The following is a 115,343-nucleotide window of genomic DNA, read 5'->3' as shown; positions in this document are numbered from 1 at the left end:
TTTCGCCCGGCGATCTTCAAGCACCGCCTGACGCTGCACCAAACCCTGGCTTTCCAGGCTGTCGAGCAGCCGTGCCAGCGTCGGACCTTCGACACCGACACTTTGCGCCAGCTCACGCTGGGTGGGCGCGTCCGCAAAACGCGCCAGGTGCAACAGCACCAGCCAGCGCGCCTGGGACAGGCCCAGCCCGGCGAGACGGCGGTCCAGTTCGGCGCGCCAGCCGCGAGACATTTGCGCCAACTGCATGCCAAAACGGTGTTGATCGGTTAACGGCATAAAGAACTCATGGATTAGACTGAAATAGAGTGAAACTAATTATTAGTCAGCTAAGCATGACACTTGGTATCAAGCAAGTTTTGACCTGTACTGAATCGTTACATCGGCCAAACTCTTGATCTACATCTCGAATTCCGACTGCAACGCTGCGCGCACGCAGTAAAGAACGCCCTCCGGCACACGACCGGCAAACAGCGCGGCGATTTCGGCAACCGCCGGCAACTCGCCTTCCCCGTCGAGGAACGCATCCTGAACTTCGCCCATCAGGTCTTCAGGCAAGTCCAGTGCCTGCTCCAGCGACAACTGCTGTTTGCCAATGGCTTCGGCCAGCAGCGTGTACACGTTCTTTTCCGAACATTGCAGCTGACCGGCGATCTGCATCGGCGTCATCCCGGCGCGGGCCAGGGTGATCAGTTCGTGGCGCAGGTCGGCCACCACTTTTGGCGCCTCGGCCTGGCCGCCGAGTACTTCGAGGAACGCCTCGCCGTAGCGCTCCAGCTTGCGTGCGCCAACGCCGCTGACCGTGGCCATTTGCGACAGCGAGGTCGGCTGGCTGCGGAGCATTTCGAGCAACGTCGAGTCGGGAAAGATGACGTACGGCGGCACGCCATGTTCTTCGGCAAGTTTGCGACGCAGGGCGCGCAAGGCCTCCCACTGCTCTCGTTCTTCGCCACGCACCAGTTGGCTTGCCTGGCTCTTGCTGCTTTTGGCAGTGGTTTGCGGCTTGAGGTCGCGACGCAGCTCCAGGGTCACTTCGCCCTTGAGCAACGGCCGGCATGTGTCACTCAAGCGCAAGCCGCCGTAGCCTTCCAGATCGATGTCTGCCAGACCGCGGGCAACCAGTTGTCGGAACAAGGAGCGCCATTCGCCCTCCGCCATCGCCTTGCCGACACCGAATACCGACAGATGCTGATGACCGAAGCTGCGGACCTTTTCGTTGTCCTTGCCCAGCAGCACGTCCACCAGATGGCCGACGCCGTAGCGCTGGCCGGTGCGGTAGATCGCCGAGAGCGCCTGGCGGGCCGGCTCGGTGGCGTCCCAGGTCTGCACGCCGTCGACGCAGTTGTCGCAGTGGCCGCACGGCTCGGGCATGTCTTCATCGAAGTAGGCCAGCAGGGTTTGGCGGCGGCAGCGGGTTTCTTCGCACAGCGAGAGCATGGCGTCGAGCTTGTGCTGCTCCAGACGCTTGTGCCGCTCGTCGCCTTCGGAGTTTTGCAGCATCTGCTTGAGCATCACCACGTCTTGCAGGCCGTAAGCCATCCAGGCATCGGCGGGCAGGCCGTCACGGCCGCCGCGACCGGTTTCCTGGTAGTAGGCCTCAAGGGATTTCGGCAAATCGAGGTGCGCGACGAAGCGCACGTTGGGTTTGTCGATGCCCATGCCAAACGCCACGGTGGCAACCATGATCAAGCCCTCCTCGTTGAGGAAGCGCTTCTGGTTATGGGCTCGTGTTTCGTTGGGCAGCCCGGCGTGGTACGGCAGCGCCGGGAAACCTTGCTCGCTGAGGAACACCGCCACTTCGTCGACTTTCTTGCGCGACAGGCAGTAGACAATGCCGGCATCGCTGCGCCGCTCCGCGAGGAACGCCAGCAACTGCTTGCGCGGCTGCTCCTTGGGCACGATGCGGTAGAAAATGTTCGGCCGGTCGAAACTCGACAGGAAACGCTCGGCGTCCTGCAAATGCAGGCGCGTGACGATTTCTTCGCGGGTACGCTTGTCGGCCGTGGCGGTCAGGGCGATGCGCGGCACGTGGGGGAACATTTCCGCCAGTTGCCCCAGTTGCAGGTACTCCGGCCGGAAATCGTGACCCCATTGCGAAACACAGTGGGCTTCGTCGATGGCGAACAGCGCGATGTCGAGGCTTTGCAGGAAGGCCAGCATGCGCGGCTGAACCAGGCGTTCAGGCGCCAGGTAGAGCATTTTTACTTCGCCACGCTTGATCCGTGCCGCCAGGTCGCGCTGTTGTTCGGGGCTCAGTGTCGAGTTGAGCGCGGCCGCCGCCACGCCAAGTTCTTCGAGGGTCGCGACCTGGTCGTCCATCAAGGCGATCAACGGTGATACCACCACCGCCAGGCCTTCGCGTAGCAGCGCCGGCACCTGGAAGCACAACGATTTGCCACCACCGGTCGGCATCAGCACCAGGGCATCGCCGCCACTGGCCACGCGCTCAATGATGGCACCCTGACGGCCACGGAAACTGTCGTAGCCGAAGATGTCCTTGAGGACGCGCTGAGCCTGTTCGAGCATGAAAAACTCCAAATGGTGCTGAATATCCCTGTGTGCAGGCTGGATCAAAAAACCGCGTTGTTCACGAACAGATCCGTAAGCGGATTTGTCCCGAGCGCTCGCGGCACCTGCAGGGCTTTGCAAAACGCGCGAGTATACCCGAGCCGTCCCGGGGTCTGTTGAGGTTTGCCCGTGGCGCGACGAATGCCCATCCGATGCTGGCAAATCTGCCACGCGGCTGGCCTGGGCGCTCAAGAACGCCTAGAATTGGGCATCGTTTATTCCCAAGGTAGCCCTTAATGTCCTTCGCTGAGCAACTAACCCGCCTGCAAGCCTTCCTCGACGCCGACGAGCTGCATGACGAGGCGCTGGACTACGTGGCCGCCCACGGTTACCTGACCGCGCTGTCGATCTGTTCCGAGAGCGTTCCCGACCGTGAGTGGATCGATGCCCTTTTCGCCGAGGAGCCGCACTACCGCGACGCCGCCGAGCGTGAAGAAATCGAATCGACCCTGCTGGCCCTCAAGGCTCACATCGCTCGCCAACTGGCGTCCGATGAAGAGTTCGAGCTGCCATGCGACCTGGACCTGGGCGAAGAGCCGGATGACTCCGACCTGCGCGGCTGGTGCATCGGCTTCATGGAAGGCGTGTTCCTGCGCGAAGAAGCCTGGTTCGAAACCGCCGAAGACGAAGTCAGCGAAATGCTGCTGCCAATCATGGTCGGTTCCGGCCTGTTCGATGAACAGCCAGAGTTCTCCGACATCGCAGCCGACGCCAACCTGATGGACGACATGATCGTCCAGATCCCGGAAGCCCTGACTGCGCTGTACCTGCTGTGCAACGCACCTGACGAAAAACCGGCGATCCTCAAGCCTCGTCACCACTGAGTCCTTGCCTGTGGCTGATCCCATAGGCAATCGCTCCCTGATGCTGCGTTACGTTCTGCTGGCCATCGGCTGGCTGAGCGTGGCGCTGGGGGTGATCGGTATCTTCCTGCCGGTGTTACCCACCACTCCCTTCCTGCTGTTGGCGGCGGCCTGTTTCGCCCGAAGCTCCCCGCGCTTCTATCAATGGCTGGTCGATCACCCCCGACTCGGCCCGTGGATTCGCGACTACCTGGACGGCCATGGCATCCCGCTCAAGGGCAAGGTCTACGCCATTGGCCTGATGTGGCTGAGTATCGGTTTTTCCTGCTACCTGGTGCCCCTGCCCTGGGCTCGCGGATTCATGCTGACCAGCGCGGTGCTGGTGACGGTGTACATCCTGCGGCAGAAAACCCTGCAAAAAACCTGAATCACAGGCACCCAAAAACCCGCCATCCTCTGGCAAGGATGGCGGGTTTTGTCGTTTCAGGTCAGACGGTGTCTACCTTCAACGAGTGGTCGTTGAGCATGCCGTTGATGATGGTCGCCGTGTCGGCACCTCCAGCGATAACGCCGCCCGCACCCGGTGTCACACCGTAGTGGGTGGCGAGGTTAACGCCTGCGAGGTCGATGGTCTGGGTCGGTGTGGCACCGGCCGAGGCACTGACGTCGATGCTGGTGACCAGTGACGCACCGCTGCCGGTGACCTTGAAGTGCAGGTAGTCATCCAGCGAGGCAGAAGTCGCGTTTTCGCCTTGCAACAATTGCGAGAGGTCGAGTTTGTCGGTGCCCGGTGTGAAGTCCGTGACCACGTCGTGCCCACTGTTGCCCGCCAGCCACTGGAAGGTATCGGCCCCCGGCCCACCGGTCAGGGTGTTGTTGCCCAACCCGCCGATCAGGAAGTCGTCACCACCACCGCCGTTGAGCACGTCGTTCCCGAGCCCGCCGTTGATGACGTTGGCGTTGTTGTCACCCGTGAGTATGTCGTTGAAGTTGGAGCCGGCCAGGTTCTCGATGCCCATCAGGGTGTCAGTCCCGGCACCGACGGTGTTTTGCGCAGCGAGCAGGCTCAGGTCGACCGTCACCCCTGCCGTCGCATGGGCATAGCTGGCGGTGTCGTTGCCTGGCCCGCCGTCGAGCAGGTCATTGCCCGGCCCGCTGAACAGCAGGTCGTTGCCACTGCCACCATGCAGCGTGTTGTTGCCACTGCCGGCAGCCAGCACATCGTTGCCGTCGCCGCCATTGAGGATGTTGTCGCCAGAACCTGCCACCAACACATCGTCGCCGGAGGTACCGGTGAGGGTGTGACCGTCCTGATAGCTGATGGTCACGGCTGCGGTGGCGCTGCCGCCATGGGTGTCGTTGGCGGTGTAAGTGCCGTGGTAGTCCGGGGTGATATTGCTGGCCCCGGCGTAGTTGACCGTCATGGTCAATTGGTAGTTTTCCGCCGCCGTGCTGCCTCCGGGGGTGTCGGCCACATTGGTCAGGTGGATCTGGTAGTTGCCATCGGCTGCGGCCGTGAACGTCCCGCCATCGACAATCGGCGTGAAGGCACCACCGTTGAACGAGTACTCCATGGTGATGTGACCCGCCGCCAGGTTGTGGTCCAGGTTGAGGGTTTCCCCCTGCTTGAGGTTGACGGTGATGCGGTCCTCATCGTTGGCATTGGCATTCGTGACGGCCCCCAGATACCCGGCGACCACCACCACGGCGGTCATCGCCGCAGCGTTGGCGGTAAACGAAGCACGGCCCACGGTGATGGCCTGGTTGGCGGCCGTATTGCCGGTGCCCGCAAAGCTGATCGTCTGTTGGCTGGCAGCCGTGAACTCCGCGCCCCTGGCCGCCCACCCGGTGTTGAAGGTGGTGGGCGAGGCCGTGAGCGGATCGCCGTTGGCGTCGGTGTCGTTGGCCAGCAGCAGTTCGCCCGGCACCACGACCGTGCTCGACAGCACGTTAGTGATGATGTGGTCGTCGAGCGCGACCGGTGGCGCGTTCGGCACGACTTTGACCACCAGCGTGGAGCTGGCGAGGTCGCCGTCATTGTCGCTGACGGTGTAGCCGAAGTTTTCGGTGATGAGCACCGCCGTGGCTTTCTGCGAGGTGTAGGTGAAGTCGCCGGTGTCGAGGTTCACCACCAGGGTGCCGCCATTGCTGGTGGCAATGCTGATGCTGTTATCGACTGTGTTGAACGTGCCGTGGTTGACGCCGCCACTGAAGGTCAGCGCCCCTGCGTTGGCATTGCCTTTAGGGTCGTAGGTGTACGTGGTGCCGTCGACCACGATGGATTTGATGAAACCGCCATCGGCGCCAAATGTACCGCCATCCCCCAGCAGCGTGCCGGTGACCGGTGCGCCTTGCACGGTGCCGGACAGCACCAGGTTGAGCTGGTTGAGGTCGGTCACCACCACGGCGTTGGTGTCGGTGTGGGTGCTGCCGTTGTAGGCCACCGGGTTGAGGTTGGCATTGCTCACGCCGGAGCCTAGGCCGATGGCGTAGTTGTTGATGCCATTGGCATCGAGGAATGCCTTGAGGGCCACTTCATCTGCCGGGCCGATCTCCTGTCCGGCAGTTGGCGCACCGTCGGAGAAGAAGTAGCCGACGTTCTGCGCCCCCGTCAGCTTGCCGCTGGTATTGAAGGCAGCCTGCATGGTCGCCACTGCCGCATCGTAGTTGGTGCCGCCCCCCGCCGTCAGCCCGGCCACGATGGTCTTGGCAGTGGCGACGTCGACCCAGATCGGCGTTCTGTCGGTGGCGGTGCTGCTGAAAGAGACGATCTGGACCTTCACGTCCCCGAGGTCATCGTATTTGTCGAGCAAGCTGTTGATAGCCTGCTTGGCCAGTTGCAGCCGCGACAGGCCGGGGACACCGGAGGCGTCATTCATGCTGCCGGACACGTCAATCACCAACAGCAGGTTGGAGTCGATCTCCACTGCGGTTACCGAGCGCTCGGCCGCGACCGCTTTGGGTACGTCATCGATGATGTTGACCTGGATAGTGCTGGTGGTGGTGTTGCCCAGGGCGTCGGTGGCTTTGTAGGTGAAACTTTCGCTCAGGGTGTTAGGCCCATCGTTGGCATTCGGCGAAGTTTTCGGTGCCGAGGTCAGGGTGTAGGTGTACGTGCCGTCGGGGTTGAGCAGGATTTGCCCGTACGTGCCGGTGGCGCTGCCGACAAGGGTGTAGGTGATCGCGCCGCTGCCACCGGTGACCGAACCGACCAGGGTGCCGGTGGCGGTTTCGCCGGTAGACGTCGGGTCGCTGCCGATGACCGTACCGGCGGCCAGGTCCTGGCCATCCTTGGTCAGGTCGAGGGCTTTTTCGTAGACCGTCACATCCTGATCGACCACGGCTTTGAGGCCGCTGTCGGTGACATTGATGGTGATGGTCGTGGTGCTTTCATCGCCATCGCCGTCACGGATGGTGTAGGTGAACACGTCCGAGGCCCCCGGTGGGCTCACCGAGTTCGGGTTGCTGTGGTACACGGCGTTGCCCGCCGCATCCAGGGTCAGGGTGCCGTAAGTGCCGGCGATGTTGGAGCCCAGGCCGCCAATTGCCGAGGTCGCGGTGTTGCTGCCGGCGCGCACGCCAACCACCGCCCCGCCTGCAGCTGCACCATCGGCACCGATGACGTCATTGCCCAGCACGCTGATGTTGATCGTCGCACCTTCAATGGCGGTCGCCACATCTGCAGTGGCGGTCGGGACATCATCGACGATGTTCACGTCGATCACGCCTGATGCGGTGCTGCCATCGGTGTCGGTGGCAACCACGTTGAAGTGCTCGGCGATGCTGTTGGCGCCCAACCCGGTGGGGTGGGTTTCGTTATCGACCAGGGTGTAGCTGTAGCTGACGACCCCCGTGCTGGCGTTGTAACTGGTGATTGTCAGCGTACTGCCCAATGCGGTGGTGACCGATTGCGGGAAGCCTGCGGCCACCCCGCCAGTGACCACGTTGATGCCGCCCACGGTCAGGGTTTGCAGACCGTCGAGGGCGGTCACGGTAAAGGTGCCGCTCTGGGTCAGGGCCGATGCATTCGGGCTACTGCCATCGCTGAGGTTTTTCTCGAAGACGGTGAGTTCGCCGCCGTTGACGTCCAGCCCATTGAGGATGACCGGGTCGTCGTTGTTGTGAACGTTCAGCACCAAATTTGCGGTGCTGGTATCACCGTCCGAGTCAGTGATGGTGTAGGCAAAAGTTTCCGTGCCGTTGCCCCCGCCCTTGAGCGCCAGGAACGCCGGATCAGTCGGATGAACCGTGTAGGTGTAGGTGCCATCGGCCGCCAGCACCAACGTGCCGTAAGTCCCGGTAAAGGTTCCGGCAGTGATCGGTCCGGTCGGTACGCGGTCAGCGCCTTGCACATCGTTGGTCAACACGTTACCGACCAGGGTCAGTTGGCTTTCCGAGGCGGTACTCGCGTTGGTGTCGTTGACCGCTGTCGGCAGGTCATCGACGACGTTCACGTCCAGCGAACCGCTGGCGGTGCTGCCATCGACGTCGGTGGCCGTGACAGTGAAATGTTCACTCAGGCTGTTGGCGCCGTTGGCGGTTGGGTGCGCGTCGTTGCCGTTCAACGTGTAGCTGTAACTGACCACCCCGGTGCTGGCGTTGTAACCGGTAATCGTCAGGGTGTTGCCCAGACCGGAGGTCACCGATTGTGGAAATCCTGCGGCGGTGCCAGCGGTTACTACGTTGATGCCGCCCACGGTCAGGGTTTGCAGACCGTCGAGGGCGGTCACGGTAAAGGTGCCGCTCTGGGTCAGGGCCGATGCATTCGGGCTACTGCCATCGCTGAGGTTTTTCTCGAAGACGGTGAGTTCTCCGCCGTTGACGTCGAGCCCGTTGAGGGTCACCGGGTCGTTATTGTTATGGACGTTCAGCACCAGGTTCGCGGTGCTGGTATCACCGTCCGAATCGGTAATGGTGTAGGCGAAGGTTTCCGTGCCGTTACCGCCGCCCTTGAGCGCCAGAAACGCCGGATCGGTCGGATGAACCGTGTAGGTGTAGGTGCCATCGGCCGCCAGCACCAACGTGCCGTAAGTGCCGGTAAAGGTTCCGGCAGTGATCGGTCCGGTCGGTACGCGATCGGCACCTTGCACGTCGTTGGTCAACACATTACCGCTGAGGGTCAGTTGGCTTTCGGACGCGGTGCTCGCGTTGGTGTCGTTGACCGCTGTCGGCAGGTCATCGACGACGTTCACGTCCAACGAGCCGCTGGCGGTGCTGCCGTCGACGTCGGTTGCCGTGACGGTGAAATGCTCGCTCAGGGCATTGGCGCCATTAGCGGTCGGGTGCGCGTCGTTGCCATTGAGTGTGTAGCTGTAACTGACCACGCCGGTTGTTGCGTTGTAACCGGTAATCGTCAGGGTGTTGCCCAGACCGGTGGTCACCGATTGTGGAAATCCTGCGGCGGTGCCGGCAGTCACTACGTTGATGCCGCCCACGCTCAGGGTTTGCAGACCATCGAGGGCGGTCACGGTAAAGGTGCCGCTTTGGGTCAATGCGGTGGCGTCCGGCGTGCTGCCGGTGCCAAGGTTTTTCTCGAAAACGGTGAGTTCGCCGCCGTTGACGTTCAAGCCGTTAAGGGTCACCGGGTCGTTATTGTTATGGATGTTCAGCACCAGGTTCGCCGTGCTGGTATCACCGTCCGAGTCAGTGATGGTGTAGGCGAAGGTTTCCGTGCCGTTACCACCGCCGTGCAACGCGAGGAACGCCGGATCGGTCGGATGAACCGTGTAGGTGTAGGTGCCATCGGCCGCCAGCACCAACGTGCCGTAAGTCCCGGTAAAGGTCCCGGCAGTGACTGGGCCGGTCGGTACGCGGTCGGCGCCCTGTGTGTCGTTGGTCAACACGTTGCCGACCAGGGTCAGTTGGCTTTCGGAGGCGGTGCCGGCGATGCTGTCGTTGACGGCCGCGGGCAGGTCATCAACCACATTCACGTCCAGCGAACCGCTGGCGGTGCTGCCATCGACGTCGGTGGCCGTGACAGTGAAATGTTCACTCAGGCTGTTGGCGCCGTTGGCGGTTGGGTGCGCGTCGTTGCCGTTCAACGTGTAGCTGTAACTGACCACCCCGGTGCTGGCGTTGTAACCGGTAATCGTCAGGGTGTTGCCCAGACCGGAGGTCACCGATTGTGGAAATCCTGCGGCGGTGCCAGCGGTTACTACGTTGATGCCGCCCACACTCAGGGTTTGCAGACCGTCGAGCGCGGTTACGGTGAACGTGCCGCTTTGGGTCAGCGCCGTGGCGTCCGGTGTGCTGCCATCGCCGAGGTTTTTCTCGAAAACGGTGAGCTCGCCGCCGTTGACGTCCAGCCCATTGAGGATGACCGGGTCGTTATTGTTATGGACGTTCAGCACCAGATTCGCGGTGCTGGTATCACCGTCCGAATCGGTAATGGTGTAGGCGAAGGTTTCCGTGCCGTTGCCCCCGCCCTTGAGCGCCAGGAACGCCGGATCGGTCGGATGAACCGTGTAGGTGTAAGTGCCGTCAGCCGCCAGCACCAGCGTGCCGTAAGTCCCGGTAAAGGTCCCGGCAGTGACTGGGCCGGTCGGTACGCGGTCAGCGCCCTGAACGTCGTTGGTCAACACATTACCGCTGAGGGTCAGTTGGCTTTCGGACGCGGTCCCGGCATTGCTGTCGTTGACCGCTGCCGGCAGGTCATCGACCACATTCACGTCCAGCGAGCCGCTGGCGGTGCTGCCATCAACATCCGTGGCGGTCACGGTGAAGTGTTCGCTGAGGGTGTTGGCGCCGTTAGCCGTTGGGTGCGCGTCATTGCCATTGAGTGTGTAGCTGTAGCTAACGACGCCAGTCGTTGCGTTGTAACCGGTAATTGTCAGGGTGTTGCCCAAACCGGTGGTCACCGATTGCGGAAATCCTGCGGCGGTGCCAGCGGTTACTACGTTGATGCCACCCACGCTCAGGGTTTGCAGACCATCGAGGGCGGTCACGGTAAAGGTGCCGCTCTGGGTCAGGGCCGATGCATTCGGGCTACTGCCATCGCTGAGGTTTTTCTCGAAGACGGTGAGTTCTCCGCCGTTGACGTCGAGCCCGTTGAGGATGACCGGATCGTCGTTGTTGTGAACGTTCAGCACCAGGTTCGCGGTGCTGGTATCACCGTCCGAATCGGTAATGGTGTAGGCGAAGGTTTCCGTGCCGTTGCCCCCGCCCTTGAGCGCCAGGAACGCCGGATCGGTCGGATGAACCGTGTAGGTGTAAGTGCCGTCGGCCGCCAGCACCAACGTGCCATAAGTGCCGGTAAAGGTTCCCGCCGTTACAGGGCCAGCCGGCACACGGTCAGCACCTTGCACATCGTTGGTCAACACATTACCGCTGAGGGTCAGTTGGCTTTCGGACGCGGTGCTCGCGTTGCTGTCGTTGACCGCTGTCGGCAGGTCATCGACCACGTTAACGTCCAGCGAGCCGCTGGCGGTGCTGCCGTCGACGTCGGTGGCCGTGACGGTGAAATGCTCGCTCAGGGCATTGGCGCCATTGGCGGTCGGGTGCGCGTCGTTGCCGTTCAACGTGTAGCTGTAACTGACCACGCCGGTTGTTGCGTTGTAACCGGTAATCGTCAGGGTGTTGCCCAGCGCCGTGGTGGCGGTTTGCGGGAAGCCTGCGGCGGTGCCAGCGGTTACTACGTTGATGCCTCCCACGCTCAGGGTTTGCAGACCATCGAGCGCGGTCACGGTGAAGGTGCCGCTCTGGGTCAGCGCCGTGGCGTCCGGCGTGCTGCCATCGCCGAGGTTTTTCTCGAAGACGGTGAGTTCGCCGCCTTCGACGTTCAAGCCGTTAAGGGTCACCGGGTCGTTATTGTTATGGACGTTCAGCACCAGGTTCGCCGTGCTGGTATCACCGTCCGAGTCAGTGATGGTGTAGGCGAAGGTTTCCGTGCCGTTACCCCCGCCCTTGAGCGCCAGGAACGCCGGATCGGTCGGATGAACCGTGTAGGTGTAAGTGCCGTCGGCCGCCAGCACCAACGTGCCGTAAGTCCCGGTAAAGGTCCCGGCAGTGACTGGGCCGGTCGGTACGCGGTCGGCGCCCTGGGTGTCATTGGTCAGCACGTTGCCGACCAGGGTCAGTTGGCTTTCGGACGCGGTCCCGGCATTGCTGTCGTTGACCGCTGTCGACAGGTCATCGACCACGTTCACGTCCAGCGAACCGCTGGCGGTACTGCCATCCACGTCGGTTGCCGTGACGGTGAAGTGTTCGCTCAGGCTGTTGGCGCCGTTGGCGGTTGGGTGCGCGTCGTTGCCGTTCAACGTGTAGCTGTAACTGACCACGCCAGTTGTTGCGTTGTAACCGGTAATCGTCAGGGTATTGCCCAGACCGGTGGTCACCGATTGTGGAAATCCTGCGGCGGTGCCAGCGGTTACTACGTTGATGCCGCCCACGCTCAGGGTTTGCAGACCATCGAGGGCGGTCACGGTAAAGGTGCCGTTTTGGGTCAATGCGGTGGAGTCCGGTGTGCTGCCGGTGCCGAGGTTTTTCTCGAAAACGGTGAGTTCGCCGCCTTCGACGTTCAAGCCGTTAAGGGTCACCGGGTCGTTATTGTTATGGACGTTCAGCACCAGGTTCGCCGTGCTGGTATCACCGTCCGAGTCAGTGATGGTGTAGGCGAAGGTTTCCGTGCCGTTACCCCCGCCCTTGAGCGCCAGGAACGCCGGATCGGTCGGATGAACCGTGTAGGTGTAAGTGCCGTCGGCCGCCAGCACCAACGTGCCATAAGTGCCGGTAAAGGTTCCCGCCGTTACAGGGCCAGCCGGCACACGGTCAGCACCTTGCACATCGTTGGTCAGCACGTTGCCGACCAGGGTCAGTTGGCTTTCCGAGGCGGTACTCGCGTTGGTGTCGTTGACCGCTGTCGGCAGGTCATCGACCACGTTCACGTCCAGCGAACCGCTGGCGGTGCTGCCATCGACGTCGGTGGCCGTGACGGTGAAGTGTTCGCTCAAGCTGTTGGCGCCGTTGGCGGTTGGGTGCGCGTCGTTGCCGTTCAACGTGTAGCTGTAACTGACCACGCCAGTCGTTGCGTTGTAACCGGTAATCGTCAGGGTATTGCCCAGACCGGTGGTCACCGATTGCGGGAAACCAGCGGCGGTGCCAGCGGTTACTACGTTGATGCCGCCCACGCTCAGGGTTTGCAGACCATCGAGGGCGGTCACGGTGAACGTGCCGCTTTGGGTCAATGCGGTGGCGTCCGGCGTGCTGCCAGTGCCGAGGCTTTTCTCGAAAACGGTGAGTTCACCGCCTTCGACGCTCAAGCCGTTAAGGGTCTCCGGGTCGTCGTTGTTGTGAACGTTCAGCACCAGGTTCGCGGTGCTGGTGTCGCCGTCCGAATCGGTAATGGTGTAGGCAAAGGTTTCCGTGCCGTTACCGCCGCCGTGCAACGCGAGGAACGCCGGATCGGTCGGATGAACCGTGTAGGTGTAAGTACCGTTGGCGGCCAGCACCAACGTGCCGTAAGTCCCGGTAAAGGTCCCGGCAGTGACTGGGCCGGTCGGTACGCGGTCGGCACCCTGTGTGTCGTTGGTCAACACGTTACCGGTCAGGGTCAGTTGGCTTTCGGATGCGGTGCCGGTGTTGCTGTCATCAAGGGCTTTGGGCACATCGTCGGTGATGTTGATGTCCAGCGAGTTAGTCGCCGAATCACCGTTCACGTCGTTGGCCACGACGGTGAAGTGTTCACTCAGGTTATTGGTGCCATCGCCTGCGGAATGGGTTTCGTTACTCACCAGGGTGTAGCTGTAGCTGACCACGCCCGTGGCCGGGTTGAACCCGGTGATGGTCAGGGTGTTGCCGAGGGCAGAGGTAATGGACTGCGGGAAACCTGCGGCTACACCGCCGCTGACCACGTTGATGCCGCCGACGCTCAGGCTCAGCAAGCCATCGGGTGCTGAAACACTGAAGGTGCCGCTTTGGGTCTGGGCGCCCGGGTTGCTGGCCGAGCCCTGGGCCAGGTTGGCCTCGTTGACGGTCAGCTCACCGCCCTCCACCGACAGCCCGGTCAGAGTCACGACATTGTTGATCGGTGGCGGCGCGGGAGTGTTGTTACCGTTGTCATCCGGAACGGCCGCAATGCGCTCCGGGACAAACTCGGGGATGCCGTTGAAACCGGCCGTGGGGAACCCGATGATCGGGTCGACACGCCCCGCCACTTCCTCAAGCAACACAAACGAATGCCCGCCCCCTTCGGCGCCAGGCGCACCGGTGCCGGTGGGGCCGGCGGCGGTAGCCTCACCGGTCTGGGTCGGGTCGGCGCCCGCGGCAATCGCTTTTTGCAGTTGCTCGACATCGCTCAGTTGGGCTTCGCTAGGCGTCACCGCGTCTTGGGTATCGGCATGCGGTGCCTGGTGCGCCAGCAGTTGCTGGGTCATTTGCAGGCTGCTGTCACGCCCGAGGGTCAGTTCCTGGCCGTTTTGCAGGTGAACCGCCACCGCGCCTTCGGTCCCGGTGACCAGTTGATCGCCGGCAAACAACCGGTCCCCCTCGACCAGGACGCGTCGGGTGCCGTCACCCGCCACCGCGAAAACCTGACCCACGACCTTACTGACGATACCGATGAGCGTAGCCATGTGCATTCCTCCGCCGCCGACAACTGTCGGCATGTGGTTATGCGAAAGAAGTGCTTCTGGCGTGACCGGGTTGCAGGGCTGACCCTGTGCCTGACAGCTCGTTTACTCAAGATAAACAGCTCCCTGACAAGTTTCCCACCTTGCCTGTTCCTCCCAGGCTGACTGTGTATGCCGTGGCAAACCGAATGAAATCAATTCATTCGGGCCCGGACAGCCCGCCTGCGAAAGCAGCGTCACGGTGTTGACTTCAGGCCAAGTGACAAAAAAATGTCGCACTGAAAACCGTGTCGCCTCCATCCCCACCAGCACTTCAACGCCCCGAGTTGCAAAATTGATGGACTGTGCCCAAGCCCCTGAAAAGCGCCCTAGTGCTTATAAAATCGAGACTTGCGGTTTGAACAATGTGCTGGTTTTTTCAGGGCGCATAAGTTTTTTTCGGCATAAGCCTTATGAGAAATCCTTCTTAGCTTCTCCCTAGGATGTTCTTAGCTCTAGTTGTTACAAACCTGAAACGGTTTGACCTATAAATAGCGTCAATTTATTGGCGACACTGAAGCACCATTATGGAATCAGGGAGATGCACCCATGCGCGTTTTTACCCCTCTTTGCAGCGCGATTTTGCTCGCCATGGCCTGCACTCAACAGGCCCAAGCCATGTCGCTGACGGAGGCGATCCAAAGCACCCTGGATAACCACCCGGAGTTGCGCGCAAGCCAGAACAATCGCCTGTCCGCCGATGAGGACGTGAAAGTGGCCAAGGGTGGTTTCTATCCGACCCTTGATTTGAATGCTGGCTACGGCCGTGGCTACAGCGACAACACCACCACCCGCGCGCGGGGCAATCACCACACGGAAACCCAGTGGTACACCCAGTCGGAGCTGCGCTTGCGGCAAATGCTCTTCGATGGTTTCAACACGGCCAACGAGGTCGGGCGTACCAAATCGGTTTCCAACTCGCGGGCCTATTACACCCGCGGTACCGCTGAAAGCCTGGCCCTGCGCACCATCGAGGTCTACCTTGAAGTGCTCAAGCGCCGTGAACTGGTGACCCTGGCCACCAACAACCTGCAAGCGCACTTGCGGGTCAACGATCAGATCGGCCTGCGCACCCAGCGTGGCGTGGGCAGCAATGCCGATCTCGATCAATCCAAGGCTCGCCGGGCACTGGCCGAAAACAACCTCGACACCGCTCAGGTCGATCTGGCCGATGCCGAGGCGAATTTCTTCAGCGCCGTAGGCCGCATGCCCGACGAACTGGAAACCCTGCCGTCGATCAAGGGTGAAGTGCCGCCCAGCCTGCCAGACGCCCGCCAGAGCATGCTGGAAAACAACCCGTATCTGAAATCCGCCCAGGCGGACGTGAACGCGGCCGAGAGCCAGTACGAAGTCGCCAAGTCGCCGTTCTACCCACGCTTCGACGCCGAAGCCGCGGTGGGCGCCAACGACAACGTGCAGGGCGACCTGGGCCACGACAACGAATGGCGCGTGGGCGTGATCATGAACTACAACCTGTTCAAGGGCGGCAGCGACAAGGCGCGCCTGCAATCGGACGCGCACAAAATCAACCAGGCGATGGACATCCGCAACAACGCCCTGCGCATGCTCAACGAGAACATCACCCTGGCCTGGAACGCGATGGTCAACGCCAAGAAACAAACCCCGACCGCCCGCGAGTACGCCGAAACCACCACCCGGGTACGCGCCGCTTACCAGGACCAGTTCGGCCTGGGCCAACGGACCCTGCTCGACCTGCTGGACAGCGAAAACGAGCTGTACAACGCCAACCGCCGCTACACCGAAGTGCGCTATACCGAAGAATTTTCCATGTACCGCGTACTGGCCAACATGGGTGAATTGCTGAACAAGGAAAAAGTCGTCGTGCCGGCCGAAGCCATCGCCCAGACCGAGGTGAAAAGCGAAGCCCGCTTGCCAGATATGAGATAGGCCACTGGAGCGATCAATTTGACCAGCATGGAACCCGGCAATACAGGCGCCGACCCGCGCCTGAGCTTCGATGATCCGCTGTTGGATGGTTTGTTGATCCTCTGCAAGCTACACGGCTGTACCGTCAGCCGCGCCAGCCTGAGCGCCGGGTTACCGCTGGCACAACAACGCCTGAGCCTGGACCTGCTGCCTCGTGCAGCAGCCCGGGCCAGCCTGCAGGCGCGCGTGCTGCGCCGGGAGCTGACGTCGATCTCGGCGCTCAACCTGCCCGTGATGCTGATCCTCAAGCATGGCCGCTGCGCGGTCTTGCGCCGTTGGGGCGACGACGGCAAGGCGCTGATCCTGCCGAGCGAAGCCGAGGGCGGCGAGCAATGGGTGAGTCGCGAAGAACTGGCCGAGGAATACAGCGGCCAGGCCTTGTTCGCCCGGCCACGGCATGAACTTGAAGACTTGCGTTCACCGCTGGTGCCGCGTGTCGAGGCGTGGTTTCGCGACACCCTGAAACTCTCGCGCTGGCTCTACAGCGACGCGATCCTGGCGAGTTTCCTGATCAACCTGCTGGGGCTGATGGTCCCGCTGTTCGTGATGCAGACCTACGACCGGGTGGTGCCGAACCAGGCCACTTCGACCTTGTGGGTGCTGTCCATCGGGCTGCTGATCGGCACCGGTTTCGAGCTGGTGCTGCGGGTGGTCCGCGCACACTTGCTGGACACTGCCGGGAAGAAAACCGATGTGATCCTCTCTGCCACACTGTTCGAGCGCATCACCGGCATGGCAATGAAAGCCCGCCCCACCACCATCGGTGGTTTCGCCCAGAGCATTCACGACTTCCAGGGGCTGCGCGAGTTTCTCACCGCCGTGACCCTGACCAGCCTGATCGACCTGCCGTTCGCCGCGCTGATGCTGGTGGTGATCGGTTTGCTGGGGGGCTGGCTGGTGGTGATCCCGCTGCTGGCGTTCCCGATCACCATTGTCTTCGCGATGATGATCCAGATCCGCCTGCGCGACACCGTGCAAAAAAGCCTGAGCCTGGGCGCCGAACGCCAGGCCCTGCTGATCGAAACCCTCGGCGGCCTGGAAACCCTCAAGGCCTGTAGCGCCGAAAGCGAGCGCCAGCACAAATGGGAAAGCACCCACGGCGCCCTCACCCGCCTCGACAGCCATGCGCGTAACCTCTCGGCGCTGGCCACCAACGGCACCTTGTTCATCCAGCAGCTCTGCGGCATGGCGACCATCGTCGCCGGGGTCTACAGCATCATCGCCGGTAACCTCAGCGTCGGCGCGCTGGTGGCAACCTACATGCTCGGCAGCCGTGTGCTCGCACCCTTGGGGCAAATCGCCGGGCTGATCACGCGCTACCAGCAAGCCCAACTGACCATGCGCAGCACCGATGCCCTGATGTCCCTGCCGCAGGAGCGCGATGCCAGGCAGCGACCGCTGGAGCACACCCAATTGCAGGGCGCACTGGACGTCAGCGGCGTGACCTTCCACTACGCCGGGCAAAACGCCCCGGCCCTGGCCAACGTCAGTTTCAGCATGAAACCCGGCGAGCGGGTCGGCATCATCGGTCGCAGCGGTTCGGGCAAAAGCACCCTGGCCCGGCTGCTCATGGGGTTTTATGCTCCAGAAGAAGGCCAGTTGCTGCTCGATGGCCTGGACCTGCGGCAACTGGACGTCGCCGACCTGCGCCAACAGATCGGCTACGTGGCCCATGACCTGCCGCTGCTGGCCGGCAGCCTGCGCGACAACCTGACCCTCGGTGCCCGCTACATCAGCGACTCGCGCATGCTTGAAGTCGCCGAACTGACGGGCGTTACTGAACTGGCCCGCCAGCACCCCCACGGCTTCGACCGGCCAGTGGGCGAACGCGGTCAGTTACTGTCCGGCGGCCAGCGTCAGGCGGTGCTGCTGGCCCGCGCCCTGTTGCTCGACCCGCCGATCATGCTGCTGGACGAACCCACCAGTGCCATGGACAACAGCAGCGAAGACGTCCTGCGCCAGAAACTGCACGACTGGGTTCAGGGCAAGACCTTGCTGCTGGTGACCCATCGCACCTCGATGCTCAGCCTGGTGGACCGGTTGGTGGTGCTGGACAACGGGCGGATCGTCGCCGACGGGCCGAAAGAAGCGGTCATCGATGCACTGCGCAAGGGCCGTGTCGGCTCTGCGGCCGTTTAGATGCATACACATACCCTGTGGCGAGGGAGCTTGCTCCCGCTTGGGGCGTAGCGCCCACAAAATCTTTGGGACTGCTTCGCAGTCCAGCGGGAGCAAGCTCCCTCGCCACAAGGTTGTGTTGGCTTGGTTTCTCTTGATTGAGAGGTATCGCCGCATGTCAGCTTCATCCACGAAAGAGCGCGGCTACTTCGGCAGTTTTCGCAAAAGTGCCGAAAGCGAATTCATGCCCGAAACGGCCGGCGCGTCCTTGCAGGATTCGCCGCGCGGGTCGCGGATCACCGTGTGGCTCGCGGCCGGGCTGATTATCAGCGCCCTGCTCTGGGCCAGGTTCGCGGTGTTGCAGGAAGTCACCATGGGCGAAGGCAAGGCCATTCCGTCCAGCAAGGTACAGGTGATCCAGAACCTTGAGGGCGGGATCGTCACCGAGATTTTCGTGCGTGAAGGGCAAATGGTGAACAAGGGCGACACCCTGCTGCGCCTGGATGACACGCGTTTTCTGTCGAACAAGGGGGAAAGCGAGGCGGACCGATACGCCTTGACCGCCCAGGTCGAACGCCTGTCCGCCGAGGCGGAAGGGCGACCGTTCAAGCTCTCCGACGAAGTGATCGCCAAAGCACCGCAAGTGGCCGAAGACGAGCGCTCACTGTACGAACAACGCCAGCGTCGACTGGCCAGCGAGCAACGCACGCTCACCGAGCAACTTCGGCAGAAAACCCAGGAACTGGCGGAGTTTCGCTCCAAACAGGGCCAATACAGTTCAAGCCTGGCGTTGCTGAATCAGGAAATGAACATGTCGGCGCCGCTGGTGGGCACCGGGGCCGTGTCGCCGGTGGAAATCCTGCGACTCAAACGCAGCGCGGTGGAAATTCGCGGCTCGCTGGACGCCACCACCCTGGCCATTCCACGGGCGGAATCGGCGATCAACGAGATCAAAAGCAAGATTGATGAATCGGTGCAAGGCTTTCGCTCGGACGCCGCCAAGGAGCTCAACGAGAAGCGCACCGACCTGTCGAAGATCACCGCGTCCAGCATTGCCATCGACGATCGGGTCACCCGCACCACGGTGGTGTCGCCGGTACACGGCATTATCAAAGTGCTGAAGGTCAACACCATCGGCGGCGTGGTCCAGCCGGGCAGCGACATGGTGGAAATCGTACCGCTGGAAGACAACCTGCTGATCGAAGCCAAGGTTCGACCGCAAGACGTGGCGTTCCTGCATCCGGGCCAGAAAGCCATGGTCAAGTTCAGCGCCTACGACTACACGATCTACGGCGGCCTGAGCGCCAAACTTGAGCTGATCGGCGCCGACACCATCACTGATGACAAGGGCAACAGCTTCTACCTGATCCAGGTGCGTACCGACAAAAACCATTTGGGCGGCGACGTGAAACCGCTGCTGATCATCCCGGGAATGGTCGCCACGGTGGACATCATCACCGGCGAGAAAAGCGTGCTGGATTACCTGCTAAAACCCGTGCTCAAGGCCCGGACCGAGGCGATGCGCGAGCGGTAGTCTCTGTTTGAGGTTCTCAGTGAATGGTCTACCGCTTTCGCGAGCAAGCCCGCTCCCACACTGGACTTTCCGTGAACATAAAATTTGTGAACATCGCCGATCACATGTGGGAGCAGGCTTGCTCGCGAAGGCAGCGACCCGATTCCCCTGCAAAGTTACGCACCGTGATTCTTCTGGTACGTCTCCTCCCCCATCGCCGCAATCTGCCCCTCGATCAGCGCCTCGAACGGCCGCAATAACGGCTCGAACGAGGTCGGCGCTTCAAGGGTTTGCAACGCCTGCACAATCGCCTCCACCGTCGACAACGCTCCTGGCCCCGGCGCCTTGCGCAAGCGATAACGCGACACCGCGCCTTCGGCCAGCGTCACGCGGGGCAACGCCGCCAGCAACGGGTTGAGGTGCAGCATTTTTTTCGCCTTGCGCCAGGTACCGTCCGGCACCACCAGCAACAGCGGCTCGTCCGACGCGGTGTACGCTTGCAACAGCTGCGCATCGTCCGCCGGGAATAACAGGCGCGCCTGATACCCCGGCGAGTTCAGCAACGTCGGCAAATCCTCGAACACTTCCCCCACGATCAACCGGGCATTGTTCAACCCCAGCGCCGCCAGCCGCGCGGTGTTCAGCGCATGGTTCACTTCGCTCGGGTGCTGCAACAGCAACACGCGGGTGCGGCTGTCGAGGCTCGGGATCAGCGCACACAGGCAATGGGTTTGTGGGCGCAGGCAGCGCGGGCATTGGATTCTGGACATGGTCTTAAGCCTGATTGAGCTGTGCTTTGAGCAAATCACGGAAGGTCTGGATCAGCGGTTCACGGCTGCGGCCACGGCGCACGATCATCGAGAACGGCGCCTGATAGCCGAACGTCGCCGGCAGCAATACGCGCAGATCGCCCTTGTCGGCCCAGGCCTGGGCGTAATGCTCGGGCAGGTAACCGATGTAAGCACCGGACAGCACCAGAATCAGCTGGGCCTCCATACTCTCCGCCGTCGCCGCGCTGTGCTTGAAACCATGGCGGGCGAGTTCGGCCTGGCTCCAGTAACCGCGACCGACCATGCGCTGCTGGGTGATGACTTGCTCGGGGATCCGCCGCTCACTGAACAACGGATGACGGTTGCTGCAATACAACCAGTGCTGCTCGCGGTACAGCGGCATGTACACCAGGCCGCTCATGCGCGTGGAAAACGCCCCGATGGCCAGGTCGAGGCGGTTGTCCTGCACGCCCAGTTGCAGCTCGTACGGGCTCATGTAGGTGCTGATGGCCGACGTCGAAAGTTGAGTTCGTGCTGCGCGTTGGCGCCCCCCCGATGGCGCACCACGCTGACGAAGATGCGCAACAGTTTCAGGTCAGGTAAAGCGTTGGCCATGGGGCCCCTCCGTGTGTAGCTTTTGTGGCGAGGGAGCTTGCTCCCGCTGGGCTGCAAAGCGGCCCAAAAACCATTTACCTTGCTGTATCAGACAGACCGCATCAGCAGGTTTTACGACTGCTGCGCAGCCGAGCGGGAGCAAGCTCCATCGCCACAGGGGGTCTGTGCATGCCGGCAAGTCTATCCTCGCCAAATCCATTAGTTCAGAAAAATCTGAACTAATGGATTTGGCCATAGCGATTCTTCCCGCCGACGACATTTCGCAGAATCGGCCCCAACGGTGCCCGTGCATTCCCGATGCCTGCGCAACCGACATAACTAAAACAATGATGAGGCCTTACCCGTGGACAAGATTCTGCACCAACCACTGGGCGGCATCGCCACCATGTTACACGGCGGAAGACTTCAACTGGAGCCGCAAACAGGGGTTCCGTGTGGCTCAGGCAGAAGAGTGCTGGCACAAATCGCAGGCGTCGCTGATGGCGCAAGTGCGCGAGAAAGTCGGCGGCGGCCCGGTGTACCTGAGCTTTGACATCGACGGCATTGACCCTGTACATGGCCGCCACCGTGCTGGGCGGTGCCTCCACTGTCGGTACCGTACGCTTGGGTTACGTCCACGGGATTTCCGGGTTCTGGCTCTGCGCGGCGCTGGGGTTTGGCATCATTGCGCTGAACCTGTTCCTCGCCAAACCGCTGCTGAAACTGAAAATCTTCACCGTCACCCAGGTTCTGGAAAAGCGCTACAACCCCATGGCCCGCCAGGCCAGCGCAGTGATCATGCTGGCCTATGCGCTGATGATCGGCGTGACTTCGACCCTGGCCATCGGCACCGTGCTGCAAGTGCTGTTCGGCCTGCCATTCTGGATCTCGGTGCTGCTGGGGGGGGTGGCGTGGCAGTGGTCAACGACGTGATCAGCGCCCTGACGCTGGCCTACAACCTGTTGGTAGGCGGCATGCTGATTCCGTTGATTGGCGCGATTTACTGGAAGCGGGCGACCACCTCCGGGGCGATCATCAGCATGGCGCTGGGCTTTATCACGGCGCTGGTGTTCATGTTCAAGGACGGCCTGGACGCCAACACGCCGATCTACTACAGCCTCGGTGTCGGCCTGGTGAGCTTTGTGCTGGTCAGCCTGCTGTCACGTCGCCCGGCAACGGTGGCGAGCGCGATCTAAGCTCAACGCAACGGCTTGATTTTTTCTTCGACGGGTACGGCGTCGGTTGCCGTACCCGTTTTTTTTCGTCTGGAGAAAACCTGCATGAAGATCGTCAGCCGCGATCAGTGGTTCGAGGTCAAACAGCTGAGTGACGGCATCCGATTGATTCATGAGCCGTACATCCGCCCCTTCTACCGCTGCAACCTGTGGCACATTCAGGGCCGCGACAAGGATTTGCTGCTGGACAGCGGTTCCGGGCTGGTCAGCCTGCGCGAGCAGTTGCCGTGGCTCACCGAACGCCCGTTGCTGGCGGTGGCCAGTCATTGCCATTTTGATCACATTGCCGGGCATCACGAGTTCCCCGAGCGGCTGGTGCATCCGGCCGAAGCGCAGATCCTCGCCGAACCTGATGGCGACAACACCTTGTCCGCAGCCTTTGTCGGCGACGAGATGTTCGAGGCCCACCCGGACTGCCTGCTGTGCTACGCCGAATATCGGGTCAGGGCCGCACCGGCCACCGGCCTGATCGAGGACGGCGACGTGCTGGACCTCGGTAACCGCGTCTTGCAGGTGCTGCACACTCCCGGCCATTCACCGGGCGGCATCAGTCTGTTTGAAGCAGCCACCGGGACATTGTTCAGCGGCGACATCATCTACGACGGGCCGTTGGTCGAAGACGCCTACCACTCCAACCTCGAGGATTACGCCAGCAGCCTGCAACGCTTGCGCACGCTACCGATCCGCACGGTGCATGGCGGGCATTTCGGAAGTTTTTCGGGGGTGTACCTGAGGACGATGATTGAGGCGTGGATGGCTCGGCATCCATGACGCACGCGCTGGCGGAGCGAATACGTCGGCAAAAGACAGGTTCACAGCAGGGCTGCGGGAATGGACCAGCGGCGTTGTACCTGGCCGTACATGTGAACGGCCAGGGTCATCGCTTAGCGGCGGCGTTGCTGCCGGCGGCGCTGCTCGTCGTCAGTGCGAATCGGCACAGGTTGCAGAGGCGGTTCGATCAAACCAAGCGCGACACCGAGGTCATGAAGCCAGTTTTGGAGTTTCTCTTTCATGGTGCCCCCTTCAGGGTAATGCTGAGCGACCGGGTTCTGTAGACGCTTCATACAGATAGTAGTCCGAAGTCCTACTCAATGCTCGCTTGAGTTAGCAATGATCTGTTACCGAATCAAACCAAATCCACCCGGCCATTCACATCGACTCCTGGCTCTGCCGCGCCACCACCGGGTGCACCGCCTGTTGCAGCTCGATCAACGCTCCAGGATGTTACGCAGACGACGGCGCAGCCACTGCTGCGCGCTGACAAACGTGATCCCCAGCAACACCAGCACTGCGCCGACGATGAAGTTGATCGTCAGCGTTTCATTGAGCAGCAACACCCCAAACGTGACGCCGAACAGCGGCGTCATGAAGGAAAATACGGCCAGGTTTGCCGCCAGGTAACGACGCAACAGCCAGAACCAGATCAGGTAACTGCAGAACGACACCACCAGGCCCTGAAACAGCACGCTGGCCACCGCGACCGGCGTCAGGCTGACATGGGTGACTTGCCCACTCAGCGCGGCGATCAGTAGCAGCCCGACGAAGCCGACGATCAGTTGGTAAAATAGAGTCAGGGTCACCGGCGCTTCAGACAGGCGCGAGGCACGCACCACCACCGTGGTCGCCCCCCACGCCGCGCCGGCCAGCACCCCGAAAGCATCGCCCAGCAACATGCGGCGGTCCAGGTTGTCCCACGACACGCCTCCGGCGAATGCCGTCGCGATCCCGATAAACGCCAGGACAATCCCCAACCATTGCAGCGGTCGCAAACGCTCGCTCGGCAACAGCCAGTGCACCCCCAGCGCGGTGAAGATCGGCGCGGTGTAGAGAAACACCGACATATGCGCCGCCGTGGTCAGTTGCAGCCCCTCGGCGATAAACAGGAACTCGATGGCGAACAGGCCGCCGGCCAGCAAACCGCCACGCCACGTGTGGCCGACCTGGCTCCAGCCGCCCTTCCAGCAGATCAGCAAGCCAACCAACAACGCCGAAATACCCGAGCGCCCCGCCGCTTGCATGACCGGCGCGATGTCCGCCGCCGCCCACTTGATCATCACCTGCTGCACGCCCCAGACCAGACACAGGCCGAGCATCACCTGCAGGGCAAAACCATCGGCACTGCGCCGCGTGGCACTCACGGCGACACCTCATTTATCGGTAAACACATGGCAGTTTCTCGACAACCTGAAAAAGCCCCGGACGAGGCGCAAAAGTGTTGGCGATTATTCATCAAACGGCCGACTGCGTCAGCGCCAGCCAAAGACCGTCTGGCAGTAAAGCGCGAGCCATGTCAGGCAGCACGCGTTTTTTCATGCCGGCCGGTCCTTGGGGGAAGTGAAGTCAGCTCAGTTCAATGCGGTCGGCGTGAATGACGATCTGACCGTTCTTGTAGAGCGCCCCGATGGCCTTCTTGAAGTTGCCCTTGCTGACGCCGAACATACTGCTGATCAGCGCCGGATCGCTCTTGTCGCTGATCGGCAGGGTGCCGTTGTTATCGCGCAACTTGGCGAGGATCTTCGAGTTCAGGCTGGAGGACGCCTCTTCACCCACGGGTTGCAGGCTCAGGCTGATCTTGCCATCGGCACGCACTTCCTTGATGAAGCCTTTCTCTTCCTTGCCGGCGCGCATGAACTTGAAGATTTCGTTCTTGTGGATCAGGCCCCAGTGCTTGTTGTTGATGATCGCCTTGAAGCCCATGTCGGTCGCTTCGGCCACCAGCAAATCCACTTCCTGGCCAGGCTTGTAGTTGGCCGGGGTCTTGTCCAGGTAGCGGTCCAGACGTGCGGTCGCGGTAATACGGCGGGTGTGCTTGTCGAGGTAGACGTGCACCACGCAATATTCACCGGCGGTCATCTGGCGTTTTTCTTCGGAATACGGCAACAACAGGTCCTTTGGCAGACCCCAATCGAGGAACACACCGATGCTGTTGACTTCAACCACTTTAAGGCTGGCGAATTCACCGACCTGAACTTTTGGTTTTTCGGTAGTTGCGATGAGTTTGTCATCGCTGTCCAAATAAACAAAAACGTTCAGCCAGTCTTCATCTTCACTGGGAATATCTTTTGGAATATATCGGTTAGGCAGCAGAATTTCGCCGTCTGCGCCTCCGTCCAGATACAAACCAAAGTTAGTGTGTTTAACCACTTGCAAACTGTTGTAACGCCCGACTAAAGCCATTTCCAATACCCTCATTGCGTGGGCGGCATTCTACCCGTTTTTGCTGACGCCGTTGGCTCGCCAGCCAGGTGGTGCGGGAAAATCCGCTGCGAAGCACATTTTTCGTGGATTTTGACCCCGCAGCGCCCCGCTCGTCAGACCAATCCGGGCATTTGCCCTGAGATCATTCGCCCATCCGGGAAACTATTGATGCTCAGGTTCTTATTTAAAACAGCGGGTTACACGGTTATTTCAAACAATAATCCAGAATTAACCAGCCCCCGCACCGATAATTTCAGGGGGATATTTACCAAGCAATTGTCAAGTATTTCCTGTACGATGCCTGGCCAAGTTAATTTTCTACAGGTTAATGGCCGCCATGCGTGTAAAAGCATCCAACAGCAAAGCAAAGCCAGCTCCAGCCGTTGAAACCAGCGAATCGATCAACGACCAGATTGCTGCTTTCCTCAAGTCCGGCGGCGAGATCCAGCAAATTGCCAAAGGCGTCAGCGGCCAGACATTCGGCCCGTCCAAGCAAATCACGCTGGGCAAAAAGTAACACCCTCTCGCGTCACCCTGGTCCCTAAGCGTTTCGTGCCTCGAAACGCTAGGACTGGAACCCTCCCGCAACACCCTCGCTACACACTGCCGTCACGTTCGACAAAAGCCCCCTATCCTTTAAGACCGAGATCGACTGAACCGTCAGGATCTTCCTGCGTTCAGATTCAGGACCTACGCCTTCGAAAGGACTTTGTCCATGTCGCGCCGGTTGAAACGCCTCGTTTTCCTCGCCACGCTCAGCCTCACGCTGTGCGCGTGTAACCGCGTCGGCCTGGCCTACCGCAACCTCGACGTCATCATTCCATGGTCGCTCAGTGACTACCTGGACATGACCCGCGAGCAAAAAGGCTGGTTCAACGACCGCCTCAAGGAACACCTCCGTTGGCACTGCACCACTCAACTTCCCGGTTACCTCGCCTGGCTGGACCGCTTGCAGCACATGGTCGAAACCAACCAGATCAACGACGATGCCCTGCAATTGCGCACCCAGGAAGCCAAACAGGCAATTGCCCAGACCGCCCGGCAGATCACGCCGTCCACCGTCGAGTTGCTGCAAGGGCTCAACGATCAGCAAGTCGACGAGATGAACCGGGCGTTTGCCAAAGACCTGCAAGAACGCCAGGACCAGTACGTCAAACCGCCACTCGCGCAGCAAATCGCGCAACGGGGTGAACGCATGGAAAAACGCCTGAGCGACTGGCTGGGTCCATTGTCTGCCTCCCAACGAGAACGCGTGGTGACATGGTCCAATGCCCTCGGCGGCCAGAATCAGCAATGGATCGCCAACCGCGCCCACTGGCAGGCGCAATTCAGCGCAGCCGTGGCGCAACGCCAGGCCAGCGACTTCCCGCAGCGCATCGAAACCCTGCTGGTAAACCGCGAAACCCTGTGGACACCAGCCTATCGCCAGGCTTATGCCAACACCGAAACCCAGGCCCGCAGCCTGATAGTGGACGTGATGGCCGACAGCACGCCGTCGCAGCGCCAACGGTTGCTGAAGAAAATCGACAAGGTGCGCAGTGATTTCAGCGCCTTGAAGTGCCTCAAGACGGCCCAACCCACCTGATCAATCAACCCACTCAAGCAATCTGCACAGTCGACGCCACTTCATCAAACGTCGCTTCATCCAGCGCATCCGCCTGCTCGTCCAGCACTTGCCGCGGGTGATCGTGGCCCGGAATGCTGCTGTCCAGCAGGCTCAGCAAACTGGCCCCACGAGGGGTCAGGACAAAGTTCTCGCCATTCCCGCCCTCATCCTCGGGGCGCGTGACGATGAACCCACGGTCCAGCAGGAGCTTTTCGTACTCGGTGGCCGTGACTTTCAAGTCATCGAGGTTGCCGATCGGTTCACCCTTCGCCGCCATCGCCGCCGCGTGCTGCTCGGCATAAGGGCGCGGGGTAAAGCTGTGACCGGCGCCGTTCTGCACTTCGTGCAGCAGTCGCTCAATCAAATCCCAGTTGTAAGTAGCCATCCTGATTCAACCTCCACACAGAGTGAGATGCCTTCATAGGGTGTGACAGGGGCTGTGGGCAGGCGTTCAGCAAAGTTCGCGGGAGGCGCCATGACCGACCAGCGGCGTGTAGATTCAGCGCCCGGCCAAACGACTAGGCTGTGTAGACATTCATGGCAACCATCGCAGGAGGGAACATCATGAACAGCGTCGAACAGCACCCGGTCGTGTCCCGAGAAGAATGGCTCGCGGCCCGCCAGCAGCATTTGCTCCACGAAAAAGCCTTCACCCGGGAACGGGACACACTCAGCGCCGAACGCCGTGCATTGCCCTGGGTAAAAGTCGACAAGCCCTACCGCTTCCAGGGTCAGAATGGCGGGTTGTCGCTGGCCGACCTGTTTGGCGGCAACAGCCAACTGATCGTCTATCACTTCATGTTTGGGGAAGGCTGGGACGAAGGCTGCCCTGGCTGCTCATTCCTGTCCGACCACATCGACGGTGCCAACCAGCATCTGGCCCATCACGACATCGCGCTGGTGGCGGTTTCCCACGCACCTTTCGAACAATTCCAGGCCTTCAAGCGGCGCATGGGCTGGCAGTTTGAATGGGTGTCATCGGCCGGGGGTGACTTCAACCACGACTTCGGCGTGCTGGCCACAGCGGCTGAAGTCGCCGCCGGCACCGCCACCTACAACTACGAAAAAACCGACGGTGCTGAAGAAGAACTCCCCGGCCTCAGCGTGTTTTATCGCAACCCCGCCGGCGAAATATTCCACACCTACTCCACGTACGCCCGAGGCCTGGACCTGCTGGTCGGCGCCTATAACTACCTGGACCTGACGCCCAAGGGCCGCAACGAAGAACAGATCATGGAATGGGTGCGGCACCACGACCGCTACGACGCCCAACCGACCGAAAAACACTGCGGCTGTGAATGATCGAAAGCCCTTTAACGCAAAAGGCCAGCCCTCGATAAATCATCGAGGGCTGGCCTTTTTTTGTTCGCAACCTGGCTAGATCAGCAGATCCAGACGGAAGTAGATAGGTGTTTCGCGCTCGGGCAGCGCATCCGGGCGCTCCAGAGAATGGGCAAACGTCACACTGGCGGTCACGTGTTCGCCACGGGCAAACAGTTCCAGCGAGTTGCTGGAGACGCGCCCATGCTGATCATCGTTGTAGCGGTTGTTGCGAATCACACCCTGGTCATACCCCAGGCTGGTGCCATATTCAGCGAATACCGGCCGCAACCATTCCAGGGTCACCGGACGGCTCCAGCGCAGGTCGTTGCGCCAATAACCACCGCTGTCACCCGACAGCGATTGATCCTTGTAACCTCGAATCGACGACTGCCCGCCAAGGCTCATGCGCTGCGGGCTGAACAACACGTCCTCGCTGCGCTGGCCGGTCATAAGGCTGCTGAAACTCAAGGACTCACCCCACAGCTTGAACGGCTGCAAGTAGCTCAGGGTGGCCGTGTATTTGCGGTAACGCGCGTCGGATTGGCCCGGTTTTGGATGACCGTTGCCCTGAGCATCGAACGCGCCGATGCCGTTCTGCGTGCCAAGGTCAATGTTGACGAACGCCCCGCCGATGCGCCGCCCGTGGTTAAAGCCGAACTGCGATTCGCTCAACCGGTTGCTGCTCAGGTCGAGCTTGCTGTCTTCGACAAAGTTGTTGGTGCGCAGGTACGTCAGGCCGGTGCTCAACGACGTCTTGCTGACGGCGTCGCGGTGGATAACCCGCTCGGCGCGCAGCGAATGGATTTCGCTGTCGCCGGTCAGCTTGAAGTTATAGCCGTTGGACGGCGTCTGGGAGCGGTATTCACTCTGGTTGTAGCTGTAACTGAAGTTCCACCAGCCCCACGGCACGTTGTAGGCGAGCATCGCGTTGTTGGAAGTGTGCTGGTGATCGGTCATCGCATCGTGACCGCCGCGCAACGACAACTGATCCGCCAGCCCCAACGGGCTGTCCCAGTCCAGCGTGGTGCCCCACTGCTGCTCGCCGGTGCTGCGCTGGCCATCGTTGTTGCGCGACAGGCTGGCGCGCCAAGGCTTTTTCGGAGTGTTCTTGACCAACACTTCGCTGCCGCCCACGTTCTTGCCCGGCGACAACTCCATCTGCGCCTGATTGGACGGCAAGCGGTTCAACTGGTCCACAAGCTGCTCGATTTCCCGCAGGTTGACCAACTCACCGGTCTTGCCGGGAAACGCCATGGACAACTCCCGGTCAGAGAGCTTGCTGCCCTCGACGCCCTTGAGGCCTTCAAGCTTGCCCTCGACCACCATTACACTCAAATGCCCCGAGGACAGGTCCTGCTGTGGCAAGTACGCACGGCTGGTGACCAGGCCTTTTTCGAGGTAGTAATCGGTGATGACCTTGAGCAAATCATTGAGCTGGGTCACGCCCAGGCACTGGCCGATGTAAGGCTTGATCAGCCGCTCGCGCTCACCGACCGACAAGCTGTCGGCGCCCTTGAGTTCGATGTCCGTGATTGGAAAACAACGCGTGTCGGCAGGCCCTGCGGGCGCCGTGGGCACCGTTTGCTTGCCGGGCAATTCCTTGAGTTCTTCGAGCCGTCGACGCTGCTCTTCGAGCAAGCGATCCTGACGGTCACGAATCAGATCCTGCTCGCCGGGCGTCGGTGCGGCGTAGGCCTGCAAGGCAAGCAACAGACAGGGTAAAGCGACACACAGCCTCTTCCCGAGGGTGAGTAAATACATGTTCGATCCCTCGAGACGACAAGTGATATCAATATAGTGGCGCGATGGTATGTTGCCGTCATATTGGCGTCAATAAGCTGTTTGGACGCCGGGGAATGGAAGGCTCTGGGGCGGGGTTTACGGCGAGTTGCCCCTGACGTCTATAAGGCAAAAACAACCGTATGAAACGATGCACAGGCCTCAATCGTCCTCCATCAGGCCTGTTGCCTTAAGCACCCGGGCTCTTAGAATGAGGGATGAACGAGATTGCACGCATCCAGGCCCTTCTCTTGAATGACCCGGTGAGGTGGCCACTTCTGGGAGTGGTCCGCTCCTTGAACCTACCCGATTGCTGGGTCGGTGCCGGGTTTGTCAGGAACGCCGTGTGGGACCACCTGCATGGCCGCGCGGCGTCGCCACTGACGGGCGACGTCGATGTCCTGTGGTTTGACCCCGCCCGAGCCACCCCCGACGAAGACCACCGACTCGAAGCCATCCTGCACACCTTGCACCCAACCGTTGAATGGTCGGTAAAAAACCAGGCCAGGATGCACACCCGCAACGGCAACGCCCCCTACCGCTCGGCCACCGACGCCATGCGCCACTGGCCCGAAACCGCCACCGCCGTGGCGGTCAGGCGCACCGCCCAAGACACCTGTGAAGTCAGCGCACCGCTAGGCCTTGAAGACCTGTTCGGCCTGACCCTCAGACCAACCCCACGCTTCGAAGTGGAAAAGCGCGATATCTATGAGTCTCGCATCGCCTCCAAACACTGGCTCACCACCTGGCCGTTGTTGAGGTACGAGAAGGGAAGTGGCTGTACTTGATACAAAAAGCGGTAAAGCGAAATCTGCCCAATTCATTGAGCGCTACTGACTGGAGATCCTGTAATTACCCACCCTCACCCGTTGTGCCCTGGACCATGTAAAACACCGGCACCTGGGCTTTTTCACCGCTGACCACGGCGTCTTTGAGCCAGACGATGTCATGGGTCAGGGCCGCTACCTGCTGGGAGGTGAGGGGTCACGCCGACCGAGAGGTTGCATGCACTACCTGCCCCCTTCACTAGCCTGCAAACAGATAGATCCGCCCTCATCACAATCAAATAAATAGATTTTCGTACAGCAGCGGAAACTGTCATTTAATAACGCACTACCAAAAAACCGAACACACCTCCACCATTCAATAATATTCGGCCAACTGGACACTAATGAGCGCCTACGAATGGATACCCCCTCTTCCCAAACAAATCGCCACATACACACTCAAATATCCGAAAGTAAAGATTTTTTTATATATTCCTCCAGCCCACCAAAATCCTCATAGGCAGCCCTACTAAATTCCGGGTCATACTCAGCCAAATACTGAGACACTGACATATCAACCTTACATGCCTTATAACAAATTTCGAACATTCGAGCAGGACCAATAGTCCAATTAATACCTGGAAGACCATCACGCTTACGTCCGACCAGCACCCATTCGACCTTTCCTTTATATTCCGATACAACCTTGGCCAATGCACACATTGACACCTCTCCCTCAGAGACGAATCTGAATGAGACAAATGGTGGATAAGATGTTCTATTTTCACGAGAATATGACATCCCATCCCATACTTTAGGATAACGCTGCTGATACTTCCTCCATTCAATGACTCCTAACTTGCCCAGTACATTTAAGAGCCCACCCTCTGTATCAGTTATTTTTGCAGCACTCATCGCAAACCTCCTGTCTTATCAGAAATACTAACCCCTTCAGGATTGATCCCCTTAATATGCTGCTCCCAATCACCCTTGGGTATTGGGCTCGATGACAGCCGTGGGTCGTACACATATCTCCCGTCAGTATAAACCTGATGATAATACTGTCCCGACTCTTCAGCTCCATTTTCGAACACCGTCAACGCTCCAGGGCGTGACGGTTTAACCTCAATGATTTTTCCTTTCCCACCCGCAGCATCAAGCAATTTATCGGCGATTTCCGAGCAGTCGGTGCTATTACACCGCATCATATTTTTTATTCTCTCGCTCCCCATGGCATCAACAACACTTTTACTCGGTGGAAACTCTGGATTTATCAACCTAAATGGACGACTCATCCCTGGCGCAACAAAGTCTCTACCTGACTTTGCCAACTCAGAAATCAGTGCATCTGCTTCCTTAAGCTTACCTTCCTTCAGTAGCCCTTTAACGGCTAAAAATACATCAGGAACAGCTTTACCGAACGGTAGCACTCCAATTGAGGCAACGATATAGTCTAAGTTTGACTTGGCTTCAACATAACCTTTGCCCGCTCCGACAAAGGGCAGGTAGTCCGCAATCGTAGATAACAGCTCTCCCCCAAGACTCGAAGATAACTCACTGTTCACATAATCATTGAGGATTCGTATGCTGCGCAGCTCAGACTCGATGGTGTACCTAGCCAAATCAGGATCTTTCATCACCTGAAGGGAAAGCTCTCTCACGTCTGAAGTACTTTGGTGACGAAGAAGATCAAACTCTGCCGTTCTCGCTGCAATACGAGCGGCAATACAGTTGTCGCTAGTAGAGGCTCCCTTACACGCAGTCCATAGCGCCTTATCTCGACTCAAATCCAACTGATTAAGCTGATCTCGACGTCCACAGGCTTGCTGATCACCTTCATTACAGCTTTTTTCCGCCTCAATACGCTCTTTGTTTTCAGTGTGATTTAGGTAATTGTACTTAGTCGCGTTCTGTGCAACCTGAGCCCCCTGCTCCAAATCCCCACCAACCGCAGCGGCAGCCGCCACCCCGGTTAACTGCGAAAGCATCAGGTGAAGGTCACGGTTGCCATCAGCAAAATCAGCCAGCTTCGTAACAAGTGCCTCATTCAAGCCAGCCGCTGCCGCGCCGGTCTTGAAGTCGCCGCCCGTTGCCTTGGCAAGCAAGCCTCCCATCAGGGCATGCGCCAGAATCTTCTGCATGCTGCCGTCTGGGAACTTGATCGTATCGCCAACCCAGTTAAACCCGGTGGCCATGGCCATATTGCCAGCCTCACCGAGTAAGGCCGAACCGAAATTGCTGCTGAAGCTGCCGCCACGGATAGCCGTGGATACACCACTGGTGATCAGTGCACGTCCACTGACTCGAAGCGCCGCATCACCCGCCGTGCTCCACTTGAAAATCTCTTTTGAGGCACTGGTATTCGCCAGCGTTGGTCCGGTTACGGGCTGGGCGGCATTGGTGGCCGCACCTGCCTTCTCGGCACCACCAAACCAGTTGGTATCAGCGTATTCCAGAGCACCCGCAGTGACACCCGCGATGGCGGCGCTTTTGAGGCTGTCGGTGCTGACTGTTTCTTTGAATGCGGCGCCCAGATTTCCTTTGTTGCTAATCGTGCTGGTGACCGCCGTAGTCGCCAGGCTGATCGCAATTGCACCGGGTGCCGTGGCTCCAACCAAAGCCAAACCAGCCGGCCCCATGATGAAAGCCATCAGGATCGCGATGATAATTTTGGCCCCCGCCCCGAGTCCCGAGCTCTCGTACTTGAAGCTCTCGTGGATCTCCTTGACCTGCCGCCAATCCACATCCCCGCGTTTCTCGGCTTCTTTTAGCCAAGCCAGTTGTGGGTCGGCCTGGACCATGGCGTCGATGGTCTCGCTGACGGTTTTCTTGTCGATGTGTTTGATGTCGATGTTCAAGCCTTCGACGGCTTTGATCGTCAGTTTGCCTTTTGCAATCAGGCTGCTCTGACGCAGTGTTTCGTCAGTACGACCGCGCCCTTCAGCGGTGTACCAACCGAGATCGCCGTCACTCTTGATATGGCTCTCATCATGCAGATCCTTCACCCCTTCAAAGGTGATCGCGCCACCGCTGTCCAGCGTCAGGTCCTTGCCGCTTTCCAGTTTCGCCACCTGGTACTTCTGGTTTCCACCGCTGGCCAGCAGCAGGTCGCCGCCGGTTTTGATTTCGGTGCCGACGTTGGTGACTTGGGTGACTTCGTCGCGTTGGGTTTTCTTGGCGCCCCAGCTGCCTTTTTTCTTCATGTCGTACAACGAATAGTCGTTGTCTTGCGCGGCGAGCAGTTCCAGTTGTTCGCCCGCGACCAGGTAGGCGTCCTGGCCGGCGTCCAGTTTGCTGGCGACCAGCGTGAGGTTTTCGCCCGCCGCGATGTTCAGGCCGTTGCCGGCGCGCAGCACGGAGGCCTGTTGTTCGACATGGTCGGTCTGGCGTTTGGCGACGTGGCCTTTTTCGTAGAAGTGGTTTTCGTTGGCTGCCGCCGTGATGAGCACGTTGGCGCCTGCGGACAGGTCCATGCCCAGGCCCGCGCTCAGGTCGCTGGCGGCCACCAGCAGGTTGCGGGCCGTGTCGATGCGCAGGTCGCGGCCGGCCGTGAGTTGCGAGCTGAGCTGTTCGATGGACGAGCTGCGGTGGTCGCGGCCGTCGGTCATGCTGTTCAGGGATTCAACTGCGCCGATGTTCACGTCACGACCGGCGTTGATGGTCAGGTCCGCACGGCTGCTCATCACGCCGCCCAGGCTGTTGAAGTCGCGCCCAGCCTGAATGTTCAGGTTGTTCGCGGACTCGATGCGCGCGGCGTTGTCGACAAAGCTGTCGGTCCAGGTCCACTTGCCGTTCTTACCGTCGACATGGGTGACATTGCGCTGGTTGACGACGTCGCCCATCACGGCCGACAGGTTCACGTCGGCGGCGTTGATGATCCCGCCATTGCGGTTGACGATGTCGTTGCCGGCCAGCACGTCGAGGCGGTTACCGGCTTCCATCAGCCCGGTGTTGACCACGTCGTTCACCGCGTTGACGGTGAGGTTTCGGGTGGCGCGCAGGGTGCCCGAGTTGTTCAGGTCCTTGCCGGCAATGATCGAGACGTCCTGCCCCAGGATCAGTGCCCCGGTCGGGCCCAAGCGGTTGTTGGCCTGGGCCATGTAGAACACCGGCACCAGGACTTTTTCGCCGCTGACCACGGCTTCTTCGAGCCAGACGATGTCATGGGTCAGGGCCGCGACCTGCTGGGAGGTGAGGTTTACGCCGACCGAGAGGTTGAGTTCTTTTTTGCTGGCGATGGCGTTGTCCATCAGGTGCCGCAGCATGTCCTCGTTGTTGGTCATGCCGTCGAGGAACCGCTGGCCCGTGCGGGCGACCACCGCTTGTTGCACCAAGCGCTGTTCGAAGAAACCGTCGCCCAGGCGTTTGACGGCTTTGTCCGGGTCGTAACCGAGGTTGGACAGCAGGTAGTCCGAGCCCATGAATTGCTTGAGGTCGGTGATGACCGGGTTGGTTTCGATCAGGTAGTTATGGGATTTGACCGGCACGTGGGTGTCGGGCAAACCGGTGACGCGGGCGATGCTCTGATCGTGCGGCGGGTCAATCGAAACCAGCGGGGTCACGCCCACGGCGGGCTGGCCGGAGGTGTCGGCAGCGCGAGTGTGGGTGGGCAACACCGGGCCGGTCGAGGGCAGATCGGCCGGCGCGATCGGGGTGAGCACCGACGGGGCGGCGTCGATGCCGGCAGCCGTACGCGTGGTCGGGGTCAATTGCCGATCACTGGCCGCTACGGTTGCGGCCTTATCGATCTCGATAGGCCGCGTCAGCGTAGCGGGCAGGTCCTGCTGGCGCTGGATCGGGCCCAGCGTCGCGCCGCCGAGGGTCCAGTTTTGCGGGGCCGTGGTGGTCGCCGTTGCGGTGCCTGTGTTGGCGGTTTTTTCACTGAGACGGAACAGGCCGTTCTGGCCTTGCGGGATGACGAAGCCTGGCAGTGTCAGGGGGTCGACGCGCTGGTGGGCCAGGTCGGGGGGAAGCTGGCTGTTGAGCACAAAAATAAACGGTGTGGTTGCGCGTTTGACGCCTGTTGCATCAACTTTGCTATCGCTGGTAACGATAGGTGCATTGATTTTTTTGACGTTATTATTCAACTGGGTCCTTGCAGTAATTTTAATACTGCCGCCGGACTGTATTACAGCATTATTGGATACCGTATCAGAACTATCCTGTTTCGATTCAAACACACCATACCCGGTCACAGCAGTGGGCACTGGTAGATTTTTGGCAGGGTCATAGTAGGGGTTCAGCGCTGAACTCCTGCCACTTAACACTTGATAGAAATAACTACCATCAGACTGACGATACTGCGAGACATACTTCGAGTTGTATTTATTGTATTCATTAACCGCCCCCCCTGGAGCGATCAAACCAAGATAGATATGACCTGGTTCTACATCGTCAGGGTTCTTGTAGCGGCTAAAATAGTGGACTGTACCGAGATTAACACCCTCATTCTTGACCGTATCAGCCTTAATGCTGATATTTTTAGCTGCTGACACAGCACTGTATTCATTCAGGAAGTTCACACCCTGGGCATCGAAATTACCTCCGGACGTAAGGTACGCAGCGGCAGAGTCATCAACTACTTTTCGCTCATATATTTCATCAACGTGATACCAAACATTCCACGCCCCATCACAATGCGAACAGCTATGAGTGATATAACTTTCAATGTGTTCCTGCTTGAACGTCAGCACATCCTTGCGATTGGTAATCGAAGTCGCCAACAAGCGCATATCCCCAGCACTCTCAATCGTGCCAGAGATATTCTCGACTACATCCGCCCTCGCACCTGCCGCATTTTTCGCAACGGTAAAACCACCCGAACTGTAAATATCGCCAAAGCGGTTAGTCAGTCGGTTGGCGCGTACCTGCATATCGGCGCCGCTGAAGATCAGGCCATTCTGATTGAGCAGTTCAGGGGTGTTGAGCGTGAGTTTTTGGCTGCTGCCAAGGGTACCGAAGTTGCTCAGCGAGGCACTGTCGATCTGTAGATCGTTATCTGAAGTGATGCGGCCGTAGTTGATGATCGGGCCGCTGATGTTGAGGCTGCTCGGGCCACCGCCCGCAATAGCAGCGTCTTTGGTGAGGTTCAGGCTCGCGGCGCTGAAGGTCAGCTTGTCGACGCTGTTGACCCGACCGTTGCCACTGTAGGCACCGCTGAGGGTGAGGTGCAGGTCACCGTCGCTGGCGAGTAAACCGTCGTTGGTCCAGTTCACGCCACGGCCTTCGAACAAGGTCGAGCCCAGCAGTTGCCCGGTGGCGGTTTGAACAAAGTTGTCGACGTTGACGTACAGTCGACCGGCCTGGATGACGCTGGTGTTGGTCCAACTGTCGGCGTTCAGGGTCAGGCCGCCACGGGTGACGATGCGGCCACCGGCACCGGTGACGTTGGCCATCGACACCCCGAAGTTGCCGTCACCCAAATGCAGCAGTTGCCCCTCGTTGTTTTCGAAACTGCCAGCCGCCAGGACCAGGTCGCTGTTGGTGGTTTCCAACACCCCATTGCGGTTATCAAACACCCCACCAATCTCAAACTCGGTTTTGCCGGTCTTGCCCAGTGCACGCAGTTTGCCGTCCTGGTTATCGACGCTCGCCGCGTTGACCGCCAAGGTGCCGTCGCTTTCGATCAGGCCATTGCGGTTGATGAGGGCGCCGCTCAGGCCCAGTTCGATGCGGTTGCCGCCGACCTGGCCGTTGCTGTTGTCGAACGTGCCCGCGGTAACCTTGGTCAGGTCCGTGGCGTAGAGGCTGCCGTTGCGGTTGTCGACGTCAGCGCTGTTGATGACGCTGTCGCCGGCCTGCGCCGAGAGTCGCCCGCCTGCGTTGTCCAGACGGGTCAGGGCTTGCAGGTTCAGGCGCTGGGCTTGAATGAGGCCGCCCTGGCGGGTGTTGGTTTCATAGCCGTTGCGCAACACGCCGACGGTGCGCGCCTCAAGGGCACCCTTGAGGCTGGTGAGCACCCCGCCGCGGTTGTCGATGTTGGCGGCTTTGACGCTGACGTCGCCGGCTTGAGCGATCACCTTGCCGAGCTGGTTGTTGAAGTCGCCGCTGATGTCGAGGGTCAGGCCACTTTGGCTCTGGATCGCGCCGCCGTTGTTGAGCAGGCTGGCCGCTTCGATGCTGACGTCTGCGTTTTGGCTGTGGATCAGGCCTTTGGCGCTGTTCTGCACGGTGCCCGACGCCTTGAGAATCAGGGCATCGTTTGCCGCGAGGGTGCCGCCGCTGTTGTCCAGGCTGAGGGTGCGCAGGGTCAGTGCTTTTTTACTGCCCAGTTCGCCAATGCGGTTTTTGACCTCGGTTGCGCCGCTGATCAGCAGCGGACCTTCGCTGGCAACTTTGCCTTCGCTGTTGTCGAGCGCGCCGTGCAGCGCCAGGGTCATGGCGCCATTGCCGAGCAGTTTGCCGAGGCTGTTGTCCAGGTCGCCGGCATTGAGGGTGATCGCCTGCTGGGCGTTGATCGTGGCGTTGGCGTTGGTCAGGGTGTGGGTGTTGATGACCAGCCCCGCGCCACTGCTGATCAGGCCTTCCTGGCTGTTGTTGATGCCTGTGCTCAGGTCGAGCGTTTGCCCGCCGCCGCTACTCAAGACACCTTTGTTGCTGTTGTCCAAAAACGTACCCGAGACGCTGAGGTTGCCCTGAGCGGCCAAGCCGCCGCCGAAGGTGTTGAGCAGGTTGCCGCTCAGGTCCACGCCCAGGTTGCCGTTGCGGCTGGAGAGCGAACCGCTGTAGCTGTTGTCGAGGCTGGCGCCGGTTACCGTCAGCCCTTTCAAGCCGGACATCAGCCCGCCCCGGTTGATCAACTGCGTACCGTTGAGGGTCAGTTGCTCGTTGCTGATGAGCGAGCCGCCCGTGTTGTCCAGCGCCTGGCCGGCCACGGTGAAACTTTGGGTGCTGGAGATTTCGCCGCCCTGGTTACGCAGGTCATGCAGGCGTTTGAGGGTCAGCGGACCTTTGGCGTTGAGCAGGCCGTTGCGGTTGTCGAAATCGTTGCCGGCGAGGTCCAGGGTGACGGCTTTTTCACCGAGCACGCGGCCACCGTTTTGCACCAACGACTTGAGGTCCAGATGGATGTCGCCCTTGGCCGACACTTCGCCGCGGTCGCTGGAATCCAGCCCACTGGCGGTGATGTTCAACGTGCCCAGGCTGTTGATCAGGCCTTGGGTGCTGTTGTCGACGTGAGACGCGTTCAGGGTCAGGCCGTTGCCCGCCAGCACGCGGCTGTTGTGGTTGTTCAGCAGCAACGTGTTGAGGGTGAGGTCTTGTGCAGCGCTGATCTGGCCCTGATTGAGGTTGTTCAGTTCCTGGACGACGCCCACGTCCAGGTCGCTGCGGCTGGTCAGGGTGCCGCCATCGTTGTTCAGGTTGGCGGCGTGAATGTCCAGTTTGGCGGCGCCGATCAGGCCTTTGGTGTTGGTCAGCAGCTCAGCAATGCGCAGGGTCAGGCCCTGATTGTTCAGCAGTTTACCGTTACTGTTGTCGAGGCTTTTGGCGGCCAGGGTGAAGGCCTCGGCGCTGGAGATTTCACCGCCGTCGTTGTTCACACCGTTGAGACGGGTCAGCAGCAGGCTGCCGGGTGCGTTGATCAAGCCGTTCTGGTTGTTCAACTGGCCGTGATTCAAATCCAGGCTCAGGGTGCTCAGGCTGAACAGCTTGCCGCCCTGTTGATCGAGGCCGGAAACCTTGGCGGTCAACGCGCCATCGCTGCCGATCCGTCCGCCGTCCTGATTGGTTACTTGAGCGGCGTTGAGGTCCAGGGTGTTGCTGCTAGTTGGCCCTTCTGGCTGTTGTCGAAAGCGCCGGTGGTGACGATGACCGGGCCTTTGCCGCTGATGCTGCCCTGCTGGCGGTTGTCGAGGCTGGCGCTGTCGAGTTTCAACATGCCATTGGTGACCAGTTCGCCACCCTGGTTATCGACACGCCCCACGCTGTTGAGCGTCAGGTCACCGGCGCTGGAGAGGCTGCCCTTGGTGTTGATCAGTTGACCGGCGTCGACGTTCAGTGTGCCTTCGCTGCTGAGTCGTCCTTCGCTGTTGTCCAGCTCACCGCTGAGTTCAACGCGCGTGTTCTTCAAGCTGGAGACGTGACCTGCACGGTTGTCGAAGGTCTTGCCGATGACGTTCAGGTCGGCATGGCTGGAGAGCTCACCGCCACGGTTGTCGAGTGCGTCAACATTGAGGGTCAGCGCCTGGGTTGCCCCCAACAGACCGCCCTGACGGTTGTCCACAGAAGCCGCGCCAAGGTTAAGCGCACGCGTGCTGATGAGTTTGCCGTGCTGGTTGTCCAGGTGTTTCAGGGTCGCCGTGATGTCGCCTTTGCCGGAAATAACGCCATCGCGGTTATCCAGAGTGCCTGCGGTTAACAGCAAGGCACCGTCGCCGATGAGGCTACCGCGCTGGTTGGTGAGGGTGCTGTCAGTCAGCAGTTCGAGGCGGCCGTGGCTGCTGATCAGACCGTCCGTGTTGTCCAGCGTCTGGCTGCGACTGTCCAGTGCGGCCGCGCTGATCACACCCTTGAGGTTGTCCAGTTTCTGGTTGATGCGCAGGGTCAGGGCGTGATCGCTGAGCAGTGTGCCACCGCTGTTATCCAACTGTTGCGCGGCCAGGGTAAAGGCCTGCTGGCTGGAGATTTCACCCTTCTGGTTGTTCACACCGTTAAGGTTTTTCAGCAACAGGTTGCCCGAGGCGTTGATCAAACCACCCTGGGTGTTCAACTGGCCGTGGTTCAAATCCAGGCTCAACCCGGATTTGCTGAACAACTCCCCACCCTGCTGATCCAGCCCCGTCACCGAGGCCGTCAACGCCAGATCGCTGGCGATGCGGCCGGTGGCGTTATCGACCTGGCCTGCGGTGAGGTTGAGGGTCCCGGTACTGGTGAGACGCCCGCCCTGGCGGTTGTCGAAATGCCCGGTCGTGACCTGATTGGCGGTTTTGCCCGAGATCACGCCCTTTTGGCGGTTGTCGAGGCTGGCGCTGTTGAGCGTCAATGCACCATTGGTGCTGATCGAGCCACCCTGATTGAGCACCACACCACGGCTGGTGAGCGACAGCGCGCCCGCACTGCTCAGACGGCCGGTGTTGTTGTCCAGGCGGCCGGTGGTGACGGTCAATTGGCCTTCGCTGCTGATCAGGCCTTGGCCGTTGTCCAGCGCATCGTCGAGGGTGATGTCCAGCGCGCTCAGGCTGTCGAACTTGCCGCCGAGGTTGTCCAGCCGGTTGCCCTTGAGGCTGGCAATGCCGTTGGCGTGGATCAGGCCTTTGCTCTGGTTGATCACCTGCGCGACCTTCAGTTCCAGGTCGGTGGTGCCGAGCACTTTGCCGCCGTCGCTGTTGTCCAGGCGCTGGCCTTTCACGTTAAGGCCACGGCTGGAGGAGATCTCGCCACCCCGGTTGTCGATGTCGCCGACGGTAAGTTTCAGCGCTTTTGTGGTGCCTACCAAACCGCCCTTGCCGTTATCCAGGCTGGCGCCGGTCAGCGTCAGGTTGCCGCTGGCAAACAGGGAGCCGCCCTGCTGTTTCAGGGCGGTGATTTCAGCGTTCAAGTCGCTCAGGCTGGAGATGCGGCCCTGGCCGTTGTTGACTTCGGCTGCGTTGAGGGTCACCAGGCCGGTGCCGGTGAACTGCCCCTGCTGGTTATCCAGACGCTTGCCGGTGAAGTCGACGCCCGCCTTGCCGCTGACCAGACCTTTGTCAGCGTTATTCAGGTGCCCGACCGACAGGTGCAGGTCCTTGTCGGCGCGGATCTCGCCGCCACGGTTGTCCACCGAGTCGCTGGTGAGGGTCAGCAGGTCCTTGCCGGTCAATTGACCGCCACGGTTGTCGACACTGCCGGCGTGCAGGTCGACGACTCCCTTGGCGATGATGTCGCCCTTGTTGCGGTTATCCAGCAGGCCGCTGATGTGGGTGGTCAGGCGGTTATCGCTGACCAGGCTGCCGCCGTCGCGGTTGTCGAGGCTGGCGGCGGTGATGTCCACCTGTTTGCCGGAGCCGAGCAGCGCGTTGCGGTTGTCCAGTGCGCCGCTGAGGTTGATGTTCAGCGCGTTATCGCCGCTCACCTGGCCCTCGCGGTTGTTCAGCGTACCGCCAGTGAGCCGGGTGGTGCCGGCGCTGGAAATGTTGCCGTCGACGTTGGTCAGAGTACCCGCGACCTTCAACGTCAGGTCGGTGTCGCTGCCCAGCGTGGCGTCGCTGTTGTCGAGGCTGCCAGCGGTGATCTGCGACGCGCCTTTGGCTTCCAGGCGGCCCTTTTGTTGGTTGTTCAGGTGACCGCTGACGGTGACGTCCAGCACGCCCTGGCTCTTGATCGAACCACGCTGGCGGTTGTCCAGGTCTGCGGCATTGAGCCGGATGCGCGGGGCGCTCAGTTGTCCGCTCTGGTTGTTCAGCAGGCCGCTGGCGGTGATGTCCAGCAACTCGCCAGCATTGATAAGGCCCGCGATGTTATCCAGCGAGGCCACGCGCAACGTGGCGGTGGTCAGGCCGTTGAGCTCGCCGCTGTTGTTGTTCACGTGGCCGAGGGTTGCATCGAGTGCGCCGTTGCTGGTGATCTGGCCCTGGTTGTTGAGCAGTTTCCGAGCGTTGAGGTCCAGGCGTTCGGCACTGAGCACCCGGCCTTTGTTCTGGTTGTTGAGGGTTTCGGCCGTGAGGTTGAGGCGCTGTTGCGCGCTCAGCGTACCGCCCTGGTTGTCCAGGGTTTGCGTGGTGTTGACGGTCAGGTTGCGGCTGGCGAGCACGCTGTTGCGGTTGCTCAGGTTTTGCGTGTCGAGGCTGACATCGCCGCTGGCATTGCGGCTGGTATCGGCGTTAACCCCCGCCTCGATGACGCCGTTGTTGGTCAGTTGCCCACCGCTGCTCAGCGTGATGCTGTCACGGGCCGCGAGGGTGTTGTGGTTGGTCACATCGCCTTGGGCCGTGACGTCCAGTGCAGTGCCGTAGACCCGTCCCTTAACCTCAAGGCTGGCGGCGTTCACCTTGACCGCCGCGCTGGCCGAGGTGTCGGCCATGCGCAGGTGACCGTTAGCATCGAGCTGAATATCGCCGCCACTGGCGATCAGTTTGCCGTCGAGCTTTACGCCCACGCCGGCCTCGGTGCCGACCAGTTTGATCGCCCCCGCGTACATACCCCCCAGCGCCGAGGAGTCGATGGCCAGTTGTGGTTTCGCGCTGCCGTCATTGGCCCGTGCCGTAGCCTTGAGGGTTTGGTCATCGACGTCGTTGCGACCGGCAATGATGCTCAGGTCTTTGGCCTGGATCTCGGCGTTGATTTTGGCGCTGCGGGTGATGATTTCAAAACGGTCGACGTTGGTCGCGTTCAGCATCGGGCCGTCAACGGTGACGCTGCCCTGATCGACCTGGAAATGATCGAGGCGACCGCCGTCCAGCACCGGTTTGCCGGTGGTCAGCGTGACGCGTGGGGTGTTGATGAAACCGCAACCGTTGCAACTGATGCCGTAGGGGTTGGCGACAATGACGCGGGCCGATTGCCCGGCCACTTCGGTGTAGCCGCGTAACTGGCTGGGGCTGCCACCGTTGACTTCGTTGAGGATGATTTGCGCTGCGCCGCTGTGCTTGAGGTTCGGGTTGCCAACGATGATTCCGCCCAACTGGGTTGACTGGGTCTGGGTCGAGGCGTTGTTGAGGATGAGCCCGTTGGCGCCGACGTTGTAGTCATGGAATTTGTTGTGCGAAAGACCACTGGCGTTGGGCGTCGCGATGTTGACGATCGGCACGCCATTGCCCGCCTGCCCCAGGCTGGTCCCCGGCGCGCTGACCACGATCCCACCCGCCTGGGCCCACGTCGGCTGCCAGAACATGACGTTGGCCAGCAAGAATGCCAGCCCCCGCTTGGGCATGCCCAAAAAGCGTTCACGGCTTTTCACAGCCGCAGCAGGTTGACTGGCCAGAAAGGTCAGGTGGCGCACATCCATGTTCAAGGTCTCGAAATCGCGGAAATCAGAAGAAAAAATCCGCGCACGAGCAAAGGGCTGCTAAGCCTGCGCGGTCAGCACGTCCGGTCTTTCAGGTAATGGCATAGGTCACGCTGGCGGCCAGGGAAGGGCCAGAGTCGTACGACAGCACGAGAGGCAGGAGGTGATATCAAAATAGTGGCGCGATATTAAGTTGCCACTATTCTGACGTCAATCTTTGAGTGCGATTTTGTTCGAGAGCGAACAGGGTTTTCCCGCAGGTTACGAACCTGCCGAGGCGACAATCCCACGCTCCCGCTCAAGGGGTCTTGAGCGGGAGCGTGAGGGGGCGTCAGTTTTTCGCTTCGCGCTTGGTCTGCTCGATCAATGGCCGGTACTTGTCATACAGCGCACCGTAGTTGACCACCAGCGCCGGTGGCATGGTGCCGAGGTTTTCGAAGAGGGTCATGCCAGCCTTGGGATTAAGAATCCCCGCAGCCCTCAAGTCCATCAGCTTGCTGAGAATGACCTTGTTCATCCAGGTATCGTGCAGCGTGGCGAAGGCGTTCATGCCAGGCACCTGGTTTGCGATATTGCTGATCAGCGTTCCGTGACACACCGCCAGCATCGAACTGCACTCTGTGTTCAGGCCAATGTTCTTGCCCTCGCGCAACACACCGTCAATCCACTCCCTGGGGACCAACCCGTCAAGAAGTTCGACAAACGCAGGACCGCCCGCACGGTCCACACCCGGCCGAATGTCTGGACCGCGCCCCGTCGAGTACTCATAGAATTCCCCCAGCGCACCGGTGCCGGCGATGGTCAGCCACGACTTGGCATTATCATCACCGGTGAGCAAGCCCTTCAGGGCGGTATTGACGGCATAAGCCTTGAGCCGCTCATTGACGTTTTTGGTGATCAAATTACCTTCAGGCCCCAGCTCCTTCCCCCAGCCGCTGGTGTAGGAACCGGCGCCAGCGATAATCGCCGAAGTGATGTAGCCCTTGAGATTTTCCGGGGAGAGCACCTCCTTGAGCACATCGGCCAGGTTGCCTTTGTTGTTGATCGCACTGACCGCTGCGGTACTGGCCATGGACGTGATCGCTGCGGTGACGGCCAGGTTCGCGAAGCCGGCGCTCACCCCTGCCGTCGCCGTGCCTGCGACCCCGGCGGCGGCCATCGCCGAACCCGAGCCCGCCGTCGCACTCGCCATGCCGCCCACCCACGCGCTCGCAGCCCCTGCGGTCAACACGGTGACGACCACCGCCACCACAATCGCCGCGCCCATGCCCATGCCAGAGCTTTCATAGTTGAACTGGTCATGCACCTCCTTGACCATGCGCCAGTCGATATCGCCCCTGGCCTGCATGTCCTTGAGCCACGCCAGTTGCGGGTCGGCCTGGACCATGGCGTCGATGCTCTGGGCGACCGTTTGCTGGTTGACCTCCTTGACGTCGATCTGAATCTTGCCGGCGGCCTTGATGACCATGTCGCCCGCTGCCACCAGATGACTCTGGCGCACCGTCTCATCGGTCGTACCAGCGCCCTTGGCCTCGTTCCAGGCCAGGCTGCTTTTGCTCTTCTCGTGACTTTCCTGACGCAGGTCAGTAGCGCTTTCAAACGTCAGGTCGCCACCACTGCTGATGGTCAGGTCCTTGCCGGCGTTGAGGTTGGCAACCTGATAACGCTGATCCCCCCCGCTGACCAGCGTCAAGTCACCGCCACTGCTGATGCTGCTGCCGATGTGGGTGATTTTGGTGACCTCGTCGCGACGGGTTTCCTTGCGCCCCAGGCTGCCCTTTTTCTTCTTGTCGTAGAGTGAGTAGTCATAGTCTTCGGCCGCCAGTACGTTCAGGTCGTCACCCGCCACCAGATAGGCCTCATCGCCCGCGCTGATACGGCTCGACACCACCGTCAGATCGTTGCCCGAGGTGAACCCGGCCTTGCCGCCTGCGGTGATCGAACTGCCGACCTGCTTGATGTGATCTTCCTGGGCCGTGACCTTCTTCGACTTGTAGTAGGAGTGGCTTTCATCGGCGCCGGAGGAAATGAGCAGATCCTGTGTCGCGCTCATTTCCACGTTGCGACGGGCGTCGATCTGGCTGGCCACGACGGTCACGTCACGCCCGGCATTGACCACGAAGTCGCGCCCCGCCGTCACGATTGATCCGCCCTGGACCACGCTGTTGCTGCGGGTGCCGGTGAAGTCGGCGTTGTGTTGCTCCACCGCCACGATGCTCGCGTCGCGTCCGGCTTCGATGCGCATATCGGCGCCACTGGTCAGCACGCTGCCAATGTTTTTGAAGTCGCGTCCGGCATCGAAGCCCAACTCATTTTTGGCCTCGATGCGGGACTCGCTGTCCAGATACTCGCGGCTCTGGGTATAGCCACGGTTGGAGAAACCGCCCTCGGTCACCGTGCGTTCATTACGAATGTCACCGTTGACCGACACCAGGTACACATCACGCCCGCTGATGATCCCCCCCGACTTGTTGACGATGTCATTGCCGGCCAGCAAGTCGAGGCGGTTGCCCGCTTCGATCAGGCCGCTGTTGACCAGGTTGTTGCCCGCGGCGGCCGTCAGGTTGTTGCTGGCACGCAGGGTGCCGGCGTTTTGCAGGTCTTCACCGGCGATCAGTTTGACGTCGGTGCCCTCGATCAATGCACCGTTGGGGGCCAGGCGATTGTTGGTCTGGGCCAGGTACAACACCGGTACCAGCACCTTCTCTCCGTTCACTTCGTGTTCTTCAAGCCAGACGATGTCGTGCGTCAACGCCGCGACTTGCTGCGCACTCAAGGTCACACCAACGGATAAATTGAGCTGGTCCTTGCTGGTGATGGCGTTGTTCATCAGGTGCTTGAACAGGTCTTCATTGGAGGTCTGGCCGTCAATGAAGCGCTTGCCGGTGCGTTCCACCACCGCTTGCTGAATCAGCCGTTGCTCATAGAAGCCATCGCCCAGGCGTTTGGTGGCTTTGTCCGGGTCGTAACCGAGTTTGCCCAGCAGGTAATCCGAACTCATGAACTGCTTGAGGTCGGTCAGCACCGGGTTGGTTTCGATCAGGTACTTGTGCGGATTGGAGCGCACGCTGCTGTCGGGCAGGCCTTGCACGCGAGTCAGGGTTTGCACGGGCGGCACACTGCCCGGCACCGACGTCGACGGCGCAACGCTAACCGCAGGCTTGGCGGCGATAGAACCGGGCGTACTGTTATGGCCGGGCAATTGAACGCCTGACCCAACGTCTGCCGGCGCACCGACATCGATAGCCGAGGCGCTGGCGTCGACACCGCTGCCCTGACGCGCTTGCTGCGTCAGTTGGCGGTCCGTGCCGACAACCAAATCGACTGGCGCCACTTCTATCGTCCGACCGCCAATGCCCGGCACGTCCACCTGACGCTGCAACGGGATGACCGTCGCACCGCCCAGTGTCCAGCTTTGCGGGCCACTGGTAGCCGGTGTCATGCCACCCGAACTGGCGCCCTGACCGCTAAGGCGGAACAGGCCATTCTGCCCGCTCGGCAGGCTGAAGCCTGGCAAGGCCAACGGGTTGACCTGCTGCTGCGCCAGGTCTGGCGGCAACTGGCGGTTGAGGTTGATGATGGTCGGCTTGGCCGACGCCGTGGCGCGGGTGTCAGCCCCACGCGGCGCTCCGGTGGCGGCAGGGCTGAAGGAACGCTCGACGCCGTTGGTGATTTTGCTGGTCGCGGTGATCGTGACGTTACCGCCCGCCTGAACGATGGCCGGCACAAAACGGCTGGCCGCCGCGCCAACGATTTTCTCGTCGAACGGTGTCGCGTTCAGGACGACGGCCGGCGCCTGGGTGCGAATCCCCGTCGCGTATTGGGATTCACCAAATGTCATATACCCGCCCTGCCCCGCACCCACGATGTAGGTGCCCATCATCTGTTCCCAGATTTCACCGACGTGAGGGTTGGACTTGGTCCAGGGCGTTTCCATCGACTCCTGCCCGCCCGCGTTCCAGAAGTGCAGGTTTTTGTTGTACGCCGCGTCGTTGTAGCGGTTGTACTCCATGATCTGCGCCCAGACCTCCAGCGATGGCGTGGCGTCGATGTATTTAAGGCTGGAGTAACCGCCCAGCGCGGTCCCGGTGTTATTGAACGAGTCCACGTTGATGGTGATATTGCCCGCCGCCGACACGGTGGAGTTGGAGTTGGCGAACTCCGAACCGGCCACGGTCAGGTTTTTGCCGGCGATGATATTGGAGGCATCGGCATCACCGTCGACAGCCACATCGAAGGTCTGCTGCCACACCAGGTGTGAATTGACTCTGTCCAGACGCTTGGGCCTGGCCGTGTCGCAGTTGTAGCAGCGCACGCCAATGGCCGCCGAGCTCACGGCGGTGGTCTTGACCTTGAAGTTCTCCATTTTGTTGCTGACCACCGCCGATTTCAGCGACATGTCCCCGGTGGACTCGATAGTGCCCGAGAGGTTATCCACGCGACTGGCCCGATCGGCGCCGTTGTAGCCCAGGACGCTGATGCCGCCCAGGCTGTAGATGTCGCTGTAGGTGTTGTTCAGCGTGCCGACCTGGAATTTCATGTCGCCGCCACTGAACAGCAACGCGCCCTGATTCAGGCGAATCCGGTTGTTGGTCATTGCCTGCGCATTGATCAGCAGGTTCTGGGCGCTGGCCAGGGTGCCGAAGTTGTTCAGCACGCCGGCATTGACCTCAAGACCGCTGTTGGAGGTCAGGCGCCCGAGGTTGGTCAACTGCCCACCGACATTGACCTTGGTCAGACCACCGCCCGCGACGCTACCGGCCTCGTTGATGGTCATCTGCGAGGCGCCGAACGTGAGGTCGCCGACGCTGCTGACCCGGCCATTGCCGCTGTAACCGCCCCACAGCTGCACGTCCATGCTGCCGTCACTGGCGATCAGGCCTTCGTTGGCCCAATGGCCGCCGCGCCCTTCCAGGCGTGTCGACGCCAGGAGTTGGCCACCCGCGGCCTGACTGAAGTTGTTGACGTTGACGTACAGGCGCCCGGCCTGAATCACGCTGGTGTTGGTCCAACTGTCGGCGTTGAGGGTCAGGCCGCCACGGGTGACGATGCTGCCGCCCGCGCCGGTGACGTTGGCGGTGGCAATGTCGAAGGTGCCGTCGCCCAGGTGCAGCAGTTGCCCGCCAGCATTGAGGAAGCCGCCAACCGCCAGGGTCAGGTCGCTGTTGCCGGTTTCCAGAATGCCGTTGCGGTTATCGAGCAGGCCGCCGATCTGGAAGTCGGTTTTGCCACTGCCGCCCAGTGCGCGAAGTTTGCCGCCCTGGTTGTCGAGGCTCGCCGCCCTGACCGCCAACGTGCTGTCGCTTTCAAGGATGCCGCTGCGATTATTGAGCGCGCCGCCGAGGCTGAAGTCGATGCGATGGGCGGCGACCTGGCCGGTGCTGTTGTCGAACGCATTACCGCTGACGCTGACCAGGCCTTTGGCGTAGAGGCCGCCATTGCGGTTGTCCAGGTCGGTGGTGCGGATGATCGCGTCGCCGCTTTGCGCCGAGACCCGCCCGCCGTTGTTGCCGAAACCGCCCATGGCTTGCAGGTTCAGGCGCTGACCTTGAAGGATGCCGCCCTTGTTGTTCAGGTCATAGCCATTACGCAGAACGCCCACGGCACGCGCTTCAAGGGCGCCCTTGAGGCTGGCGAGCACCCCGCCACGGTTGTCGATGTTCGCGGCAGAGGCGCTGACGTCGCCGGTCTGCGCAATGATCTTGCCGTTCTGGTTATCGAGCTCACCGGCAATGGCCAGCAGCATCGCGTTCTGAGCCTGGATCGCACCGTTGCGGTTGGCGAGGTTGGCGGCGCGCAGTTGCACGTCACCGTTCTGGCTATGAATCAGCCCGGTACCAGCGTTGTTCAGGGTGCCCGTGGCGTTGACCCGCAGTGTCTCTTTAGCGGCGATAGTGCCGCCATTGCTGTTGTCCAGCTCACCGGTCAGCAGCGTCAACTGGTCCTGGCTGACGATCTGCCCGCGCTGGTTCTGAATCTCGCTCGCGTCCTTGACCAACAACGGTCCGGCGCTGGCCAGTTTGCCGTCGCTGTTCTCAAGCACCCCTTTGAGGTTAACGGTCAGCGCGCCATTGCTCGCCAGCTTGCCGAGGCTGTTGTACAGGTCGCCGGCATTGAGGGTGATCGCCTGTTGGGCGTTGATCGTGGCGTTGGAGTTGGCCAGGGTGTTGGTGTTGATCACCAGCCCCGCGCCGCTGTCGATCAGGCCTTCCTGGCTGTTGTTGATGCTCGTACTCAGGTTGAGCGTCTGCCCGCCGCCGCTGCTGATGATGCCTTTGTTGCCGTTGTCGAGGAACTGGCCGGTGACGCTGAGGTTGCCCTGGCTGACCAATGCGCCGTTGTCGTTGTTGAGCAGGTTGCCGCTCAGGCTCACACCGAGGTTGCCGTTACGGCTGGACAGCGTGCCGTTGAAGCGGTTGTCGAGGCTGGCTCCGGTCACGTTCAACCCTTCCCAACCGGACATCAGCCCGCCGAGGTTGGTCAACTCTGCACCGTTGAGGCTCAGTTGCTGCTTGCTGATGAGGTTACCGCCGTTGTTGTCCAGGGTTCGACCGTTGAGGGTGAAACCCTGGTCGCTGGAAATCTCGCCGCCACGGTTGTTCAGGTCACGCAGGTTATTGAAGGTCAACGGGCCTTTGGTATTGAGCACCCCTTTACGGTTGTCAAAGTCGCCATCGGCCAGGTTCAGCGTGACGGCTTTGTCACCGAGCAGGCGCCCGCCTTCTTGCAGCAACGCCTTGAGGTTGAGGCTGATGTCGCCCTTGGCCGAGACTTCGCCGCCGTCGTTGGAGTTCAGCCGGTCGGAGGTAATGCTCAAGTCGCCCTGACTGTTGATCAGGCCCTTGGCGTTGTTGCCGATGGCCATGGCGTTCAGGGTCATGGCGTTGCCTGCCAGCAGGCTGCTGTTCTGGTTGTTGAGCAAAACGGTGTTGAGCGTGAGGTTGTGCGTCGCTCGAATCAGGCCCTGATCCTGGTTGTTCAACTGGCGGTCAACCAGCAGCTCAAGGTCACCGCTGCTGGTCAGCGTGCCGTTGTTGTTGTTCAGGTTATCGGCGCGAACATCGAGGCGCGTCGCGCCAATCATGCCTTTTGTGTTGTCCAGCAGCTCGGCGACGCGCAGGGTCAGGCCCTGATTGCTCAACAGTTTGCCGCGGGTGTTATTGAGGTGTTGCGCCAGCAGCGTGAACGCCTGGGCGCTGGAAATTTCACCGCCCTGGTTGTCCACGCCCTTGAGGTTGCTCAACAGCAGGCTGCCGGGAGCGTTGATCAAACCGTTCTGGTTGTTCAGTTGGCCGTGATTCAAATCCAGGCTCAGGGTGCTGTTGCTGAACAGCTTGCCGCCCTGCTGATCGAGACCAGTGAGCGACGCGGTCAACGTGCCCACGCTGCCGATCCGCCCGCCCTCCTGGTTGGTCACCTGACCGGCGTTGAGGTTCAGGGTGCTGCCACTGTTGAGGCGACCGTTCTGGCTGTTGTCGAACGCACCGGTACTGACAGTCACCGGACCTTTGCCACTGATGCTGCCTTGCTCGCGGTTATCGAGGCTGGCGCTGTCGAGTTTCAAGGCGCCATCGGTGAGCAGTTCACCGCCCTGGTTGTCGAGGCGACCATCGCTGGCAAGCGTCAGGTTGCCGGCACTGGAGAGGCTGCCTTTGGTGTTGTTCAGTTCAGTGGTTTTAACACTCAGAGTGCCTTCACTGCTGACCTTGCCGACGCGGTTGTCGAACGCGCCGGTCAGGTCGAGCCGCGTGCCCTGCAGGCTGACGAGGTTGCCGCCACTGTTGTCGAGCCGTCGTGCATCGACACCCAGTGTGGTGCGGGCATCGATCTGGCCTTTGTTGCGGTTGAGCAACTGGTCCAGCGTCAGGCTTAACGCCTTGCCGGCAAACACCTGGCCACCGTCACTGTTGTCGAGCGAGTGGCCAACCAGCGTCAGGTCGGTGTTGGTGGTCAATTCCCCGCCCCGGTTGTCGAGCGCGGCGACGTTCAGATTCAGGGCTTTGCTCGAACCCAGCAAACCGCTCTGGCGGTTGTCCACGCTGTCCGCGCCCAGGCTGAGGGTCTCGGTGCTGATGAGTTTGCCTTGCTGGTTATTCAGCTGTTTGAGCGTCGCGGTGACGTCAGCCTTGCCGGCAATTTCACCGCTACGGTTGTCGAGGGTGTCGGCGGTCAGCAGCAACGCGCCGTCGGCGATCACGCTGCCACGCTGGTTGGTAGCCGTGTTGTCGACCAGCAGATCGAGGCCACCTCGACTGCTGAGCAGGCCGTCGCTGTTGTCCAGCGACTGGCTGTGACTATCGACCGAAGCGGCGGAAACCAGGCCCTTGATGTTGTTCAATGCCTGCGCGATACGCAGGGTCAGGGCCTGATTGCTCAGCAGTTTGCCGCCGCTGTTGTCGAGTTCGCGCGCGTCCACGGTGAAGGCTTGCTGACTGGAAATCTCCCCCTTCTGGTTGTTCACGCCGTTGAGGTTTTTCAGCAGCAAGGTGCCGGGGGCGTTGATCAAACCGCCCTGGTTGTTCAACTGGCCGTGATTGAAGTCCAGGCTCAGGCTGGTTTTGCTAAACAGCTCACCGCCCTGCTGGTCGAGGCCGGTGACAGACGCGGTCAACGCTTGATCACTGGCGATGCGGCCCTTGGCGTTGTTGACCTGGGTCGCGGTGAGTTCAAGGGTGCTGCCACTGATCAAGTGCCCGCCCTGGCTGTTATCGACCTGAGCGGTCGTAACCTGCGTCGCGCCTTTGCCGGACACCAGGCCTTTCTGGCTGTTGTCCAGACTGGCACTGTTGAGGGTCAGCGTGCCGTCGGTGCTGATCGAGCCGCCCTGATTGAGCACTGTGCCACGGCTGGTCAGCGCCAGGTTATCGGCGCTGCCCAGGTTGCCAGCATTGTTGTCGAGGCTGCCGACGTTGACGTTCAAGCGGCCTTCGCTGCTGATCAAGCCTTTGCCGTTGTCCAGCGCGCCGTCGAGGGTAATGTCCAGCCCTTTCAGGCTGTCGAGGGTGCCTTGGGCGTTGTCCAGACGACTGCCGGTCAGCGTGGTGCTGCCCTTGGCCTGGATCAGGCCCTTGTTCTGATTGATCAGGCGCGCTACCTGCAAGGTCAAATCCGCACCGGCCAGCAACTTGCCGCCCTCGCTGTTATCCAGTCGCTGGCCAGTGGCACTCACGCTTTGGCTGGCGGACAGCTCGCCCGAACGGTTATCGATCTCGCCGACGTTCAGCGTCAGCGCTTTGGTCGTACCCACCAAACCGCCATCGCGGTTGTCGAGGTGGCTGCCGGTCAGGCTCAGGTTGCCCTGGGCAACCAGCGCGCCGCCCTGTTGCCGCAAGGTGTCGATACTGGCCGTGAGGTCACTCTGGCTGGCGATCCGGCCCATGGCGTTCTGCACCTCTTTGGCCTGCAACGTCAGCGGGCCGACGCCCGTGAGCAAGCCACCGCGGTTGTCGAAACCGGTGCCTTTGAGGTCAATGGCAGCCTTGCCGTTGATCACGCCTTTGTCGCGGTTATACAGTTGCCCGATGGCCAGTTTCAGGTCCTTGTCGGCACGAATCAGGCCGCCACGGTTGTCTGCCGAATCGCTGCGCAGGGTCAGCAGGTCCTTGCCGGTCACCCGACCGCCACGGTTATCCAGGCTGCCGGTGCTCAGGTCGATGAGGCCTTTGGCGAGCAGTTCACCCTCATGCTGGTTGTCCAACAAACCGGTAATGCGGGCCGTCAGGCTGCCGTCACTGACCAGGCTGCCGCCGTCGCGGTTGTCGAGGCTGGCGGCGTTAATCTCCACCTGTTTGCCCGAACCGAGCACGCCGTTGCGGTTATCCAGTGCACCCATGAGGTCAATGTTCAACGCCTTGTCGCCCAACACCTCGGCGTTGCCATTGACCAGGCTGGCGGCAGTCAGGCGGGTGTTGGCGGCACTGGAGATTTCGCCGTCGGTGTTGGTCACCACGCCGTCGGCGCGCAGCGTCAGGTCGGCGTCACTGCTCAACGTGCCGCCGGTGTTGTTGAGGCTGCCGAGCTGCGCATCCACGCCGAGCGCGGAAATCCGGCCATTGTGGTTGTTCAGGTCCTGCGTGATACGCAGGGTCAGCGCTTGCTGGCTCAGGACCTTGCCAGCGCTGTTATCCAGGCTGATAGCCGCCAGCGTGAAGGCGTGCAGGCTGGAAATCTCGCCACCCTGGTTGGCGACGCCGTTGAGGTTTTTCAGCAGTAACTGGCCGGGAGCATTGATCAAGGCGTTCTGGTTATTCAGTTGACCCTGATTGAGGTCCAGGCTCAGGTCGGTGTTGCTGTAGAGCTGGCCTTTGTCATGTTGATCGAGGCCAGTGACGCTGGCGGTCAGCGTCTGGGCGCTGGCAATTTTGCCGCCCTCGCTGTTGTTCACCTGGCCCGCTGTAAGGTTCAGGGTATTGCTGCTGGTGAGGCTCGCCCCTTGCTGATTGTCGAGGCTACCGACGCTCAGGCGCGCCGCGCCATTGGCTTCGATCTTGCCCTGCTGCTGGTTGGCCAGTTTGCCGCTGACGGTCATGTCCAGCGTGCCCTGACTGACGATCGAACCTTGCTGGCTGTTGTCCAGGCTGGCGGCGCCGAGGGTGATTTGCCGCGCGGCGGCCAGACGGCCGTTCTGGTTGTTCAGTGCACCGCTGGCGTTGATGTCCAACTGTTCACCGGCGCCGATCAAACCGGCGACGTTATCCAGCGAGGCCACACGCAACGTGGTCGTGGTCAGGCTGTTGAGTTCACCACGGTTGTTGTTCAAATGGCCGAGGGTCGCATTGAGTGCGCCGTTGCTGGTGATCTGGCCCTGGCTGTTGAGCAACTGGTTGGCGTTGACCGCCAGGCTGCCAGCGCTGAGTACCCGCCCCTTGTTCTGGTTGTCGAGGGTTGCGGCCGTCAGGTTGAGGCTCTGCTGCGCGTTGAGGGTGCCGCCCTGGTTGTCCAGGGTTTGCGCGGTGTTGACCGACAGAGTGCGGCTGGCAATCACGCTGTTGCGGTTGCTCAGGTTTTGCGCGCTGAGGCTGACATCGCCGTTGGCGTTGCGGCTGGTGTCGGCGTTAACACCTGCCTCGATCACACCATTGTTGGTCAGTTGTCCGCCGCTGATCAGCGTGATGCTGTCACGGGCCGCGAGGGTCTTCTGATTGGTCAACGCGCCTTGGGTGTTGACGTTCAGCGCCGTGCCGTAGACCGGTCCCTGTGCCTCCAGGCTGTTGGCGGCGATGTTCACGGCCCCGCTGGCCGAGGTATCGGCCATGCGCAGATGACCGTTGGCATCAAGCTGGATATCGCCGCCGCTGGCGATCAGTTTGCCGTCGAGTTTCACGCCCACGCCGGCCTCGGTGCCGACCAATCGGATCGCACCGGCGTACATGCCGCCCAGCACCGAAGAGTCGATGGCCAGTTCCGGTTTCGCGCTGCCGTCATTGGCCCGAGCGGTGGCGTTGAGTGTGTGTGCATCGACGTCGTTGCGACCGGCAACGAGGGTCAGGTTCTTCGCCTGGATCTCGGCGTTGATTTTCGCGCTGCGGGTGATGATTTCGAAACGCTCGACGTTGGTCGCATTCAACCCTGCGCCGTCGATGGACACGCTGCCCTGGTCAACCTGAAAACGTTCGAGCCGACCGCCATCCACAATTGGTTTGCCGGTGGTCAGGGTGACGCGTGGAGTGTTGATGAAGCCGCAGCCGTTGCAACTGATACCGTACGGGTTGGCGACGATGACGCGGGCCGATTGCCCCGCCACTTCGGTGTAGCCGCGCAACTGGCTGGGGCTGGCGCCGTTGACCTCGTTAAGGATGGTTTGCGCCGAACCGCTGGCCTTCAGGTGCGGGTTACCGACGATGTTCGCGCCCAACTGGGTGGCGACGGTCTGGGTCGCGGCGTTGTTGAGGATGATCCCGTTGGTGCCCACGTTGTAGTCATGAAACTTGTTGTGGGACAGGCCGCTGGCGTTAGGCGTGGCGATGTTGACGATTGGCACGCCGTTGCCCGCGTGATCCAGCGTGGTCCCCGGTGCACTCACCACGATCCCGTCCGCCTGGGCCCACATTGGCTGCCAGAACATGACGTTGGCCAGCAAGAATGCCACCCCCCGTTTCGGCAAGCCCAGGAAGTGTTCCCGGGAAATCAAGGCAATAGAAGGCTGGCGAGCCAGTAAGGCAAGTTGGCGGACATCCATGTCGGGGGATCTCGTTGGCAAGAGTGCGAATTAGTTAAATAGAAAAATCCAAGGCAAAAACGGTCGGGCTACTGGAAGCACACAGGGCATCAGCAGGGCGTAATACTTCAAAGGAGTGGGGGGCGAAACGGCGCAAGAGCGAGGCCAGGAAGCGGCCCAAATACGCGGCCCATCAGTGACAAACACCCCGGCGCACGGTGGCCATGGGGGTGAGTTCGATCCTTCGAAACGACAACTGATATCAATATGATGGCTTGATGCTAAGGCGCCATCATTCTGGCGTCAACAAGCTGTTTTTGACTTTTTCTGCGATGGCTCTAGACCGCACGTTTGCGGCCACAGGCTGAACTTTTCCAGACGTTCGCCCCTCAACCCAAAGACATCACCGCCATGAAAATCAGGCTTTTTGTAGGTCTATCCGGTTGAAATCATCGCGCACTTGCACAAATGCATTTATTTATTTGCGCTAACGCATATCAAGTCCTAAGGTTACATCGAGACCCGATCGGAGCCCGCCCTCTAACAGGGCAAACCGCATAAGCCGATGTCTCGGACGCTGTAAACAGCGCGATGGCAACAGGATGCAAGTATTCAAACGGAATACTTACTTTCATTCATGGAGGATCAACATGTTGAACACAGAAGAAACACAATTTGGCAGTACGGCCACTGGCGAAGCACTCCCGCATTGCTTGTCCCGTGATCTTGTACCCCTTGAACTTGATGACGTTGACAGCTCGGTAGAACAGGCAAGTTTTGCCTCTGCCAACCTCAACTTCACCATGCAAAAGCAAACGCAAACCAACTGGTGTTGGGCGGCTGTTTCGGCCTCTGTCGGCAACTATTACGGCACCGGGTCCTGGACCCAGTGCGGTGTTGCCAACGCTGAACTCGGTAGAAACTCGTGCTGCAATCAGCCAGGTCCCTGCAACAATTATGGCTATCTGGATTCGTCCCTCAGGACCACCCGCAGCTTTGCCAGCATGAGCGAGGGGAGGATTCAACTGCAGGCTATCGAGAACCAGGTCAATCAGGGCAAGCCCATTGGTGTGCGCGTGGCCTGGTATGGCGGCGGTGCTCACTTCCTGACGTTTTATGGCACTAATGGCAACTATGTTTCCGTGGCAGATTCCATCTATGGCTACTCCACACGGGCACTTAACTCCTTCCCCGGTTCTTATAACGGCGGCGGCAACTGGACAACCACTTACTTCACCCGGAAAAACTAGGAGGGCACCATGCAACTTACCTACCCTACGGCGCCTTCCAATGGCGTCCACACCCTGCGACCTGCACTTCAAGCGGCCTTGCAAACCCAAGGCTTCGGGATCAACAGCCAGTTCGCCAAGGCGACTGCCAGCAACGTCAGTCTCTCCAGACCTTATCGGGGGTATTCACTGAACCTGGAAGACCTGACCCAAGGTAAAGGCCTGCACCATGCAGCCCTGGGTAACTGGCATTACCTGGTCGTTTCAAACGGCAAGACGATTGCCGATGCGGAGCTGGCTGAAGTGCCCGGCAACGTGGAGTTCTCGGCGCTGAACCATGGCGTGATGGCCGCCGCCACGGCCAGCGCGCTGAACCTGGCGGAAAACGCAGCGAGCCTGAAGGGCAAAACCTATGAGCTGCGCGTGCTGTTTGTGTCGGCGCTGCATTTTGTAGGGATCTGGCTGCATGCCGTCGATGCCGCCGATGAGGACGTCATTATCCCGATCGAACCGACGCCCAAGAGCCTGGCAAGCACGCAGTTGTACAGTGTGGCAAAGATCTTCGCCTTGCTGACCCCTGCCGCCCAACAGGCTAAAACGCTGTTTGATGCGGACACCCGCGGCCTGTCGGGGAATTGACACCGCTGAAATAAAAAAACCCGGACACTGTCCGGGTTTTTTCATGGGATCGCTACGGCGCGTTATTCAGCAGCCGGGGCTTCTGGCTTGCGGCGCTTGAGCGGGGCCATGCCGTCCTTGCTGACCAGCGACAGGGCGTCAGTCTTCGGCCGGTTGGCGATCTTGCGCTTGGTCGGTGCCTTGGCGCCGGTTTTTTTCTTGTCGCCCTTGGCGTCGGTCTTTTTCTTCTTCACGCCAACGGCTTTACCTGAAGCCTTGACCTTTTTCGGTCCGCCGTAGGTACCTTTGACTTCCTTGATGGTGCGGCGCTCGAAGCTCTGCTTGAGGTAGCGCTCGATGCTCGACATCAGGTTCCAGTCACCGTGGCAGATCAGCGAGATCGCCAGGCCATCGTTGCCGGCACGGCCGGTGCGACCGATGCGGTGAACGTATTCGTCGCCGCTGCGCGGCATGTCGAAGTTGATCACCAGGTCCAGGCCTTCCACGTCCAGGCCGCGAGCGGCGACGTCGGTGGCGACCAGGATCTTCACGCCGCCCTGCTTCAGACGGTCGATGGCCAGTTTGCGGTCCTTCTGGTCTTTCTCACCGTGCAAGACAAACGCCTTGTACTCCTGCGCCACCAAGCGGCCGTAGATACGGTCGGCCATGGCACGGGTGTTGGTGAAGACGATGGCCTTCTGGTAAGTCTCGTTGGCCAGCAGCCAGTTAACGATCTGCTCTTTATGCTGGTTGTGGTCAGCGGTGATGATTTGCTGACGGGTAGTGGCGTTCAGGTCGCTGACGTTGTTGAGCTGCAAGTGCTCAGGGTTGTTCAAAACCTTGGCGACCATCTCGCGCAGGCCCGAACCGCCGGTGGTGGCAGAGAACAGCATGGTCTGCTGACGGTTGGTGCACTCGTCGACCAGACGCTGGACGTCTTCGGCAAAGCCCATGTCGAGCATGCGGTCGGCTTCGTCGAGCACCAGCACTTCAACTTCTTTCAAGTCGAGGTTGCCGGCGTTCAGTTGCTCGATCATCCGGCCCGGCGTACCGATCAGGATGTCCGGCACCTTGCGCAGCATGGCGGCCTGGACCTTGAAGTCTTCGCCGCCGGTGATCAGGCCGGACTTGATGAAGGTGAACTGCGAAAAGCGTTCAACTTCCTTGAGGGTCTGTTGGGCCAGTTCGCGGGTCGGCAGCAGGATCAGGGTCTTGATGCTGACACGGACTTTGGCCGGGCCGATCAGACGGTGGAGAATCGGCAAAACGAAGGCCGCGGTTTTGCCGCTACCGGTTTGCGCAGTCACCCGCAGGTCACGCCCTTGGAGCGCGAGCGGGATAGCCGCTGCTTGCACAGGCGTTGGCTCGACAAATTTAAGCTCGGCCACGGCTTTGAGCAGGCGTTCGTGCAGGGCGAATTGGGAAAACACGGGTGCTACCTCGAAGAAATACAAAAAATCAGCTGCATAGGGTAACGGTTTCGAGCGCCGAGGCCGAGTTTCTTTATGCAAACGAGTGCAATCAGTGGCTTTTTTGTTAGCTGATTTGTCTTCAAGACTGACCTAAGGTGTCTTGAATGCTCTAATCCCCCCATTCGTCCTACAGAAGAATCGTTTTAGCCCATGGATCTCAAACAGCTCTGGCTCAACCTCCAAGACCTCTGGGGTGCGCTCGATCAGCATCCGCTGTTGCATTCAAGCCTGGCGCTGTTGTTGCTGCTGGGCGTCGCGCTGGTCCTCGGACGAGTGGCACGCTACCTGGTGCTGCACACCGCCAAGTTGCTCGGCCGACAACCGGCGCTGCACTGGGTCAAGGATTTGCGGCACAACAAAGTGTTTCATCGCCTGGCGCAGATGACGCCGTCGCTGGTGATTCAGTTCGGGCTGAACCTGGTGCCGGACCTGAGCAAAACCAGCCTGGTATTCCTGGGCAATGTCGCGCTGGCCTTCAGCATTCTGTTCCTGGTGCTGGCCCTGAGCGCCCTGCTCAATGCCTTGCTGGACATCTACGCGCGCACCGAACACGCGCGCACCCGCTCGATCAAAGGCTATGTGCAACTGGCCAAGATGGTGTTGTTCGTGTTTGGGGCGATCATCATTGTCGCGACCCTGATCGACCGTTCGCCGCTGTTGCTGCTCTCGGGTCTGGGCGCCATGTCGGCGGTGATTCTGTTGGTCTACAAGGACACCCTGCTGTCGTTCGTCGCCAGCGTGCAACTGACCAGCAACGACATGCTGCGGGTCGGTGACTGGATCGAAATGCCGCAAGTGGGCGCCGACGGTGACGTGGTGGACATCACCCTGCACACGGTCAAGGTGCAGAACTTTGACAAGACCATCGTCTCGATCCCGACCTGGCGGCTGATGTCCGAGTCGTTCAAGAACTGGCGCGGCATGCAGCAATCGGGCGGGCGACGGATCAAGCGCAGCCTGTTCATCGACGCCAGCGGCGTGCGGTTCATCCGCGATGACGAAGAGCTGAGGCTGTCCCAGGTGCACCTGTTGACCGATTACATCAACCGCAAGCAAGCCGAACTCAAGGCCTGGAACGAGGCTCAGGGCAACGTCGCGGCGATGTCGGCCAACCGTCGCCGGATGACCAACATCGGGACCTTTCGCGCTTATGCCCTGGCGTATCTGAAGAGCCACGCAGAGATCCAGCCGAACATGACCTGCATGGTCCGCCAGATGCAGACCACCGCCCAGGGCGTGCCGCTGGAAATCTACTGCTTCACCCGCACCACCGCGTGGGCCGATTACGAGCGGATCCAGGGCGATATCTTCGATTACCTGCTGGCGGTGTTGCCGGAGTTCGGCCTGAGCCTGTATCAGCAACCCAGCGGCAACGATTTGCGGGCGGGGATGTTGCCCGCGCTATTGGGTGCCAGCCATCTTCCCGAACAGGAAAAACGCTCGATGTAGCCGCATATATCCCCTGTGGGAGCGGGCTTGCTCGCGAAAGCGGTATGACAGCCAATATTTATGTCGACTGACACTCCCTCTTCGCGAGCAAGCCCGCTCCCACAGGATTAGTGAGCAGCCACCTGCTTCTGTACACCCAACCGGCTGATCCACACCGCCGCCAGAATCACCATCGCGCCAAACATCAGTCGCCCCAGCGCTTCATGTTGATTCCAGATCAGCAGGTTCAGCAACAACCCCACCGGCACATGCAGGTTGTTCATCACCGCCAGCGTCCCACCATTCACCAGGCACGCGCCCTTGTTCCACCAGTACAGACCCAACGCGGTCGACACCAGCCCGAGGAATACCAGCACGCCCCACTGCAACGGTGCTTCAGGCAGGAAGTTCTGTTTGCCGAACAGCACGAACGCCGGCAACGCCACCGCCAACGCCCCCAGATAGAAATAGCCGAAACGCCGGTAATGCGGCAGGTCGCTCGGATGCTTCGCCACCAGGTGTTTGTACAACACTTGCCCGGCGGCATAGGTGAAGTTGGCCAGTTGCAGCAGCATAAAACCCATGAAGAAATCCGGGCTGATGCGGTCATAACGAATCACCGCAGCGCCCAGCACGGCGACCAGTGCCGCCACCAGCGCCCAGGGGTTGAAGCGACGGTTCAGAGCGTCCTCGATCAACGTCACGTGCAGCGGCGTAAGGATGGTGAACAGCAAGACCTCCGGCACCGTCAGCACCCGGAAACTCAGGTACAGGCAGACGTAGGTCACGCCAAACTGCAACGCGCCGATCAGCAACATGCCACGCATGAACGCCGGCTCCACCTGACGCCAGCGGGTCAGTGGAATGAATACCAGCCCCGCCAGCAGCACCCGCACCAGCACCGCGAAATAGCTGTCGACATGCCCGGCCAGGTACTCGCCGATCAAACTGAAGGAAAACGCCTGGATCAGCGTGACAAAAAGTAGATAGCCCATGCTCGCCTCGTCTTGAATGGCGGCGACGATAGCGGGTTTTGCCGGCGATCGCGAACAGTCAGCCAACACACCAACAACAGTGGGAGCGGGCTTGCTCGCGAAGAGGCCGTGTCAGTCGACATCAATGTCGAATAGAAAACCGCTTTCACGAGCAAGCCCGCTCCCACAGGGTTTTCTGTCAACTCACCCAGTCCCAGGCAAAAAAAAGCCCGATCTCGCTAAAGCGTTCAATCGGGCTACAGCACTCAGGAGCAACAAGTGCAAAGGGAGGTTCGATACGCGTAGAGCCTTGAAGGGGTTGCGCCAGGTCACTTGAACATCAAGGGATTATCTGGCGATTAACGGCTCAGGCCACTTGCGCCAGCTTGGCGTTGGCCTGGTTCAGGCCCTTCTCGTGGAAATCCCCGCCCAGGTTCATGCCTTCGGCGTGAATGAACGTGACGTCGTGAATGCCAATGAACGCCATGACCTGGCGCAGGTACGGTTCCTGGTGATCGGCGCTGCTGCCGGCGTAAATGCCACCGCGAGCGGTCAGCACATAGGCACGCTTGCCACTGAGCAACCCCTGCGGGCCGGTGTCGGTGTACTTGAAGGTCACACCGGCACGCAGTACGTGGTCGAGCCAGGCCTTGAGGGTGCTCGGGATCGCGAAGTTATACATCGGCGCGGCCATGACCAGCACATCGGCGACCAGCAACTCATCGGTCAACTGGTTGGAACGTGCCAGCGAGGCCTGTTCGGTTTCGCTGCGTTGCTCGGCGGGTTTCATCCAGCCGCCCAGCAGGTTGGCATCCAGGTGTGGAACCGGATGGGTGGCCAGGTCACGGACGGTGATCTGGTCGGCCGGGTGAGCGGCTTTCCACTGGCTGATGAAGGTTTGGGTCAGTTGACGCGATACCGAGTCTTGCTGGCGGGCGCTGCTTTCGATGATCAGAACGCGGGACATGGGATGTAGCCTCCATCGGTAAATGCTGTAAGTCGATGGAGTGGAGGTTAAACAGAGTCATATCGATGAAAAAGCGCAAATAACTGCTATAAACCATCAATAAATTCGTTTATAAGCAGAGCATTCCCTATGGGATCGCCGCCCGGAGCAGGCTCGCTCCCACTGGAGCTTGATGCTATTTAGGGCTGCAGGTCAGGTCAATGCGCAGCTTGATGATAGTGCGGGTGAACTTGGCGGTGGCACTTTTGTGCGTGCCGGCGGGTATGTCGAGCTTGCGGGTACGCGGCGCTTCCGGGCCGTTATTGAACACGACCTTGCACGCCACATCGACGGTACCGTAGTTGTTCACCCGAAGGGAGCCGATGTCGTTATCGGTGTCATACGCGTTGTAGTCGACCTTCAGCCCGTTGAGCGCCTTGTGAACCTCGATCGGATAAGCAAACGCCGTCAACGGCAACATCGCCAGCACCACAACACAGAACTTTTTCATTCGGCAGCCTCCAGTAAGAGCTGCCAGCTTAGGACAAGAGGAGCTCATCATGAAAGCGCCCCGCGTGACCCTGGATCAATGGCGAACGCTGCAAGCGGTGGTCGACCACGGCGGTTTTGCCCAGGCGGCCGAAGCGCTGCACCGCTCCCAGTCTTCCGTGAGCTACACCGTGGCCCGCATGCAGGACCAGCTCGGCGTGCCGTTGCTGCGCATCGACGGGCGCAAGGCCGTGCTCACCGAGGCGGGCGGCGTGCTACTGCGCCGCTCCCGGCAACTGGTGAAACAGGCCAGCCAGCTCGAAGACCTGGCGCACCACATGGAACAAGGCTGGGAAGCTGAAGTGCGGCTGGTGGTCGATGCCGCGTACCCCAACGCCCGGCTGGTGCGCGCGCTGACTGCGTTCATGCCGCAGAGCCGTGGCTGCCGCGTGCGCCTGCGTGAAGAAGTGCTGTCCGGGGTCGAGGAAGTGCTGCTTGAAGGCGTGGCCGATCTGGCCATCAGCGGCTTCAGCATTGCGGGTTACCTGGGTGCCGAGTTGAGCAATGTCGAGTTCGTCGCAGTCGCCCATCCCGAACATGCCTTGCACCGGCTCAACCGGGAGTTGAACTTCCAGGACCTCGAAAGCCAACTGCAAGTGGTGATCCGCGACTCCGGCCGCCAGCAGCCACGGGATGTCGGCTGGCTCGGCGCGGAACAACGCTGGACCGTCGGCAGCCTGGCCACCGCCGCCACCTTCGTCGGCAGCGGCCTGGGGTTTGCCTGGCTGCCCCGGCACATGATTGAACGCGAACTAAAGGAAGGCGTGCTCAAGCTGCTACCGTTGGATCAGGGCGGGAGCCGGCACCCGACGTTTTATCTGTATTCGAACAAGGACAAGCCGCTCGGCCCGGCCACGCAGATTCTCGTCGAGCTGCTGCGTACCTTTGACACCGCACCGCTGGATGCGCCCTTCGCCGCGCCCCGGCAAGCCTGACACCACCGGCCTGAAAGGAGTTCAGCCATGGCCTATTTCGAACATGAAGGTTGCACCCTGCACTACGAAGAATATGGCCACGGCACCCCGTTGATTTTGGTGCACGGCCTGGGCTCCAGCACGCTGGATTGGGAAATGCAGATTGCCGAACTGTCGGCGCGCTATCGGTTGATCATTCCCGATGTGCGCGGCCATGGCCGCTCCGACAAACCCCGGGAACGCTACAGCATCGCCAGCTTCAGCGCCGACCTGATCGCGTTGATCGAGCATTTGCAACTGGGCCCGGCACACGTGGTCGGGCTGTCGATGGGTGGCATGATCGGCTTTCAACTGGCGGTCGATCAGCCGGCGTTGCTCAAGAGCCTGTGCATCGTCAACAGCGCCCCTGAAGTCAAAATCCGCACGGCCAGTGATGCCTGGCAATGGTTCAAGCGCTGGAGCCTGATGCGCCTGCTCAGCCTCGCCACCATTGGCAAGGCACTGGGCGCCAGGCTGTTCCCCAAGCCTGAACAGGCTGATTTGCGGCAAAAAATTGCCGAGCGCTGGGCAAGAAACGACAAACGTGCTTATCTCGCCAGCTTCGATGCCATCGTTGGCTGGGGGGTTCAGGAACGACTTTCACGGGTTACCTGTCCAACCCTGATCGTCAGCGCCGACCGCGATTACACGCCCGTGGCGCTGAAAGAAACCTATGTAAAACTGCTGCCCGATGCCCGGCTGGTGGTGATCGACGATTCGCGTCACGCCACCCCGCTGGATCAGCCGCACTGCTTCAACCAAACCCTGCTGCACTTTCTAACCACAGTCGACACCACTACCCAGGATCACTGAACCATGCTGAAAAAAATCGCCCTCTTCACAGGCGTAGTTCTGTTCACCACCAACCTGATGGCCGCCACGCCCGCCAAGGCACCACACGTGTTGCTGGACACCACCAATGGCCAGATCGAAATCGAACTGGACCCGGTCAAGGCGCCGATCAGTACCAAAAACTTCCTTGAGTACGTCGACAAGGGCTTTTATACCAACACCATTTTCCACCGTGTGATCCCGGGCTTCATGGTTCAGGGCGGCGGTTTCACCCAGCAAATGCAGCAAAAAGACACCAACGCGCCGATCAAGAACGAAGCCAGCAACGGCCTGCATAACGTACGTGGCACCCTGTCGATGGCCCGTACCTCGAACCCGGATTCGGCCACCAGCCAGTTCTTCATCAACGTGGCGGACAACGCGTTCCTCGACCCGGGCCGTGATGCCGGTTACGCAGTATTCGCCAAAGTGGTCAAAGGCATGGACGTGGTGGACATCATCGTCAACTCCCGGACCACCACCAAACAAGGCATGCAGAATGTGCCTGTCGACCCGGTGCTGATAAAGTCGGCCAAGCGCATCGACTAATGCGTGGGTAGTTTTGAGCGACGCCGATATCGAGCGTCGCTCACATCCATAAGGAGAGCCCGTACACGGGCGTTTATCTGATGCTCTATCGTCGTTTCGAAAAACTGATCGACATTTTCCGTGACGCCCCGAGCGCCGCTCCACCGGACCGTGTTCTCCCTTTCTATACCTACTACCTGCGCCAAGTCTGGCCGAGCTTTGCCGCCCTGCTGGTGGTCGGGCTGTTTGCTGCCTTGATTGAAGTGGCGCTGTTCAGCTACCTGAGCCGCATCATCGACCTCGCACAGGGCACACCCAATCCCGATTTCTTCAAGGACCATGGCGTCGAACTGGCGTGGATGACGGTGGTGGCGCTGATACTGCGGCCGGTATTTTTTGGCCTGCATGACCTGCTGGTGCATCAAACATTGAGCCCCGGCATGACCAGCATGATTCGCTGGCAAAACCACAGTTACGTGCTCAAACAGAGCCTCAATTTCTTTCAGAATGATTTCGCCGGGCGCATCGCCCAGCGCATCATGCAAACCGGCAACTCCCTGCGCGACTCCGCGGTGCAAGCGGTCGACGCGCTGTGGCACGTGGTGATCTACGCCATCAGCTCACTGGTGCTGTTCGCCGAAGCCGACTGGCGCCTGATGATCCCGCTGCTGATCTGGATCGTCTGCTACATCGGTGCCTTGAGCTACTTCGTGCCCAGGGTCAAGGAGCGCTCGGTGGTGTCTTCCGATGCACGCTCGAAATTGATGGGGCGCATCGTCGACGGCTACACCAACATCACCACGCTGAAGCTGTTCGCCCACACCCATTACGAGCAGCAGTACGCCCGCGAAGCCATCGAAGAACAGACTGAGAAGACCCAACTGGCTGGCCGCGTGGTCACCAGCATGGACGTGGTCATCACCAGCATGAACGGCTTGCTGATCGTCACCACCACGGCCCTCGCCCTATGGCTGTGGACCCAGTCACTGATCTCGGTGGGCGCGATTGCGCTGGCGACAGGCCTGGTGATCCGCATCGTCAACATGTCAGGCTGGATCATGTGGGTGGTCAACGGCATCTTCGAAAACATCGGCATGGTCCAGGACGGCCTGAAAACCATCGCCCAACCGGTCAGCGTCACCGACCGCGAGCAGGCGCCACGCCTGCAAGTGCCCCGTGGCGAAGTGCGCTTCGAGCATGTGGCGTTCCACTACGGCAAAAAGAGCGGAATCATCAGCGACCTCAACCTGACCATCAAACCCGGTGAAAAAATCGGTTTGATCGGCCCGTCGGGGGCAGGCAAATCGACCCTGGTCAACCTGCTGTTGCGCCTCTATGACGTGCAGGAAGGGCAGATCCTGATCGATGGCCAGAACATCTGCGAGGTGGCCCAGGAAAGCCTGCGCGAGCGCATCGGCATGATCACCCAGGACACCTCGCTGCTGCACCGTTCGATCCGCGACAACCTGCTTTACGGCAAACCCGACGCCACCGACGAAGAACTCTGGGAAGCCGTGCGCAAGGCCCGCGCCGACGAGTTCATCCCGCAGTTGTCGGACGCCCAGGGCCGCAGCGGTTTCGACGCCCATGTCGGTGAACGTGGCGTGAAACTCTCCGGTGGCCAACGCCAGCGGATCGCTATCGCCCGGGTGCTGCTCAAGGATGCGCCGATTCTGATCATGGACGAAGCCACCTCGGCGCTGGACTCTGAAGTCGAAGCGGCGATCCAGGAAAGCCTGGAAACCCTGATGCAGGGCAAGACCGTGATCGCCATCGCACACCGGCTCTCGACCATCGCACGCATGGATCGCCTGGTGGTGCTGGAAAAAGGCCGGATTGCCGAAAGCGGCAGCCACGCCGAACTGCTGGCCCATGGCGGTTTGTACGCGCGATTGTGGCAACACCAGACCGGGGGGTTTGTCGGGATCGATTGAGACCTGTGATCGACACCGCTCCCACATTAGTTCAGCGATAACCGCCAGAGCCCCTGATCAGGGCCTCTGGCGTTTTTTTGCCTGACTGGAATTCCAGAAAATCCCTGCTGTACTCAGGCTAGGTTCTGGAGATGGTTCTGTAGTCCATCTGCTGGATGCACAACGGCAGCGTTAACTTGACAGGACACATTCATGTCTTTACTCAAACGTTCGGCTACAGAATTGTTGGGCACGTTTTGGCTGGTGTTGGGCGGTTGCGGCAGTGCGGTGCTGGCGGCAGCGTTCCCCAATGTGGGGATCGGCCTGCTCGGTGTGGCCCTGGCCTTCGGCCTGACGGTACTGACCATGGCCTTCGCCATTGGCCACATCTCGGGTTGCCATCTCAACCCGGCGGTGTCGGTCGGGCTGGTGGTCGGCGGGCGGTTCCCGGCCAAGGAACTGCCGGCCTACATCGTCGCCCAAGTGCTGGGCGGGGTGATCGCTGCCGCGCTGCTGTACTTCATCGCCAGTGGAAAACCCGGCTTCGAACTGGCCGGTGGGCTGGCATCCAACGGTTACGGCGAACACTCGCCCGGCGGCTACTCGATGGCGGCGGGGTTCGTCACTGAGCTGGTGATGACCGCGATGTTCATCCTGATCATCCTCGGCGCCACCGACAAACGTGCGCCGGCCGGCCTGGCGCCGATTGCCATTGGCCTGGCGCTGACGCTGATCCACCTGATCTCGATTCCGGTCACCAACACCTCGGTCAACCCGGCCCGCAGCACTGGCCCGGCGCTGATCGTCGGCGGTTGGGCGATCCAGCAACTGTGGCTGTTCTGGCTGGCGCCGATTCTCGGTGCGGTCATCGGCGCGATCACCTACCGCTGGCTGGGCAAGGAAGACAGCTAAAACCTGAGGGCGGCGAGGATCAGTCCTGCCGATACGGCAAGGCGGTCCTCGCTTCCTCAGCGTAAGCCAGCACCCCGGCACGCTCCCGGGTGAGAAAATCATTCACCGCCGCCTTCAACCCGGCATGCCGCAAGTAATGCCAGGAATGGGTGATCACCGGCTCAAAACCACGGATCAACTTGTGTTCGCCCTGGGCACCGGCGTCAAACCGCTGGAAACCGTGAGCGATGGCGTAGTCCATGCCCTGATAAAAACAGGTTTCGAAATGCAGGCGATCAAACTCCGCCACACACCCCCAATAGCGCCCGTAAAAACTCTCGCCCCCCACCAGGCTGAAGGCCATGGCCACCGGGCGTGAGCCTTGCTTGGCCAGGACCACGCGAATCGCTTCCGGCATGCGCTCGGCCAACAGGCTGAAAAACGCCCGCGTCAGGTACGGCGTTTGCCTGCGCACCGCGTAGGTATTGGCGTAGCAGGCGTAGACAAAATCCCACTGCGCCTGATCGAGTTGATGCCCCTCCAGCCATTCGAAATCGATGCCCTGCCCCGCCACTTGCTCACGCTCCTTGCGCATCTGTTTGCGCTTGCGCGAACTCAAGGCGTCGAGGAAGTCCTGAAAGTCCCGGTAACCGCGATTCTGCCAGTGATACTGACAACCGACACGTTGCAGCCACCCCGGCTGCCCGCTCAGCACGGCATCGGTGAACGGGTCGGTGAAGTTGATGTGGGCGCTGGACAGCCCTTCGATCTCCAGATACCCCGGCACGCTCTTGAGCAGTTCAACGCCGTCCTGCCCCGCTGCCACCAACAAGCGCGGCCCGCTGACGGGGCTGAACGGCACGGCGCTCAGCAGCTTGGGGTAATAGTCGATCCCGGCACGCTCACAGGCATCGGCCCAGGCATGGTCAAAGACGTATTCACCGTAGGAGTGCCATTTGCGGTAACCGGGCAATGCTGCCAGCACCCGACCGTCTTCGATGTGCAGCAGGTGCTCGGGCCGCCAACCGGAATGCTCCCCCAGGCTGCCGCTGTCTTCCAGCGCACTCAGGAATGCATGGCACAGAAACGGCTGAGCCTGGGGCACCAATGCGTCCCACTCATGAGGTGCGATGGCGGACAGACTGTCCAGAACGTGTAGCGGCATCGTGATCCTCGACGGTTGTTGCCCACAGACCCGCCGAGTATCGCCGATCCTCAGGCCTTGCCGAAATAAAAAAACCCCGCCGGAGCGGGGTCAAAAACGAGGGAGCTTTAACGGATGAAGAAAGAGCTCTGGGTGCTGTAATGCGGTACTTAGAACACGTACTGAGCGCGGACGACGAAGCCGTCACCGTTGTCATCGCCCGTGCGGCGCGCCGGGGTGGTGCCGCTGGCTGCCGTGGCGTTGGTCACGTTGTCAGTCTTGGCCTTGAGGTACGCCGCGGAGATTTTCACGGCTTCGTTGGCATACCAGTTGACGCCCAGCGTGTGGACCTTGGCTTCGGCATCGCCGACATCACGGGTCAGGCTGGCGGTGGTGATGTTGTCGTCTTCGACCGTCAGGCTGTCGTAACGGTAAAACAGCTCCCAGGCACCAAGGGCTTTGTTGGCCGGCTTGATGGCGTCGAACTTGCCGACTTTGTAGCCGCGCGATTCACCGGTCAGGGTGTAAGCGCCCTGTACGTAGAAACCATGGCCTTTGATATCGTCCAGGTTCTTGGCGTCTGCCTTGGTGGTGCGGGTGATGTATTCACCCTGGATCGAAGCCGGGCCCATGGCGAATGCCGCCTCAAGGCCCAATGCCGTGTCACGGTCATAGGAACCTGCCGGCGAGGCCGAGCTGCCGCCCAGCACCGGACGGTTGCCGTTGGTGCCGGCATCGTTGCCGCCCAGGGTGTCAACGCCACGCATGCCCATCCGGGTGCGGTAACGCGAGTCGAACGCCGTGTCGGACACATCGCGCGAGGCGACGTTCACACCAAAGTGCAGGACGTTGCCGGCATCGTGCATCGGGGCGAAGACGAAGCGGCCGTTGACCTGCTTGATGCTGTTGCCATCGGTGTCGTCAGTGTCTTTGCTGAACACGCCTGCGGAGGCATAGAACGAGTCCGCGAACGTGCCGGAAGCCTGCAGGCCCAGACCGTTCTGGTGACTGTTGGCCCAGTCGACCATGTCGTAAGCCATGTTACGTTCCGGCGCGGTGACCCACTTGGAACTGGTGGCTTTTTCCAGGCCGAAGTCCGGGTCGAAACGACCGACCTTGATCGACACCGGTTTGAAACCGTTGTAGGCCAGCGACGCTTCGTCGAAGTAGCCGTTGTCGGAGTCGCCGGTGTTGTGGGAGAAATCGTAGTTGATGGTGTAGGCCCAATCCGTGTACAGCACGCCGGACAGTTCCAGGAACGCACGACGGAAGTAAGCGGCGTCAGCGGTATCGCCGTTCTTGGTGTAAATCCCATCGAACTGGCTGTAGTCCGCCTGCAAGCGACCACCCAGTTTGAAGCTGAATTCTTTGTCGGTGGTTGCGACTTCGAGGCCGCCCTTGGTTTTGACTACGATATCGGCGCCATCAGTGGTGACGGTGCCAGCGAAAGCCTGGGCGGTCACTGCCATTGCCAGTGCGCTGGCAACAAAACCGGCGAAGTGCTTACGGATCATCGAAGAGTTCCCCTAATTGGTGGTCTGTAGCGTTCAAAACACGCGGGGCTGACCCGCTTGTGTTGGGAGGGAATCTTGGCGACGGGTTATTTCAGAGGGGTTGCTGTCAGATAAAGATTTTATGACAGCGGAACTTTTTACTTCGAATAGGAATAAAACAACGGCAACCTCAAGCTTCAAGCGAAAAGCCTCAAGCTAGAGCGATTGCGTTATTTCTGGCGATGGGTCGCTTGAGGTTAATCGCGGGTCTTCTGACGTTCGGCGGCCAAACGTTCAGCAAGTTCGTCGACACCGGGAACCGGTTCTTCGGGCAGGACGCGCAAGGTCGCCTGCATCAGGCGCATTTGCCGGATGAAGCGCCGGCAATTGGGGCAAAACATCAAATGGTGACGCACCATCAGCCGCTCCCGAAAGCTCAACTGGCCATCGAGGTAATCACTGGAGCGCGCCACCTGTTCCTTACACGTCAGCATTGACCAGACTCCTCAAAGTGCTCGACGGTCGCGAAGACCTTCAACCGTGCCCTGTGCAGCAGCACCCGGACATTGGAGAGCGAGATCTCCAGAAGATTACAGATCTCTTCCAGTTCAAGTCCCTGACGGTCACGTAACAGCAACACGCTGCTTTGCAACTCGGGCAGGCTGAGCAGGGTTTTTTCCAGGCATTCGCGCAGTTCGTCCTCGGTCAGCAAGGCGTCCGGGGTGTCCTGGTGCCAGGCAAACGGCGCCACCAGCCAGTGACCATCGCCGGCCGAGAAACGATCGTCATCGATGGTCCCGTGGGGCGACGGCAAGTCGTCCATCAGCACTTCCCGACGGTTTTGCTTGTAGCGGTTTTTTGCCGCGTTGGCAGTAATGGTCAACAGCCAGGTCTTGAGGCTCGAACGCCCCTGAAAGCCCGCCAGATTGCGCACCACGGAGAGCCAGGCATCCTGCACCACCTCGTCGGCGTTACGGCTACCGACAATGGCATAGGCCACCGCCCGCATCGCGCTCTGGTAAGTACCGACCAATTCCTTATAGGCCCGTTGCTCACCCGCCAACAGGCGCTCAAGCAATTGCGTGTCGTCAGTCATCAACGCTGATTTCCTGTGGCGAGCGAGCTTGCTCGCGCTGGAGCGCGAAGCGGTCCCAAAATCGGCAACCGCGGTTTAGCAGGTAGAACACTGCGACCCTTTTACGACTGCTGTGCAGCCGAGCGGGAGCAAGCTCCCTCGCCACAAGGGATTCACACTGCGATCAGCGTTTACGCAGGATCACGCTGCCAATCGAATACCCGGCCCCGAAGGAGCTGAGCACTGCCAGCGCGCCAGAGGGCAAGTCGTCCTGGTTTTTATGAAACGCGATCACCGAACCCGCCGAACTGGTGTTGGCATAGGTGTCGAGAATCACCGGGGCTTCTTCTTCGGTGGCTTCGCGGCCCAGCAGTTTCTTGACGATCAGGTGGTTCATGCTGAGGTTGGCCTGGTGCAGCCAGAAACGCTTCACGTCGCTGACGTTGAGCGCGTTCTCTTCCAGGTGCGTGCCGATCAGTTCCGCAACCATCGGGCAAACGTCGCGGAACACCTTGCGGCCTTCCTGGACGAACAGCTTGTCACGCGCACCGATGCCCTCTTCCGCAGCGCGGTTGAGGAAGCCGAAGTTGTTGCGAATGTTGTTGGAGAACTTGGTCAGCAGTTTGGTGCTGACGATGTCGAACTGGTGTTCGGACGTTGCCAGGTCAGCACGTTCGATGATCACCGCAGTCGCGGCGTCGCCGAAGATGAAGTGGCTGTCGCGGTCACGGAAGTTCAGGTGCCCGGTGCAGACTTCCGGGTTGACCATCAGGATCGCCCGGGCCTGACCCAGTTGCACGCTGTTGGAAGCGGCCTGGATACCGAAGGTCGCCGAGGAGCAGGCAACGTTCATGTCAAAACCGAAACCTTCGATGCCCAGCGCTTCCTGAACTTCGATGGCGATGGCCGGATAGGCGCGTTGCAGGTTGGAGCAGGCGACAATCACCCCGTCGATGTCTGCCGCGGTCTTGCCGGCGCGTTGCAGGGCTTGTTCAGCGGCGCCGATGGCCATCTGGCACAGCACCGACCATTCGTCGTTGGAACGCTCCGGCAGGCGTGGCGCCATGCGTTGCGGGTCGAGGATGCCCTCCTTGTCCATGACAAAGCGGCTTTTGATCCCGGACGCCTTTTCGATGAAGGCTGCGCTGGACTCGGTCAGCGCCTGCACGTCGCCGCGCTCGATGGCGTCGGCGTTGTCGGCATTGAACTGCGCGACGTAAGCATTGAAAGACTGCACCAGCTCTTCGTTGGAGATGCTGTTGGCCGGGGTGTACAGGCCGGTGCCGCTGATGACGACGTTATGCATGGTCGTTTCTCTAATCTGTTCAGGCAGAAAGCGCTGGCACCGTCGTACCAACACATAAAGGGTCTTATTCCGTCAGGGAAACCGACCAGGCGTCGCTTTGTTCCGATCCGCCCAGGCCGCTAAGGCTCTAACCTGCGGGGCCGATGTTTATAACCGCGAAGTTTGCCATAAACATTGGCGTTTGGCCCCTGTCGCAAGAACAATGGCAGACCCGTGGGAGCGAGCCTGCTCGCGAAAGCGGTGTGTCAGTCAACATTGATGTTGAATTTTCTGGCCCCTTCGCAAGCAGGTTTGCTCCCATAGGGTTTAGGGTTCGACTTGGGCCCATTGTTTGCTCAAGCGCTTGTCAGAGATCGGCACTTTGGTCCCCAGTTGCTGGGCAAACAGCGACACCCGGTACTCTTCCAGCCACCAGCGATAGAGCTCCAGCTGCGGATCGCGCTTGCCTTCCTGGGCGTGTTTGTTGGCGCGGGTCTGGTATTGCGTCCAGAGGCCGGACAATTCGCCGCTCCAGACCCGATCCCGCTGCACCTGAGCGCCGATTTTCTCGAAGCGTTGCTCGACCGCTTTCAGATAACGTGGCAACTCCTTGAGCCACTGCATCGGGGTTTCGCGAACAAAGCCCGGATACACCAAGTGACTGAGCTGCTGCTTGATGTCATTCAGGGCCACGGCTTGCGCCAGGTCGATCTTGCCTTTGAAGCGCTTCTGCAAACCGTGCCACAGCTTGAGAATCTCCAGCGTCAGTTTCGCCAGACGCTCGGCATGTTCGGTCCACGCACCGCGCTTGCGCTCGGCCAGCGAGGCCAAACCAGCGCCGTCACGCGGCAAACTGGCTTCGCCATCGAGGATGCAATTGTCGAGGCTGGCCAGCAGAATGTCTTCCACCAGGCTCTCGATGCGCCCCAGTTCGCGGTACATCAGGCCCAGCTCGGTGAGCCCCGGCAACTTGCCGCGCAGGAACTTCGCCGGCTCCGCCAGTTGTTGCATGAGCAAGCGCTGCAAGGCCCGACGGTGCTGGAACTCGGCCTCGGCAAGGGTCGAAAAACGCCCTTCCTTGACCGTACCGGCCTCTTCCACCAATGCCGGGTAGACCGTCATCGACAGCCCGGCAATCTTCTGTTGGGTTTTCTCGGCCACAGCGGCGAAGACTTTGGCCTCCACCGGCTGTTGGCTTTTCGCCGTCTGCGGCACCGCCAATGCAGCCTGGCTGGCCTCGGCGAAACGTGCAGTCAGCTCAGCCAGGTCACGGCCTTCGCCGAGGAACTTGCCCTGGCCGTCGACGATTTCCAGGTTCATGCGCAGATGGCTTTCGACCTGCTGCGCCGCTTCCGTCCAGGCCTCGTCGCTGACCCGTGCACCGGTCATGCGCAACAGCTCGCGACCCAGCGCCTGCGGCAGTGAACCGTCGGCGAAGGTGATGCGCTGCAACGCGGCTTTGACGAAGTCCGGCACCGGCACAAAATTCTTGCGCAAGGCCTTGGGCAGGTTGCGCACCAGCGCGATGCACTTGGCTTCGATCACCCCTGGCACCAGCCATTCCAATCGTTCCTGCGGTAGCGCCGGCAACAGCGGTGCCGGTACGCGCAAGGTCACGCCATCGCGGGGATGGTTGGGCTCGAAGTGGTAACTCAACGGCAGGGTCAGATCGCCCAGGCGCAGAGTGTCCGGGTAATGCGCGGCGGTGACTTCGCTGGCTTCGCGGGCCAGCACGTCTTCTTCGCGCATGATCAGCAACTGCGGGTCTTTCTGACTGTTGACCCGATACCAGCTGTCGAAGGTCGCGGTCTGGTGGATCTCGGCCGGCAGTCGCGCATCGTAGAAGGCGAACAGGGTTTCTTCGTCCGCCAGAATGTCCCGACGGCGGGCCTTGGCCTCCAGTTCGTCGAGTTGTTCCAGCAACTGCGTATTGGCCGTCAGGCATTTGGCTTTGGATTGAATCTCGCCGCGCACCAGCGCTTCGCGGATAAACAGTTCACGCGAGGTGGCGGGGTCGATCGGCCCGTAATGCACCGGCCGGCGACCGACCACGATCAACCCGAACAAGGTGATCTGCTCGTAGGCCACCACCTGCCCGCGTTTTTTCTCCCAATGCGGTTCGAAGTGGTTTTTCTTGATCAGGTGCCCGGCCAGCGGTTCGATCCAGTCCGGCTCGATCTTGGCCACCATGCGCGCATAGAGCTTGGTGGTTTCCACCAGTTCGGCGGTCATCAGCCATTGCGGGCGCTTCTTGCCCAGGCCCGATGACGGGTGAATCCAGAAGCGTCGCTGACGGGCGCCCAGGTAATCGCCGTCTTCGGTTTTCTGGCCGATCTGGCTGAGCAAACCGGACAGCACCGCTTTGTGCAGTTTCGGGTAATCCGCAGGCTCTTTGTTCAGGCTCAACTGCATGTCGCGGCAGATCAGGCTCAACTGACGATGGGAGTCGCGCCACTCGCGCAGGCGCAAGTAATTCAGGAAATTCTTGCGGCACCAGTTGCGCAGCGGGCTGGCGGTCAGGGCCTGGCGCTGTTCTTCAAAACCGCGCCACAGATTGACCAGCCCGGCGAAGTCCGAGTCCACGTCTTTCCATTGGGCGTGGGCCTGATCGGCTGCTTGCTGGCGCTCCGGCGGACGCTCGCGCGGGTCCTGGATCGACATGGCACTGGCGACGATCAGTACTTCCTGCAAGCTGCCGAGCTTCGCCGCTTCCAGCAACATCCGGCCCATGCGCGGGTCCACCGGCAACCGCGCCAGATTTCGACCCAGTGGGGTCAACTGGCTGTTGCGGTCCACCGCCGAGAGTTCTTGCAGCAGGTTGAAACCGTCGCTGATGGCTTTGCCATCCGGCGGCTCGATAAAAGGGAAATCGGTGATTTCGCCGAGGCGCAGATGGAGCATCTGCAAAATCACCGCCGCGAGGTTGGTGCGCAGAATCTCCGGGTCGGTAAATTCCGGGCGGCCGATAAAGTCTTCTTCGCTGTACAGGCGGATGCAAATCCCCGGCTCGACCCGCCCGCAACGACCTTTACGCTGGTTGGCGCTGGCCTGGGAGATGGCCTCGATCGGCAAACGCTGAACCTTGGCGCGGTAGCTGTAGCGGCTGATGCGTGCGGTGCCGCTGTCGATCACGTAGCGAATGCCCGGCACAGTCAGCGAGGTTTCCGCAACGTTGGTCGCCAGGACGACGCGCCGGCCTGGGTGCGACTGGAAAATCCGCTGCTGCTCGGCCGGTGAAAGGCGTGCGTACAGCGGCAGGATTTCGGTGTGCTTGAGTTGGGCCTTGCGCAACATGTCCGCCGCGTCGCGAATCTCGCGCTCGCCCGGCAAGAACACCAGCACATCACCTGGACTGCGGCGCTCGCTGCGTTCAAACGCGGCGATTTCATCGAGGGTCGCGATGATCGCCTGATCCACGGTCAGGTCGTCCTCGACGCGGTTGCCCTCTTCGTCCTGCTCCAGGGTCAGCGGGCGATACCAGGTGTCCACCGGGAAGGTCCGGCCGGAGACCTCGACAATCGGCGCATCATCGAAGTGCTTCGAAAAGCGCTCCAGATCGATGGTCGCCGAAGTGATGATGACTTTCAGGTCCGGGCGGCGCGGCAGCAGGGTTTTCAGGTAACCGAGCAGGAAGTCGATGTTCAGGCTGCGTTCGTGGGCTTCGTCGACGATGATCGTGTCGTAGCGTTCGAGGTAGCGGTCGTTCTGGGTTTCCGCCAGCAGGATGCCGTCGGTCATCAGCTTGATCAGGGTGTTGGAATCGCTCTGGTCCTCGAACCGCACCTGATAGCCGACCAGTGCACCCAGCGGTGTGGCCAGTTCTTCGGCTACCCGGCTGGCGACACTGCGTGCGGCGATCCGGCGTGGCTGGGTGTGACCGATCAGGCCGTGCTGGCCGCGACCGATTTCCAGGCAGATCTTCGGCAACTGGGTGGTTTTACCCGAGCCGGTTTCGCCCGCGATGATCAGCACCTGATGCTTGAGCAGCGCGTCCTTGATTTCGTCACGCTTGGCGGCGATAGGCAGGCTGTCGTCGTAACGAATCACCGGCAGGCTGGCGCGCCGCGCCAACACCTGATCGCAGGACGCCTGCATGCGCGCCACCCACAAGGCCAGCTTGGCCTCGTCAGGCTTCTTGCGCAGCTCGAGCAACTGGCGCCGTAGCCGGTGGCGGTCGGCGAGCATGGCGTGATCAAGGTTTTTCAGCAGTTTGTCGATGGAAGGCGATTCGTCAGTCATCAGGTACGCAAAGGTCGTCTAGTGGCGCAGGGGGGCGATTGTCGCAGATTTAGGGGATGTTTGGAGTGTCAGGGAGATTGCTGCCCTCACCCTAACCCTCTCACAGGGGGAGAGGGGACTGACCGAGTTGCTTTTTCGAACTACGCCAACCTGAAATATCGAGCCGAACTCAAGAGTTGAATAGCACACAAATTGGCTCCCTCTCCCTCCGGGAGAGGGCTGGGGTGAGGGGCTTTTAAACAGTTACTCGTTATCCAGGCCCTTGCGCCGATACGGAAACACATCGATCACCTTCCCCGCCCGAATCGCTTCCTGCAACCCCTTCCAGTAATCGGCGTTGTACAGCTCGCCGTGCAGTTGATCGAACAGCTTGCGCTGGCCCGAATCGGCGAACAAAAACGGCGGGAACTCCTCGGGGAACACGTCCAGCGGCCCAATCGAATACCACGGCTCGCAAGCCATTTCGTCTTCCGGGGTGCGCGGCTGCGGGATGTGCCGGAAGTTGGCTTCGGTGAGATAGCAGATTTCGTCGTAATCGTAGAACACCACCCGGCCGTGGCGGGTGACGCCGAAGTTTTTCAGCAGCATGTCACCGGGGAAAATGTTCGCCGCCGCCAGTTGCTTGATCGCCAGTCCATAGTCCTCCAGCGCTTCACGCACCTGTGCGTCGTTGGCGTTTTCCAGGTACAGGTTCAGCGGCGTCATCCGGCGCTCGGTCCAGCAGTGGCGGATCAGCACCGTGTCGTCTTCCACTTGTACCGTCGACGCGGCGACATCCAGCAACTCGGCCAGGCACGCCGGCTCGAACTTGCTCAAGGGAAAACGGAAATCGGCGAACTCCTGGGTGTCGGCCATGCGCCCGACCCGGTCGACGCTTTTCACCAACCGGTACTTCTCGATCACCGTGGCGCGGTCGACGTTTTTCGAGGGCGAGAAACGGTCCTTGATGATTTTGAACACGGTGTTGAAGCCCGGCAGGGTAAACACGCTCATGACCATGCCGCGCACGCCGGGGGCCATGATGAACTGGTCGTCGGTATTGGCCAGGTGATTGATCAGCGCCCGGTAGAACTCTGACTTACCGTGTTTGTAGAAACCGATCGAGGTGTACAGCTCGGCGATGTGCTTGCCCGGCAGGATGCGCTTGAGAAAGCCGATGAACTCGGCCGGCACCGGCACATCGACCATGAAATACGAACGGGTAAACGAGAAGATGATCGACACCTCCGCCTCGTCGGTGATCAGCGCGTCGATCTGAATCCCCCGGCCTTCTCGGTGCAGAAGCGGAATCACCAGTGGCCATTGCTCGTCCGTGGTGTAGATACGTCCTACCAGGTAGGCGCCCTTGTTGCGGTAGAGCACCGAGGAAAACAACTCGACGCTCAGTTCCGGGTCCTTGCAGACCCAATCGGGCAAATTCTCGCGCAGTTGCGCTTCGAGTCGGCGCAGGTCGCGGTCGAGGTCTGCGTAGGCTTCGCTGAAGCGGTAATCGGAAAAAATGCTCGCCAGCATGCCGGACAGTTGACCTTGCGGCTTATAGGTCCGGGTCTGCGCGGCCCGGGCCCGATGCAAGCTGGGCCGGGTGGTGTGGATGAACATGCAGCCATCGCTGATCAGGTCATGACTGAACAGCCCGCAGAACGTCGAGTTGTACCAGGTCTCGGACAGCTCATCGTCGAAACGCAGGTCAATCAGGCTGATGTAGGCGCTTTTGACCAGTGGCCAGCAGCCGACATCCATCAACACCCCAGCCTCGAAGGCAGCATGTAGACGCCCCACCACTTCACTGACCTTTTCTTCATAGAGGTTGATCCGCGCCGCCGACGCGATCTGTGTTTCCTGCCACTGCGCCCGTTCGAAGCGCTCCCGGGCGCCGTCAGTGATCTGGCGGAAATGCTCGCGGTAATCGTCGAAGCCATCGAGGATCGTTCGAGCGATTTCGGCGGCGGGCCATGGCTGCGGCATGTGAAGACCTCTAGGGATGGTTCTTGTCGTTGGAGCCTGAGCTTAGAGGCCAATTGTTACGCAACGCAACCATTGCCTTGGCTCCGGGAGACAGCGACACTTGCACCCTGATAAAGGAAGGAACGAGCCGTGAACCCCGTCGATATTCTGCGTATGTTGTCACTTGCTGCCATTTGGGGTGCGAGCTTTCTGTTCATGCGCATCATCGCCCCAGTGATTGGCACAATCCCCACTGCTTTTTTTCGCGTATCGATTGCCGCCACCGGGTTGCTGGTGATTCTGGCGCTGATGCGAGTCAGTTGGGACTTCCGTGGCAAGTTCAAAACCGTACTGCTGCTCGGGATGATCAACTCTGGTATTCCAGCAACTCTGTATTCGGTGGCCGCCCAAGTGCTGCCTGCCGGTTACTCGGCGATTTTCAACGCCACCACGCCGCTGATGGGCGTGTTGATCGGCGGACTGTTCTTCAGCGAAAAACTGACCCTGTCAAAAATTGCCGGCGTTGCCCTCGGGTTGTTTGGTGTCGCCATCCTGACCCGCGCCGGTCCCGTGGCCTTCGACATGGAATTGCTGATGGGCGCACTCGCCTGCCTGCTTGCAACCACCTGCTACGGTTTCGCCGGGTTCCTGGCACGCCGCTGGCTGGATCAGCAAGGTGGCTTGGACAGTCGTCTCTCGGCATTGGGCAGCATGCTTGGCGCAACACTGTTTCTACTGCCGCTGTTTGGCTACAGCGCGCTCGCTCACCCACCCGCCAGTTGGGGTGGCTGGAATGTCTGGTTGTCGTTACTGGGGTTGGGGCTGGCGTGTACCGCGTTTGCCTACATTCTGTACTTCCGCTTGCTCAGTTCGATCGGCCCGGTCAAATCGATGACCGTGACCTTCATGATCCCGCCGTTCGGCGTGTTGTGGGGCGCGTTGTTTCTCGATGAGCCGCTGTCCATGGCGCACATCTATGGCGGCGTGCTGATTGCCGCGGCGTTGTGGCTGGTGTTGAAGCCCGCGGCAACACCGAAGGCTTCAACGGCCAGCGTCTAACGGCTGTTACGGAACACAAACGCCAGCCCGATGATAATCAGCAACATGCCCGGATCATCGGCGGTCAATTTATCGAAGCCGCCCTGCTGGGTACCCAGACTGAAGAACCAAACGTCCTCGCTGGGCGTCTGTAACCTTTCAATCGCTCAAAAAAAACCGCTCACAAGGAGCGGTTTTTTATTTGAGCGTCAGCCTCAGAACAACCAACGCCACAGCAATACCAGCACCACCACCGCCAGCACCGGGCGCAGGACGCGGTAGGCCTTGGGGTTGCGGCGCTTCCACTGTTTGATCACGCCGCTGAATCTATCGCTGAAGCTCTTGCTCCAGGCATAGGCCTGGTTGATCCCGCCCACACGCTCGTCGTCAAGGTTCTGCGGCGCAGTGGCGCGGCCCAGCAGGCCACTGACCCAACGGTTGATGCGGGTCATCAGGCGATTGGTCAGCGGGCGTTCAACGTCGCAGAACAGAATCACCCGGGTCTTTTCGGTTTCGTTCTTGACCCAGTGCACATAGGTTTCATCGAACATCACGTCTTCGCCATCGCGCCAGGCGTAAACCTGACCATCGACGAAGATGCGGCAATCATCCGAGTTCGGCGTCGACAGGCCCAGGTGATAACGCAGGGAACCGGCAAACGGGTCGCGGTGCGGGTTCAGATGGCTACCGCCCGGCAACAGGGCGAACATCGCACCTTTGACATTGGGAATGCTGCTCACCAGTGCCACGGTCTTCGGGCACAGGGCCTCGGCCGAGGGCAGCGGCTTGTCGTACCACTTGAGGTAGAAGCGCTTCCAGCCTTTCTTGAAGAACGAACCGAAACCGGCGTCGTTGTTCTTCTCGGCAGCGCGGATGTAGCCCTCGTCGAACAAGTGCATGGCTTCGTCGCGAATGACTTCCCAGTTGTCCTTGAGCACATCCAGCTCCGGGAACTTGCTGCGGTCCAGGTATGGTTTGGACGGCACGCCCGAAAACAGGTACATCAGCGCGTTGTAGGGTGCGAACAGCGCCGAATGGTTGACGAACTGGCGCAAGACCGGCAAACGCGCCTTGCCGCGCAAATGCACATACAACGTGCTGCCGATGAACAACAGCAACAGCGACGCCTTGGCGGCAAAGGAAAAGGTCATTGAGCGACTCCTTGAAAATAGGCAACGCTGCCCGTCATTTACCCGACGTGGCAGCCGGCCATGATAAACACTCAAGGCCTTGGGAAAAACCCGTGTGACACAACAATCAGTATTAAGGATTGCGCAACAATGCATTAATTAACATAAGGCGCCTGAACGCTGGCTGATCTGAGTCAGCCTATTGATCATCGGGACTGCTGCGCGGTCTATCGCGGGCAGAACCAGGCGCCCGCCTTGCTCCTGCCCGCGATGGCGCCGGAACAGACGCCACACAAACCAAACGTTACTGCTGAGTTTCCTGGTCGGTGAACAGGTCGCTGAACAACATACTCGACAGATAACGCTCGCCGGAATCCGGCAGGATCACGACGATGGTCTTGCCCTGCATTTCCGGGGTCTCGGCCAGGCGCACGGCAACCGCCATGGCCGCACCACAGGAGATTCCGGAAAGAATCCCTTCTTCCTGCATCAGCCGCAAGGCCATGACCTTGGATTCTTCATCGGAAACCAGCTCAACCCGGTCGACAATCGACAGATCGAGGTTCTTCGGCACAAAACCGGCACCGATGCCCTGAATCTTGTGCGGGCTCGGCTTGATCTCTTCGCCGGCCAGCGCCTGGGTGATCACCGGCGAAGACACTGGTTCAACGGCCACCGACAGAATCGGCTTGCCCCGGGTGTTCTTGATGTAGCGCGACACGCCGGTGATGGTGCCGCCGGTGCCGACACCTGCCACCAGCACATCGATTGCGCCGTCGGTGTCGTTCCAGATTTCCGGACCGGTGGTTTTTTCGTGGATGCCCGGGTTGGCCGGGTTGTCGAACTGCGATGGCATAAAGTACGTGGCCGGGTCGCTGGCAAGAATTTCGGCGGCTTTCTCGATCGCGCCTTTCATGCCCTTGGCCGGCTCGGTCAACACCAGTTCGGCCCCCAGCGCTTTAAGTACCTTGCGCCGCTCGATGCTCATGGACGCAGGCATCGTCAGCATCAGCTTGTAGCCACGCGCAGCGGCCACGAACGCCAGGCCGATCCCGGTATTGCCCGACGTGGGTTCGATGATAGTCATGCCCGGCTTGAGTTTACCGCTGCTTTCGGCGTCCCAGATCATGCTCGCGCCAATCCGACACTTGACCGAATAACCCGGGTTACGCCCCTCGATCTTGGCCAGGATGGTCACGCCGCGCGGGGCGATACGGTTGATCTGCACCAGCGGTGTATTGCCGATGGAATGGGCGTTGTCAGCAAAAATACGGCTCATGGCTGGGTCCTTATGCAGCGTTGATGAAGCTTTCAAGGGTATGCCTCGCATCCGTAGGCGTCCAGCACGGCCGCGCCCCGCGGCTGACCGGGTCACCCTGTGACGCCCCATTCAGAGACTGAATGGGCCGTCTGCGTTCACAGTCGACCGGGCGCCGCGTTATAGTCGGGCATGACATTTATTTCGCCCGCCCTGCCCCGTGCAGGTCGGCGTTACCGTTCGAGGATTTACAGATGAAGTTTGAAGGCACCCGCGCGTACGTCGCCACCGATGACCTGAAGCTGGCGGTCAACGCTGCCATCACCCTGGAGCGGCCATTGCTGGTCAAGGGCGAACCGGGCACCGGCAAGACCATGCTCGCCGAACAACTGGCCGAGTCCTTTGGCGTACGCCTGATTACCTGGCACATCAAATCCACCACCAAGGCTCATCAGGGCCTGTACGAGTACGACGCGGTCAGCCGCCTGCGTGACTCGCAACTGGGCGTGGACAAGGTCCATGACATCCGCAATTACCTGAAAAAGGGCAAGCTGTGGGAAGCCTTCGAATCGGATGAGCGGGTAATTCTGCTGATCGACGAAATCGACAAGGCCGACATCGAGTTCCCGAACGACCTGCTGCAAGAACTCGACAAGATGGAGTTCTACGTTTACGAGATCGACGAGACCATCAAGGCCAGGCAACGTCCGATCATCATCATTACCTCCAACAACGAGAAAGAGCTGCCGGACGCCTTCCTGCGCCGCTGCTTCTTCCACTACATCGCTTTCCCGGACCGCACCACCCTGCAAAAAATCGTCGACGTGCACTACCCGAACATCAAGAAAGACCTGGTCAGCGAAGCGCTGGACGTGTTCTTCGACGTGCGCAAAGTCCCAGGCCTGAAGAAAAAACCGTCCACCTCCGAACTGGTGGACTGGCTCAAGCTGCTGATGGCCGACAACATCGGCGAAGCCGTGCTGCGCGAACGCGATCCGACCAAGGCCATCCCGCCACTGGCCGGTGCCTTGGTGAAGAACGAGCAGGACGTGCAGTTGCTCGAACGCCTGGCGTTCATGAGCCGTCGCGGCACTCGCTGATCCCTCTTTTTTACAAGATCGAGGGCGATAGCCATGCTGCTCAACCTGTTCAATGAAATGCGCGCCGCCAAGGTGCCGGTCTCGGTGCGCGAGCTGCTGGACCTGATCAACGCGCTGAAACAGCGCGTGACCTTCGCCGACATGGACGAGTTTTATTACTTGTCGCGGGCGATCCTGGTGAAGGACGAACGGCATTTCGACAAATTCGACCGTGCGTTCGGGGCCTACTTCAATGGCCTTGAAAAACTCGACGACCATCTTCAGGCGCTGATCCCCGAAGACTGGTTGCGCAAGGAATTCGAACGCTCGCTGAGCGACGAAGAGCGGGCGCAGATACAGTCCCTCGGTGGCCTCGACAAGCTGATCGAAGAGTTCAAGAAACGCCTGGAAGAACAAAAAGAACGCCATGCCGGCGGCAACAAGTGGATCGGCACCGGTGGCACCAGCCCGTTCGGCTCCGGCGGTTTCAACCCGGAAGGCATTCGGGTCGGCGATGCCGGCAAGCGCCAGGGCAAAGCCGTCAAGGTCTGGGACCAGCGCGAATACAAGAACCTCGACGATCAGGTCGAGCTGGGCACGCGCAATATCAAGGTTGCCCTGCGGCGCCTGCGTAAATTCGCACGTCAGGGCGCGGCGGAAGAACTGGACATCGACGGCACCATCGACCACACCGCCCGCGACGCCGGCCTGCTGAACATCCAGATGCGCCCGGAGCGCCGCAACAACATCAAGTTGCTGCTGCTGTTCGACATCGGCGGCTCGATGGACGCCCACGTGAAGATCTGCGAGGAACTGTTCTCGGCCTGCAAGACCGAATTCAAGCACCTGGAGTACTTCTACTTCCACAACTTCATTTATGAATCGGTGTGGAAGAACAACATGCGCCGTGGCTCGGAGCGAACCGCCACCCAGGATCTGTTGCACAAGTACGGTGCCGACTACAAAGTGATCTTCGTCGGTGACGCCGCCATGGCGCCCTACGAAATCACCCAGCCGGGCGGCAGCGTCGAGCACTGGAACGAAGAAGCCGGTTACGTGTGGATGCAGCGCTTCATGGAGAAGTACAAGAAGCTCATCTGGATCAACCCGTACCCGAAAGACATCTGGGGCTACACCTCATCGACCAGCATCGTGCGCGACCTGATCGACGACCAGATGTTCCCGCTGACCTTGCGTGGGCTGGAAGAAGGGATGCGGTTTCTTTCCAAGTGAACACCCTACAAGTGAGCTCCCGGCCTGTGGCGAGGGAGCTTGCTCCCGCTGGGGTGCAATGCCCCCTGACAAGGCTGTTGCGGTCTTACACAAAGACCTCATCCACCGGTTGTTTTAGGTCTGCTGCACAGCCCAGCGGGAGCAAGCTCCCTCGCCACGGAGTTGCATATCTCTAGATGAATTGCCGTAAATACTCGACCTGCTGCCGGTGCGCCGTCTCCTGCAGCACCGGCGCCAAACGAATCTGCTGCCCTGGCAAACACTGCGCCAGGCGTGCCAGCGCCAACGGCGTCAACGCCCCCAGCCGTGGATAGCCACCAATGGTTTGCCGGTCATTGAGCAACACGATCGGCTGCCCGTCCGGTGGCACCTGCACCGCGCCCAACGGGATGCCTTCGGAAATCATCGGTTGGCCTTGATACTGCAACGCCGGCCCCAGCAAGCGGATGCCCATGCGGTCGGCGCGGGTGTCGAGAGTCCAAGCACAGTTGAACGCATCAAACAGGCTCTGCCCGCTGAACTCGCCATGTTGCGCGCCCAGCACCAGGTCCAATGGCCGGTTCTGCTTGAAGTCCGGCACCTGCTCCCGAGACAACTCCCGTACAGCGCTCGCCGCCCCGGAAAACGTCAGTTCAGCGCCTCTGACCAAGGCCCGGCCAAAACCGTCCAGCCCACCCAACTCTTCACGCACCACCGTCGCACAACTGCCCAGCACCTGGGGGGCGTTGAACCCGCCCGGCGCCGCCAGATAAGCGCGAGCGCCGAGTACAGGCTGAGTGAATTGCAAGCGCTGGCCCTTTTTGAAATTGAAACTGCGCCACGGCGCCAAGGGCTGGCCGTCCAGCAGCGCCCCCAGGTCGGCACCCGCCAACGCCAGGCAAGCATCGTCCTGCGCTTCCAGAATCAAACCGCCGAGGGTCACTTCGATGACCGCCGCGTCCAGCTCATTGCCCAGCAGCCCATTGGCCCAGGACATCGACAACCAGTCCGCAGCCCCGCCCTGGGTCACGCCCAAGTGCCGCACGCCAAACCGCCCGGCATCCTGCAACAGGCACAACGGCGTGCTGGCCTCAATCGTCAAACGGCTCATGCTTGCGCCTCCAATGGCGTGTCATCACCGCCCAGGTTGATGAATTCGGCATGGCTGATTGCGGCAAAACGCACCGTGTCGCCCGGTTGCATCAGGCTGTAGCCGTCACGCTCGCGGTCGAACAGCTTGGCCGGCGTGCGGCCGATCAGGTTCCAGCCGCCCGGCGACACCACCGGGTAAGCTGCGGTTTGCCGCTCGGCAATGCCGACACTGCCAGCCGCCACACGCTTGCGCGGCGTGCTCAAACGGGGCGCGGCCAGCACTTCCTCAACCAGGCCCATAAAGGCAAACCCCGGCGCAAACCCCAGGGCGAACACCTGATACTCGCGCTCGCTATGGCGGCGGATCACCTCCTCCACCGTCAGACCGCTGCGTTGCGACAACAGGCTCAGTTCCGGGCCGACACTCAGGTCGTACCACACCGGCAACACATGAGACCTGCCACGGGTTTGCGGATTGGGAGTCAGGTCGACCAAGGCTTCGGCGATCAGCTCTCGCGCCTGAGCCGGGCTCAGCGCCAGCAAGTCGTAATGCACCATCAGCGTCGTGTACGACGGCACCAGATCAATCAAGTGTCCGGCGAACCCTGCGCGCAGGCGCTCGCTGGCGGCGAGCATCCACGGCATGTTGGCTTCGGCAATCTCATCGAACAGACGCACCATCAGGCAATCAATCGCAACCACTTCAACCCGTGGCTTCATGGTGCGCTCTGCTGGTTCAAGGCCTCGCGGATACGCTGCACGGCCGCCACCGAACTGGCGTTGTCACCATGCACGCACAAGGTATCGGCCTGCAAATACAGGGCGCTGCCGTCACTGGCGACCAGGTTGCCGCCACGGGCGATGGTCAGCGCCTGTTCAATGATTTTTTCCGGATCGTGATGCACCGCACCCGGCAACTGCCGCGACACCAAGTGCCCGGCGCTGTCGTAGGCGCGGTCGGCGAACGCTTCAAACCACAGCGTCACGCCATACTCCTCGCCCATGAGCCGGGCAGCGCTGTTGTCGCGGGTCGCCATCAGCATCAACGGCAATTGCCGGTCATACGCCGCAACGGCCTGAATCACCGCACGCAGTTGGGCAGGGTTGGCCATCATGTCGTTGTACATCGCGCCGTGAGGTTTGATGTACGTCACGTGAGTGCCCTGAGCGCGGCATATGCCGTCCAGCGCACCGATCTGATAGTGCAGAAGATCCTCAAGCTCTTGCGCGGTGTAGGCCATGGAGCGACGGCCAAACCCGGCCAGGTCCTGATAGGCCGGATGCGCGCCGATCTTCACGCCATGGCTGAGCGCCAGGCTGACGGTCTTGCGCATGATGCTCGGGTCACCGGCATGGAAACCGCAGGCGATGTTGGCGCAATCAATGAACGGCATCACCTCGGCGTCCAGACCCAGGGTCCAGTTGCCAAAGCTTTCGCCGATGTCACAGTTCAATAACAGGCGGCTCACGGTGAGTACTCCTGAGGCGTTGATCATTTCAGCGGGGCACATGCCCGCAGGCTATCAGTTACCACGCATCGCGTTATAGGCCACGGGCGGCGCGAGCAGGTCCCTGCCCTGAGCAAAGGGACGGAGGCAGGGCTTGGCAACTTCGAACAGGTCGGGTGCACTCATGGCAATCTCCGCATGTATTTTATTGGTATTGTTCTGAACCACGATGATGCCTGTCGTGGCGATGGGTACATTTTTCGACGACAGTCCCCTGCCCGTCCAACTAATAAAAGCCCTGCCAACGCATAAGAAAAAGTTGATCCCATGAACCTCAAGTTTCTTGAAACCTTTGTCTGGGTTGCCCGGTTGAAAAGCTTTCGCCTGACCGCCGACAAACTCTTCACCACCCAGGCCTCGATCTCCAGCCGCATCGCGGTGCTCGAAAGCGAGCTGGGGGTGAAGCTGTTTCTGCGTGACTCCCGTGGCGTGAGCCTGACGCCCGAAGGGTTGAAGGTGCTCGATTACGCCGAGCAAATGATGGACACCATGCAGGCGCTCAAGCAATCGATCGAAACCCGCTCCAGCAAGGTCGGACGCATACGCATCGGCGTGATGGACACGGTGATCCACACCTGGCTCAGCTCGCTGGTGGCGCAGATGATGGATTGCTACCCGCTGGTGGAAATCGAACTGGTGGCCGATACGTCGCTGAACCTCTGCGATCAACTGCAAAAAGGCTTTCTCGATCTGATTCTGCAAACTGACCTGCTGCGCCAGGAAAGCGTGCGCAGCCTGGAATTGGCCAGCCACCCCATGGGCTGGATCGTCGCCAGCCAGTCGATTTATAACCGCGACTATGCAAGCGTCGCCGACCTCGCACGGGAACGGATCATCACCTACTCGAAAAACTCCCACCCGCATCAGGATGTACTGAGCCTGATGCAGGCCAACGACGCACTCGCACCCAGGCTTAACTGCGTGAACTCGGTGTCGGCGATCACCCGTTTGCTACGTGACGGGTTCGGCATCGGTGCCTTGCCGCCGGTGCTGGTCAGCGAAGAACTGGCGCGTGGCGAACTGACCCTGCTGGACATCGAGCAACGCCTGCCGAACCTGCAAGTGGTGGTGTCTTGGCGTGTGGGCGTGGAGTGGGTCGAGGAAGTGGTGGCGTTGTGTCAGAAGGTGGTTGAAGAGTACGCGCAGAAAGTAGGCGAGTCCTACATGCTCCTGAGTCGGCCCTCAGCCAAAAGCTGAAATCCGCTTCCCGCCCACCTGACAACCTGACGCCTACATCACCTGATCCCGAATCATCAGCCCGCCCTGGGCTGATGTGATTTGACCCGACTTCTTCTCACAAAACGGTCGGATAACTTCGGTAAAAATCTGAGGATCGTGTCCGACTTGTACGATTCAGCCTCCTGATTTATCAGAAAACGCAAAAGACATTACCCATGCTGTTTGTGGGAATATTTATCATTTGCATGATTTTTTCAAGCCGGTAACCTCGGCGCGTTTCCACCAACCAACGGTCCACAAGGAATCGGACGTGATGCGCGCTCAACCACAGGAAAAGCCGCCATTACCGACTGACGGTCGCGCACTGCGGCTATTGGTACTGATCCAGTTCCTTTCCATGGGCGCCATGGAGATGAGCGGACCGTTCTGGCCGTTGCAAATTCAGCGTCTGCTTGGGCCAGAAGGTGCTGGCTACATCGGGTTGTTGTCGACAACGGTCTATGCCGGTCCGATGCTCACCGCCATGCTGCTGACACCACTCTGGGGCCGATTGGGTGATCGGGCCGGGCACAAGCCGATGATCGTTCGGGCACTGCTGGCACTGGCGCTGTGCCAAGGGCTGGCGGCCATCACTCTCGATCCGTGGTTGCTGGTGGCCATCCGGGTGATGCAAGGCGCACTGGCCGGCTTCCTCGCGGCAGCTCAAGCCTATGCCCTGGCCTGTTGCGACCACTCACGTCGCGGTCACACCCTCGCCCGCCTGCAATCGGCAACCGCCGTCGGCTCATTGATCGGCCCGGTGCTGGGTGGCTGGCTGATGGACGTCTCGGGGTTCGCGCTGCTCTGTTATGGCGCGACAGCGATTTGCCTGCTGTGTGCACTGGGGAGTTTTTTCCTGCCGGCCGACAAAGCACGAGCCTCGAAGAGAAAGCCCGCTGCACCAATGGCCCTGCCCAAAGGCTGGCTCGGCGCAATCCTGCTGGTGATCGTATTGATTCAGGCCGCGAAGATGATGCCGCAGCCATTTTATGCGCTGTACGTTGCCAACATCCTGCACGCCCCGAGTTGGCTGATTGGCGCCACCTATGCGGCGAGCGCCGCGACCCTGGCCATGTCCGCACCACTCTGGGGGCGGATGTTCGACCGCTGGCAACCCGCCCACACCTTACGCGTGATCGAAGCCGTGGCCTGGCTGTGCGCCCTGACCCTGGCGGCCACGGCATTGGCCAACGAATGGCTGGGTTTTCTCGCTACGCGCCTGATCTGGGGGATCTGGCAAGGCGCGCTGCTGCCCGTGGCCTATGCACTGATCGCCAACACTGTTTCCACCGGCCAGCAAGGTTTCGCCCTCGGCCTGGGCAACAGCGCGGCCAAGGCTGGCGCTCTGCTCGGTGCCGTGCTCGGCGGGATCGGCATGGGGCTGGTCGGCCTGGCCCACAGCTTCTGGCTGGTGGCGCTGGCCTATGTGTTAGCCGCCATCGGGGTCCGCTGGGTACGGTCATTTACCTCGACGCCCGGCGCCTCGACCTTATCTACCCACACTTATCAAAACTAAAAAAAGACCACGTCATGACCCGAACCAAACTCTCCTTGTTGATTCCGCTGCTCGGTTCCATCAGTGCCCAGACCTGGGCCGAAGACGCCGAACAGCAGCCCGGCACCTTGAACATGCAAGCTACCGTCGTCTCCGCAACTCGCAGCGAAGCCAGCATTGCTTCGATTCCAGGCTCGGTCCAGGTCATCGACGAAAATCAGGTGCGCGAACAAAGCGGCGCCGGTCGGCGAGTCTCCGATATCCTCGGGCAACTGGTGCCTGGCCTCGCGCCATCCAGCGGCGGGATGAGCAACTTCGGCCAGACCCTGCGCGGACGCAACATGCTGGTGTTGATCGACGGAGTGTCGCAGAACGCCACCCGAGACAACTTTCGCCAGCTCAACAGCATCGCCCCCGCCAGTATCGAGCGCATCGAAGTGATTTCCGGCGCCAGCAGTCTCTACGGTGCCGGTGCTTCGGGCGGCATCATCAACATCATCACCAAGCGCAATCAAGGTCAGGACATTGCCTACAGCAGCAAACTGGGGCTGACCAGCGGCAACAACCTCAACCGCAAAGGTTTCGCCTACGAAGCCTTTCAGAGTGCGACCGGACGCAAGGACGCCCTGGACTGGTATGTGTCCGCAGACCTGACCCAGCGCAACGATCAGTTCGACGGCAACGGCAATCGCATCCCTCAGGACACCTCTCAGGGCAGCAACATGGACACCGAAACCTATGACCTGCAAGGTCGTTTCGGCTACGAACTGGATGCCGACAAAAAACTCAGCCTGTCGCTGCAGGACTACAAGGACCAACAAGACACTGGCTACACCAAGGATCCGAAGAACCGGCAACAAGCCGTGGCAGTCCAGGGGCTGAAACTCGACGACCAGCCCTACACCCACAACCAGGCCGCCAACCTCAATTACACCGACAAGGATTTCTACGGTCAGGGCCTGCAACTGGAGAGCTACTGGCGCCGCGCCGATGCACTGTTTTTCCCCGATCTGTCGCGAGGCAAGGCCGGCATTGCCGACAACAACAGCGTGCAGGATGTCTACGGCCTGCGCGCGGCCATCGACACGCCGTTGCCAGCCATCGGCAGCGCCACGGGCAACCTGGTCTGGGGCGCCGATTACGATCACGAGCGCTCCCGCCAGCGCGGTGACCAGTACACCCTCAAGGGCCTGACCTACACCAAGACCGGTACCACCTACGAGATGGGCCCGGATATCGAAACCACCACCAAGGCGTTGTTCGGGCAGATGTCCTGGGACATCGGTGACTGGACCTTGCGTGGCGGTGTGCGCCGCGAGTGGATCGAGAGCGACGTCTCCGACAGCATCGCTTACGGTCAGATCGTCCAGACCGGTGTGCGCGCAACGCTTCCTGGCAATACCCTCAAATACGACGCCACACTCTATAACCTCGGCGCGGTCTATCACCTGAGTGAGAACCAGGACATCTTCGCCAACTACAGCCAGGGATTTTCGCTGCCGGATATCCAGCGTTTCCTGCGTGACGTCAACAGCACCTTCGACATCCAGAGCCTCAATGCCCAGGCCATCAAGGTTGACAGCTACGAGCTGGGCTGGCGGGGTAACTGGGACCAGTGGCAGGCCGACGTCACCGTGTATGAAAACACGTCGGACGTGACTCAGTTCTACGATGCCAATGACCGTGTCTTGCGCCTGATCAATCAGAAGGAACGAGTTCGCGGCATCGAAAACAGCCTGACCTACCGTGCGACCGATCACTGGTCGGTCGGTGGCACTTATGCCTGGGCCAAGGGTGAGACCGAGCAGAACGGCAAATGGATCGACTTGCCCGCGACACGTATCTCACCGGCCAAAACCACGCTGTTCGTCGGCTACACCGAGGATGACTACACCCTGCGCCTGCAAGGCATGCGACTGGCCAGTTACGACGCCGCCGCCAAGGACAACAACGGGCGCGACATCGAAGGCTATACGCTGGTGGACCTGCTCGGCTCCGTACAACTGCCGGTCGGTCGTCTTGAAGGCGGGGTGTATAACCTGACCAACCGCACTTACCAAAACCTGTTCGCTCAGGCCAACGCCAAAGCGCCGTACGCCAACGCCCAAGGCCGTACGTTGAGCATGAGCTACTCGATCGACTGGTAATTTTGTAAGAGCAGAGCTTGCTCGCGATAGCGATCTCAAGGACGCCATCGCTGGCAAGCCGTGCTCCTACGAAGGGAGTTACAAGCCGCGTAAATCGCGCTCTTCAATCGGCCGGCTCTGGCGCAGGCGTTTGCCGCCCAGTACCACCCAGTCGATCAGGCGGAACAGGCATTCCAGGCCAAACGACAGCAACATCGCCCCGCCCAGCCCCCAGCCCATGGCTTCGGGGGTCAGCAGGAGCTGGTAACTGTAGCCGTTCCAGGTTTCCTTGCGAATGTCCGGGTCGGCGGCCAGCGCCACTTGCAGCACGCGGATGTACCACGGGCCTTGCATGGCCTGGAACTGTTTATCCAGTGCCAGTTGGCGTGTAAGCAAGGTGCTCAGGCTGTCGGCATCACTGCGAAACACCGGGTCTTCGCTGGCACGGTAATGGGCGACCAGTGCCTGCAAGTCGCCCTTGAAGAACTGCTGCGCGGTGTTCTGGAAGCCTTGAAGGCCGGTCTGCGCCTCGATCAGATGCGCCTCGACCCGCTTGCCATAATCATTGATGAAACCCGGCACCTGCACACCGACCAACAGGCCGATTGCAAACAACACCAGCCGCAAATAACTGAGCAACATAGAGGGTGTTCCTTATTCGGTCTTGCCCTGGCGCACGCATTCACCGCGGCGCCACAGGCTCCATTGGCCCGGTTCGTAGCGGGTCCAGGTTTCGTTTTCGGTCAGAGGTTCGGTGGCGATCACCGTGACCACGTCGTTGGGCGTGGTTTCGGCCTGGAAGTCGACAATCACGTCCACATCCTTCAAGCGGGCCGGGCCGAACGGAGCACGGCGGGTGATGTGTGCCAGTTTGGTCGAGCAATAGCAGAACAGCCAGTCGCCGTCGCTGAGCAGGCAATTGAACACACCCTTGCTGCGGTACTCGGCACACGCCGCCACCAGGTCCGGCAGCAACTGTTCTACGTCTACCGGTTCCGGGAAAGCCGAACGGACGCGATTGAGCAGATCGCAGAACGCCGCTTCGCTGTCAGTATCGCCAATCGGCCGGTAAAAGCTCGCGGCGGGCCGGAAGTCCGCCAGTTGGCCGTTGTGGGCGAAACACCAGTTGCGCCCCCACAGTTCACGCACGAACGGGTGCGTGTTGGACAGGCAGACCTTGCCGACGTTGGCCTGCCGAATGTGGCCGATCACCACTTCGCTTTTGATGGGATAACGCTGAACCAGGTTCGCGACTTCGGACTCGCAGCTCGCCGCCGGGTCCTGGAACAAGCGCAGGCCACGGCCTTCATAAAACGCGATGCCCCAACCGTCGCGGTGCGGGCCGGTCCGACCGCCGCGCTGCATCAACCCGGTAAAGCTGAACACGATATCGGTCGGTACATTGGCGCTCATGCCCAATAACTCACACATGCCGGGACTCTCGCTTCAATGTGCGGATAACGTCAAAGACGCGGTTCGACTCGCGAACGCTGGGGGTTGCTGGGGACCGGTGGGCGACCGTAACGGTCATCGCCAGCGCCGCCGAAGGGCTGATCGTCATCAGGCTCGGCAGCCTTGGCCGCTGCCTTCGCCGCTTCAGCGCGCTCCTTGCGTGCAGCCGAAGCACGCTCGATCGGCCAGCGAATCAGCGCGAAAATCACATAAATGCCGAAGGCGATTATGCTGTACATGAACAGGTCGGAGACCGCGCGCCAGATGTTGTCGCCGACCTTGAACAGCAGGTCCAGCGCCACCATGGCCACGGCCGGGGCGTATTTTTCCTTCGCCAGGTCGATGATCGTCGGCGTAAACAGCAGCACCGCCATCATCAGACGCAGCGGTTCACGCAGCCAGCGCCACATCCAGCGGGTCATGCGCATCCACACCAACAGGCAGCCTATGGCGGCAAAGGCGTAGAGGCCCCAGGCGATCAGATAGTCGTTCTCGGTCATGGTGTCCATGGCAAGGCAGGCAAAGAGGCGCTTATGATAACGACTTTTCGCACATCAAGCTGCCCCGCTGTCTGCGAAGCCCCTTTTGTACAACACCCGAGAGTGCCTCATGCCCCTATCCGCCCACGTTTGCAGCGCCCCGATTGCCCACAAGGCCGACGGCGACGACCCGTACGCCTGGCTGCAGGAACGCGACAGCGCGCAGGTGCTCGACTACCTCAAGGCTGAAAACCGCTACCAGGAAGCGCAACTGGCCGACCAGGCCGAACTGCGCGAAACCCTGTTCGAAGAGATCAAGGGCCGGATTCTCGAAACCGACCTGTCGCTGCCCTCGCCCTGGGGTCCGTACTTGTATTACACCCGCACTACGGCCGGTGACGAATACGCCCGACACTACCGCTGCCCGCGTCCGGCCGATGACAGCCAACACGTCGACGAGAGCGCTGAAGAACTGCTGCTCGACCCGAACGTGCTCGCCAACGGCGGTTTTTTCTCCCTTGGCGCGTTCAGCATCAGCCCGGACCACCAACGCCTGGCCTACAGCCTGGACACCAGCGGCGAAGAGATTTACACGCTGTTCGTCAAGGAACTGTCTGACGGACGGGTCAGCGAACTCGCGTTCGAAAACTGCGACGGCAGCATGACCTGGGCCAACGACAGCCTGACGCTGTTTTTCGGCGAGCTGGACGAAACCCATCGCCCGCACAGGCTGTTTCGCTATCGCCTGGACGGCACCGCCGCCGAAGAAGTCTTCCATGAGACCGACGGCCGCTTCTTCCTGCATTGCTACCGCTCAAGCTCCGAGCGGCAACTGGTGCTGTCGCTGGGCAGCAAGACCACCAGCGAAGTCTGGGTGCTCGATGCTTCAACACCGCAGCAGCCCTTTACCTGCATCGCGGCACGGGTCGAAGACCATGAGTACGATGTCGACCACGGCAAGCTCGACGACCAATGGACCTGGCTGGTCCGCAGCAACCGCGACGGCATCAACTTCGCCCTGTATGGCGCGGCGGATACCGGAGCGGTGCCGACCGAAGCCGATTGGCAAAACCTGATTCCCCACAGCGACACGGTGATGCTCGAAGGCATGAGCCTGAATGCGCAAGCCATGACCCTGAGCCTGCGCGAAGGCGGGCTGCCGATCATCGAAGTCCACCCACAAGGCCTGCCCGCTTACCGGGTGCAATTGCCGGACGCGGCCTACAGCCTGCATGTGCAAAACAGCCTGGAGTTCGCCAGCGACAAGATTCGCCTGCGTTACGAAGCACTGAACCGCCCGGCACAAATCCGTCAGTTGGAACTGGCCACCGGCGCGCAAAAAGTCCTCAAGGAAACGCCCGTGCTTGGCCCGTTCGACCCGGACGCCTACGTCAGCCAGCGCCTGTGGGCCACCGCAGCCGACGGCACACAGGTGCCGATCAGCCTGGTGATCAAACGTGAAAACCTCGGCCAGCCAACGCCGCTGTACCTCTACGGCTACGGCGCCTATGGCGAAAGCCTCGACCCGTGGTTCTCCCATGCACGCCTGAGCCTGCTCGACCGTGGCGTGGCGTTCGCCATCGCCCATGTGCGCGGCGGCGGTGAACTGGGCGAAGCCTGGTACCGCGCCGGCAAGCAGGAGCACAAGCAAAACACGTTCAGCGACTTCATCGCCTGCGCCGAGCACCTGATCGCCAACGGTTTCACCCGCGCCAGTCAACTGGCGATCAGCGGCGGCAGCGCCGGTGGCTTGCTGATGGGCGCGGTTCTGAATCAGCGCCCGGACCTGTTCAAGGCAGCGATTGCCGAGGTGCCGTTCGTTGACGTGCTCAACACCATGCTCGACCCGGACCTGCCGCTGACCGTCACCGAATACGACGAGTGGGGCAACCCGGAAGAACTTGAGGTGTATGAGCGGATCAAGGCTTACGCGCCCTATGAAAACGTCACCGCCCAGGCGTACCCGGCGACGCTGGTGATTGCCGGCTACAACGACAGCCGCGTGCAGTACTGGGAAGCGGCCAAATGGGTGGCGAAGCTAAGGGCGACCAAATCCGACAACAATCTGCTGCTGCTCAAGACCGAACTCGGTGCCGGGCACGGCGGCATGAGCGGTCGTTATCAGGGGTTGCGTGATGTAGCCCTCGAATACGCCTTTGTTTTGAACGTATTGGGCATTGCCTGAGGAACTTGGACCGGTGGCCAGCCCCTAACACCTGACACCGGGTCGGACACAAGACCATTTCCCTTTATGGGATTTGCGCTGGCTTCAATTTCGAACCCGCAACAGCCACAAGAAAAAGACCGTAACGACATGTCAGAACCGACCTTATTGAACAATGAAATCCGCGACTGGTTGATGGACTGCGGCCTGTTCGACCAACTACAACTGGCCGACTTCGCGGCGGCTGCCGGCTACTTCAGCCTCAGCACCATCGCCGAGGGCGAAGAAATCTTCCACGAGGGCGATGCCGGCAGTTTCATGTGCATCATCCACACCGGCCAGGTGGCCGTGCAGAAAACCAACAGCGACGGCCAGCGCGTGACCATCGCCACCCTGCGCAGCGGTCGGGCGTTCGGTGAAATGGCCGTGCTCGACGGCGAACGGCGTTCGGCCAGTTGCGTGGCGGCAACCCATTGCCAGCTTCTGAACCTGGGCAAGGACTCCCTGGAAAAGATGCTCAACGACGCGCCGAAAATCGCCGCCAAGATCATCCGCGCCATCGCGGTTTCGCTCTCCAAACGCCTGCGCATGGCCGACGGCCAACTGCTCTCGCAGCAGGTTTAACCGCCCGGCGTCTTGGCTTTTTCCAGCGCCGGCAATGTCTGGTCCTTGGGCGGGCTGGGCATTTCGATGGGCGGCAACAGCGGGACGCTGCCGTTGCCACTGCCCGCCTTGGGCACGGCAGTGGGTGTCACTTGCGGGTAAGGCGTAGGCGTTGCAGTGCCCGGCGAGCCGATGGCGGGTGTCGGGGTGACCGGCACGCTGAGCAAGTCCTCGGCCTGCGCCATGCCGATCGAGAACACGCCCAGCACAATGACCGTTAGAATGGTGCGCTTCATCTATGGCTCCGTGGCAGTTGTCAGGCCTCAGGCTACTCCAACCGCGGCGCTTTGCCCTCCCCCATTGAGATCTCCATGAAACGTTTCGTTCTGCTCGACACCACCCCGATCCCGGAAAACGGCGGTGCCTTGTGCCTGTTTGAGTACGGCGAAGACTTCGTCATCAAAATCCAGGGCGGTGACGGCGGGCAACTGATGAACACCCGCATGCACGGTTCCGAGGATGCCCTGGCCGAGATTCCCTGCCGCAAGGTCGCCGGCCGCCCGAACTCCCGGGTGCTGATCGGTGGCCTGGGCATGGGCTTCACCCTCGCCTCGGCACTCAAGCATCTGGGCAAGACCGCCGAAGTGGTGGTTGCCGAACTGGTGCCGGGGGTCGTCGAATGGAACCGTGGGCCGCTGGGCGAGAAAGCCGGAAACCCGCTGCTCGACTCCCGCACGGTGATCCGCATGGAAGACGTGGCCAAGGTCCTGCAAGCCGAACCGCAAGGCTTCGACGCGATCATGCTGGATGTCGACAACGGCCCCGAAGGCCTGACACAGAAGGCCAACAGCTGGCTATATTCCGCCGGTGGCCTGAGCGCGTGCGCCAAGGCCCTGCGTCCCAAAGGCGTGCTGGCGGTGTGGTCGGCCAGTGCCGATCGGCAGTTCAGCGACAAATTGAAGAAGGCCGGCTTCAAGGCCGAGGAAGTGCAGGTCTTCGCCCACGGAAACAAGGGCACCCGCCACACCATCTGGATTGCCGAGAAGCTCAAGGGCTGAGCTAAACTGCGTTTATAACCGTCATTAGTCTTTTACAAAGGTGAACCCATGAGTTCGTCAACACCGCCGTCCAACACCGCCAAACTGGACCGCATCCTCGCCGACGCCCAGCGCGACCGCGAAATGGGCTACCGCGACAAGGCCCTGAAAATGTACCCGCACGTGTGCGGACGCTGCGCCCGTGAGTTCGCCGGCAAACGCCTGAGCGAGCTGACCGTGCACCACCGCGACCACAACCACGACAACAACCCGCAGGACGGCTCCAACTGGGAGCTGCTGTGCCTGTACTGTCACGACAACGAGCACTCGCGCTACACCGACCAGCAATATTTCGGCGACGGCTCCCTGAGCACTCCGACTATCGCCAAGGCCACCCACAACCCGTTTGCCGCACTGGCCGGATTGATGAAGAAAGAAGATTAACGATCTTCAGCGCCTCGACTGGCCTCTTCGCGAGCAAGCCCGCTCCCACATTTGATCTGCGGCGTACACAAGTAGTGCGCTCACCTGAGATCAAATGTGGGAGCGGGCTTGCTCGCGAAGGCGATTGCTCAAACACCACCAATCTGCAATCTGCCTCCCCTCCCCCAATCCCCGTATAATCGCGCTTTTTTCCGAAGGCACCCCGCTCGTGGCAGATAAACGGTACAGCTGCATTGGTTTGTATAACCCCAAATCACCCGAGAACGTCGGTTCGGTGATGCGCGCCGCGGGCTGTTATGGCGTGGCGTCCGTGTTCTATACCGGCAAGCGTTATGAACGCGCCGCCGACTTCGTCACCGACACCAAGAAAGTCCACTGTGACATTCCGCTGATCGGCATCGACGACCTGAAGAAAATCCTGCCCCTGGGCTGTGTCCCGGTCGCCGTGGAACTGGTCGATGGCGCCCGCTCGCTGCCCGAATACACCCACCCGGACCGTGCGCTGTACATTTTCGGCCCCGAAGACGGCTCGCTCGACAAAGAGATCCGCGACTGGTGTGAAGACGTGGTGTACATCCCGACCACCGGTTGCATGAACCTGGCTGCCACAGTCAACGTGGTGCTTTACGACCGCATGGCCAAGGGCAACAACACCCGTTCCGGCCCAAAATTTCGCTGATACGCTGAATGGAGCGAGCCAGCTGCCTGTGCAGCCAGAGCTATATGCCCATTGCCCCTGAGGAGACAGATCATGAGCGACATCAAACCCGTTAAGCCTATCGACTCCACGCCATTCCAGACGCAACCGGCGCAAAACGTCGAGGGTTGGGAACGCATCGGCTCACTGGCCGGCGGTGTGGTGATGGTCGGCAAGGGCCTGCGCCGTGGCGGCGTGTTCGGGTTGATTCAGGTGGCGTTGGGTGGCGCAGCCCTGGCCCGTGGCATTACCGGCCATAGCTCGGCAAAAAGCTTTTTCGAAAAAAGTCGTCAGGACATGGCCAATGTACGTTCGAAAATCGAACGGGCCGGGCAAGACCTCAAAGACCTCAAGGCCAATGCTGAAGCGGCTACACGTACCACGACAGTGACGGGCAATGATTCGCTGAAGTAGCCCAAAGCCGGGGTTTGAGAACACTGCGAACCCTGTGGCGAGGGAGCTTGCTCCCGCTGGAGCACAAAGCAGTCCTGAATGTGGAAAACGCGGATTTTAGATAAACCGCGTCAATCGAGTTTACGACTGCTTCGCAGCCGAGCGGGAGCAAGCTCCCTCGCCACCATTGCGCTTGGCTCACGTTATCTGAGCAACCCGGTATCCAGCACTTTGGACGGCTCGCCGATGATGCTCTCGGCCAGGGCCACGAACTCCTTCGTGCTGACCTGCTCCAGGTGCATCGCGCCGCGCAACACATCATCGAGCGAGCGCTTGTTACGGGTCTTCAGGCGAATCTCGCGGTCCAGCTCCTGCAACAGCAACACCGCTTTGGCCACGGCGGCCGGGCTTAACGTGTCACCGCGCAAGGTGCTGACCTTTTGGCTGACCTTGGCCAGTTTGCTTTCCAGGGTCTGATAACGCTCATCACTCATGCCACCGGCACGGCGTAGCAGTTCAATGGCGTAATACTCGGCAAACCCTTCGCTGATCCAGTCGCTGCGGTCACGGTCATTGATACGCCCAAACACCTGGGCCAGCTCACGCAACAATGGGCTGCTGCCGCTTTCGCTGACCAGCGGCAAACGGCTGTGCAGGTAAATCGATTCGTGCCCCGCCAGGCTGCCACGCCACATCGGGTCGCCCGCCCCGACAATCAACAGCTTGTTCGGATGCCGCGGAAAAACCGCCTGCATCTGCGGCCAGACAAACGTCAGCAGCGTCAGCACGTCCATGCGGTGCATGCCCTGCCCTTGCGGTGAAGCGACCGTGACTTCGGTTTCCCCCAGGCGCGTGCGGCGGCTGCCCAGGTTCCCGGCGAGCATCCAGCCGGTAGGCCGGTCGAACAGTCGCGACACGTTGTCGATGCGAAAACGGTTCTTGCCGATGCGCGGCCATGCCGTTTCGACGCTTTTCCAGCCGGCCGGCAATTCGAATTCCAGGCGCGACACCAGTTCAGTGCCATCCTGCTGATCCAGACGCGCCGACGGCACCAGATCATCGCCGCGCATCAACGCCCAGTTCGGGGTCATGCGCGTATCGAAGCTGCCGCTTTTCGGGGAATGACTGATGCGTACGCGGTAAGTCAGGCTCGCCTTGTCGGCGGCCGGGCGCCAGACGCCACGCGCCGCCTTGCCTGGCGTAAGTTGCCACTGGCCGTCGGCCTTGAAGTCGCTGTAATGGCTGCCATCACCCAGATCGAAATCCAGGCTGCGCACCGCCGCGCCTTGTGCCAGCGTCAGGCGGACTTCGGCCTGGTCACTTTGCGGCAACAGACGCACGTGGTAATCCAGATCGACTTTTTTCGCCGCCCACACGGGCGAGCTCAGCGCCAGCAGCCAAACGGCCAACGGCAGCCTCAACCCCACAGCCATACACACTCCTTGTGGCGAGCTTGCTCGCGCTGGGCCGCGTAGCAGCCCCGAATTTTAGTCATTACTGCCTGCTTTGTGAGTACTGCGCACCCAAGCGGGAGCAAGCTCCCTCGCCACACATTAACCCGCGCGAAAAATCAGATGATCTTCCCAGTCATCCTCGGCCACGCTGCCTTCGGCCAGCATGCGCCCGGATTGGGAAATCCGCTCATGGTGCACCGCATCGCGGTCACCGCAGACCAGATGGTGCCAGAGCGGCAAGTCCTTGCCCTCGCTGACCAGGCGATAGCCACAGGTCGGCGGCAGCCATTTGAACTGGTCAGCCTTGCCCGGCGTGAGCTGGATGCAGTCCGGGACCGAGTCGCGGCGATTCGGGTAATCGGTGCACTGGCAGGTTTTCAGGTCCAGCAGTTTGCAGGCGATGCGTGTGTAGTAAACGCTGTTGTCCTCTTCATCCTCGAGCTTTTGCAGGCAGCACAGGCCACAGCCATCGCACAACGACTCCCACTCCTGTTGGTCGAGTTGGTCGAGGGTTTTGCGTATCCAGAAGGGTTCAACTTTGGCGGCCATGGTTCCAACATCAACATCAGGGAGTGAAAAGGCCGCCAGTCTAGTGCCCAAGGCCCCGTGGGCCAAGCGCTGGCGACTGCCGGTGTAACAGGACTTGTCAGTTTTCACGGCGCACAGTAGCGTGGCGGGTCGCAATGGGCCCTGCTGCCGGCCATTAACGCGCAACCGCGTTGCATTCAGGTGAAGGGGGCCGAGTCGGAAAACCTTCACCGCTCAACCCGACTGCGCCCGCAGGTTCTGATTCAACTGTTCATTTATCAAACGTCGTCAGGAATCTCTCTATGAGCGCCAATCCCCGCGTTGCCGAATATGCCATCCACCCTCAGTTCACCAACCGCTGGTCGCCACGGGCGTTCACGGGCGAAAGCATCCCCGAAGAAACCCTGCTGAGCTTTTTCGAAGCGGCACGCTGGGCACCGTCGGCCTACAACTCGCAGCCGTGGCGTTTTCTCTATGCGCGCCGCGACACGCCGAACTGGGAGCGTTTCCTGGGTCTGCTGAATGAGTTCAACCGTGGCTGGGCGCAACACGCGTCGGCACTGGTAATCGTGATCTCGAAAACCACCTTCGCCGTCCCCGGTGCCGAAGAAGAAACCCCGGCCCTGTGGCACACCTTCGACACCGGTTCGGCCTGGGGCCATCTGGCCCTGCAAGCGTCCATCAGCGGCTGGCACACCCACGGCATGGCCGGTTTCGACCAGGAGCTGACCCGCAAGGAACTGAACATCCCTGAAGGTTACGCGCTACACGCCGCGGTTGCCGTCGGCAAGCTGGGCGACAAGGCCACGCTGGCAGATTACCTGCAAGCCCGCGAAGAGCCGAGCCCGCGCCGCCCATTGAGCGAACTGGCGGCGGAAGGTGATTTCAGCCTCTAAGCCACACTGAAGATCTAATGTGGGAGCGGGCTTGCTCGCGAAAGCGGTGTGACAGTCAATATCATCGTTGAATGTGAAACCGCATTCGCGAGCAAGCCCGCTCCCACAGTTGTTCTGTGTGGTTTCAATAGCCGCGCGTAAAATCCACTTCCCCGCGCAATGCCCCACCCGCCTGATACGCCCGCAGGTTTTCGACAAACAACTGCACCATCATCGACGGTGAAGTCGGTGCCGAGCTGTGGCCGGTCAGCAGCAAGCCCCAGGCGGTCCAGAACGGATGACGTTGCGGCAACGGCTCCTGGCGGCAGACGTCAATGACCGCGCCTGCCAAATGCCCGTCCTTGAGCGCCTGCACCAGATCCGCATCGACCACTGCCACGCCGCGGCCAACATTGATGAACACGCCGGTCGACTTGAACTGCTTGAACAGCGCAGCGTTGTACAAATCGTGCGTTAGCGGCGTATTCGGCAACAGGTTGACCACGTAATCGACCTCGCCCACCAATCGACCCAACTCGCTCAGCGGCGCGACTTCCATGAACGGCGCCTGCTCCCGCGCTTCGCTGGCGATGCCATACAGGTGAACGCCAAACGGCAGCAGAAACTGCGCCACGCTCTGACCGATGTCACCGGCGCCGACGATCAGCACCTTGCGTCCGGCCAGGCTCTGGCCCAGGCGGTTGTCCCACTTGCGCTCGACCTGGCTGACCAGTCGCGCCAGCACTTCGCGCTCGTGGCCGAGCAGGTAAGTCAGCACGTATTCGGCCATCACCTGACCGAAAATACCCACGGCACGGGTCAATCGGTAGTGGCGGGTCAACCCCTCGGCGAGCAGTGGCGTAATGCCCGCCCATGTCGATTGCAGCCATTGTGGCTGGTGGCCCTGACGCAGCAGGGTTGCGAGCAAGTCCGGCTGGCCGAGCCAGACCGGGCAGTCGGCGGCCAGGCTGGCCAGTTCCGCGGAGTCGCCGCTGGTCATGACCTGCAGATCAGGTGCCGCCTGGCGCAGCAGTTGGGCGTAGAGAGCGTGGTCGTGCTCGGCAATCAGAACGCGCATTGTTCAAACCTTCAAAAAACTGTGCAGAAAACCGCCGAAGGAGTGTGACTCCCTCGTTCGCGGCCATTGCCAAAATATTCAAATCCATTGTTTCAACGGTGCTCTGGACAGAGCACCGGCGGGTATCCGTCAGATCGGATCATTACGTCGCAGCAACTCTTCGGGCAAGTGCTCGATGTACTCGTCTTCGGCGGGCGGCATTTGCAGGTGGTAGCCCTGCTTGTCGAGGTTTTCCAGTACGACGGTGATGTCTTCGCGCGAGAGCTTGCGCTCGGGGCTCAGCACCAGGTCGAAAGCGTGATGCGGTTTGCCGAAGGCCAGCAGCAGGTTTTCCGGGACGCGCTCCAGTGCATCGCTTTTGAGCACGTAGAGGTACATCTCGTTTTTCTTCAGGCTTCGGTAGATCGAGCAAATACGTTTCAAGGCTGTTCTCCGGCGGTGGCCAGGCTGTCGAGCAGCGCCTGGCCCATCAACTCGCGGCGCCAGCCACGCAGCGATTCAGGCAATTGGTAGGGACCATTGGGGAAGCCGCTCTTGAGCAGGGCTTCCAGGGTTTTCTTGCGCAGCATCAGTTCCGGGGCGATGTTCAGTCGCTCGGCTTCGGCCTGACCGAGCGCACGCAGGCGCTTGATCAGCCCCGCTGCGTCCACCGGCAACGGTTCCGGCACGGCCGGCGGCCATTGGTCGGGCGACACACTGGCGGCGCGCTTGATCAGGTCGAGCAGAAACTCGCCGTCCTGACGCACGGTACGCGGGTGCATGTCTTCGATTTTTGCCAGTGCGCCGAGGTTGTCCGGCTGGGTACGGGCCAGCGGCCACAAGGAATGCTCGCGCACGATTCGGTTGCGCGGCAGGTCGCGGGCACGGGCCTCATGCTCGCGCCAGGCGCACAGTTCACGCAGCACGGCGAGTTGGGCACGGGACAGTTTCCAGGCCAGTTTGGCCTCGCGGTAGACCTCGTACGGGTCGATTTCGCGGCGCAGGTTGGCCACCAGTTCGGCGCCATCCTCCAGGACCCAGGCGTACTTGTCGTCCGACAGCTTCGGCCGCAGGCGTACGAAGACTTCCGCCAGGTGCAGCGCATCTTCGGCGGCGTAGCTGATCTGGGTGTCGGAGAGCGGGCGTTGCAGCCAGTCCGAGCGGGTTTCGCCCTTCGGCAAGTCGATGCCGAGCACTTCCTGCACCAGACGCGAGTAACCCATGGAGAAACCCAGGTTCAGGTAGGCGGCAGCCAGTTGGGTGTCGAACAACGGCACGGGCAGGCTGCCGGTCAGGCGCAACAACACTTCGAGGTCTTCGCTGCAGGCATGCACGACTTTGACCACGGCCGGGTTTTCCAGCAACGCGGCCAGGGGTTGCCAGTTGTCGATCGTCAAAGGATCAATCAGGTAAGCGCGTACGCCATCGCCAATCTGCAACAGGCCGGCAATCGGGTAAAAGGTGTCGACCCGCATGAATTCGGTGTCGAGGGCGACGAAGGGCAACTGCTGCCATTGGGCGCAAAACTGACCGAGGCTATCGTTGTCGCGAATCCAGTGAATATCGATGGCCACACGGCTCTCCCTTGAAGAATGGCGCGCAGTATATATCGCCCCCGCGATTTTCGAGCGTCCACTGAGCGAGAGCGAGAACGAAAACATCACCAGAATGAAAGAAATAGTAACGGTTGACCGGGTTAGCTGGTTTTTCGCAGCACATAAACCCGTGTCAGGGCAAAGCCGGGCACGAAGTCCCGATGGTTGAGCACCTCGAATCCCGCCTCGCGAAATTCGGCTTCCACCTGGGATCTGCTCGTCGCCTGCGGGGCTTGAGCCCCCACAAACGACAGGTTGTCGGCTTCCAGGCACGGCCCCACCTTGATCGATCGCTCAAGGCGTACCGAGACAATCACCGTGTCACGGCTGACCCGATGAAACTCCTGCAGCATGGCCAGCCGGTGTTCACTGCTGTCGACATGCTGAAACAAACGCATGCAGAAAATGCAGTCCACGGCATTTTCCGAGAGGCCGATGTTGAAGGCCGAACTCTGGAAGGTCTTGACCCGTTTGAGCAACGCCGCCGGGTGGTGGGTCTGGGCGTGGTTGAGCATGTCCTGGGATTGATCGGCCGCCAGGATCACCCGGTTACCGTGCTCGGCCAGTACCGGCCAGAAGCTCCCTGCCCCACAGGCAACGTCCAGCACCAGCCCGGGCTCACCCGCAACCTTGAGGGCATGGCGCATCAGTTGCTCGCCACGCCACTGCGACAACCGCGCCGCCAGGCCACGAGGCCGCGGCTGGAGGCAGACTCTGGCATGCTCCTGGTCGTAGCGCCGGGCGAACTCGAGTTCGACGGCTGAGGGTGGTTGGGCTGACATGGCGGGCGGCTCTTGTTGGAAGTATCTACTGGCGACAGGTTAACGACTGACGCGTGAAAAAAAGGTCGAAAACGGCATCGATTTCACTGAGTGGCCAGCACGCCGTCAGCCGAACTGCCCGGGCACACGGCAAAAAGGTCCTGGCGAACGTTGTACACACTGCTGTTTACTTTCAGCAGCCCCAGCATCGAGTGAAACAGGTTGTCCTGGCTCAGCGGCTTGTTGCGGTTGCGCTGCAAACACTGGGTATCCAGCGAAAACGCCTGTTGATAGCTGTCGGAGAACCAGGCGAACATCGCCACGTGTTTCTGTTGTTCGGGCGCCAGCATGTAGGGCGTCCCGTGCAGGTACAGGTTGTATTCGCCCAGGGACTCACCGTGATCGGACAGGTAGAGCATCGCGGTGTCGACTTTTTCCTGATTGCTGCGCAACAGGTCGATCAGCATCGACAGCACGTGATCGGTGTACAGCAAGGTGTTGTCGTAACCATTGACGATGCTGTCGCGGCTGCAATTGTTCAGCGCATTGCTTTCGCAGACCGGGGTAAAGCGCTCAAAGGCCTTGGGGTAACGCTTGAAGTATTCCGGGCCATGGCTACCCATCTGATGCAGCACCAGCACGGTGTCCTTGTCGAGCGTGTCGATGAAATGCTGCAAACCCTGCAAGAGGATTTCGTCGCGGCACTCGCTGTTGGCACACAGGGCCGGGTCCTTGAGGTTACTTACATCCTCCACGATCACCCGGTCGCACGTGCCTTTGCAGCCCGACTGGTTATCGCGCCAGATCACTTGCAACCCGGCACGCTGGAGCACGTCGAGCAGGCCTTCCTGGTTTTTCGCCTTGCTGGCGTTGTAGTCCTTGCGGTCCATGTTGGAGAACATGCACGGCACCGAAACGGCGGTCTCTGTGCCGCAGGAATGCACGTCGGTGAAGGCGATCAGGCCATTTTCCTGGCTCAGTTGCGGGGTGGTATCACGGTTGTAGCCCAGAATGCCGAAGTTCTGCGCCCGGGCACTTTCGCCGACCACCAGCACCGTCAATGATTTGCGCGTGTGGGCCTGCCAGTTCGGGTTCTTCTTCGCGTCCTCGCCAATTTTGACGAACGGCTGCCGGGCTGAAACCACTTGCTCGCTCACATAGCCGATCGATGCCCCGATGTAATTGCTGGGCACGACCATCAAATGCAATTCATGGTGATTGCGAAATAATGAGGCCAACCCCTGGTAATTGATCAGCGCCACAACGCCAATCGCACTCACCGAGACAATCCCTACCAACAGCTTGCTTAACAGTTCACGGTACCAGCGACGATAAGTAATTGGGGTTTTCCACACTAACCACGATGGCAGCACCCCCAATAAAACAAGATAAACCAGTAACTTCAGCGACAACAAATCACGCACTTCGGTGGTATTGGTTTCGGCGAAGTTGCGAAACATTCCGGCGTCGATCAATACACCGTACTGGCTCATGAAATACGCCACGCCTGCGCTGATCAAAAACAGCAGCATCAACAGCGGTTTGAGCACAGGTCGAAAGGCCAGCAGGGTCAACACAATGTTGAACGCACAGAACACCATCACCCCGAAAGCCACGCGCATGGCAACGCCGGGGGCGTCCGAGGCAGTGATTTCAAAGAGGTGTTGCCACAGAACAGAGTTGAAGCCGATTAATAGGAAGGCGCTGGCAATCAACGTCACCCACTCGGGGCGTACGGCTTTAACGTTCAACATGGGGGATCTGCTTGTTCCTTGAAGTAAGTACCGGCGCAGAAACAATGAAAAATTATTCACCTTCCACGCCGGCACGAACCTTAAGCAGCCAACCATCAATGTTTCGTGAAAAAGAAGCCAACAAAAGATTTAACCCGTACCGCTCATGCGTGCCGCGATCACCCTCACGCCGAATGCAAATACCAGCGCCAGTCCTGCTCGCCCACCTCGCCCATGAACTGACGGTACTCGGCGCGCTTGACCGCCAGGTACACCCCTAGAAATTCAGCGCCGAAGGCCTCTCGCGCCCAGGCTGAACCTTCAAGCGCTCGCAATGTGGTCAGCCAGTCGGTCGGCAGCAACTCCTTGGCTTGGGCATAGCCATTACCTGCCACCGGCGCGCCGGGGTCGCGCTGTTCGCGGATGCCGCGATGAATCCCCGCCAGAATGGCCGCCGCCGCCAGATACGGATTGGCATCTGCGCCGCAAATGCGATGTTCGATGTGCCGCGAAAACGCCGGGCCGCCCGGCACTCTCAGGCTCACCGTGCGGTTGTCGACACCCCAGGTGGCGGCCAGCGGTGCGTAGCTGTTGGTCTGGAAGCGCCGATAGGAGTTGGCGTTGGGACAGAACATCAGCAGCGAGTCGAGCAAGGTGCCGAGCATCCCGCCCACCGCGTGCCTGAGCAACGGCGTGCCGTCCGGTGCTTCACTGGCGAACAGGTTGTTGCCGTCCTTGTCCGCCAGGCTGACGTGCATGTGCAGGCCGGTGCCAGCCAGGTCGTCGAAAGGTTTGGCCATGAAGCAAGCCGCCATCCCGTGCTGGTGGGCCACGCCCTTGACCAGCCGCTTGTAGCGCACCGCTTCGTCCATGGCTTGCAGGGCATCCGTGCGGTGTTCGAGGGTAATTTCCACCTGCCCCGGTGCGTATTCGGAAATCGCCGTGCGCGCCGGAATGCCCTGGAGTTTGCAGGCCGCATAAAGGTCGGCGAGGAAGGGTTCGATCTGCTCCAGTTCACGCAAACCGTAGACCTGCGTAGAGCGTGGCCGGCCACCGTCGGCATCCCGCGCCGGTTGCGGGCGACCGTTGCTGTCGCGCTGCTGGTCGATCAGGTAGAACTCCAGCTCCGCCGCCATCACCGGGTAATAGCCGTCGGCCTTGAGCCCCTCGATCACCCTGCTCAGCAGGTGTCGCGGATCGGCGACCGTGGCCGGCATTCCTTCCTGCGGGTGCATGCTCACCTGCACCGCCGCCGTTGGTATCTTGCGCCACGGCATGCGCTGCAAACTGCCACTGAGGGGGTAGGCGCGACAGTCGATGTCACCGACTTCCCACACCAGGCCCGAGTTTTCCACATCGTCGCCGTTGATGGTCAACCCCAAGATCGTGCTCGGCAGTGGCCGACCGCTTTCATAGACCGCCAGCAGTTCATCGCGATGGAGCAACTTGCCCCGTGGCACACCGTTGTTGTCGAGGATGAACAACTCGAACATCTCGATGTCCGGGTTCAGTTCAAGAAATGTCAGGGCTTGTTGCTTTGAGGCAAAAGAGGTCGTGGCACAACTCATGGGAATGCTCGCATTTCACGTCAGGCAGGCGTGCAGGCGCCGCCGGTCAGGCCCTTGCACGCAAGGCAAGGACCGTTCAGAAAACTCAACGCGAAAGTCAGGCGTCCGGTGGGCGCGCATGGCGACAATGCCACAGCGCCCAGAAGGCCAGTTTAGAAGGGAGTGCAACGACGCAAGGCGCGAATCGACGGCGAGGCTGATGGCATGACGCAGGCGCGCCCGGCAAAGCCTCAGGGGAAGTATCGACTGACCAACCGTCCATAAAGAAAACCGCAGAACACAGGAATCCGCAGCGTCACACGGCCCGTTGCGCCGTTAAATCCACACTTGAAGAACCTTGGTTACACATTGGCTAAACATTCCCCCGCTCAGCCACCAACTCGATGAACGCCTCGCTCGCCGCACTGCGGTAAGCCCCCTTGCGGCTGAGCAACGCCACCCGGCGCTGTAGCAAGCCCGGGTGCACCGCCAGCGGCCGCAGCCCCGGCAACTCGCGGGCAATGGCTTCGGGGAGGATGGTGGCGAGCAACCCACGGCGGACGATTTCAACAATCGCACTGATGGAGTTGGCTTCGATGGCGATGCGTGGTGCGATGTTGTGCTGACGGCAATACTGGTCGATGTGCCGGCGGGTCGCAAAATCACCGCTGAGCAACACCAGCGACTGTTGCCCCAGGGTCTCGGCGCTCAGGGACTGGCGGTCAAGAAACCCCGGATGGTTCTGGCTCACCACCAGGCTCAGGGTTTCGCTAAACAATGGCTGGCTGTCGATGTCACTCAGGTGGCTGCCGGTAAACGCGATGCCGATGTCCAGCAGGTCCTCGGCGAGCGCCGATTCGATACGGTCCTGGGTCATCTCCTCGACGCTCACGCTGACGCCCGGATACAGACTGTTGAAACGCGCCAGCAACGGGCCGATCAGGTACGCGGTGAACGTCGGCGTCATGGCCAGCCGCAGCGAACCGCGCGTCAGGTCCTGCACGTCATGCATCGCTCGCTTGGCGGCCTCCAGGTCCTGCAACGCCAACCGCGCAAAACGCACGTACGCCTCGCCGGCATCGGTCAAGCGCACCGTGCGCCCGGAACGGTCGAACAGCGGCGCGCCCAGCACATCTTCAAGCTGCTTGATCTGCTGTGACAGCGTCGGTTGCGAAACATGCAGGGCCTCGGCGGCCCGGGTGAAGTTTCGGTGCTCGGCAACCGCGAGCAGGTAACGAATATGACGTAGCAGCATGACGGCTCAACTATAGGTGTGACTTATGAAAATCATAATAAGCCGGTCTTGGACGCTATAGCTGAAAACTTTCATCCTTGCCCCATCAACGACGCAAGGAGAACACGCCATGCAAGACATCATCGACGGCTTCCTGAAGTTTCAACGCGATGCGTTCCCGGAACGCAGCGAATTGTTCAAGCAACTCGCCACCACCCAAAGCCCCGGCACATTGTTCGTCACCTGTTCCGACAGCCGCGTAGTCCCGGAGTTGCTGACCCAGCAAGAACCCGGCGACATGTTCGTCATCCGCAACGCCGGCAACATCGTGCCGTCCTACGGCCCGGAACCCGGTGGGGTGTCAGCCACGGTCGAGTACGCCGTTGCCGTGCTCGGCGTCAGCGACATCGTGATCTGCGGTCACTCCGACTGCGGTGCCATGACCGCCATCTCCACCTGCAAATGCCTGGACCACCTGCCAGCCGTCGCCAACTGGCTGCGCCATGCCGAGTCGGCCAAGGTAGTCAACGCTGCCCGCACTCACGCCTCACCCGAAGATCGCCTGGACTCGCTGGTCCGCGAAAACGTCGTCGCCCAATTGGCTAACCTCAAGACTCATCCTTCAGTGGCGCTGGCCCTGGAACAGGGGCGCCTGAACCTGCACGGCTGGGTCTACGACATCGAAAGCGGTTCGATCGTCGCCCTCGACGGCGATACCCAACGCTTTGTCTCGCTGGCCGAACACCCGACAACCTGTGCGCTGACCCGCAAACAGCCGCACGCCGCCTGAAACCCATTGCCTACGTAACGAAAGAGGAAATCACCATGCTGCAATCTCAATTCGCTCAAGCCCCACGCCTGGCCCTCGCCGACACCATCATCGACCTCAAGGCCCGCAAAAATCTGTCGTGGCAGGACCTCACCGACGGCACCGGCCTGAGCCTGGCGTTCGTCACCGCCGCCCTGCTCGGCCAGCACCCGCTGCCCGTGGAAGCCGCCGACGTGGTCTGCGCCAAACTCGACCTTGACCAGGACGCCAGCCGCCTGCTGCAAAGCGTGCCCCTGCGCGGCAGCATCCAGGGCGGCATCCCGACCGACCCGACCGTGTACCGTTTCTATGAAATGTTGCAGGTCTACGGTTCGACCTTGAAAGCGCTGGTCCACGAACAGTTTGGCGACGGCATCATCAGCGCCATCAACTTCAAACTGGACATCAAGAAAGTCGAAGACCCGGACGGTGGTTCCCGTGCGGTGATCACCCTGGATGGCAAGTACCTGCCGACCAAGCCGTTCTGATTGAACGACTGAAGGTTCTGCGAACCTGATCGCGGGCAAGCTTCGCGCATGGAGCGAGGCTTGCCCGCGATTGTTTTCAGCCATACCTGGATGGCAGACCATGACCAGCCCCGGTATTTAATTTTTAAATACCACCCCTCCACTTTCTGATTTGCCGCTTCACGCTGCGCACCGCCTAATCACGCCTTGTCCCACAAGGTCCGGTTATGGAAAACGTTCGCGCAACAACCCGCCCCGCTACCTGGCTCATGCTCGGTGTCATTCTCGTCGCCCTGAACCTGCGCCCCTCAATGGCCGCTGTCGGTCCGTTGCTGTCGGCCATTCGCGGGGACATCCCCCTCAGTTTCAGCCTGGCATCGTTGCTGACCATGCTGCCCGTCATGGCCATGGGCTTGGCAATGTTCTTCGGCATGGCCGTCAGCCAACGCCTGGGTGAACACCGCACGGTGGTGGTGTCGCTGCTGATCATTGGCCTGGCCAGCGTGTCGCGCCTGTTCCTCGACTCGGTGGTCGGGCTGATCCTCAGCGCGATGCTCGCGGGGGTCGGGATCGCCCTGATTCAGGCGTTGATGCCCGCGCTGATCAAGTCCCGGTTCAGCAACAACGTCTCGCTGTTCATGGGGGTGTATGTCACCTCGATCATGGGCGGCGCTGCGATTGCCGCCTCCTTCGCCCCGCTGGTGATGAGCCGCACCGGCAGTTGGCGCCTGGGCCTGGCGATCTGGGCGGTTTTGGCAGTACTGGCCCTGGCGATCTGGTATGCCCAGCGCTCGGCGATGCCCACCCTGGTGGCTAGCCCGGCGCGTAAAACATCGTTCGTCGGTAACCGCCGCGCCTGGTTGCTGGCGATTTTTTTCGGGTTGGGCACGGCGTCCTACACCTGCGTGCTGGCGTGGCTGGCGCCGTACTACGTCGAGAAGGGATGGAGCGAACAGAACGCCGGCCTGTTGTTGGGTTTTCTGACCGCCATGGAAGTCATTTCCGGCCTGGTCACACCGGCCATCGCTAACCGCAGTCGTGACAGACGCCAGGTGCTGGTGGTGTTGCTGGCGCTGATCATCGTCGGTTTCTGCGGCCTGATTCTCAGCCCGCAGCATCTGAGCCTGCTGTGGCCCTGCCTGTTGGGCCTGGGTATCGGCGGGCTGTTTCCGATGAGCCTGATTGTCTCGCTCGATCACCTGGACAACCCGCAGCGCGCCGGGCACCTCACCGCGTTCGTGCAAGGCATCGGTTACCTGATCGCCGGTCTCTCACCGCTGATCGCCGGGATGATCCGCGATCAACTGGGCAGCTTCGAATGGGCCTGGTGGTCGCTGACCGGGGTCATGGCCGTAATGATCCTGATCGTGCTGCACTTCGATCCACGGCACTACGCCAGGCACATTCAATGAGCGAGCACACACGATGAAACACACAGGTTTGGCCACCGCCCACGGTGGCATGCTGCTCTGGGCACTGTTGATCGCCGCGTCGTTCTTCGCCGCTGCACAAGTCAGCCAGGCCATCGACCCGATCCTGCTGACCGGCCTGCGGCTGTTATTTTCGGCGCTGGTGTTCCTGCCGATGCTGCTGCTCAAAGGCACCACGCCAATGACTGCCCGAGGCCTGTTCGGCCACGCGTTGCTGGGGCTGTTGCTGGCGGTGTACTTCGGCTCGCTGTTTGAGGCACTGCGTTACACCTCGGCGGTCAACACCGGGACGCTGTTCACGTTGGTGCCGCTGATGACCTTGCTGTTCGAAGCGTTCCTGATCCCCGAAAGCCGCTCGAAAAGTCGTCTGTTGCCAATGCTGGTGGCCGCGGCCGGCGCGCTGCTGTTGATCCTCAAGGGCGGTGGCCACGGTGAATGGCCGTCGCTCTACGCGGTGGCCGTGTACGGGAGCGGATGCCTGTCGATGGCGCTCTACTCGCCCCTGAGCCAGCGGCTCAAACAACACAGCCTCAAGGGACGGGGCCCGGTGGCGATGACGTTCTGGAACATGCTGTTCGGCGCGCTGTTTCTGTTCGGGTCTTGCCTGTTCAGCGGCGGCTGGCGCACGGGCGCCCTGCTGTCGATAACCGACGCGCTGTGGCTGATCTACCTGGCGCTGTTTGCGACCCTGGCCACGTTCTGGTTGCTGCATCGGGCAATTGGTGTGATAGCGCCGTCCACGGTAATTTCCTACATCTACCTGAGCACGTTGTTCGTGACGCTGTTCCATTGGTTCATGCTGCGTCAGTCACCACAGCCCCAGGAAATCGCCGGCGCGCTGCTGGTGGGCCTCGGGATGGTGGCGCTGGTGGTCGCGAGTCGACGTTCGCACAGCGTGCTCGCCAAGGCCTGAAAGCCAAAGGTCGTGTTCGTTACAGTTTCTGTCCCACAGCTGTCCGTGAAAGGTCCTACGGGCCATTCTCCTGGAACCATCGTTCCGTTAGCATCGTTCGCACACGTTTGCGCACAACCTGCGCAAGGAGTCACCGGGACGGAACGGATGCTGAACAGTAACTTGCTTAGAAAGCTCGACATGCAGGACTTAATGGTGTTTATCGCCGTGTATCAGCAAAGTAGCGTTACCGGCGTGTCGGAAGCGCTCTTTGTCAGCCAGTCCACCGTGAGTTACTGCCTGAAGAAACTGCGCACCAGTTTCGAGGACGATCTGTTCATCAATACCCGCACGGGTATGCGTCCCACGCACAAGGCCTGCACCATGTACGCCCATGTGCTGAAGATTCTGGAAAGCATCAACCTGTGCCACGCCGGCCCCGCCACGTTCGACCCGACCCGACAGGCCGTGACGTTCAACATTTGTGCGCCGGAGTATTTCGAGCACCTGATCCTGCCGCGGCTGTTGAAGAATTTCGACTTCGCCGACTTGCCGGTGATCGTCAACATGCACAAACTCGAAACCGACATCCCGGCCGATGAACTGCGCGATGGCAGCCTCGACCTGGTGATTTGCTTCGGGCCGAACTTTCATCGCAGCCACCCCGACTTCAAATCACAGGTATTGGTCGAGGACGACCTGGTGTGTGTCTTTGATAAACGCGCAACGCCGCTTGAACCGCGCTTCAGCCTGCAAGCCTTTGTCGAGCGGCGCCATGTGTTCCCGACGCCATGGACTTCCACCACCAACATGGTCGATGGCTGGCTCGCACGCCAGGCGTACAAACGGCAGATCGTCGCGCGCGCCAACAGCTACAGCGCGGCCCTGAAGATGATCACCGGCACCGATTTCATCCTCACTTTGCCGCGGCGCATCCAGAAGCTGCTGGCCAAAGACACGATTTTCAACCATTGCGAAGCCCCCAATGGCTTGCCTGGCTTCACCCTCAACATGCAGTGGAGCCAGAACAGCGACCCGGACAGCGCTAACACCTGGCTACGCGATCAGGTGCTCAAGGCCTGCGCCGAACAGGGCTTGAGCTGATCCGGTGGGGATTACTGGCC

At 60.7% G+C, this 115,343-nt stretch carries 79 protein-coding genes and 3 pseudogenes (2 of these 82 only partly in view); 38 read left to right on the top strand and 44 right to left on the bottom strand.

Annotation, left to right across the window (positions count from 1 at the left end):
• Together AC1Z1G_RS07430 and recQ are read right to left on the bottom strand one after the other, a co-directional pair.
• Positions 1-276 carry the 5' portion of a MarR family transcriptional regulator gene (locus tag AC1Z1G_RS07430; protein WP_347904679.1) on the bottom strand. Its footprint begins 159 nt before the window's first position, so only the first 276 of its 435 coding nucleotides appear in the window; it begins with the start codon at positions 274-276; the stop codon falls past the left edge of the window.
• Positions 277-396: 120 nt separating this feature from the next.
• Positions 397-2,523: a DNA helicase RecQ gene (recQ, locus tag AC1Z1G_RS07425; protein ID WP_483626093.1), complete on the bottom strand. Its 2,127-nt coding sequence runs from the start codon at positions 2,521-2,523 to the stop codon at positions 397-399.
• 278 nt (positions 2,524-2,801) lie between these two features.
• Between recQ and AC1Z1G_RS07420 the strand changes: the two genes are divergently transcribed.
• Complete coding sequence (locus tag AC1Z1G_RS07420; protein WP_347904678.1) at positions 2,802-3,389, top strand: UPF0149 family protein; 588 nt, start codon at positions 2,802-2,804, stop codon at positions 3,387-3,389.
• Between the two features lie 40 nt (positions 3,390-3,429).
• Complete coding sequence (locus AC1Z1G_RS07415) at positions 3,430-3,795, top strand: YbaN family protein (protein ID WP_483627773.1); 366 nt, start codon at positions 3,430-3,432, stop codon at positions 3,793-3,795.
• A gap of 61 nt (positions 3,796-3,856) precedes the next feature.
• On the opposite strand, the gene AC1Z1G_RS07410 is transcribed toward AC1Z1G_RS07415, so the two are convergent.
• The gene (locus tag AC1Z1G_RS07410; RefSeq protein WP_483626091.1) at positions 3,857-13,936 is read right to left on the bottom strand and encodes a retention module-containing protein; all 10,080 of its coding nucleotides are present in this window, start codon (positions 13,934-13,936) and stop codon (positions 3,857-3,859) included.
• Positions 13,937-14,521: 585 nt separating this feature from the next.
• On the opposite strand from AC1Z1G_RS07410, the gene AC1Z1G_RS07405 reads away from it, so the two are divergent.
• The 3 genes from AC1Z1G_RS07405 to AC1Z1G_RS07395 all read left to right on the top strand — a co-directional run bounded on the left by AC1Z1G_RS07405 (position 14,522) and on the right by AC1Z1G_RS07395 (position 19,571).
• Positions 14,522-15,880, top strand: coding sequence for a TolC family outer membrane protein (locus tag AC1Z1G_RS07405; RefSeq protein ID WP_483626089.1), 1,359 nt, complete (start codon positions 14,522-14,524; stop codon positions 15,878-15,880).
• Positions 15,881-15,898: 18 nt separating this feature from the next.
• Positions 15,899-18,058 carry a type I secretion system permease/ATPase gene (locus tag AC1Z1G_RS07400; protein ID WP_483626087.1) on the top strand — a complete coding sequence of 720 codons (2,160 nt, stop codon included), beginning with the start codon at positions 15,899-15,901 and terminating at the stop codon, positions 18,056-18,058.
• 154 nt (positions 18,059-18,212) lie between these two features.
• Entirely contained in the window at positions 18,213-19,571 is a 1,359-nt protein-coding gene (locus AC1Z1G_RS07395) for an HlyD family type I secretion periplasmic adaptor subunit (protein ID WP_483626085.1), read from the top strand.
• Between the two features lie 155 nt (positions 19,572-19,726).
• On the opposite strand, the gene AC1Z1G_RS07390 is transcribed toward AC1Z1G_RS07395, so the two are convergent.
• The gene (locus AC1Z1G_RS07390; RefSeq protein ID WP_483626083.1) at positions 19,727-20,320 is read right to left on the bottom strand and encodes a tRNA-uridine aminocarboxypropyltransferase; all 594 of its coding nucleotides are present in this window, start codon (positions 20,318-20,320) and stop codon (positions 19,727-19,729) included.
• Positions 20,321-20,324: 4 nt separating this feature from the next.
• Positions 20,325-20,935 (bottom strand): annotated as a pseudogene (locus AC1Z1G_RS07385) (LysR family transcriptional regulator).
• Between the two features lie 389 nt (positions 20,936-21,324).
• Between AC1Z1G_RS07385 and AC1Z1G_RS07380 the strand changes: the two are divergent.
• The 3 genes and pseudogenes from AC1Z1G_RS07380 to AC1Z1G_RS07370 form a co-directional block, all read left to right on the top strand.
• Positions 21,325-21,486, top strand: a pseudogene (locus AC1Z1G_RS07380) (arginase family protein); the annotation flags it as partial.
• A 4-nt stretch (positions 21,487-21,490) separates the two neighbouring features.
• Positions 21,491-22,110 (top strand): annotated as a pseudogene (locus AC1Z1G_RS07375) (sodium:solute symporter family transporter); the annotation flags it as partial.
• Between the two features lie 84 nt (positions 22,111-22,194).
• The gene (locus AC1Z1G_RS07370) at positions 22,195-22,920 is read left to right on the top strand and encodes an MBL fold metallo-hydrolase (RefSeq protein WP_483626081.1); all 726 of its coding nucleotides are present in this window, start codon (positions 22,195-22,197) and stop codon (positions 22,918-22,920) included.
• Positions 22,921-23,033: 113 nt separating this feature from the next.
• Here the strand turns inward: AC1Z1G_RS07370 and AC1Z1G_RS07365 are convergent, their stop codons facing one another.
• The 3 genes from AC1Z1G_RS07365 to AC1Z1G_RS07355 all read right to left on the bottom strand — a co-directional run bounded on the left by AC1Z1G_RS07365 (position 23,034) and on the right by AC1Z1G_RS07355 (position 25,326).
• On the bottom strand, positions 23,034-23,162 hold the full coding sequence (locus AC1Z1G_RS07365) for a PA1414 family protein (RefSeq protein WP_009042667.1): 129 nt from the start codon (positions 23,160-23,162) through the stop codon (positions 23,034-23,036).
• A gap of 195 nt (positions 23,163-23,357) precedes the next feature.
• A complete protein-coding gene (locus AC1Z1G_RS07360) occupies positions 23,358-24,287 on the bottom strand; it encodes a DMT family transporter (protein WP_483626078.1) in 930 nt (309 codons plus the stop codon).
• 202 nt (positions 24,288-24,489) lie between these two features.
• Entirely contained in the window at positions 24,490-25,326 is an 837-nt protein-coding gene (locus AC1Z1G_RS07355) for a CvfB family protein (RefSeq protein WP_347904667.1), read from the bottom strand.
• Between the two features lie 349 nt (positions 25,327-25,675).
• On the opposite strand from AC1Z1G_RS07355, the gene AC1Z1G_RS07350 reads away from it, so the two are divergent.
• The gene (locus AC1Z1G_RS07350; protein ID WP_030131898.1) at positions 25,676-25,864 is read left to right on the top strand and encodes a hypothetical protein; all 189 of its coding nucleotides are present in this window, start codon (positions 25,676-25,678) and stop codon (positions 25,862-25,864) included.
• Between the two features lie 198 nt (positions 25,865-26,062).
• Positions 26,063-26,932 carry a DUF6279 family lipoprotein gene (locus AC1Z1G_RS07345; RefSeq protein ID WP_483626076.1) on the top strand — a complete coding sequence of 290 codons (870 nt, stop codon included), beginning with the start codon at positions 26,063-26,065 and terminating at the stop codon, positions 26,930-26,932.
• Between the two features lie 13 nt (positions 26,933-26,945).
• Here the strand turns inward: AC1Z1G_RS07345 and AC1Z1G_RS07340 are convergent, their stop codons facing one another.
• Complete coding sequence (locus AC1Z1G_RS07340; protein WP_483626074.1) at positions 26,946-27,338, bottom strand: transcriptional regulator; 393 nt, start codon at positions 27,336-27,338, stop codon at positions 26,946-26,948.
• Positions 27,339-27,517: 179 nt separating this feature from the next.
• Here AC1Z1G_RS07340 and AC1Z1G_RS07335 point away from each other — a divergent pair, with 179 nt between their 5' ends.
• Positions 27,518-28,255 carry a DUF899 domain-containing protein gene (locus AC1Z1G_RS07335; RefSeq protein WP_483626072.1) on the top strand — a complete coding sequence of 246 codons (738 nt, stop codon included), beginning with the start codon at positions 27,518-27,520 and terminating at the stop codon, positions 28,253-28,255.
• Between the two features lie 75 nt (positions 28,256-28,330).
• On the opposite strand, the gene AC1Z1G_RS07330 is transcribed toward AC1Z1G_RS07335, so the two are convergent.
• Complete coding sequence (locus AC1Z1G_RS07330; RefSeq protein WP_483626070.1) at positions 28,331-30,037, bottom strand: ShlB/FhaC/HecB family hemolysin secretion/activation protein; 1,707 nt, start codon at positions 30,035-30,037, stop codon at positions 28,331-28,333.
• Positions 30,038-30,273: 236 nt separating this feature from the next.
• Between AC1Z1G_RS07330 and AC1Z1G_RS07325 the strand changes: the two genes are divergently transcribed.
• On the top strand, positions 30,274-30,843 hold the full coding sequence (locus AC1Z1G_RS07325; protein WP_483626068.1) for a nucleotidyltransferase family protein: 570 nt from the start codon (positions 30,274-30,276) through the stop codon (positions 30,841-30,843).
• A 438-nt stretch (positions 30,844-31,281) separates the two neighbouring features.
• Here AC1Z1G_RS07325 and AC1Z1G_RS07320 read toward each other — a convergent pair whose 3' ends face one another.
• The 4 genes from AC1Z1G_RS07320 to AC1Z1G_RS07305 form a co-directional block, all read right to left on the bottom strand.
• Positions 31,282-31,737 carry a hypothetical protein gene (locus tag AC1Z1G_RS07320; protein WP_483626066.1) on the bottom strand — a complete coding sequence of 152 codons (456 nt, stop codon included), beginning with the start codon at positions 31,735-31,737 and terminating at the stop codon, positions 31,282-31,284.
• Positions 31,734-39,512 (bottom strand): DUF637 domain-containing protein, encoded by a 7,779-nt coding sequence (locus AC1Z1G_RS07315; RefSeq protein ID WP_483626065.1) that lies wholly within the window; start codon positions 39,510-39,512, stop codon positions 31,734-31,736. Before AC1Z1G_RS07315 ends, AC1Z1G_RS07320 begins: the two co-directional genes overlap by 4 nt.
• A 38-nt stretch (positions 39,513-39,550) precedes the next feature.
• Positions 39,551-43,744, bottom strand: a complete 4,194-nt coding sequence (locus tag AC1Z1G_RS07310) for a two-partner secretion domain-containing protein (protein ID WP_483626064.1) — start codon at positions 43,742-43,744, stop codon at positions 39,551-39,553.
• A gap of 331 nt (positions 43,745-44,075) precedes the next feature.
• Complete coding sequence (locus tag AC1Z1G_RS07305) at positions 44,076-55,922, bottom strand: two-partner secretion domain-containing protein (protein ID WP_483626062.1); 11,847 nt, start codon at positions 55,920-55,922, stop codon at positions 44,076-44,078.
• Between the two features lie 629 nt (positions 55,923-56,551).
• Between AC1Z1G_RS07305 and AC1Z1G_RS07300 the strand changes: the two genes are divergently transcribed.
• On the top strand, positions 56,552-57,151 hold the full coding sequence (locus AC1Z1G_RS07300; RefSeq protein WP_483626060.1) for a papain-like cysteine protease family protein: 600 nt from the start codon (positions 56,552-56,554) through the stop codon (positions 57,149-57,151).
• A 9-nt stretch (positions 57,152-57,160) separates the two neighbouring features.
• Positions 57,161-57,769 carry a hypothetical protein gene (locus AC1Z1G_RS07295; RefSeq protein WP_483626058.1) on the top strand — a complete coding sequence of 203 codons (609 nt, stop codon included), beginning with the start codon at positions 57,161-57,163 and terminating at the stop codon, positions 57,767-57,769.
• 62 nt (positions 57,770-57,831) lie between these two features.
• Here AC1Z1G_RS07295 and AC1Z1G_RS07290 read toward each other — a convergent pair whose 3' ends face one another.
• Positions 57,832-59,178 (bottom strand): DEAD/DEAH box helicase, encoded by a 1,347-nt coding sequence (locus AC1Z1G_RS07290; protein ID WP_483626057.1) that lies wholly within the window; start codon positions 59,176-59,178, stop codon positions 57,832-57,834.
• Between the two features lie 192 nt (positions 59,179-59,370).
• Between AC1Z1G_RS07290 and AC1Z1G_RS07285 the strand changes: the two genes are divergently transcribed.
• A complete protein-coding gene (locus AC1Z1G_RS07285; protein WP_483626056.1) occupies positions 59,371-60,669 on the top strand; it encodes a mechanosensitive ion channel family protein in 1,299 nt (432 codons plus the stop codon).
• 107 nt (positions 60,670-60,776) lie between these two features.
• Here AC1Z1G_RS07285 and AC1Z1G_RS07280 read toward each other — a convergent pair whose 3' ends face one another.
• From AC1Z1G_RS07280 to AC1Z1G_RS07270, 3 genes are all read right to left on the bottom strand, one after another.
• Entirely contained in the window at positions 60,777-61,643 is an 867-nt protein-coding gene (locus AC1Z1G_RS07280; protein WP_483626054.1) for a carboxylate/amino acid/amine transporter, read from the bottom strand.
• Between the two features lie 346 nt (positions 61,644-61,989).
• On the bottom strand, positions 61,990-62,589 hold the full coding sequence (locus tag AC1Z1G_RS07275; protein ID WP_483626053.1) for an FMN-dependent NADH-azoreductase: 600 nt from the start codon (positions 62,587-62,589) through the stop codon (positions 61,990-61,992).
• A 175-nt stretch (positions 62,590-62,764) separates the two neighbouring features.
• Positions 62,765-63,079, bottom strand: coding sequence for a 3-phosphoglycerate kinase (locus AC1Z1G_RS07270; RefSeq protein WP_483626051.1), 315 nt, complete (start codon positions 63,077-63,079; stop codon positions 62,765-62,767).
• A gap of 49 nt (positions 63,080-63,128) precedes the next feature.
• On the opposite strand from AC1Z1G_RS07270, the gene AC1Z1G_RS07265 reads away from it, so the two are divergent.
• The 5 genes from AC1Z1G_RS07265 (at position 63,129) to aqpZ (ending at position 68,254) form a co-directional block, all read left to right on the top strand.
• Entirely contained in the window at positions 63,129-64,052 is a 924-nt protein-coding gene (locus AC1Z1G_RS07265) for a PA3225 family LysR-type transcriptional regulator (protein ID WP_483626049.1), read from the top strand.
• Positions 64,053-64,079: 27 nt separating this feature from the next.
• The gene (locus AC1Z1G_RS07260; protein WP_483626047.1) at positions 64,080-64,883 is read left to right on the top strand and encodes an alpha/beta fold hydrolase; all 804 of its coding nucleotides are present in this window, start codon (positions 64,080-64,082) and stop codon (positions 64,881-64,883) included.
• Positions 64,884-64,886: 3 nt separating this feature from the next.
• Positions 64,887-65,450: a peptidylprolyl isomerase gene (locus AC1Z1G_RS07255; protein ID WP_483626045.1), complete on the top strand. Its 564-nt coding sequence runs from the start codon at positions 64,887-64,889 to the stop codon at positions 65,448-65,450.
• A gap of 80 nt (positions 65,451-65,530) precedes the next feature.
• Entirely contained in the window at positions 65,531-67,363 is a 1,833-nt protein-coding gene (locus tag AC1Z1G_RS07250; protein ID WP_483626043.1) for an ABC transporter ATP-binding protein, read from the top strand.
• A gap of 192 nt (positions 67,364-67,555) precedes the next feature.
• On the top strand, positions 67,556-68,254 hold the full coding sequence (aqpZ, locus tag AC1Z1G_RS07245) for an aquaporin Z (RefSeq protein WP_483626041.1): 699 nt from the start codon (positions 67,556-67,558) through the stop codon (positions 68,252-68,254).
• Positions 68,255-68,273: 19 nt separating this feature from the next.
• Here aqpZ and AC1Z1G_RS07240 read toward each other — a convergent pair whose 3' ends face one another.
• The 7 genes from AC1Z1G_RS07240 to aceK form a co-directional block, all read right to left on the bottom strand.
• Entirely contained in the window at positions 68,274-69,398 is a 1,125-nt protein-coding gene (locus AC1Z1G_RS07240; RefSeq protein WP_483626039.1) for a GNAT family N-acetyltransferase, read from the bottom strand.
• Positions 69,399-69,547: 149 nt separating this feature from the next.
• A complete protein-coding gene (locus AC1Z1G_RS07235; protein ID WP_483626037.1) occupies positions 69,548-70,891 on the bottom strand; it encodes an OprO/OprP family phosphate-selective porin in 1,344 nt (447 codons plus the stop codon).
• Positions 70,892-71,127: 236 nt separating this feature from the next.
• Positions 71,128-71,364, bottom strand: a complete 237-nt coding sequence (locus AC1Z1G_RS07230) for an anti-sigma factor family protein (protein ID WP_483626035.1) — start codon at positions 71,362-71,364, stop codon at positions 71,128-71,130.
• Complete coding sequence (locus AC1Z1G_RS07225; RefSeq protein WP_483626033.1) at positions 71,358-71,966, bottom strand: RNA polymerase sigma factor; 609 nt, start codon at positions 71,964-71,966, stop codon at positions 71,358-71,360. Before AC1Z1G_RS07225 ends, AC1Z1G_RS07230 begins: the two co-directional genes overlap by 7 nt.
• Before the next feature lie 163 nt (positions 71,967-72,129).
• Positions 72,130-73,251: a beta-ketoacyl-ACP synthase III gene (locus tag AC1Z1G_RS07220; RefSeq protein ID WP_483626031.1), complete on the bottom strand. Its 1,122-nt coding sequence runs from the start codon at positions 73,249-73,251 to the stop codon at positions 72,130-72,132.
• Between the two features lie 306 nt (positions 73,252-73,557).
• Complete coding sequence (hrpA, locus tag AC1Z1G_RS07215) at positions 73,558-77,469, bottom strand: ATP-dependent RNA helicase HrpA (RefSeq protein ID WP_483626029.1); 3,912 nt, start codon at positions 77,467-77,469, stop codon at positions 73,558-73,560.
• Between the two features lie 243 nt (positions 77,470-77,712).
• Entirely contained in the window at positions 77,713-79,434 is a 1,722-nt protein-coding gene (aceK, locus tag AC1Z1G_RS07210) for a bifunctional isocitrate dehydrogenase kinase/phosphatase (RefSeq protein ID WP_483626027.1), read from the bottom strand.
• A 129-nt stretch (positions 79,435-79,563) separates the two neighbouring features.
• On the opposite strand from aceK, the gene AC1Z1G_RS07205 reads away from it, so the two are divergent.
• Positions 79,564-80,472, top strand: coding sequence for a DMT family transporter (locus tag AC1Z1G_RS07205; RefSeq protein WP_483626025.1), 909 nt, complete (start codon positions 79,564-79,566; stop codon positions 80,470-80,472).
• Between the two features lie 194 nt (positions 80,473-80,666).
• Here the strand turns inward: AC1Z1G_RS07205 and AC1Z1G_RS07200 are convergent, their stop codons facing one another.
• The gene (locus AC1Z1G_RS07200) at positions 80,667-81,602 is read right to left on the bottom strand and encodes an aspartyl/asparaginyl beta-hydroxylase domain-containing protein (protein WP_483626023.1); all 936 of its coding nucleotides are present in this window, start codon (positions 81,600-81,602) and stop codon (positions 80,667-80,669) included.
• 283 nt (positions 81,603-81,885) lie between these two features.
• Positions 81,886-82,860 carry a cysteine synthase A gene (gene cysK, locus AC1Z1G_RS07195; RefSeq protein WP_483626021.1) on the bottom strand — a complete coding sequence of 325 codons (975 nt, stop codon included), beginning with the start codon at positions 82,858-82,860 and terminating at the stop codon, positions 81,886-81,888.
• Between the two features lie 233 nt (positions 82,861-83,093).
• Here cysK and AC1Z1G_RS07190 point away from each other — a divergent pair, with 233 nt between their 5' ends.
• A complete protein-coding gene (locus AC1Z1G_RS07190) occupies positions 83,094-83,939 on the top strand; it encodes an AAA family ATPase (RefSeq protein WP_483626019.1) in 846 nt (281 codons plus the stop codon).
• 33 nt (positions 83,940-83,972) lie between these two features.
• Complete coding sequence (locus AC1Z1G_RS07185) at positions 83,973-85,151, top strand: vWA domain-containing protein (RefSeq protein WP_483626017.1); 1,179 nt, start codon at positions 83,973-83,975, stop codon at positions 85,149-85,151.
• Positions 85,152-85,323: 172 nt separating this feature from the next.
• Here the strand turns inward: AC1Z1G_RS07185 and AC1Z1G_RS07180 are convergent, their stop codons facing one another.
• From AC1Z1G_RS07180 to AC1Z1G_RS07170, 3 genes are read right to left on the bottom strand one after another with little or no spacing between them, the layout of a single operon-like run.
• Positions 85,324-86,241: a 5-oxoprolinase subunit C family protein gene (locus AC1Z1G_RS07180; protein ID WP_483626016.1), complete on the bottom strand. Its 918-nt coding sequence runs from the start codon at positions 86,239-86,241 to the stop codon at positions 85,324-85,326.
• A complete protein-coding gene (gene pxpB, locus AC1Z1G_RS07175) occupies positions 86,238-86,942 on the bottom strand; it encodes a 5-oxoprolinase subunit PxpB (RefSeq protein WP_483626015.1) in 705 nt (234 codons plus the stop codon). The genes AC1Z1G_RS07180 and pxpB overlap by 4 nt, the downstream gene beginning before the upstream one ends.
• Entirely contained in the window at positions 86,939-87,691 is a 753-nt protein-coding gene (locus tag AC1Z1G_RS07170; protein ID WP_483626014.1) for a 5-oxoprolinase subunit PxpA, read from the bottom strand. The genes pxpB and AC1Z1G_RS07170 overlap by 4 nt, the downstream gene beginning before the upstream one ends.
• Positions 87,692-87,997: 306 nt before the next feature.
• On the opposite strand from AC1Z1G_RS07170, the gene AC1Z1G_RS07165 reads away from it, so the two are divergent.
• From AC1Z1G_RS07165 to AC1Z1G_RS07155, 3 genes are all read left to right on the top strand, one after another.
• The gene (locus AC1Z1G_RS07165) at positions 87,998-88,927 is read left to right on the top strand and encodes a LysR family transcriptional regulator (protein WP_483626013.1); all 930 of its coding nucleotides are present in this window, start codon (positions 87,998-88,000) and stop codon (positions 88,925-88,927) included.
• Positions 88,928-89,222: 295 nt separating this feature from the next.
• Entirely contained in the window at positions 89,223-90,464 is a 1,242-nt protein-coding gene (locus AC1Z1G_RS07160; RefSeq protein ID WP_483626011.1) for an MFS transporter, read from the top strand.
• A gap of 14 nt (positions 90,465-90,478) precedes the next feature.
• Positions 90,479-92,590, top strand: a complete 2,112-nt coding sequence (locus AC1Z1G_RS07155) for a TonB-dependent receptor (protein WP_483626009.1) — start codon at positions 90,479-90,481, stop codon at positions 92,588-92,590.
• Positions 92,591-92,668: 78 nt separating this feature from the next.
• Here the strand turns inward: AC1Z1G_RS07155 and AC1Z1G_RS07150 are convergent, their stop codons facing one another.
• The 3 genes from AC1Z1G_RS07150 to AC1Z1G_RS07140 are packed head-to-tail and all read right to left on the bottom strand — an operon-like array spanning position 92,669 to position 94,530.
• The gene (locus tag AC1Z1G_RS07150; protein WP_347904628.1) at positions 92,669-93,211 is read right to left on the bottom strand and encodes a DUF2937 family protein; all 543 of its coding nucleotides are present in this window, start codon (positions 93,209-93,211) and stop codon (positions 92,669-92,671) included.
• Between the two features lie 12 nt (positions 93,212-93,223).
• The gene (locus tag AC1Z1G_RS07145) at positions 93,224-94,000 is read right to left on the bottom strand and encodes a class II glutamine amidotransferase (protein WP_483626008.1); all 777 of its coding nucleotides are present in this window, start codon (positions 93,998-94,000) and stop codon (positions 93,224-93,226) included.
• Positions 94,001-94,032: 32 nt separating this feature from the next.
• Complete coding sequence (locus AC1Z1G_RS07140; protein WP_483626006.1) at positions 94,033-94,530, bottom strand: MFS transporter; 498 nt, start codon at positions 94,528-94,530, stop codon at positions 94,033-94,035.
• A 100-nt stretch (positions 94,531-94,630) separates the two neighbouring features.
• Here AC1Z1G_RS07140 and AC1Z1G_RS07135 point away from each other — a divergent pair, with 100 nt between their 5' ends.
• A complete protein-coding gene (locus AC1Z1G_RS07135; RefSeq protein WP_483626004.1) occupies positions 94,631-96,685 on the top strand; it encodes a S9 family peptidase in 2,055 nt (684 codons plus the stop codon).
• A gap of 129 nt (positions 96,686-96,814) precedes the next feature.
• The gene (locus AC1Z1G_RS07130; RefSeq protein WP_483626002.1) at positions 96,815-97,288 is read left to right on the top strand and encodes a cyclic nucleotide-binding domain-containing protein; all 474 of its coding nucleotides are present in this window, start codon (positions 96,815-96,817) and stop codon (positions 97,286-97,288) included.
• Here the strand turns inward: AC1Z1G_RS07130 and AC1Z1G_RS07125 are convergent.
• Positions 97,285-97,563, bottom strand: coding sequence for a hypothetical protein (locus tag AC1Z1G_RS07125; protein WP_483626001.1), 279 nt, complete (start codon positions 97,561-97,563; stop codon positions 97,285-97,287). The two genes, AC1Z1G_RS07130 and AC1Z1G_RS07125, sit on opposite strands and share 4 nt — an antisense overlap.
• Positions 97,564-97,638: 75 nt before the next feature.
• Here AC1Z1G_RS07125 and AC1Z1G_RS07120 point away from each other — a divergent pair, with 75 nt between their 5' ends.
• The 4 genes from AC1Z1G_RS07120 to AC1Z1G_RS07105 all read left to right on the top strand — a co-directional run bounded on the left by AC1Z1G_RS07120 (position 97,639) and on the right by AC1Z1G_RS07105 (position 99,859).
• Positions 97,639-98,325 (top strand): spermidine synthase, encoded by a 687-nt coding sequence (locus tag AC1Z1G_RS07120; protein ID WP_019648003.1) that lies wholly within the window; start codon positions 97,639-97,641, stop codon positions 98,323-98,325.
• A 48-nt stretch (positions 98,326-98,373) separates the two neighbouring features.
• The gene (locus tag AC1Z1G_RS07115; RefSeq protein WP_483625999.1) at positions 98,374-98,748 is read left to right on the top strand and encodes a YajD family HNH nuclease; all 375 of its coding nucleotides are present in this window, start codon (positions 98,374-98,376) and stop codon (positions 98,746-98,748) included.
• A 208-nt stretch (positions 98,749-98,956) separates the two neighbouring features.
• Positions 98,957-99,427 carry an RNA methyltransferase gene (locus tag AC1Z1G_RS07110; protein ID WP_123721923.1) on the top strand — a complete coding sequence of 157 codons (471 nt, stop codon included), beginning with the start codon at positions 98,957-98,959 and terminating at the stop codon, positions 99,425-99,427.
• 72 nt (positions 99,428-99,499) lie between these two features.
• Complete coding sequence (locus AC1Z1G_RS07105) at positions 99,500-99,859, top strand: YgaP family membrane protein (protein WP_483625997.1); 360 nt, start codon at positions 99,500-99,502, stop codon at positions 99,857-99,859.
• A 182-nt stretch (positions 99,860-100,041) separates the two neighbouring features.
• Here AC1Z1G_RS07105 and AC1Z1G_RS07100 read toward each other — a convergent pair whose 3' ends face one another.
• Together AC1Z1G_RS07100 and AC1Z1G_RS07095 are read right to left on the bottom strand one after the other, a co-directional pair.
• Positions 100,042-101,271, bottom strand: coding sequence for a hypothetical protein (locus AC1Z1G_RS07100; RefSeq protein WP_483625995.1), 1,230 nt, complete (start codon positions 101,269-101,271; stop codon positions 100,042-100,044).
• 120 nt (positions 101,272-101,391) lie between these two features.
• Positions 101,392-101,841, bottom strand: coding sequence for a YcgN family cysteine cluster protein (locus AC1Z1G_RS07095; RefSeq protein ID WP_483625993.1), 450 nt, complete (start codon positions 101,839-101,841; stop codon positions 101,392-101,394).
• 281 nt (positions 101,842-102,122) lie between these two features.
• Between AC1Z1G_RS07095 and AC1Z1G_RS07090 the strand changes: the two genes are divergently transcribed.
• Positions 102,123-102,716, top strand: a complete 594-nt coding sequence (locus AC1Z1G_RS07090; protein ID WP_483625991.1) for a nitroreductase family protein — start codon at positions 102,123-102,125, stop codon at positions 102,714-102,716.
• Between the two features lie 124 nt (positions 102,717-102,840).
• On the opposite strand, the gene AC1Z1G_RS07085 is transcribed toward AC1Z1G_RS07090, so the two are convergent.
• From AC1Z1G_RS07085 to cynR, 7 genes are all read right to left on the bottom strand, one after another.
• Positions 102,841-103,773: a D-2-hydroxyacid dehydrogenase gene (locus AC1Z1G_RS07085; protein ID WP_483625990.1), complete on the bottom strand. Its 933-nt coding sequence runs from the start codon at positions 103,771-103,773 to the stop codon at positions 102,841-102,843.
• A gap of 129 nt (positions 103,774-103,902) precedes the next feature.
• Complete coding sequence (locus AC1Z1G_RS07080; protein WP_347904616.1) at positions 103,903-104,196, bottom strand: YcgL domain-containing protein; 294 nt, start codon at positions 104,194-104,196, stop codon at positions 103,903-103,905.
• Positions 104,193-105,326: a ribonuclease D gene (rnd, locus tag AC1Z1G_RS07075; RefSeq protein ID WP_483625989.1), complete on the bottom strand. Its 1,134-nt coding sequence runs from the start codon at positions 105,324-105,326 to the stop codon at positions 104,193-104,195. The genes AC1Z1G_RS07080 and rnd overlap by 4 nt, the downstream gene beginning before the upstream one ends.
• A gap of 122 nt (positions 105,327-105,448) precedes the next feature.
• Entirely contained in the window at positions 105,449-106,129 is a 681-nt protein-coding gene (locus AC1Z1G_RS07070; RefSeq protein WP_483625988.1) for a class I SAM-dependent methyltransferase, read from the bottom strand.
• An 83-nt stretch (positions 106,130-106,212) separates the two neighbouring features.
• Positions 106,213-107,862: a phosphoethanolamine transferase gene (locus AC1Z1G_RS07065; RefSeq protein ID WP_483625987.1), complete on the bottom strand. Its 1,650-nt coding sequence runs from the start codon at positions 107,860-107,862 to the stop codon at positions 106,213-106,215.
• Between the two features lie 164 nt (positions 107,863-108,026).
• The gene (locus tag AC1Z1G_RS07060; RefSeq protein ID WP_483627772.1) at positions 108,027-109,334 is read right to left on the bottom strand and encodes a glutamine synthetase family protein; all 1,308 of its coding nucleotides are present in this window, start codon (positions 109,332-109,334) and stop codon (positions 108,027-108,029) included.
• Positions 109,335-109,761: 427 nt separating this feature from the next.
• Positions 109,762-110,643: a transcriptional regulator CynR gene (gene cynR, locus AC1Z1G_RS07055; RefSeq protein ID WP_483625986.1), complete on the bottom strand. Its 882-nt coding sequence runs from the start codon at positions 110,641-110,643 to the stop codon at positions 109,762-109,764.
• 109 nt (positions 110,644-110,752) lie between these two features.
• On the opposite strand from cynR, the gene AC1Z1G_RS07050 reads away from it, so the two are divergent.
• The 5 genes from AC1Z1G_RS07050 to AC1Z1G_RS07030 all read left to right on the top strand — a co-directional run bounded on the left by AC1Z1G_RS07050 (position 110,753) and on the right by AC1Z1G_RS07030 (position 115,323).
• A complete protein-coding gene (locus AC1Z1G_RS07050; protein ID WP_483625984.1) occupies positions 110,753-111,412 on the top strand; it encodes a carbonic anhydrase in 660 nt (219 codons plus the stop codon).
• Positions 111,413-111,447: 35 nt separating this feature from the next.
• The gene (gene cynS / locus AC1Z1G_RS07045) at positions 111,448-111,918 is read left to right on the top strand and encodes a cyanase (protein ID WP_347904609.1); all 471 of its coding nucleotides are present in this window, start codon (positions 111,448-111,450) and stop codon (positions 111,916-111,918) included.
• A gap of 206 nt (positions 111,919-112,124) precedes the next feature.
• A complete protein-coding gene (locus tag AC1Z1G_RS07040; RefSeq protein WP_483625982.1) occupies positions 112,125-113,309 on the top strand; it encodes a cyanate transporter in 1,185 nt (394 codons plus the stop codon).
• Positions 113,310-113,322: 13 nt separating this feature from the next.
• On the top strand, positions 113,323-114,240 hold the full coding sequence (locus AC1Z1G_RS07035) for a DMT family transporter (RefSeq protein ID WP_483625980.1): 918 nt from the start codon (positions 113,323-113,325) through the stop codon (positions 114,238-114,240).
• A gap of 147 nt (positions 114,241-114,387) precedes the next feature.
• Positions 114,388-115,323, top strand: coding sequence for a LysR family transcriptional regulator (locus AC1Z1G_RS07030; RefSeq protein ID WP_347904607.1), 936 nt, complete (start codon positions 114,388-114,390; stop codon positions 115,321-115,323).
• Between the two features lie 11 nt (positions 115,324-115,334).
• Here the strand turns inward: AC1Z1G_RS07030 and AC1Z1G_RS07025 are convergent, their stop codons facing one another.
• Positions 115,335-115,343, bottom strand: the final stretch of a protein-coding gene (locus AC1Z1G_RS07025) for a 5-carboxymethyl-2-hydroxymuconate Delta-isomerase (protein WP_483625978.1). The gene runs 357 nt beyond the window's last position; the window shows 9 of its 366 coding nt (coding positions 358-366); its start codon lies beyond the right edge, outside the window — the gene reads right to left on this strand; its stop codon occupies positions 115,335-115,337.

It is taken from the genome of Pseudomonas sp. JL27(2026), from assembly GCF_056933555.1.
The sequence above is the reverse complement of the archived record's forward strand: the minus strand, read 5'-3'. Positions and strand labels throughout refer to the sequence as shown.

Bases quoted from the DNA above. Each gene is read 5' to 3' on its own strand.
- AC1Z1G_RS07125 (WP_483626001.1), bottom strand. From the start codon at position 97,563: ATGAAGCGCACCATTCTAACGGTCATTGTGCTGGGCGTGTTCTCGATC.
- hrpA (WP_483626029.1), bottom strand. From the start codon at position 77,469: ATGACTGACGAATCGCCTTCCATCGACAAACTGCTGAAAAACCTTGAT.
- AC1Z1G_RS07345 (WP_483626076.1), top strand. From the start codon at position 26,063: ATGTCGCGCCGGTTGAAACGCCTCGTTTTCCTCGCCACGCTCAGCCTC.
- AC1Z1G_RS07275 (WP_483626053.1), bottom strand. From the start codon at position 62,589: ATGTCCCGCGTTCTGATCATCGAAAGCAGCGCCCGCCAGCAAGACTCG.
- aqpZ (WP_483626041.1), top strand. From the start codon at position 67,556: ATGTCTTTACTCAAACGTTCGGCTACAGAATTGTTGGGCACGTTTTGG.
- AC1Z1G_RS07295 (WP_483626058.1), top strand. From the start codon at position 57,161: ATGCAACTTACCTACCCTACGGCGCCTTCCAATGGCGTCCACACCCTG.
- AC1Z1G_RS07050 (WP_483625984.1), top strand. From the start codon at position 110,753: ATGCAAGACATCATCGACGGCTTCCTGAAGTTTCAACGCGATGCGTTC.
- AC1Z1G_RS07285 (WP_483626056.1), top strand. From the start codon at position 59,371: ATGGATCTCAAACAGCTCTGGCTCAACCTCCAAGACCTCTGGGGTGCG.
- AC1Z1G_RS07105 (WP_483625997.1), top strand. From the start codon at position 99,500: ATGAGCGACATCAAACCCGTTAAGCCTATCGACTCCACGCCATTCCAG.
- AC1Z1G_RS07220 (WP_483626031.1), bottom strand. From the start codon at position 73,251: ATGCATAACGTCGTCATCAGCGGCACCGGCCTGTACACCCCGGCCAAC.
- cynR (WP_483625986.1), bottom strand. From the start codon at position 110,643: ATGCTGCTACGTCATATTCGTTACCTGCTCGCGGTTGCCGAGCACCGA.
- AC1Z1G_RS07070 (WP_483625988.1), bottom strand. From the start codon at position 106,129: ATGTCAGCCCAACCACCCTCAGCCGTCGAACTCGAGTTCGCCCGGCGC.
- AC1Z1G_RS07095 (WP_483625993.1), bottom strand. From the start codon at position 101,841: ATGGCCGCCAAAGTTGAACCCTTCTGGATACGCAAAACCCTCGACCAA.
- AC1Z1G_RS07325 (WP_483626068.1), top strand. From the start codon at position 30,274: ATGAACGAGATTGCACGCATCCAGGCCCTTCTCTTGAATGACCCGGTG.
- AC1Z1G_RS07040 (WP_483625982.1), top strand. From the start codon at position 112,125: ATGGAAAACGTTCGCGCAACAACCCGCCCCGCTACCTGGCTCATGCTC.
- AC1Z1G_RS07260 (WP_483626047.1), top strand. From the start codon at position 64,080: ATGGCCTATTTCGAACATGAAGGTTGCACCCTGCACTACGAAGAATAT.
- AC1Z1G_RS07235 (WP_483626037.1), bottom strand. From the start codon at position 70,891: ATGATCCGTAAGCACTTCGCCGGTTTTGTTGCCAGCGCACTGGCAATG.
- AC1Z1G_RS07120 (WP_019648003.1), top strand. From the start codon at position 97,639: ATGAAACGTTTCGTTCTGCTCGACACCACCCCGATCCCGGAAAACGGC.
- AC1Z1G_RS07140 (WP_483626006.1), bottom strand. From the start codon at position 94,530: ATGGACACCATGACCGAGAACGACTATCTGATCGCCTGGGGCCTCTAC.
- cynS (WP_347904609.1), top strand. From the start codon at position 111,448: ATGCTGCAATCTCAATTCGCTCAAGCCCCACGCCTGGCCCTCGCCGAC.
- AC1Z1G_RS07310 (WP_483626064.1), bottom strand. From the start codon at position 43,744: ATGGATGTGCGCCACCTGACCTTTCTGGCCAGTCAACCTGCTGCGGCT.
- AC1Z1G_RS07200 (WP_483626023.1), bottom strand. From the start codon at position 81,602: ATGACCTTTTCCTTTGCCGCCAAGGCGTCGCTGTTGCTGTTGTTCATC.
- AC1Z1G_RS07410 (WP_483626091.1), bottom strand. From the start codon at position 13,936: ATGGCTACGCTCATCGGTATCGTCAGTAAGGTCGTGGGTCAGGTTTTC.
- AC1Z1G_RS07330 (WP_483626070.1), bottom strand. From the start codon at position 30,037: ATGTATTTACTCACCCTCGGGAAGAGGCTGTGTGTCGCTTTACCCTGT.
- AC1Z1G_RS07300 (WP_483626060.1), top strand. From the start codon at position 56,552: ATGTTGAACACAGAAGAAACACAATTTGGCAGTACGGCCACTGGCGAA.
- AC1Z1G_RS07085 (WP_483625990.1), bottom strand. From the start codon at position 103,773: ATGCGCGTTCTGATTGCCGAGCACGACCACGCTCTCTACGCCCAACTG.
- AC1Z1G_RS07225 (WP_483626033.1), bottom strand. From the start codon at position 71,966: ATGACTGACGACACGCAATTGCTTGAGCGCCTGTTGGCGGGTGAGCAA.
- AC1Z1G_RS07240 (WP_483626039.1), bottom strand. From the start codon at position 69,398: ATGCCGCTACACGTTCTGGACAGTCTGTCCGCCATCGCACCTCATGAG.
- AC1Z1G_RS07405 (WP_483626089.1), top strand. From the start codon at position 14,522: ATGCGCGTTTTTACCCCTCTTTGCAGCGCGATTTTGCTCGCCATGGCC.
- cysK (WP_483626021.1), bottom strand. From the start codon at position 82,860: ATGAGCCGTATTTTTGCTGACAACGCCCATTCCATCGGCAATACACCG.
- AC1Z1G_RS07320 (WP_483626066.1), bottom strand. From the start codon at position 31,737: ATGAGTGCTGCAAAAATAACTGATACAGAGGGTGGGCTCTTAAATGTA.
- aceK (WP_483626027.1), bottom strand. From the start codon at position 79,434: ATGCCGCAGCCATGGCCCGCCGCCGAAATCGCTCGAACGATCCTCGAT.
- AC1Z1G_RS07115 (WP_483625999.1), top strand. From the start codon at position 98,374: ATGAGTTCGTCAACACCGCCGTCCAACACCGCCAAACTGGACCGCATC.
- AC1Z1G_RS07030 (WP_347904607.1), top strand. From the start codon at position 114,388: ATGCTGAACAGTAACTTGCTTAGAAAGCTCGACATGCAGGACTTAATG.
- AC1Z1G_RS07165 (WP_483626013.1), top strand. From the start codon at position 87,998: ATGAACCTCAAGTTTCTTGAAACCTTTGTCTGGGTTGCCCGGTTGAAA.
- AC1Z1G_RS07390 (WP_483626083.1), bottom strand. From the start codon at position 20,320: ATGTCCAGAATCCAATGCCCGCGCTGCCTGCGCCCACAAACCCATTGC.
- AC1Z1G_RS07130 (WP_483626002.1), top strand. From the start codon at position 96,815: ATGTCAGAACCGACCTTATTGAACAATGAAATCCGCGACTGGTTGATG.
- AC1Z1G_RS07065 (WP_483625987.1), bottom strand. From the start codon at position 107,862: ATGTTGAACGTTAAAGCCGTACGCCCCGAGTGGGTGACGTTGATTGCC.
- AC1Z1G_RS07160 (WP_483626011.1), top strand. From the start codon at position 89,223: ATGCGCGCTCAACCACAGGAAAAGCCGCCATTACCGACTGACGGTCGC.
- AC1Z1G_RS07035 (WP_483625980.1), top strand. From the start codon at position 113,323: ATGAAACACACAGGTTTGGCCACCGCCCACGGTGGCATGCTGCTCTGG.
- AC1Z1G_RS07250 (WP_483626043.1), top strand. From the start codon at position 65,531: ATGCTCTATCGTCGTTTCGAAAAACTGATCGACATTTTCCGTGACGCC.
- AC1Z1G_RS07230 (WP_483626035.1), bottom strand. From the start codon at position 71,364: ATGCTGACGTGTAAGGAACAGGTGGCGCGCTCCAGTGATTACCTCGAT.
- AC1Z1G_RS07270 (WP_483626051.1), bottom strand. From the start codon at position 63,079: ATGAAAAAGTTCTGTGTTGTGGTGCTGGCGATGTTGCCGTTGACGGCG.
- AC1Z1G_RS07305 (WP_483626062.1), bottom strand. From the start codon at position 55,922: ATGGATGTCCGCCAACTTGCCTTACTGGCTCGCCAGCCTTCTATTGCC.
- AC1Z1G_RS07365 (WP_009042667.1), bottom strand. From the start codon at position 23,162: ATGAAAGAGAAACTCCAAAACTGGCTTCATGACCTCGGTGTCGCGCTT.
- AC1Z1G_RS07100 (WP_483625995.1), bottom strand. From the start codon at position 101,271: ATGGCTGTGGGGTTGAGGCTGCCGTTGGCCGTTTGGCTGCTGGCGCTG.
- AC1Z1G_RS07355 (WP_347904667.1), bottom strand. From the start codon at position 25,326: ATGGCTTTAGTCGGGCGTTACAACAGTTTGCAAGTGGTTAAACACACT.
- AC1Z1G_RS07060 (WP_483627772.1), bottom strand. From the start codon at position 109,334: ATGTTCGAGTTGTTCATCCTCGACAACAACGGTGTGCCACGGGGCAAG.
- AC1Z1G_RS07335 (WP_483626072.1), top strand. From the start codon at position 27,518: ATGAACAGCGTCGAACAGCACCCGGTCGTGTCCCGAGAAGAATGGCTC.
- AC1Z1G_RS07190 (WP_483626019.1), top strand. From the start codon at position 83,094: ATGAAGTTTGAAGGCACCCGCGCGTACGTCGCCACCGATGACCTGAAG.
- AC1Z1G_RS07280 (WP_483626054.1), bottom strand. From the start codon at position 61,643: ATGGGCTATCTACTTTTTGTCACGCTGATCCAGGCGTTTTCCTTCAGT.
- AC1Z1G_RS07420 (WP_347904678.1), top strand. From the start codon at position 2,802: ATGTCCTTCGCTGAGCAACTAACCCGCCTGCAAGCCTTCCTCGACGCC.
- AC1Z1G_RS07180 (WP_483626016.1), bottom strand. From the start codon at position 86,241: ATGAGCCGTTTGACGATTGAGGCCAGCACGCCGTTGTGCCTGTTGCAG.
- AC1Z1G_RS07340 (WP_483626074.1), bottom strand. From the start codon at position 27,338: ATGGCTACTTACAACTGGGATTTGATTGAGCGACTGCTGCACGAAGTG.
- AC1Z1G_RS07185 (WP_483626017.1), top strand. From the start codon at position 83,973: ATGCTGCTCAACCTGTTCAATGAAATGCGCGCCGCCAAGGTGCCGGTC.
- AC1Z1G_RS07255 (WP_483626045.1), top strand. From the start codon at position 64,887: ATGCTGAAAAAAATCGCCCTCTTCACAGGCGTAGTTCTGTTCACCACC.
- AC1Z1G_RS07370 (WP_483626081.1), top strand. From the start codon at position 22,195: ATGAAGATCGTCAGCCGCGATCAGTGGTTCGAGGTCAAACAGCTGAGT.
- AC1Z1G_RS07265 (WP_483626049.1), top strand. From the start codon at position 63,129: ATGAAAGCGCCCCGCGTGACCCTGGATCAATGGCGAACGCTGCAAGCG.
- pxpB (WP_483626015.1), bottom strand. From the start codon at position 86,942: ATGAAGCCACGGGTTGAAGTGGTTGCGATTGATTGCCTGATGGTGCGT.
- AC1Z1G_RS07415 (WP_483627773.1), top strand. From the start codon at position 3,430: ATGCTGCGTTACGTTCTGCTGGCCATCGGCTGGCTGAGCGTGGCGCTG.
- AC1Z1G_RS07350 (WP_030131898.1), top strand. From the start codon at position 25,676: ATGGCCGCCATGCGTGTAAAAGCATCCAACAGCAAAGCAAAGCCAGCT.
- AC1Z1G_RS07090 (WP_483625991.1), top strand. From the start codon at position 102,123: ATGAGCGCCAATCCCCGCGTTGCCGAATATGCCATCCACCCTCAGTTC.
- AC1Z1G_RS07150 (WP_347904628.1), bottom strand. From the start codon at position 93,211: ATGTTGCTCAGTTATTTGCGGCTGGTGTTGTTTGCAATCGGCCTGTTG.
- AC1Z1G_RS07135 (WP_483626004.1), top strand. From the start codon at position 94,631: ATGCCCCTATCCGCCCACGTTTGCAGCGCCCCGATTGCCCACAAGGCC.
- AC1Z1G_RS07395 (WP_483626085.1), top strand. From the start codon at position 18,213: ATGTCAGCTTCATCCACGAAAGAGCGCGGCTACTTCGGCAGTTTTCGC.
- recQ (WP_483626093.1), bottom strand. From the start codon at position 2,523: ATGCTCGAACAGGCTCAGCGCGTCCTCAAGGACATCTTCGGCTACGAC.
- AC1Z1G_RS07145 (WP_483626008.1), bottom strand. From the start codon at position 94,000: ATGTGTGAGTTATTGGGCATGAGCGCCAATGTACCGACCGATATCGTG.
- AC1Z1G_RS07155 (WP_483626009.1), top strand. From the start codon at position 90,479: ATGACCCGAACCAAACTCTCCTTGTTGATTCCGCTGCTCGGTTCCATC.